The 115,343-nt window shown below is 46.0% G+C and carries 105 protein-coding genes and 1 other annotated feature (2 of these 106 only partly in view); of the genes, 23 read left to right on the top strand and 82 right to left on the bottom strand.

Going from position 1 to position 115,343, the window contains the following annotated elements; genetic code table 11:
- On the top strand, positions 1-159 hold the 3' end of the coding sequence (locus tag GC096_RS29235; protein ID WP_246303041.1) for a CapA family protein. 1,098 nt of this gene lie to the left of the window's left edge; 159 of the gene's 1,257 nt are visible here — the last part of the coding sequence; its start codon lies beyond the left edge, outside the window; the stop codon is at positions 157-159.
- 113 nt (positions 160-272) lie between these two features.
- Here GC096_RS29235 and GC096_RS29230 read toward each other — a convergent pair whose 3' ends face one another.
- The 7 genes from GC096_RS29230 to GC096_RS29200 all read right to left on the bottom strand — a co-directional run bounded on the left by GC096_RS29230 (position 273) and on the right by GC096_RS29200 (position 17,820).
- On the bottom strand, positions 273-1,376 hold the full coding sequence (locus GC096_RS29230; protein ID WP_246303039.1) for a chymotrypsin family serine protease: 1,104 nt from the start codon (positions 1,374-1,376) through the stop codon (positions 273-275).
- Positions 1,377-1,599: 223 nt separating this feature from the next.
- Positions 1,600-5,082 carry an AAA family ATPase gene (locus GC096_RS29225; RefSeq protein ID WP_171635227.1) on the bottom strand — a complete coding sequence of 1,161 codons (3,483 nt, stop codon included), beginning with the start codon at positions 5,080-5,082 and terminating at the stop codon, positions 1,600-1,602.
- A 112-nt stretch (positions 5,083-5,194) separates the two neighbouring features.
- Positions 5,195-6,376: an exonuclease SbcCD subunit D gene (locus GC096_RS29220; protein WP_171635226.1), complete on the bottom strand. Its 1,182-nt coding sequence runs from the start codon at positions 6,374-6,376 to the stop codon at positions 5,195-5,197.
- A gap of 45 nt (positions 6,377-6,421) precedes the next feature.
- The gene (gene addA, locus GC096_RS29215; protein WP_171635225.1) at positions 6,422-10,384 is read right to left on the bottom strand and encodes a helicase-exonuclease AddAB subunit AddA; all 3,963 of its coding nucleotides are present in this window, start codon (positions 10,382-10,384) and stop codon (positions 6,422-6,424) included.
- 21 nt (positions 10,385-10,405) lie between these two features.
- Positions 10,406-13,936 carry a helicase-exonuclease AddAB subunit AddB gene (gene addB, locus GC096_RS29210; RefSeq protein WP_171635224.1) on the bottom strand — a complete coding sequence of 1,177 codons (3,531 nt, stop codon included), beginning with the start codon at positions 13,934-13,936 and terminating at the stop codon, positions 10,406-10,408.
- 417 nt (positions 13,937-14,353) lie between these two features.
- Positions 14,354-16,006, bottom strand: a complete 1,653-nt coding sequence (locus tag GC096_RS29205) for a transposase (RefSeq protein WP_171635223.1) — start codon at positions 16,004-16,006, stop codon at positions 14,354-14,356.
- A gap of 440 nt (positions 16,007-16,446) precedes the next feature.
- The gene (locus GC096_RS29200) at positions 16,447-17,820 is read right to left on the bottom strand and encodes a class I SAM-dependent rRNA methyltransferase (protein ID WP_171635222.1); all 1,374 of its coding nucleotides are present in this window, start codon (positions 17,818-17,820) and stop codon (positions 16,447-16,449) included.
- A gap of 119 nt (positions 17,821-17,939) precedes the next feature.
- Here GC096_RS29200 and GC096_RS29195 point away from each other — a divergent pair, with 119 nt between their 5' ends.
- Entirely contained in the window at positions 17,940-18,947 is a 1,008-nt protein-coding gene (locus tag GC096_RS29195; protein WP_171635221.1) for a Na/Pi cotransporter family protein, read from the top strand.
- Here the strand turns inward: GC096_RS29195 and deoC are convergent.
- From deoC to prmA, 5 genes are all read right to left on the bottom strand, one after another.
- Positions 18,910-19,590, bottom strand: coding sequence for a deoxyribose-phosphate aldolase (gene deoC / locus GC096_RS29190; protein WP_171635220.1), 681 nt, complete (start codon positions 19,588-19,590; stop codon positions 18,910-18,912). The genes GC096_RS29195 and deoC overlap by 38 nt on opposite strands.
- 132 nt (positions 19,591-19,722) lie before the next feature.
- Positions 19,723-21,057 carry a tRNA (N(6)-L-threonylcarbamoyladenosine(37)-C(2))-methylthiotransferase MtaB gene (gene mtaB / locus GC096_RS29185; RefSeq protein WP_171635219.1) on the bottom strand — a complete coding sequence of 445 codons (1,335 nt, stop codon included), beginning with the start codon at positions 21,055-21,057 and terminating at the stop codon, positions 19,723-19,725.
- A gap of 6 nt (positions 21,058-21,063) precedes the next feature.
- Positions 21,064-21,831, bottom strand: coding sequence for a 16S rRNA (uracil(1498)-N(3))-methyltransferase (locus GC096_RS29180; protein WP_171635218.1), 768 nt, complete (start codon positions 21,829-21,831; stop codon positions 21,064-21,066).
- Positions 21,832-21,954: 123 nt separating this feature from the next.
- A complete protein-coding gene (locus tag GC096_RS29175; RefSeq protein WP_171635217.1) occupies positions 21,955-22,626 on the bottom strand; it encodes a site-2 protease family protein in 672 nt (223 codons plus the stop codon).
- A 10-nt stretch (positions 22,627-22,636) separates the two neighbouring features.
- A complete protein-coding gene (prmA, locus tag GC096_RS29170) occupies positions 22,637-23,611 on the bottom strand; it encodes a 50S ribosomal protein L11 methyltransferase (RefSeq protein ID WP_171635216.1) in 975 nt (324 codons plus the stop codon).
- A gap of 209 nt (positions 23,612-23,820) precedes the next feature.
- Between prmA and GC096_RS29165 the strand changes: the two genes are divergently transcribed.
- Positions 23,821-24,627, top strand: a complete 807-nt coding sequence (locus tag GC096_RS29165; RefSeq protein ID WP_171635215.1) for a glycerophosphodiester phosphodiesterase — start codon at positions 23,821-23,823, stop codon at positions 24,625-24,627.
- 81 nt (positions 24,628-24,708) lie between these two features.
- Here the strand turns inward: GC096_RS29165 and GC096_RS29160 are convergent, their stop codons facing one another.
- The 6 genes from GC096_RS29160 to GC096_RS29135 form a co-directional block, all read right to left on the bottom strand.
- Positions 24,709-24,984 (bottom strand): hypothetical protein, encoded by a 276-nt coding sequence (locus tag GC096_RS29160; protein ID WP_171635214.1) that lies wholly within the window; start codon positions 24,982-24,984, stop codon positions 24,709-24,711.
- Positions 24,984-25,133: a YfhD family protein gene (locus tag GC096_RS29155; RefSeq protein ID WP_171635213.1), complete on the bottom strand. Its 150-nt coding sequence runs from the start codon at positions 25,131-25,133 to the stop codon at positions 24,984-24,986. Before GC096_RS29155 ends, GC096_RS29160 begins: the two co-directional genes overlap by 1 nt.
- A gap of 94 nt (positions 25,134-25,227) precedes the next feature.
- Entirely contained in the window at positions 25,228-26,007 is a 780-nt protein-coding gene (locus GC096_RS29150) for a hypothetical protein (protein ID WP_171635212.1), read from the bottom strand.
- Between the two features lie 12 nt (positions 26,008-26,019).
- Positions 26,020-27,228, bottom strand: coding sequence for an ABC transporter permease (locus tag GC096_RS29145; RefSeq protein WP_171635211.1), 1,209 nt, complete (start codon positions 27,226-27,228; stop codon positions 26,020-26,022).
- Positions 27,225-27,902, bottom strand: coding sequence for an ABC transporter ATP-binding protein (locus GC096_RS29140; protein ID WP_171635210.1), 678 nt, complete (start codon positions 27,900-27,902; stop codon positions 27,225-27,227). The genes GC096_RS29145 and GC096_RS29140 overlap by 4 nt, the downstream gene beginning before the upstream one ends.
- An 83-nt stretch (positions 27,903-27,985) precedes the next feature.
- Entirely contained in the window at positions 27,986-29,713 is a 1,728-nt protein-coding gene (locus GC096_RS29135; protein ID WP_312886368.1) for an alkaline phosphatase, read from the bottom strand.
- Between the two features lie 264 nt (positions 29,714-29,977).
- On the opposite strand from GC096_RS29135, the gene GC096_RS29130 reads away from it, so the two are divergent.
- Positions 29,978-30,145: a hypothetical protein gene (locus GC096_RS29130; RefSeq protein ID WP_171635209.1), complete on the top strand. Its 168-nt coding sequence runs from the start codon at positions 29,978-29,980 to the stop codon at positions 30,143-30,145.
- Between the two features lie 405 nt (positions 30,146-30,550).
- Here GC096_RS29130 and dnaJ read toward each other — a convergent pair whose 3' ends face one another.
- From dnaJ to gpr, 11 genes are all read right to left on the bottom strand, one after another.
- Positions 30,551-31,684: a molecular chaperone DnaJ gene (gene dnaJ, locus GC096_RS29125; RefSeq protein WP_216626306.1), complete on the bottom strand. Its 1,134-nt coding sequence runs from the start codon at positions 31,682-31,684 to the stop codon at positions 30,551-30,553.
- A 125-nt stretch (positions 31,685-31,809) separates the two neighbouring features.
- Positions 31,810-33,648, bottom strand: coding sequence for a molecular chaperone DnaK (gene dnaK / locus GC096_RS29120; RefSeq protein WP_171635207.1), 1,839 nt, complete (start codon positions 33,646-33,648; stop codon positions 31,810-31,812).
- A gap of 182 nt (positions 33,649-33,830) precedes the next feature.
- Positions 33,831-34,394 (bottom strand): nucleotide exchange factor GrpE, encoded by a 564-nt coding sequence (gene grpE, locus GC096_RS29115; protein ID WP_246303037.1) that lies wholly within the window; start codon positions 34,392-34,394, stop codon positions 33,831-33,833.
- Between the two features lie 82 nt (positions 34,395-34,476).
- The gene (locus GC096_RS29110; RefSeq protein WP_246303036.1) at positions 34,477-36,000 is read right to left on the bottom strand and encodes a TCP-1/cpn60 chaperonin family protein; all 1,524 of its coding nucleotides are present in this window, start codon (positions 35,998-36,000) and stop codon (positions 34,477-34,479) included.
- A gap of 17 nt (positions 36,001-36,017) precedes the next feature.
- The gene (gene hrcA / locus GC096_RS29105; protein ID WP_171635204.1) at positions 36,018-37,046 is read right to left on the bottom strand and encodes a heat-inducible transcriptional repressor HrcA; all 1,029 of its coding nucleotides are present in this window, start codon (positions 37,044-37,046) and stop codon (positions 36,018-36,020) included.
- A 110-nt stretch (positions 37,047-37,156) separates the two neighbouring features.
- Entirely contained in the window at positions 37,157-37,630 is a 474-nt protein-coding gene (locus GC096_RS29100; protein ID WP_312886367.1) for an N-acetyltransferase, read from the bottom strand.
- 141 nt (positions 37,631-37,771) lie between these two features.
- Positions 37,772-38,923 (bottom strand): radical SAM family heme chaperone HemW, encoded by a 1,152-nt coding sequence (gene hemW / locus GC096_RS29095; RefSeq protein ID WP_171635203.1) that lies wholly within the window; start codon positions 38,921-38,923, stop codon positions 37,772-37,774.
- 83 nt (positions 38,924-39,006) lie between these two features.
- Complete coding sequence (gene lepA / locus GC096_RS29090; protein WP_171635202.1) at positions 39,007-40,821, bottom strand: translation elongation factor 4; 1,815 nt, start codon at positions 40,819-40,821, stop codon at positions 39,007-39,009.
- A 73-nt stretch (positions 40,822-40,894) separates the two neighbouring features.
- Positions 40,895-41,287 carry a DUF3679 domain-containing protein gene (locus GC096_RS29085; protein WP_171635201.1) on the bottom strand — a complete coding sequence of 131 codons (393 nt, stop codon included), beginning with the start codon at positions 41,285-41,287 and terminating at the stop codon, positions 40,895-40,897.
- A 32-nt stretch (positions 41,288-41,319) separates the two neighbouring features.
- Positions 41,320-42,549 carry a stage II sporulation protein P gene (gene spoIIP, locus GC096_RS29080; RefSeq protein WP_171635200.1) on the bottom strand — a complete coding sequence of 410 codons (1,230 nt, stop codon included), beginning with the start codon at positions 42,547-42,549 and terminating at the stop codon, positions 41,320-41,322.
- A gap of 335 nt (positions 42,550-42,884) precedes the next feature.
- The gene (gpr, locus tag GC096_RS29075; protein ID WP_171635199.1) at positions 42,885-43,883 is read right to left on the bottom strand and encodes a GPR endopeptidase; all 999 of its coding nucleotides are present in this window, start codon (positions 43,881-43,883) and stop codon (positions 42,885-42,887) included.
- A gap of 110 nt (positions 43,884-43,993) precedes the next feature.
- Between gpr and GC096_RS29070 the strand changes: the two genes are divergently transcribed.
- Both GC096_RS29070 and rpsT read left to right on the top strand, forming a co-directional pair.
- Positions 43,994-44,455, top strand: coding sequence for a hypothetical protein (locus tag GC096_RS29070; protein ID WP_171635198.1), 462 nt, complete (start codon positions 43,994-43,996; stop codon positions 44,453-44,455).
- 707 nt (positions 44,456-45,162) lie between these two features.
- On the top strand, positions 45,163-45,414 hold the full coding sequence (gene rpsT / locus GC096_RS29065) for a 30S ribosomal protein S20 (RefSeq protein WP_056609803.1): 252 nt from the start codon (positions 45,163-45,165) through the stop codon (positions 45,412-45,414).
- A gap of 87 nt (positions 45,415-45,501) precedes the next feature.
- On the opposite strand, the gene holA is transcribed toward rpsT, so the two are convergent.
- From holA to GC096_RS29045, 4 genes are all read right to left on the bottom strand, one after another.
- Positions 45,502-46,521: a DNA polymerase III subunit delta gene (gene holA, locus GC096_RS29060; RefSeq protein WP_171636160.1), complete on the bottom strand. Its 1,020-nt coding sequence runs from the start codon at positions 46,519-46,521 to the stop codon at positions 45,502-45,504.
- Positions 46,522-46,727: 206 nt separating this feature from the next.
- Positions 46,728-47,963: a zf-HC2 domain-containing protein gene (locus GC096_RS29055; RefSeq protein ID WP_171635197.1), complete on the bottom strand. Its 1,236-nt coding sequence runs from the start codon at positions 47,961-47,963 to the stop codon at positions 46,728-46,730.
- Entirely contained in the window at positions 47,960-48,529 is a 570-nt protein-coding gene (locus tag GC096_RS29050; protein WP_216626289.1) for an RNA polymerase sigma factor, read from the bottom strand. Before GC096_RS29050 ends, GC096_RS29055 begins: the two co-directional genes overlap by 4 nt.
- Before the next feature lie 281 nt (positions 48,530-48,810).
- Positions 48,811-51,381: a DNA internalization-related competence protein ComEC/Rec2 gene (locus GC096_RS29045; protein WP_171635195.1), complete on the bottom strand. Its 2,571-nt coding sequence runs from the start codon at positions 51,379-51,381 to the stop codon at positions 48,811-48,813.
- A 259-nt stretch (positions 51,382-51,640) separates the two neighbouring features.
- Here GC096_RS29045 and GC096_RS29040 point away from each other — a divergent pair, with 259 nt between their 5' ends.
- Together GC096_RS29040 and GC096_RS29035 are read left to right on the top strand one after the other, a co-directional pair.
- Positions 51,641-52,096, top strand: coding sequence for a MarR family winged helix-turn-helix transcriptional regulator (locus tag GC096_RS29040; protein ID WP_171635194.1), 456 nt, complete (start codon positions 51,641-51,643; stop codon positions 52,094-52,096).
- A 12-nt stretch (positions 52,097-52,108) separates the two neighbouring features.
- Positions 52,109-53,380 (top strand): MFS transporter, encoded by a 1,272-nt coding sequence (locus GC096_RS29035; RefSeq protein ID WP_171635193.1) that lies wholly within the window; start codon positions 52,109-52,111, stop codon positions 53,378-53,380.
- A 161-nt stretch (positions 53,381-53,541) separates the two neighbouring features.
- On the opposite strand, the gene GC096_RS29030 is transcribed toward GC096_RS29035, so the two are convergent.
- Together GC096_RS29030 and GC096_RS29025 are read right to left on the bottom strand one after the other, a co-directional pair.
- The gene (locus GC096_RS29030) at positions 53,542-54,054 is read right to left on the bottom strand and encodes a deoxycytidylate deaminase (RefSeq protein ID WP_171635192.1); all 513 of its coding nucleotides are present in this window, start codon (positions 54,052-54,054) and stop codon (positions 53,542-53,544) included.
- 103 nt (positions 54,055-54,157) lie between these two features.
- Positions 54,158-54,772, bottom strand: coding sequence for a ComEA family DNA-binding protein (locus tag GC096_RS29025; RefSeq protein ID WP_312886366.1), 615 nt, complete (start codon positions 54,770-54,772; stop codon positions 54,158-54,160).
- Positions 54,773-54,965: 193 nt separating this feature from the next.
- Between GC096_RS29025 and comER the strand changes: the two genes are divergently transcribed.
- Complete coding sequence (gene comER / locus GC096_RS29020) at positions 54,966-55,796, top strand: late competence protein ComER (RefSeq protein WP_171635191.1); 831 nt, start codon at positions 54,966-54,968, stop codon at positions 55,794-55,796.
- Between the two features lie 27 nt (positions 55,797-55,823).
- On the opposite strand, the gene leuS is transcribed toward comER, so the two are convergent.
- From leuS to GC096_RS28930, 18 genes are all read right to left on the bottom strand, one after another.
- Positions 55,824-58,283 carry a leucine--tRNA ligase gene (gene leuS, locus GC096_RS29015; protein ID WP_171635190.1) on the bottom strand — a complete coding sequence of 820 codons (2,460 nt, stop codon included), beginning with the start codon at positions 58,281-58,283 and terminating at the stop codon, positions 55,824-55,826.
- An 80-nt stretch (positions 58,284-58,363) separates the two neighbouring features.
- Positions 58,364-58,607, bottom strand: a binding site (T-box leader).
- 73 nt (positions 58,608-58,680) lie between these two features.
- Complete coding sequence (locus GC096_RS29010) at positions 58,681-59,442, bottom strand: class I SAM-dependent DNA methyltransferase (protein WP_171635189.1); 762 nt, start codon at positions 59,440-59,442, stop codon at positions 58,681-58,683.
- Between the two features lies 1 nt (position 59,443).
- Positions 59,444-60,340, bottom strand: coding sequence for a CvfB family protein (locus tag GC096_RS29005; RefSeq protein ID WP_171635188.1), 897 nt, complete (start codon positions 60,338-60,340; stop codon positions 59,444-59,446).
- Entirely contained in the window at positions 60,337-60,684 is a 348-nt protein-coding gene (gene rsfS, locus GC096_RS29000) for a ribosome silencing factor (protein WP_028557974.1), read from the bottom strand. Before rsfS ends, GC096_RS29005 begins: the two co-directional genes overlap by 4 nt.
- Before the next feature lie 19 nt (positions 60,685-60,703).
- Positions 60,704-61,276 carry a bis(5'-nucleosyl)-tetraphosphatase (symmetrical) YqeK gene (gene yqeK / locus GC096_RS28995; RefSeq protein ID WP_171635187.1) on the bottom strand — a complete coding sequence of 191 codons (573 nt, stop codon included), beginning with the start codon at positions 61,274-61,276 and terminating at the stop codon, positions 60,704-60,706.
- Complete coding sequence (gene nadD / locus GC096_RS28990; RefSeq protein WP_171635186.1) at positions 61,266-61,853, bottom strand: nicotinate-nucleotide adenylyltransferase; 588 nt, start codon at positions 61,851-61,853, stop codon at positions 61,266-61,268. Before nadD ends, yqeK begins: the two co-directional genes overlap by 11 nt.
- 12 nt (positions 61,854-61,865) lie before the next feature.
- Entirely contained in the window at positions 61,866-62,159 is a 294-nt protein-coding gene (yhbY, locus tag GC096_RS28985; protein WP_171635185.1) for a ribosome assembly RNA-binding protein YhbY, read from the bottom strand.
- A 20-nt stretch (positions 62,160-62,179) separates the two neighbouring features.
- Positions 62,180-63,043: a shikimate dehydrogenase gene (gene aroE, locus GC096_RS28980; RefSeq protein ID WP_171635184.1), complete on the bottom strand. Its 864-nt coding sequence runs from the start codon at positions 63,041-63,043 to the stop codon at positions 62,180-62,182.
- A 17-nt stretch (positions 63,044-63,060) separates the two neighbouring features.
- Positions 63,061-64,176, bottom strand: a complete 1,116-nt coding sequence (gene yqeH / locus GC096_RS28975) for a ribosome biogenesis GTPase YqeH (protein ID WP_171635183.1) — start codon at positions 64,174-64,176, stop codon at positions 63,061-63,063.
- Between the two features lie 9 nt (positions 64,177-64,185).
- Positions 64,186-64,680, bottom strand: a complete 495-nt coding sequence (locus GC096_RS28970) for a YqeG family HAD IIIA-type phosphatase (protein ID WP_171635181.1) — start codon at positions 64,678-64,680, stop codon at positions 64,186-64,188.
- 91 nt (positions 64,681-64,771) lie between these two features.
- Complete coding sequence (locus GC096_RS28965) at positions 64,772-65,548, bottom strand: alpha/beta hydrolase (protein WP_171635179.1); 777 nt, start codon at positions 65,546-65,548, stop codon at positions 64,772-64,774.
- A 60-nt stretch (positions 65,549-65,608) separates the two neighbouring features.
- On the bottom strand, positions 65,609-67,840 hold the full coding sequence (locus tag GC096_RS28960; RefSeq protein ID WP_171635178.1) for a DUF4129 domain-containing transglutaminase family protein: 2,232 nt from the start codon (positions 67,838-67,840) through the stop codon (positions 65,609-65,611).
- On the bottom strand, positions 67,833-69,119 hold the full coding sequence (locus GC096_RS28955; protein ID WP_171635176.1) for a DUF58 domain-containing protein: 1,287 nt from the start codon (positions 69,117-69,119) through the stop codon (positions 67,833-67,835). The genes GC096_RS28960 and GC096_RS28955 overlap by 8 nt, the downstream gene beginning before the upstream one ends.
- A gap of 4 nt (positions 69,120-69,123) precedes the next feature.
- Entirely contained in the window at positions 69,124-70,083 is a 960-nt protein-coding gene (locus GC096_RS28950) for an AAA family ATPase (RefSeq protein WP_171635175.1), read from the bottom strand.
- A gap of 351 nt (positions 70,084-70,434) precedes the next feature.
- Positions 70,435-70,785 (bottom strand): stage V sporulation protein AE, encoded by a 351-nt coding sequence (spoVAE, locus tag GC096_RS28945; protein WP_171635174.1) that lies wholly within the window; start codon positions 70,783-70,785, stop codon positions 70,435-70,437.
- Positions 70,782-71,801, bottom strand: coding sequence for a stage V sporulation protein AD (gene spoVAD / locus GC096_RS28940; RefSeq protein WP_171635173.1), 1,020 nt, complete (start codon positions 71,799-71,801; stop codon positions 70,782-70,784). Before spoVAD ends, spoVAE begins: the two co-directional genes overlap by 4 nt.
- Positions 71,802-71,805: 4 nt before the next feature.
- Positions 71,806-72,276: a stage V sporulation protein AC gene (gene spoVAC, locus GC096_RS28935; protein WP_171635171.1), complete on the bottom strand. Its 471-nt coding sequence runs from the start codon at positions 72,274-72,276 to the stop codon at positions 71,806-71,808.
- A gap of 24 nt (positions 72,277-72,300) precedes the next feature.
- On the bottom strand, positions 72,301-73,161 hold the full coding sequence (locus tag GC096_RS28930; RefSeq protein ID WP_376769531.1) for a DUF421 domain-containing protein: 861 nt from the start codon (positions 73,159-73,161) through the stop codon (positions 72,301-72,303).
- A 192-nt stretch (positions 73,162-73,353) separates the two neighbouring features.
- On the opposite strand from GC096_RS28930, the gene GC096_RS28925 reads away from it, so the two are divergent.
- Positions 73,354-73,560 carry a DUF1657 domain-containing protein gene (locus tag GC096_RS28925; RefSeq protein ID WP_171635169.1) on the top strand — a complete coding sequence of 69 codons (207 nt, stop codon included), beginning with the start codon at positions 73,354-73,356 and terminating at the stop codon, positions 73,558-73,560.
- A gap of 165 nt (positions 73,561-73,725) precedes the next feature.
- On the opposite strand, the gene GC096_RS28920 is transcribed toward GC096_RS28925, so the two are convergent.
- The 9 genes from GC096_RS28920 to GC096_RS28880 all read right to left on the bottom strand — a co-directional run bounded on the left by GC096_RS28920 (position 73,726) and on the right by GC096_RS28880 (position 80,242).
- Positions 73,726-73,866: a hypothetical protein gene (locus GC096_RS28920; RefSeq protein WP_056609849.1), complete on the bottom strand. Its 141-nt coding sequence runs from the start codon at positions 73,864-73,866 to the stop codon at positions 73,726-73,728.
- 29 nt (positions 73,867-73,895) lie between these two features.
- Complete coding sequence (locus GC096_RS28915) at positions 73,896-74,654, bottom strand: C1 family peptidase (protein WP_171635167.1); 759 nt, start codon at positions 74,652-74,654, stop codon at positions 73,896-73,898.
- 120 nt (positions 74,655-74,774) lie between these two features.
- On the bottom strand, positions 74,775-75,503 hold the full coding sequence (locus GC096_RS28910; protein ID WP_171635165.1) for a DUF6081 family protein: 729 nt from the start codon (positions 75,501-75,503) through the stop codon (positions 74,775-74,777).
- 30 nt (positions 75,504-75,533) lie between these two features.
- Complete coding sequence (locus GC096_RS28905; protein ID WP_171635163.1) at positions 75,534-76,460, bottom strand: prenyltransferase; 927 nt, start codon at positions 76,458-76,460, stop codon at positions 75,534-75,536.
- A 173-nt stretch (positions 76,461-76,633) separates the two neighbouring features.
- Complete coding sequence (locus GC096_RS28900; RefSeq protein WP_171635161.1) at positions 76,634-76,960, bottom strand: L-rhamnose mutarotase; 327 nt, start codon at positions 76,958-76,960, stop codon at positions 76,634-76,636.
- Between the two features lie 51 nt (positions 76,961-77,011).
- Positions 77,012-77,329: a cupin domain-containing protein gene (locus GC096_RS28895; RefSeq protein ID WP_057314467.1), complete on the bottom strand. Its 318-nt coding sequence runs from the start codon at positions 77,327-77,329 to the stop codon at positions 77,012-77,014.
- Between the two features lie 131 nt (positions 77,330-77,460).
- Positions 77,461-78,966 (bottom strand): alpha-glucosidase/alpha-galactosidase, encoded by a 1,506-nt coding sequence (locus GC096_RS28890; RefSeq protein ID WP_171635160.1) that lies wholly within the window; start codon positions 78,964-78,966, stop codon positions 77,461-77,463.
- Between the two features lie 107 nt (positions 78,967-79,073).
- Entirely contained in the window at positions 79,074-79,985 is a 912-nt protein-coding gene (locus GC096_RS28885; protein ID WP_171635158.1) for an AraC family transcriptional regulator, read from the bottom strand.
- Positions 79,986-80,077: 92 nt separating this feature from the next.
- The gene (locus tag GC096_RS28880) at positions 80,078-80,242 is read right to left on the bottom strand and encodes a hypothetical protein (RefSeq protein WP_171635157.1); all 165 of its coding nucleotides are present in this window, start codon (positions 80,240-80,242) and stop codon (positions 80,078-80,080) included.
- Between the two features lie 206 nt (positions 80,243-80,448).
- Here GC096_RS28880 and kduI point away from each other — a divergent pair, with 206 nt between their 5' ends.
- Genes kduI through GC096_RS28860 form a run of 4 tightly spaced genes read left to right on the top strand, consistent with a single transcriptional unit; the run spans position 80,449 to position 83,713 of the window.
- Positions 80,449-81,282 (top strand): 5-dehydro-4-deoxy-D-glucuronate isomerase, encoded by an 834-nt coding sequence (gene kduI, locus GC096_RS28875; protein WP_056609867.1) that lies wholly within the window; start codon positions 80,449-80,451, stop codon positions 81,280-81,282.
- Between the two features lie 34 nt (positions 81,283-81,316).
- Positions 81,317-82,072, top strand: coding sequence for a DeoR/GlpR family DNA-binding transcription regulator (locus GC096_RS28870; protein WP_171635155.1), 756 nt, complete (start codon positions 81,317-81,319; stop codon positions 82,070-82,072).
- 54 nt (positions 82,073-82,126) lie between these two features.
- Complete coding sequence (gene kduD / locus GC096_RS28865; RefSeq protein WP_057314457.1) at positions 82,127-82,879, top strand: 2-dehydro-3-deoxy-D-gluconate 5-dehydrogenase KduD; 753 nt, start codon at positions 82,127-82,129, stop codon at positions 82,877-82,879.
- Positions 82,880-83,713, top strand: coding sequence for a sugar phosphate isomerase/epimerase family protein (locus tag GC096_RS28860; RefSeq protein WP_171635153.1), 834 nt, complete (start codon positions 82,880-82,882; stop codon positions 83,711-83,713).
- A gap of 85 nt (positions 83,714-83,798) precedes the next feature.
- Here the strand turns inward: GC096_RS28860 and GC096_RS28855 are convergent, their stop codons facing one another.
- From GC096_RS28855 to GC096_RS28845, 3 genes are all read right to left on the bottom strand, one after another.
- Positions 83,799-84,272, bottom strand: a complete 474-nt coding sequence (locus GC096_RS28855) for a GlcG/HbpS family heme-binding protein (RefSeq protein WP_171635151.1) — start codon at positions 84,270-84,272, stop codon at positions 83,799-83,801.
- Positions 84,273-84,460: 188 nt separating this feature from the next.
- On the bottom strand, positions 84,461-84,676 hold the full coding sequence (locus GC096_RS28850; RefSeq protein ID WP_171635149.1) for a hypothetical protein: 216 nt from the start codon (positions 84,674-84,676) through the stop codon (positions 84,461-84,463).
- 684 nt (positions 84,677-85,360) lie between these two features.
- Positions 85,361-86,362, bottom strand: coding sequence for an LLM class flavin-dependent oxidoreductase (locus tag GC096_RS28845; protein WP_171635148.1), 1,002 nt, complete (start codon positions 86,360-86,362; stop codon positions 85,361-85,363).
- Positions 86,363-86,572: 210 nt separating this feature from the next.
- On the opposite strand from GC096_RS28845, the gene GC096_RS28840 reads away from it, so the two are divergent.
- Complete coding sequence (locus tag GC096_RS28840) at positions 86,573-86,767, top strand: hypothetical protein (RefSeq protein WP_171635146.1); 195 nt, start codon at positions 86,573-86,575, stop codon at positions 86,765-86,767.
- A 211-nt stretch (positions 86,768-86,978) separates the two neighbouring features.
- Here GC096_RS28840 and GC096_RS28835 read toward each other — a convergent pair whose 3' ends face one another.
- Positions 86,979-88,481, bottom strand: coding sequence for an L-fucose/L-arabinose isomerase family protein (locus tag GC096_RS28835; RefSeq protein ID WP_171635144.1), 1,503 nt, complete (start codon positions 88,479-88,481; stop codon positions 86,979-86,981).
- Positions 88,482-88,611: 130 nt separating this feature from the next.
- On the opposite strand from GC096_RS28835, the gene GC096_RS28830 reads away from it, so the two are divergent.
- Positions 88,612-89,478 (top strand): helix-turn-helix domain-containing protein, encoded by an 867-nt coding sequence (locus GC096_RS28830; RefSeq protein ID WP_171635142.1) that lies wholly within the window; start codon positions 88,612-88,614, stop codon positions 89,476-89,478.
- Positions 89,479-89,526: 48 nt separating this feature from the next.
- Here the strand turns inward: GC096_RS28830 and GC096_RS28825 are convergent, their stop codons facing one another.
- From GC096_RS28825 to GC096_RS28800, 6 genes are all read right to left on the bottom strand, one after another.
- The gene (locus tag GC096_RS28825; protein WP_171635140.1) at positions 89,527-91,299 is read right to left on the bottom strand and encodes a cache domain-containing sensor histidine kinase; all 1,773 of its coding nucleotides are present in this window, start codon (positions 91,297-91,299) and stop codon (positions 89,527-89,529) included.
- A 154-nt stretch (positions 91,300-91,453) separates the two neighbouring features.
- Positions 91,454-92,335: a carbohydrate ABC transporter permease gene (locus tag GC096_RS28820; protein WP_171635138.1), complete on the bottom strand. Its 882-nt coding sequence runs from the start codon at positions 92,333-92,335 to the stop codon at positions 91,454-91,456.
- Positions 92,332-93,243, bottom strand: a complete 912-nt coding sequence (locus GC096_RS28815) for a carbohydrate ABC transporter permease (RefSeq protein ID WP_246303034.1) — start codon at positions 93,241-93,243, stop codon at positions 92,332-92,334. Before GC096_RS28815 ends, GC096_RS28820 begins: the two co-directional genes overlap by 4 nt.
- Positions 93,244-93,327: 84 nt before the next feature.
- Positions 93,328-94,755, bottom strand: a complete 1,428-nt coding sequence (locus GC096_RS28810) for an ABC transporter substrate-binding protein (RefSeq protein WP_171635136.1) — start codon at positions 94,753-94,755, stop codon at positions 93,328-93,330.
- Between the two features lie 108 nt (positions 94,756-94,863).
- A complete protein-coding gene (locus GC096_RS28805) occupies positions 94,864-96,186 on the bottom strand; it encodes a response regulator (protein WP_171635134.1) in 1,323 nt (440 codons plus the stop codon).
- 730 nt (positions 96,187-96,916) lie between these two features.
- Positions 96,917-97,369, bottom strand: coding sequence for a cupin domain-containing protein (locus GC096_RS28800; RefSeq protein ID WP_171636153.1), 453 nt, complete (start codon positions 97,367-97,369; stop codon positions 96,917-96,919).
- A 158-nt stretch (positions 97,370-97,527) separates the two neighbouring features.
- Here GC096_RS28800 and GC096_RS28795 point away from each other — a divergent pair, with 158 nt between their 5' ends.
- Positions 97,528-98,478, top strand: a complete 951-nt coding sequence (locus tag GC096_RS28795) for a hypothetical protein (protein ID WP_171635132.1) — start codon at positions 97,528-97,530, stop codon at positions 98,476-98,478.
- 73 nt (positions 98,479-98,551) lie between these two features.
- On the opposite strand, the gene GC096_RS28790 is transcribed toward GC096_RS28795, so the two are convergent.
- From GC096_RS28790 to fucU, 3 genes are all read right to left on the bottom strand, one after another.
- Positions 98,552-101,254 carry a UxaA family hydrolase gene (locus tag GC096_RS28790; RefSeq protein ID WP_171635130.1) on the bottom strand — a complete coding sequence of 901 codons (2,703 nt, stop codon included), beginning with the start codon at positions 101,252-101,254 and terminating at the stop codon, positions 98,552-98,554.
- A gap of 15 nt (positions 101,255-101,269) precedes the next feature.
- Positions 101,270-102,238: an aldo/keto reductase gene (locus tag GC096_RS28785; protein ID WP_171635123.1), complete on the bottom strand. Its 969-nt coding sequence runs from the start codon at positions 102,236-102,238 to the stop codon at positions 101,270-101,272.
- Positions 102,239-102,307: 69 nt separating this feature from the next.
- Positions 102,308-102,730, bottom strand: a complete 423-nt coding sequence (gene fucU / locus GC096_RS28780; RefSeq protein WP_171636151.1) for an L-fucose mutarotase — start codon at positions 102,728-102,730, stop codon at positions 102,308-102,310.
- A 134-nt stretch (positions 102,731-102,864) separates the two neighbouring features.
- On the opposite strand from fucU, the gene GC096_RS28775 reads away from it, so the two are divergent.
- Positions 102,865-103,872: a LacI family DNA-binding transcriptional regulator gene (locus tag GC096_RS28775; protein WP_171635122.1), complete on the top strand. Its 1,008-nt coding sequence runs from the start codon at positions 102,865-102,867 to the stop codon at positions 103,870-103,872.
- A gap of 10 nt (positions 103,873-103,882) precedes the next feature.
- On the opposite strand, the gene GC096_RS28770 is transcribed toward GC096_RS28775, so the two are convergent.
- Positions 103,883-104,470: a hypothetical protein gene (locus GC096_RS28770; protein ID WP_171635120.1), complete on the bottom strand. Its 588-nt coding sequence runs from the start codon at positions 104,468-104,470 to the stop codon at positions 103,883-103,885.
- A 202-nt stretch (positions 104,471-104,672) separates the two neighbouring features.
- On the opposite strand from GC096_RS28770, the gene GC096_RS28765 reads away from it, so the two are divergent.
- Together GC096_RS28765 and GC096_RS28760 are read left to right on the top strand one after the other, a co-directional pair.
- A complete protein-coding gene (locus GC096_RS28765; protein ID WP_171635118.1) occupies positions 104,673-105,836 on the top strand; it encodes an FAD-dependent monooxygenase in 1,164 nt (387 codons plus the stop codon).
- 145 nt (positions 105,837-105,981) lie between these two features.
- The gene (locus GC096_RS28760) at positions 105,982-107,052 is read left to right on the top strand and encodes a bifunctional 3-deoxy-7-phosphoheptulonate synthase/chorismate mutase (RefSeq protein ID WP_171635117.1); all 1,071 of its coding nucleotides are present in this window, start codon (positions 105,982-105,984) and stop codon (positions 107,050-107,052) included.
- A gap of 157 nt (positions 107,053-107,209) precedes the next feature.
- Here the strand turns inward: GC096_RS28760 and GC096_RS28755 are convergent, their stop codons facing one another.
- The 6 genes from GC096_RS28755 to GC096_RS28730 all read right to left on the bottom strand — a co-directional run bounded on the left by GC096_RS28755 (position 107,210) and on the right by GC096_RS28730 (position 113,220).
- Positions 107,210-107,719: a hypothetical protein gene (locus GC096_RS28755; protein WP_171635111.1), complete on the bottom strand. Its 510-nt coding sequence runs from the start codon at positions 107,717-107,719 to the stop codon at positions 107,210-107,212.
- A 124-nt stretch (positions 107,720-107,843) separates the two neighbouring features.
- Positions 107,844-109,643 carry a CBM96 family carbohydrate-binding protein gene (locus tag GC096_RS28750; protein WP_216626287.1) on the bottom strand — a complete coding sequence of 600 codons (1,800 nt, stop codon included), beginning with the start codon at positions 109,641-109,643 and terminating at the stop codon, positions 107,844-107,846.
- A 112-nt stretch (positions 109,644-109,755) separates the two neighbouring features.
- Entirely contained in the window at positions 109,756-110,601 is an 846-nt protein-coding gene (locus GC096_RS28745; RefSeq protein WP_171635109.1) for a helix-turn-helix domain-containing protein, read from the bottom strand.
- Positions 110,602-110,797: 196 nt separating this feature from the next.
- Positions 110,798-111,010, bottom strand: coding sequence for a twin-arginine translocase TatA/TatE family subunit (gene tatA, locus GC096_RS28740; RefSeq protein ID WP_171635107.1), 213 nt, complete (start codon positions 111,008-111,010; stop codon positions 110,798-110,800).
- Between the two features lie 21 nt (positions 111,011-111,031).
- Entirely contained in the window at positions 111,032-111,595 is a 564-nt protein-coding gene (locus GC096_RS28735; RefSeq protein WP_312886365.1) for a RidA family protein, read from the bottom strand.
- A gap of 17 nt (positions 111,596-111,612) precedes the next feature.
- On the bottom strand, positions 111,613-113,220 hold the full coding sequence (locus GC096_RS28730; protein ID WP_171635105.1) for a flavin monoamine oxidase family protein: 1,608 nt from the start codon (positions 113,218-113,220) through the stop codon (positions 111,613-111,615).
- A 220-nt stretch (positions 113,221-113,440) separates the two neighbouring features.
- Between GC096_RS28730 and GC096_RS28725 the strand changes: the two genes are divergently transcribed.
- The 3 genes from GC096_RS28725 to GC096_RS28715 all read left to right on the top strand — a co-directional run.
- Positions 113,441-113,671, top strand: coding sequence for a MerR family transcriptional regulator (locus tag GC096_RS28725; protein WP_082595234.1), 231 nt, complete (start codon positions 113,441-113,443; stop codon positions 113,669-113,671).
- 32 nt (positions 113,672-113,703) lie between these two features.
- Positions 113,704-114,462: a twin-arginine translocase subunit TatC gene (gene tatC, locus GC096_RS28720; protein ID WP_171635103.1), complete on the top strand. Its 759-nt coding sequence runs from the start codon at positions 113,704-113,706 to the stop codon at positions 114,460-114,462.
- 80 nt (positions 114,463-114,542) lie between these two features.
- A protein-coding gene (locus GC096_RS28715) for a LysR family transcriptional regulator (protein WP_171635102.1) crosses the window boundary here: on the top strand, positions 114,543-115,343 show its 5' portion. The gene runs 87 nt beyond the window's last position; 801 of the gene's 888 nt are visible here — the first part of the coding sequence; the start codon lies at positions 114,543-114,545; its stop codon lies beyond the right edge, outside the window.

Raw genomic sequence — 115,343 nt, 5'->3', positions numbered from 1 at the left:
GAGATGTCTTTTCAACCTTTTTACATTGAAAAAAATCAAATCGTCTCCAAAGGTTCCGTTTATGCAGAAAAGCAATTAGCTTATTTGAAGTCTATTTCTTATGGGGTGGCACTCGAGGGGCAGACGATTCGACCAGAGACTGGGTTTGCCAGTAAATGAGTGAGTCGTGGAAATATGTAAAAGGAATGGCCGATGGCTATTAAACAGAAACAAGGATTGCGATCACCTCGTTTTAAGTGAATAGCCATCGGAATTCTATTTATTAGATTTATTTACTTATGGGATTTCACCAAAATCGCTCTAGTACGCTTCCGTTGTTGCGCTGTTAAAGGCTGTACATAAGACGCATCACCATGAGGTGCAGTCCCTTTTATTTTACCTGCTTTATACGTGCCACCTGCAGCCGGAATAGCGGTACGCACACCATAAGATGCCATAACTACACCGATCGGATTACTAATGGAACGAGAGCCATCCGCCGGACCCGCGAAATTGAGTGCTACCGCATAACGATCGCTGGAACGGAGCCAAACAGAGCCTGAATCACCTGGAAGCGATACTGGACCCGAGGTTCCAACAATGACAGTCTGATTGCGAAACAGCAGCGTACCCAAACTACCGCCATATGATACACGTACATCCACATTATTAGACTCCACCGTTCCCCTAACAGTTCCTGAAGTTCGACCAGATTTAAACACTTGAAGACCAACAGGATAACTTAGTAGATGGCCTGGCACTGTAATTAAGTCGCCCGATGCATTGCGTAAATATCTTGGGTTTAATAGGTTATTTGAGGTTGGAAGGGCAATTGACGAATCCTGAAAATTAACTTCACCAGGGCGTAACGGAACAAATTGATACGCTCTTCCTACTCGATCAGTCCCTGATCTCCCCCCATCTGCCGGACCAGGTTGAACCGTTTCAGAAAATGCGGAAGAATTATCTCTGATCAACACATGGTTGTTACTTAGGATATAAAGTTGATTATTCTTGATGACAATTAAACCTGCAGTTCCTGTCGCGGAGGGATTCGTCCTACCAATACTTACTCCGCCAGGTACTGGACGATTTCTACTTTGAAAAGAAGTTGCTTTGTACATCTTGGGTTTAGGTACTTTTAACACATGTGCTTTGAAAGAATCCGCAGAGAGAAAACGCACGGGAACAGACGAACCTAATTTAGAAGCAACGCTTTTCAGATTATTTAATCCTGAAGGCACGATTTTTTGGTGGGTGTATACAATGACACTCGCACCTGCGGTTGGTTTTTTGGGATCTGCGTACCCGACGCCTACGCCCATAACCTCTGCCCTTTTCAATAATACAGGCGAGAGACGATTCTTATGTTTCAGTGCTTCATGAAATGTTGCCATGCACATTCCCCTTTTCGTCATGTTGGTGCAGTGTATGCCAACTTGTACGATTCGGCATGATGCCTTTACCTAAGGGCCATGCAGGAAACAAAAAAAAGGCTAATGACCGATAGTGGGTCATTAGCCTTAATGGGGGTGATAAGAAAGTGAGATGCGCAGCGAGTGAAAGCTGATCTTCACGGACTATTTCGAGATATAAAGTGGTGTTTACTAATAAATTTTTTTATAGTTCTTCAAGAGAAATGCGGCTCCCACGGCCAGATGGTTCTGCAGGTTGAACAATTAATTTGCGAACGAGTCGAGCGCGGAGTTCGGGTACGTGCGAGATGACACCTACAGCTAGTCGATCTGTATGCAGCTTCTCCAGCGCACCAATAACCATGTCCAGCAACTCTTGGTCCAGCGTTCCGAAGCCTTCATCAAGGAAGAAAAACTCCAAAGGATATTCGCCTTTCAGCTGAATCTGAGCGGACAAGGCTAATGCTAACGCTAACGAGGTGAGGAAGGTTTCTCCACCCGATAGCGTGCCAACTGGTCGCTTCACACCGCCATTCGCATCGTCACGAATGACGAAACCTCCGCCCGAGTCGACTTCAATCCCATATCGTCGACGCGTTAACTCACCCAGCCGCTCGGATGCCGCGCGGCTTACTTGCATTAACTGCTCTTCGGCAAGGTACTCGACGAAGGCATTGGCCTTGAGCACGGCTTGCAGCTTGCCAAGCCGTTCTAGCTGCGTCGCCTGCTCAGCGCGCTGCGCTTCGAGCTCGCACCAGCGCAAGTGCCGCGCAGCGAGCTCGCTGGCGCCCTGCGCCGCCTTGGCTCGCGCCTCTAGCGCGGCCTCGGCGCCGGCCTTCGCGTCGCTCAGCTGCGCCTGCGACTGTGCCCATTCGGCCGCGCTCAGCACGCGACCCTGCAGCTTCGCTGCCAGCTGCGCCAGCTGGGCGCGCAGCGCCTGCTCGCGCTCGCGGTGCTCCGCCGCGAGCTGCGCCCACTGGCGGCGCTGCTCAGGCGCCAGCGCCGCTGCCTCTGCGGCTTCGCGCGACGCGAAGCCGACTTTCTCGAGCGCGCCGGCTAGCGCGCGCTCGGTCTGCGCCAGCTGCCGCGCCGCGGCGGCAGCGGCTTCGGCGGCGGCGCTGTAGCGCTGCGCCGCCAGGGACTGCTCGCGCTGCGCAGCAGCGTGCGCGAGCTTGGTCATCTGCGCGATCTGCCGCAGCTGCGCAAGCGCGGAGGTCGCCTCCGCGATGAGCTGCGGCACCGCCGCGCCAGGCGCGCGCAGAGCGAGCTGCCGCGACTTGTCGGCGGCGAGCAGCGCGAGCCCTTCTAGGCGCTCATGGAGCTGCAAAGCCGTACGCTCGCGCTCCTGCGCAGCATGCTGTAGCTTCTCGATATTAACGAGTAGCTCCTCGAGGAAAGGGATGCTTTTCTCAATGCGGCCACGCAGCTCATCCGCCATCCGTTCATGATCAAGGATCTGTTGGAGTTGTTCTTCAACAATTTCCCAGCTCAGCTCTGCAAATCGCTCTTGCCACTGGAGAACTTGATCTTGGATAGCAGCCGTCAGGCCACTTAATCTAGCTTCAGCTTCTACAACCAAGCTAGCAGCCGCTTGCGCTTGCGCTCCTAGGACTAAATCTTGTTGTGTCAATTGTACATGTTCTTTGAGCAAATGTTCATATGCCTTCCCAGATGCTTCCACTTGAGAAGCAAGGTTTTGAGAAGCTGAATTCACACTCTCCCATGCCTTTTGCCAGTCTTCCAAGCTCATGACCATAAGCGAACTAAGTGAACTTGCTTGATCACCGATTTCTTGACCTGCGGCAGCTTCTTGAAGCGCAAGGTCCCGTCCAGCAACTTCTTCTATTTGTTTACTTATCGCTTCATCAGGGAAACTCAAATCTGCAGCCTGCTTATGTTGATCCGCCATACTTCGAATGAGTTGCAACCCTTGATACTGACTTTCTTTCACTTGCTGCAAGTACGGCTCGATTTGATGCAGTAAGGTTTCAGAAAGGCTGTTCTTATCCGGATCCTCTGCGTTTATGCTACTCTTATGCAGCGCTGGATGCTCTAGAGCACCACACACGGGACACGATTCTCCCATTTCCAATTCTGCAGCCAACAAAGCAGCCAAGGCATGACGTTCTTGATGTTTCAATCGCTTTCTTTGCTCTTCCAACCACCCTTGCAGGCCAGTCGAGAAAGCTGTAGATAAGCCTTGTTGTTTCTGCAATTGCCATTCAATCGAAGCACTAGCTTCAAACCAACTTAAAAGCCGAGTATACAACACTCTCTGTTTGTCCAAAATCAATGCTCTCGATTGCTCCACAGTGTTACATGCATTCACTTTGTCAACTTTGTTTCGTTGTGCTTCTAGCTCTTGAGCCTGAAGAAGAAGTATAGCCTTTTTCTCCTGCACAGCATATTGCAATTGTTGCCTCTTCGCAGCATCCGTCTCAACCAGTTTTAATTGAGCTTTCAGTTCAGTTTGTTTGGCAACTGCTTTTTGTTTCGTTTCATGTGCTTTCGACATATCCGCTTGCAAATTCAATAAGGTTGATTTCACTTCAGCTTCTTGTGTTTGTGCTGCTCGAATTTGCGACTGTATTTGTTCGAGCTCCTGTCCAATCACAAGCGCTTGTTCCAATTGATCCAAACGCAGCAATAATGGCCCTTCTTGTGCAACTAGATCCTGCCCCGCTTTATCAAAAGCAACCGATGCTCGCTGAAAATCAGTTTCCGAGCTAGCTAGGGATAATGTTGCTGTTTCAAGAAGTGCTTGGTTTGACAACACATCTTTAGCAGCCAGTTTATGTTGATCCAAGTAGGGAATAACCCTCTCAGCTTGTTCAGCCAGCTTTAGGATCTGTTCTTTTTCAGCAATAAGCTCTTCTTGTTCATGATGCTTTCGCTGCTCTTGTTCAAGACCTTCCGATTCCTTTATCCATTGATAGACTTGTTTGTTTTCTTCGTAGGCCTTCTCCTGTTGCTCCAAATGAAGTCGACTTCGAACCGCCTCTTGTTCCGTTTCAAGAAGTCTTCTATTCGCTTCCTCCAAAGCTGCAGTGGTCGCATCGCCCAAGCCCTGCTGTTCAGCAGCAAGCTGTTTAACGGCGCTGTCCGTTTCCTTTACTTTAGAGCTGACCTTTGCGCTTAATTGATCCCCATAGGTTTCAAGATGGAAAAGACGTTGCAGCATTTGCCTGCGATCTTTGCCTGTCAAAGTCAGAAACTCTGCGAACTTTCCTTGTGGGAGTACAACTGCTCTTGTAAAATCCTGCATGGACAGACCGAGTATGTTCTGAATCTGTTGATTGACTTCGCCTGCCTTATCCGCCAGCACAATAGTTTCGTTATCGCGTATATGTAAGAGACGAGAAATCGTTCCGTTGATGGACATTTCAGCTCCGCGCTTGAATTGCCGCTCTACTCGGTAGCGCGCTGTGCTCGATGCGTTCGTCAGTTCAAATGTAAAAGAAACGAAAAGTGTTTGCTCCGCATGATTCATGATCGCTTGTGTGCCACCGCTTGCCCTTTCTACTTTGCCGTAGAGGGATAGCGTTATCGCATCTAAGATCGATGATTTCCCGCTGCCTGTTGGTCCAAAAATACCAAACACGCCCGCATCCACGAGTTGGCTAAAATCGATCGTTTGCAGCTCTCGATAGCTTTGCAAACCAGACATCTGTAACTGAATTGGACGCAATGTATTTTCCTCCTTTCATACACATCGCAAAGTTATCCACAAGTACTAATTGGGGAAAACACTTCGCATACTCTCTTCTCACGTACGTAGTCGTAGATCTCTCCCTGCTCAATTACTCGCCTCCAGAGGAATCCCCCAGATCTTTCTCTTGCAGCAGTTCCAAAAATAATTGAACTAACGCAGGCTCAGGCTGTGCGCCTCCCGTTTGGCGCGCATAGAAGCGCGTGAAATGCTCTTCCATCGAAAAAGCCGCTCTTGGCATCGCCGAACGCACAACTTCCATTTCTGGATATATGGGGCGAATGTGAATGAATCCTTCGTATGCTTTACGTAACGATTGTATCTGTTCAATAGACATCGCAGATGTCATCGTAATCTCCAAATCGATCCATGCCGTGCTATCCCGCTGCTCTTCTAACCATTGATGAACTTGTCCTATGCCTTCCTTCGCCTTCCAGCTCACTAAGGGGCGACCTGAGGTCAAAAAAATCTCTTCTGGCTCGGCTACCTGCCCTGGGGCAAGATCAAGTATCGTAACCGATTTGGCTTGGCCCGCTTCCGAGAAGCTGTAGGCTAACGGTGATCCACTATATCGAATGGGTGATGCGGCCTTCACATTTTGAGGACGATGCAAATGACCTAAGGCAACGTATTGCGCACCTGCTGTCAAAGCCGTTGTATCAACTGTATAAGCACCGCCAACCTGAATAGGTCTTTCAGAATCCGTTTCATGCCCTCCTAAAACATACAAATGACTCATAATCAAATTTACTGTGCTAGCTTCAAAAGAAGCAGCTTGTTTACGTATGAGTGTCCCGACTCGTTCTGAATATTTGCTACGCAGCACTTCTTCCTCTGCAACTTCGGACAACAACTCTTTCAATCGTGACTCCGATGGATACGGCAAAGCAATTAGTCGTGCAAGCTCACCCGTACGCGCTATGCCAATCGACTGAATTTCTGGAATTGGCAAACCTATCAAAGTGATGCCTTGCGTTGCTGCTAGTGGACCCGAAGCTGCAAGCCGATCCGGATGATCATGATTGCCTGAGATAATCGCTACATGCCTCTTCCCGCCATCTGCTAATCTGGCAATGCCTTCATAAAACAACTGCTCCGCTGCAGCAGGCGGATTCACGCTGTCATAAATATCTCCTGCGATCAACACTAGATCAATGGCTTGATCTTCTACGATGCGCACGAGCTCATCCATAAACGCAATTTGTTCTTCCATCCGGCTTCGACCTTCCAAGGCTCGTCCAAAATGCCAATCCGCTGTGTGTAAAATTCGCATGTCTCATCTCCTTCCTACCCCTGGGTTGGCTTCCGTTTTCTATTACTACATTTCAACCAACTTCGCTCCGTCAAAAAAATAGAGGTACTTTCCGTGTATCGGACGTTTCCAAATATGTTCCACAGCTCGCGCGTACAAGCTTATTTGCTTCTCATAGCGTAGCTGAAGTTCCGCTTCCGTGCTTCCTCTAACAGCATCCGTTTTATAATCAACGAGAACGAGTCCCAGTTCATCTTCAAATAAACAGTCAATAACCCCTTGAATGAGCACTGTCTCACCAAGTGTAGATGGATCTGTTTCCGAATAAACCTCATCTGCAGGAAGTCCATAACTGAATGGAACCTCACGCTGAACATGATGTGACTGAATCATTCTTTTGCCAACCGACGTCTCAAAAAACTTTAATATGACAGGAATATCTACCACATCGCGCTGGTCCTGCGTCATTGTTTGTTTGTCCAACATCTCCTGGAGCGTCGATTGGATACTTGCCTCTGTAGGCAATTCCGATAGGGACATATTTTGCATAACGGCATGAACAACTGTCCCTTTCTCTGCCGCCGTCAGTTTCTTCTCTTCCATAAATCTCGGTCTACGCCAAATCGAAGGAACTGGTTGACTGGTTACTGTCGCAGGCCCCAGTATTGATGTGATATCCACAGAGTTCGGTGACTCCAACTCATCTGCGATTCGGTTAATATCAGATAATCGTTTCATCTCCGAAACGGTCGTTTTGGCAAAATGTTTAGGCGCGTCTGGAAAATCATATTGCCAGGATAAACGCTCATCTAAAGCATCTTTCCATTTCCCCGATGTAGTGACAACCTCTCGTTGCTGAATGGCCATAAATCGATCCTGATCTGGCTCGAATGCCGAATCTACTAACACATCTAATTGCTGTAAGCTTTCTGGCGTAATGACAGATAGTTTCCATTGCGAGGAATCACGCAGTAAACGTACTTCAGAAGACATATCACTAATGCCAAGTCTATCTCGCCACAAGGCTGCATCCGGATGACGAAGCAATGCCGGTCCTACCCAATCCAGATAGCTCTTCGCTTTAGCCAACTCAAAATCAGGCAAGTACCAAGCCTCTCTTGATAAGTGACGTCCCCATCCGCGCAGAAGTTTATCGAGAGATTTCACAGTACCTAATAGGTACAATTTCTCGCGCGCTCTCGTAAGAGCGACATAAAGAACTCGCATTTCTTCAGCAAGAAGCTCTAGCTTCAGCCTCTTTTTAATGGCAAGTGAAGGTAACGTCGGGTAACTAACACGAAGCGTCGTATCTACAAATCTCGGCCCAAAGCCAAGCTCTTTATGCAATAAAAATGCCTCATTCAAATCGCGTTGATTAAACATTTTCGCCATTCCCGCTACGAATACCACAGGAAATTCCAAACCCTTACTCTTATGAATAGACATAATTCGTACAACGTCTTCCTGTTCCCCCAACGCACGCGCGGTTCCAAGATCGCCTCCGCTTTCTTTCATCCGCTCAATAAATCGTAAAAAGCGGAATAATCCACGCAAGGATGTACTCTCATATTGTCTAGCTCTATCATAGAGCGCCCGTAAATTGGCTTGTCTTTGCATACCGCCAGGCAGACCGCCAGCGAAATCATAATAGCCGGTTTGTCTAAAGATGCTCCAGATCAAGTCAGCAAGTGAGCCCTGCCTCGCGTCATTACGCCATTGTTCTAATTGTTCTAGAAACACGGTCAATTTCATCGACAACTGGTCATTCTCATTCTGGGTATTTTGCCCAGCAGTCCGCAGTACAGACTCATAGAATGCTACAGATTTATCCGCAACTCGAATTTGTGCTAAATCTTCCGCAGTTAACCCCACCATAGGTGATCGCAAAACAGCAGCCAAAGGTACGTCCTGATACGGATTGTCGATAACCTTCAATAAGGAGAGCATCGTCTCGACTTCGGTTGCCGAGAAGTACCCTGTGCTGAGCTCAGCATAAGCAGGTATTCCCTGCTTCTTCAGCTCGTCGATTATAATGGGAGACCATGCTTGGGTTGCTCGGAGTAAAATTACGATATCCCTGTAGGTTACCGGCCGATTGCCGCCAGTTCTTTTATCAAAAACCTGAAAAGCTCCTTGATTCTCAGCACCTAACAAACCCTTGATTTGAAGAGCGATGGTACGTGCCTCCAACTGTGCGGTTTCCAGTTCTTCTGCTTCTATTGCAGGATCCGCAGCATTCTCAGCGCTTTCAGCGTTAAACTCTTCACTATTTTCTTCCGATTCTTCCGTAAACGCATCACTTTTGTCAGCGCCGTCTTTCGCACGGTCAATGATCAGCATCTCCACAGAACAATCGGATAGCGAAGGCGGATATCCCGCTCCATAGACCAGCTCTGCACGCTCATCATAAGCAATTTCACCAACAGTTTCATTCATCATTTGTTTGAAAATAAAGTTAACTGCATCGACGACTTGCAGACGACTTCGGAAATTTCTAGCTAAGTCAATTCTCCCACCGTTCATTTCTCCACCAGATGTTGACTCTTTGTTAGAACGATACGCTTTGTATTTCTCTAAAAACAGACCAGGCTCTGCTAGTCGAAACCGATAAATACTTTGCTTCACATCGCCGACCATAAACCGATTCCCAGGTTTAGCTGTTGAAATCAACTCAACAATGGCTTCTTGGACACGATTCGTATCCTGGTATTCATCCAGAAGCACTTCAGCAAATTGTTTCCGATACGCTTGTGCAGCCTCCGAAGGATATAACTCGCCAGGCATGGACCCAGGTGCACTAAGAATTTGCAAGCAGTAATGCTCCAAATCAGCAAAGTCAATCAGACCCTTCGCTGCTTTAGCCGCTTGGTATCTTGCGCCAAAATCAACGATAAGATCGACAAGGACGTGCAATATAGGAGCCATTATGGCAATTTCTTGATGAAATTGCTCTGGTGTCCGGCCGAACAATTCTTCTTTTAATTTGTTAATTTGATCCTTGGCCTTGTTCCGTAGTTCTTTGACTTCTTCTTGCAGTCCTTTATCATAATCATCGCCTTTGCAGGCTTTGAGCTTGCCGAACTCAACCGTCTGAAAACCAAGATACAAGACGGACCATGGGTATGTCGTTGTTTCCAGCAAATTCTGAACGAGCAACAAATCATCGCGTAAATTATCGATATATGGAGCAGGACCTCCTGGGGATTCTGCGATATGGATGGCTTGTCCTAGCAAGTCCGCTGCTCCCTCAAGTTCAAGGGAAAGATCACGAATAAGACTTTGCTCCCATAGTGAATAATCCACAGGTGCAGATGTCGCGGCAACATAAGGCAAGGCTTCTTCAACAATCGCTTTTGCCTCATCCACGTTCTCTTGGTCAGCTTGATGTGCTCGCGGCCCGAACATAGAAGCTGTTCCTCTTAACCAGTGCTCTGGCCAAGGATGACTGCGAGATACATCGTATAATTTCTGAATGAGCTGCATAATTGCGCTATCGTTGCGCTCACCACTGAAAGAATCCACCAATTGCCAAAAGGCACTGTTCTCAGCACTTGCCGCATAATATTCTTCTAGCATCTCGCCAAGCAGATCTTGACGAAGTAAATCTGCTTCTGTTTCATTCGCAATCCGAAAGCCAGGGTCTAATTGGATAAGACTAAAATAACGTTGTACAACCTCTAAACAAAAGGAGTGAAGCGTAGTAATGGACGCTTTCCCCATGAGTGCTAACTGCTTACGCAAATGTTGGGAATGCGGCTGTTTCATGAGTTCTTTCTCAAGCGCTTCTCGAATACGATGCTTCATTTCGGAAGCTGCAGCCTTCGTAAAGGTAGCAACGAGTAATCGATCTACATCGATTGGCTCCCACTCGTTGGAGATCCGTCGGATGATACGTTCAACGAGTACGGCAGTCTTTCCCGAGCCCGCAGCAGCGGCAACCAACATATTCTGACCCTTGAGGGTTATCGCGTCCCATTGATCATCCGTCCATGTACTACCGATAGGTTTAGGTTCTTGCTGTTGTGTCACCTGATACGCTCCTCTCTACCTTCACGACTGGCCCACCTGCGCAGCCAACTCCGTCCATACTTGATCCTTCGCACGTGGTCGAAAGACTTGGATCTCATTCCCTTCAAATAAGGGATCTATTTGACAAATCGACGTATACGAGCAATGCTGGCAGGCTGATTTTTTCCCTAATCGATAAGGAGCAATATCTACATGCCCGTCTGTAATGTTCGTACCAATTTGTTTTACTTGTTTGCGTACATAGGTCCGCAGCGTATCCCACTGCTCGTCCGTCGCTACTGATGAAGTCGAGTAAAAACTCCCATCTTTCTTTAAAGCAACAGGGATAAGTTGTGAATGCCCCGAGCTATGGATTAGCTCATCATCCATCAATCCAGCTACCTCAGCATCAGCTGTAATCAAACCCTTCATTTTGAAACGTTTGCGCAGCTCTTTCTCGACGGAGGCAGGATCAAGAGCATTCTTTTGTTGGAGCATTGGATTATGCACATGGAAATATAGCACACCTGCTGGCTTCGCTTGGGCACCAAGCCATGTCTCTGCGTGCGTAAGAATAACGTCCAAGTAAGTCAGCATTTGCAAGGATAATCCGTAGTACACTTCGGAAAGCTGCAAAGCTGTTTGACTGGATTTGTAGTCAATCACTCGTAAAAGCACACCGTTCTCTCCATCCGCTCGATCCACACGGTCGATTCGTCCGATAATCTCCATCGTACAACCGTTTTCCAATTCAAAAGTTAGCGATGGTAAATCCTTGCCTGGCCCAAAATCAATCTCCAATCCTAGCGGTTGAAATTGACCATGTTTGGCGTGTTCGCCGAGAATAACTGCTGCCCTACCTACCACTTGCTTCAGTTTCCGGGCTATATATGCGTATCGACTTGAACTAAGTAGAATTTCTCCTTGAAGTCTCGGTGCGAGCTCATCCACAACTTGTGCGGACCTCTCCATACATTGCTCGGCGGAAAGAGAACCCCAATCTAGCTGGTCCTGCTGCAGCTTTTGAACGAACTGATTCAATGCTGCGTGGAACAATTGACCGATATCCGGAGCATCCAAACGATAGACACGACGTTCTTGCAGCCTTAGGCCATGAGATATGAAGTGCGAGAACGGACATGCTACATATTTCTCCATTCGCGAGACGCTGGCACGTAAGTGCTGACCATATAACATTTTGCTCGTAGAGGTGGTAAGCCCCTTCTCTTTGTTCGTATATTGCAACGCCATTACCAGCGATTGTAGTTTCGTCTGCCACACGGGTTGTTCCGCGTACCAATTGTACGCATCCCACCATAGCTCCGATATACGGCCACCGAGCATCCAATGTTTCATACGAACAGCCAAATAAGAGATCGCCTGTGTCGGATGCGACAAATAGGCAGCTTGCTCACTTTCGGGAGCTTCTGCAGAAGGTTCTGCCAGAAGTAGAGGTTCTTCCGTACCTGGAAAAAGCTGTCGCATTTGTCTGATCAGTTCTGAAGGCAACAACGATTTCCCTTCTTCATCTGCTAACGGATAACTCATCCAAAGCCGCTTACCAGGTACAGTCAACGATGTATAGACGATAAATTGCTCATCCAACAACTTTCGGCGGCTTCCATCCGCCATTGGCAACCCCGAATCCATGAGAACACTGCGTTCTGCTTCTGTGAGCACACCTTTTTCAGCCATTTGCGCAGGAATAACCCCATCATTCACGCCTAAAATATACGCATACCGAATCCCGCTTGAGCGAGTTCGATCCATACTTCCGATCAGCAACTGATCCATCGATGGCGGAACTAATCCCAGCTTCATGCTTTCCATCCCTGTTTCAATCAGGCCGTTAAACAGCTCCAAAGAAAGTTCATCATCACCCATGGTTTCCACCAATTGATCCAGCATATCCATGACACTGTTCCACATTTGACCATGCTCGCGAGCCTTCTCTGGCTTACCATCACGTGTTGCTTGCTGTGTCCATGCTTCTAATTTCTCTGGCGCTTGAACGGTGACCAATAACTCATAAACCGCTTCAACCTGAGCTTTGACCGTACGCGCTTGTGAAAGGCGATTGGATAACGCAAGCAATGGACTAACAACCCACGATTTACTCGTATTTAAAGCCTGAAGCTCCGCTGTTTGTTCATTTACCTGATCATCCGCTTGCTCCAAATTGGCACGAAACTTATACGTCCATGGCTTACCATCCGTCCATCTATAACCATGAATCCCGAATGCAAGTACATAATTCTCTAATTTATCTAACTCAGTTCTTTGTGTTGTCGCATCAAGGGGGAGCAGTAAATCCGTTTTGATACAACGGAATACGGCATCGTAATGCCAATTATGCTGAATAACCTCGAGCGCCGAGCGAATGAATTCCACGAGTGGATGATGCAGCACTGAACGCTTCTGATCGAAAAAGTGAGGGATCTCATAATCCGTAAGTACCATGTTTAACAGATCTTGATACCCTTCCATATTCCGCACCATGATCGCCATTTCACGCCAGCGCACACCATGCTCCCGAACTAACTGAAGCATGTCACGCACTGCGCCTTCAACCTCCGCACGACGATGCACTGCTTCCCTAATAACGAGCTGGTCGGCAATCTTCTCTCCTGGAGAAGGCTTATATTTCGGTGCTCCACCACCGATTCGACGATCGAAATTCTGCTCTAAATAAGCAAGTGCTGGACTATCCTCATATCGTGGAGAACGCTCTTGATCGAGATGTATAACTTCAGCTGCATCAAGTCCAAGCTGCCATATCATATCTTGCAAACGTACCATCGTCGTAGCTGTGGGATGAAATAAATCCAATTCATCCGGGGTATCCCCCGCTTGCAGTTCGCGATCCAGACATAACGTAATCGTTACTTGCTTACAAGCAGCAAATAAGGCACCAAGCACCTTGAATTCTTGAGGCGTAAAGCCATGAAATCCATCAATCCAGACTGACGCTGAACGCAAATAAACCGAGTTCGGCACTTGCTCTGCGAGCAGCGTCAAGTAATCTTCGCCGTCCAAATACTGCTTCGCAAGCTCTGCCTCAAATTGGCGATACACCAGTTGAATATCATGCATTTTGTCCCGCAGTAAGCCGTGTTCACCAAGGTTAGTTACGCGTTTATTCTCGTGCGTTTCCAGCTGTTCAGCCGTCACACAATAGCGTTTCATTTCTGTAAAGAGCTGATTTAGTCGATCTACAAAGCCCATTTGCTCAGCAGAATGACCAAAGAGCCGGAGTTTATCCTTGTATTTATGTAAAATGCTAGTTAACAGCAGTTTCTTACCTGTATCATCTATAGGCAGTCGCGCTGTACCGCCTTCTTCTTGCATAACACGCCATGCTAATCGGTGAAAACTTAACACTTGCGCGCGGATCATTCCGCGAATACTTGGATCCGATACCAGTGCATGCTCAGCTTGAAATGTAGCTTGTTCAGGAACAAGCAAAATCAACGGATCACCTTCAGGCGCCGATGCCAGCTGCTCTTTCATTTCCGTTAGACAGCGTTCACTCTTGCCGCTTCCGGCTCTACCAATCACGAATCGAATGGACATTCAAGGCCTCCTAACACTTTCCGTCGGAAAGCTTGCTTCGTAAGCAATTCTCGTATTCAATCTCTCTATTCTATCATATTTCTAGTGATGAGTCGGCGTGGTAGATGATGGAGGGGAATTTAAGGGGTTTAATCGGTGATCAATATGCGAACGTATATTCTATTAGTATAGCATGGAACGCAAAAAACGAAAAGGAATACTCTATGAAACTACTTTGTAATTCGATCATTATAACACTACATTACGGAACTACTTCACTCCTGATCACATTAGCGCTTCGTCGGGAGTAGCTTTAGTCCGATTTATGAGACTGTCGATTAATTTTAGCCAGTAGTACTTATTTACTCTACTAAGAATATTGTTAAGGTAATTTGCGGTCTATAGTACCGTAATAAAGCTTTCTCTTTACCTTATTTGCTACATGACTTGCGAAACGGGCATACGGGAACTAGGGAGACGTTTTCTTACGAATCCCAGCACGAGCGGTTTTTCTTGTTTAACAAACTGTTTGAGATTAACGACCATGCTCACGAGTTTCACATACGTGCGGCGTTTCTCTCTTGAGTATACGCGGGCGTGTCCGAGGCCGTTATGGTTTTTCATCTCGTTATTCTTGCGTTCAACTGCATTTCGCATAATAAACAACCTTACGGCCTCATCTGTCTCATTGAATGCTTTGGCTCTCTGGAACTCTTCGTAGTAGTCACTAATGAAGACGGTTCGGCCAGAGGCACTCTCTGTGCATTGTTCACGTAACGGACAAGCGTTGCAAGTTAATTTAGGAAATTTATACTGTTTCCCTTCAATCTTACGATTATCTACAGCATTGCTCGTCATCACTTCAGCAGGGCAGGTTACGGTTTTGGCCTCATGGTCATAAACAAATAAGTCGTTTGAATACAAGCCGGTAGGGTTGGAGTTTACTGTTTTGAGTGGTGCAACCAAAGTGATATCGTCCGTAGTGAAGGCTTGGCGATGACATCCATATCCGTAGGCGGAATCCGCTACAACCGCTTCAGGGTTAACATGATGCCTTTCTCGTATTGTGTTCACAAGCTCTTGCAGTTGTTCTCCGTCCGGCTCATTACAAGCAATAGGCTCTGCAAGCAGCACTATGTTGTGAGTCGCCGACGTAACCACTTGAATTTTGTCCCCGACAAACATTTTCGCCCTTTTCTTGGCCACACGCGCATCCGGATCGACGCAACTAAGTAGCCGATCTGCCGGACGTTCTTTGCGAGGGCGTTTCTTGTAGGTGCCATCTGGATCATCCGGATAACCTGGCTCTGTATTCTCGGAAAGGATACGAAACAGAATCCCTTGTCTTTCCAGCGAAACAAGCTGTCGTTCACGATTGTTCCACGACCAGAACATGGAGCGAATGGTTTCTTTCTCAAACCAATATAGTAGCCCATAAGCAAGGACAACCAACTTGCTGAACGAGACGGCGCTTTCTTCTGGCGTAGGATTGACTGGTACTTTATCGGTCAATACCCGCAGGTCCAATTCAATTCCAAGCTGCCGATACAGCATGCTGTGGGCACGTTTGAGGTGATTGATTACCCGAAGAACGGCTTGCTTGATGAGACGATAAGCCGACAGCCGCGCCACATGTCCGTCCGTATGAAACGAGTCGACTAGCCATATATCCTTATTCTGTCCCCACAAACCTATTTGTTTGGCTTGAGCAAGAATATGGTGATGACAAGTGTCAAAAAGAACAGACCCCATCCGTTCGCGGTCGAGGCCAATGGTGCTGTGGTCGAATCCGATGAAGCTTACCGGCAGACCCAGAAACCGCTTAATGAACAAATCTCCGATAACGCGCTCTTCCATTTCGCGGTCGGAGAGATTGTAATAGCGTTGTACGATATGGAGTTTTAACTTTAACGAAGGGGCGTAAGGCTTTGGTCCACGAGTAGAATAGAGCGGAGCACAGATTTCATCCGCAAAACTGAAGTCGAGCAGTTCAGCCGCTCGGCTCCAGATAGGATGAGCTGGTAATACCGAATAGACTTCCAAGTCGGCGAATGATATTTGCTCCAACTGCTTGTAACGAATCTGTTTCAAAAACAACGCCCCCTCTCACAACTATTTATATTATACCATGTATGAGGGAGTATTAGAGAGAAAACAGAAGTAAACACGTTATTTTATTGGGATTTTGGAGAGATGAAATTCGAGAATTAATCGACAGTCTCTTTATCCGAATTAATACAAGATTTACTTGTAATAACAGTCCAGTAGTCCGATTCTGCCGAACTATTTACCATTTTTCCCCATGTGACAGTTATTTGAGTCGATTTAGTTAGGCTTTTTAGGACTATTTTAGAATTTTTGAAACAGACAGTGGGAATAATTCGGCATTTTCGGACTAATAGATGCCAGAAGAGTAATCTGAACTTATTCTAGTAGAAAAATCGGACACTTGTGAGACAATTCGACTATGAATCCTCTGCCTACGCAACAAAAAAGCAAAGCCAGATTAACCGACTTTGCTTACTTCACCTTTATTTGCTGCGCACTTCAAAAATCGCAAACTTCAAATAATGTCCTTCATCCACGCCTAGAATACGCGGGTGATCCATCCCTGCGCCACGGAACTCAATTAAGCGTAGAAGCTTGCCTGCATCCGTTGCCGCTGCATGAATCGTTTCAAGGAATAACTCTGGATGCATGTGGTACGAACAGCTTGCTGTGACGAGATAGCCCCCTTCATTCACAAGCTTCATCCCGTGCAAATTGATGTCCTTATAGCCGCGGCAAGCCCCTTCTACCGCACTTTTGGTCTTAGCGAAGGCCGGTGGATCTAGAATAACTACGTCCCAAGTGCGCCCACCTGAACCTACAGGCTTCGAGGTGTCTATTTTGACCTGTCCTGCTGCACCAGCCACAGAGCGAAGCTTGCGCTCATCCAAGCCCTTCACCTGCGTACGCAAGTACTCAAATGCATCCGCGACGACGAATTCGACGCGATCCTCGAAGCCATTCAACGCAACGTTCGTACGCGCACTTTCAATCGCATGCTCGGAGATATCGAGGCACGTTACTTTTTTTGCTCCAAATTGACAAGCATTAAGTGTGAAGCTTCCTGTATGAGAGAAACATTCCAACACCGAAGCGCCGTCCCACAGAGGAAACGTAACTACTTTGCCATTCGCGTTTACTGGGAGCATTTGCGTTACACCATTCTCTTCGACTTCCGTCAAATTGATGCCGCTGCGGTGACCCCAGCCAGTCATCAAAGGAGCGATCGCCGCTCGATTCTCACGTTGGTCGAAGAAGTAACCTGTCTTCTGTCCTTCCTCAATATCAACGCGAATGCGAAGGCCATTTTCTAAAATATCAACATGCTTCGCACAATCGCCATACAAAAGTCCCTTTGTCTGTTTCAGACCTTCCAGTTCACGAATGGAAACGTCACTTCGTTCGTAGATCCCTACTGGCTTCATAACTTGTACCAGCGCTTCCACGATATGGTCTCGGCACAGGTCCATTCCCAAAGTCAAAAGTTGAACAACCAATGTGTTCTCGAATTTATCAACAATAAGTCCTGGTAGGAAATCAGCTTCCCCATATACCAGACGATACGACTGCGCTCCTTTCACAAAGCGCTGGCGATGTAGGAAACAACGTGTGAATCTTTCGACGAAAAACTCCTTCGTCATCGCCTCAATCGGGCTATACGATACAATACGTACCGTAAGCTGTGAAGCTTCGTTGTAATAACCGGTTGCCAGATATTTGCCTAGGTGATTCTGAACGGATACGAGCTGTCCAGGCACAATGTCCCCATCCGTACGCTCAATTTCACTCTTATACACCCACGGATGTCCTTGCTCCAATCGGGGTTTGCGTTTCTTATGTAAAAATACTGCTGCCATTATTTTAGCCGTCCTTTGCGTGAAACCGTTCACCTATACCATCTGGCTTGTCATGCTTGTCTTTACGGTCACATATATTGGTTGAAAACGTCGTACGCTCACGAAAAGGAGAACTTCTCATGATTCATGCTATTATCTTGCCTGTTGCTACAGGCTTTATCTTGTTTCTGTTCGGAATGAAGCTAATGGAAACCTCGCTTCAGACCTGGGCTGGCCCCCGCCTCCAGCTGTGGCTGGAGCGGTTTACCCGAACACCGGTGCGCGGTCTTCTCACCGGCACCGTGCTCACTGCGGCGCTGCAGAGCAGCACCGCCATCACAGTCATCGCCATCGGCCTCGTCGGCGCTGGCGTCCTGTCCTTCCCGAGAACACTAGGCGTGATTCTCGGAACGAACATCGGCACGTGCCTCACCACTGAGCTGATCGGGCTCAGCTTGGGTGGCATCGGTGTGCCGATCCTAATCGCCAGCGCCAGCGTTTGGCTGGCGAGCTGGCTGGCAGGGCCCTTGCCGCCTGCAGCGCAAGGGCTTGGCCTAGATCAGACCGCCGCTGGGCACGGCGGCCGCCAATGGCTGCGCAGCGTCCGCTACGGCTCGCTGGCGGTGGCTGGCTTCTCTCTCGTGCTGCTCGGCATCGAGATCATGCAAACCATCGGGCCTGCGCTGCAGTCCCGCGGTCTATTCGCCTGGTTCGTGCACCAGGCGCAAACGAGCCTGCTCTGGGGCATCCTCGCAGGCGCAGCGGTGACTGCGCTCGTGCACAGCAGCGCAGCCGTCATAGCGATGGCGATGAGTCTCGCCGCCACAGGGGCTATCCCCGTCGAGCTCGGGGTTGCCATTACCATCGGTGCCAACGTTGGCACCTGTGTCACTGCCGTGATCGCTGGCATGAGCAGCTCACGCGCCGGGCGTTATGTCGCCTGGTCGCATGTGCTGCTGAATGTGGGAGGCGCGATCCTCTTTTATCCTTTTATTCATGTGCTCGTTAGTCTTTCAGGACTACTTGCTGATGACGCCGCTTCACAGATTGCCCGTTCCCAAACCATTTTCAACATCGTAGGCTCCCTAGTTGCGCTGCCTCTCTGCTATCTTAGTATGTGGAAGCGCCTTGAGTTCCGTTCACAATAGCTACACCGGAGCTAGTCCCTAATCTCGTTGCTCCTGCTTCAATCATCGCAATCGCTGTCTCTACATCGCGAACACCACCAGAAGCTTTAACGCCAATCGTACTGGATACATGTTGACGCATTAAGCGAACATCTTCTACCGTAGCTCCACCAGGTCCAAAACCAGTCGATGTTTTCACGAAATGAGCCCCAGCTTCTTCCGAAAGTCGACAAGCTGTTGCTTTCTGCTCATCATTCAGGAAACCTGTTTCCATGATCACTTTAACGATAGCTTTACCTTTTACCGCATCCACGACTTGCTTGATATCGGAACGAACCGCATCCAGTTGTCCTTCCAAAAGCAATCCAATTGGCAAGACGGTATCGATTTCAGCAGCGCCATTTTCCACAGCTTTTGCCGCTTCGAACGCTTTAACCTCACTTAAGCTCGCGCCAAGTGGGAAGCCAACTACCGCTGCAACCTTAACGCCAGTCCCTTCCAAAGCTTTGGCAGCTGTTGCCACAAACTGAGAATTCACACACACACTGAAAAATTGATGCTGCGCAGCTTCCTCACACAATTTGTGAATTGCCGCTGTGCTTGCATCTGCTTTTAATAACGTATGGTCAATATAACTAGCAATTTCTTTCGCGTTCAATGTCATTATGAAGCACCTCATCTGATTTAGTCATTTCATCCTTATCCCTAAGCTCCCGTGTAATCGAGAAAACCTCTATCGCAGTCATTCAAAAGGAACGACCACGCGTAGAGGTGGGTAATTGCCTTGCAACTTCACTTACAAATTCACTACGCCTTCAAGAATGCGTACGAGTTGACCCTTGCTTTCATTGACACCGGCTTCCGTAACCTTCACACGGCATACTTGACCGATCATATCTTCCGATCCATCAAAAACTAACTGCACATAGTTATCGGAATAACCACTATACAATCCGCTATCTGGAGCGCCTTTGTAGGTGCGTTCAGGAATGACTTCCAACACTTGCCCAACAAATTTCTGCGCGTAGGCTAATTGCATTTTCTCAGATAGATCAATGAGTTCGTGAACACGCGCATTTTTGATTTCTTCATCCACTTGATCCTCCATCCGTGCAGCAGGTGTACCTGTCCGCTTGGAGTAAGGGAAAACGTGCATTTCGGAGAACTTCATTTGCTCCATAAACTTGTAACCGTCACGGAACATCTCTTCTGTTTCACCTGGGAAACCAACAATAACATCCGTCGTGATGGCGACGTCTGGCATAATTTCGTGCAGACGCTCAATTTTACGAGCGAACTCAGCAGTCGTATATTTCCGACGCATACGCGCAAGCACTTGATCATCCCCCGCTTGCAATGGGATATGCAGATGACGGCACATTTTGTCCGAGGATTTCAGAACGTCAATCACTTCATCTGTAATTTGGCTAGCTTCAATCGAAGAAATCCGAATGCGCTTCAAGCCTTCCACTTTATCCAAATCCTTCAGAAGCTTCGCCAAGCTGTAGTCTTCAATATCTTCGCCATAGCCCCCAGTATGAATACCTGTGAGTACGATTTCTTGATAGCCTGCTGCAACCAGTTGCTCCGCTTGGGCAATTACGCTTTGCGGTTCCCGACTGCGCATGAGTCCACGTGACCATGGAATAATGCAGAAGGTACAGAAATTGTTGCAGCCTTCCTGAATTTTCAGAAAAGCCCTTGTACGATCAGCAAAATCAGGCACGTCCAATTCTTCGAAAGTGCGTGTTTTCATGATGTTGCGAACAGCGTTAATCGGTTGACGATCCGACTCAAATTGCTTCACAAGCGGAATGATTCTCTCACGATCCTGCGTCCCGATCACCATGTCCACACCTGGAATCGCCATAATTTCAGCTGGTGACGTCTGCGCATAACAGCCTGTTACAGCAACGATTGCTTCTGGATTACGACGAATCGCACGACGAATCATTTGGCGACTTTTCTTATCCCCCGTGTTCGTTACTGTACATGTGTTAATTACGTAGACATCCGCAGTATTTTCGAAATCGACTTGATCATAGCCCTCATTTTTGAAAAGCTGCCAAATTGCTTCTGTATCATAAAAGTTTACTTTACATCCTAGTGTATGAAACGCTACCGTTGCCATTTTCGCTTATCCTCCCATTTCTCCGGTTTCATAGAACAGACACGTAAGGCCGACCATTGCAGCCGTCTCCGTCCGTAAAATACGATTCCCCAGCGAAACCGAGCGAAAGCCAGCTTCTTCAGCTTGCTTAATTTCTTGCTCTGTGAATCCACCCTCGGGGCCTACCGCAATCAACACTTGCTTACCTGGTGCAATTTGCCCTGCTGATATCGCGGACTGAATCGCAGGTTTCAGTTGTTGACCATCTTCTTTCTCATAACAAATCCAAGCGACATCCGCTTCCTTCGCCCGTTGTAACAGTTGCTTCCATGCGTAGACGGATTCAATCTGCGGCACACGGTTGCGATGGGCTTGCTCTGCCGCTTCTTTCGCGATTTTCTGCCAGCGCTCCGTGCGCTTAGCTTCTTTCTTCGCATCGTACTGTACAATGGTTCGTTCCGATAAAAAAGGAAGAAACCGGGCTGCCCCGATCTCGGTCCCTTTTTGAATAATAAGCTCCATCTTATCGCCTTTGGGTAAGCTCTGTGCAATCCATACGTCAACTGACGCTTCCGCATCCATCGCGAGCTCTTCCACGATTTCCGCGGTAACAGCTCCCTTATCCAGATGAGTGATCCGAACGAGCACCTCACGATCCACGCCATTGCTGCAGATCACTTGATCTCCTACTTCTGCTCGCATGACGCGACCTAGATGATGAGCGTCGTCACCCTCAATGGTGACTGTTTGTGTAGAAGGATGGAACTGCTGGGGCGGAAGAAAATAACGTTGCATAGTCAAAGCCTCTCTATCTTCGTTCATGTGAACTTCATTTGAACAGCTTGTGGTAGGTAGAACTTCCACACACCATCATACCTCGTTTGAGTCCGAAAATCCATATAGAACTATCTGGTGAGGTTACATGCCCAATATGGAAGTAATCACAATCGCAAATTGGTTAATAATGTCATCACCTAAACGTAGGTATGGATCTAATGTAACTCGACGCAATGGGCCAATAAATACAACTAAGAGGAAAATGACTGATGCCCATTGTTCAAATTTTTGAAGTGCCTCCGTATACCTGAGGTTTACCAAATCTTGAATAATTCGATAACCGTCAAGCGGTGGAATTGGAATTAAATTGAACATAAATAGTGTTATATTAATCTTCAACATCAGCTGCAAGAACAGAACAATCGCATCTGCGCTTCCCTTGGACATCCCATCTAGCCACCCATATTTCTGGAATAGCGCAAAAATAAATAAAGTAATAAAGGCCAAAACTAAGTTGCTAATCGGCCCAGCCGCAGTCACTATAATCCCAAACAAGCGGGGACGCTTGAAATTCCCACGGTTTACAGGCACCGGTTTTGCCCAACCAAAACCAGCAATTAATAGCATAATCGTCCCAAAAAGGTCCAAATGGACCATCGGATTCAACGAAACCCGACCAAATTTATAAGCCGTATCATCTCCTAATTTATAGGCGCTATACGCATGCGCCCATTCATGAATCGTAAACGAAAGCACAAGTACCAATATCACAAACGGCAACGTGCTCCAATCGTAAAATAATAAGCCTCCCATGAGCCAACACCTACAGCTTTCTAGCTACGATCACAACCCAATTCGAATCATAGTTTTTCTCTACGATCGTGAATTTAGCTGCAACCAGTGCTTTTTCTACATCCGCTTCTTTGTTCGTTATGATCCCTGAAGTTATGTAATATCCGCCTTGCTGCAACACCTCGTACACATCATCAACGAACATGACAATAACCTCAGCCAAAATATTCGCAACAACGAGCTGAACAGGAATGGAAACACCTAATCCTGCATCCCCTTCGGACTCGTTTTCTTTAAGTACGCCAAGAAGATCACTAAGTTTCACAGTAATTTGTTCTTCGAGTTGATTTTGCTTCGTATTATCCAACGCACTTGTAACCGCTACGGGATCCAAATCCACTGCAAGTACATGCTTCGCACCAAGCTTAGCAGCTGCAATGGAAAGAATTCCTGAGCCAGTTCCCACATCGATCACATCGTCACCTGGCTGAAGTACCTTCTCCAACGTTTTCAAACAAAGTGACGTTGTGGCATGTGTACCTGTCCCGAACGCCATACCCGGGTCGAGTTCCAAGATTAATTCACCTGGAGAAGCCGTGTATTCTTCCCATGTAGGTTTAATCGTCAAGCGATCGGATACGCGAATCGGTTTAAAATATGTTTTCCATGCATGCGCCCAGTCTTCATCATCGACTTCAACAACCTCAAACGTCGGATTCCCCGTATCAATATCAAAATCCGCCAATTGTTCCACAGACGCCTTCAAATTTGCCAAAACGGGCTCCATGTCGGTGCCATGGTAGAAGTAACCTTTGATTACAGCTCTACCTTCCGGGATATCGTTAAATGGCGTTTCGTATAATTGACCAAACGACGTATCTCTCTCTTTATTTAAGGTACCGGATTCTTCAATGGAAACACCTCCGGCTCCCAATTCATGAACAAAGTTAGTTATCATTTCAATCGCTTCTTCTGTCGTATATACAGTTAATTCTTGCCAAAGCATCGGTATTGCTCCTCCTGTCGGTTATTCCCTATGTAAAATGAACCCATTAGGTCTATTTTCACAAAGAACATTGTACTACACTTCGCTTCTGGGGTAAAATGGAGTCATTCATGTAAGCGCTTTTTTATTTTTCTTAACACAGATCTAACACTTAGGTGCTACATTGAAATAGTCATCATTATTATGTATCGTAAGAACGGAGACATCTTATGCGCAAAACACTTATGGTTCTTCCAATTTTCCTTGCAATGGCACTTATTGCGCCACTGACTACCAAAACCATGATGGCTGATAATTACAGTCAGGTTACAGCTCATCGCGGAAGTTCAGGGACTACTCCTGAGAATACACTAGCTGCGTTTCAACAAGCCATCACCAATCACGCAGGATATGCGGAGTTAGATGTGCAAGAAACGGCTGATGGTGTCGTCATGCTAATGCATGACAATAGTGCATATAGGACGACTGGCATTAACAAAAACATGTGGGAGGTCACCTCAACTGAACTCAAACAAGCAAGTGCAGGAAATTGGTATCATAAGGATTTTAAAGATGAGCATGTCCCCACGCTGGATGAAGTTATTTCACTCGCCAAAGGTCATTTGAAGCTAAATATCGAGTTGAAAAATAATGGCCATGTAGTGGAGCTTGCACAAAAAACAGTGGACATTATCCAATCGCATGATTTTGTAAAAGAATGCACGGTGACCTCTTTCGATACGGAGCTTTTGCATAGGGTGAAAACGCTTAACTCCTCCATTAAGACTGGTCTCATCGTTGGCCAAAACACAGATGGTCTCGAACAACTAATGAAAAGCTCTGATTATGAAGTCATTTCTGCGGCCTATCCCCTTGTGAATGAATCTTTCATGAGGCTAGCCGAGAATAACCATAAAGAAGTTTATGTTTGGACGGTTAATGATACACGGATGATGAGACGGATGTTGGCGCTTGGTGTGTCCAGCATTATTACGAACTATCCGGATAAACTCGTCAACTTGATGAGTGTTGAATAATTACCCACTACTTTCACAGTTAAAAAGCACCTGTCCTGTCGACCCCGAAACTTGAGGTCCAACGGAACAGGTGCTTATTGTTTAAACCGATCCGCCAGCTGTTTCAATTACGCGGATCGCTTGTTCATAACACTTCTCGTCAATGACTGCAGCCAATACAATATCAAGTCCCACCGCATCGACCTCATGATCTTGACTAATCATGCTGTCCGCCATGGACATCTCAATTCCACTGCCGATATCATTCGTAAAACGATCAACCTGTACATCCACTGCACGCAAGGCTTTTAATTTGGAAGCAACACCTTCCGCTTGTTCCGGTGAATGAAAATAGGCAAGAATCCCTCTTTCCGCCATTACTGATCTTCCTGACGATCATCCGCCGCTTGCGCGCGCTCAGCAGCTTCGAAGTCATCTCTATCTGCTACTTCCGCTGAAAATTCAACATCCTCTTCTTTAGCAACTGGCAGATCGCTTTGTCCTTGATTGTTATTCTTCTGATTCATGTACGCATACCTCCAATTATTCCTAATTTCTTTTCATGATAGCCCCATATATCATTTGCGAACGAATATTGTTTTATGCAAGACCAGATCACGTTTACTCCTTTATTTTCTCAAAAGAAGCATCATATAGGCGAAACATCGTTTTGTAACCCGATTCATCAAGTTTAATGCCTACGTCAAGCCTCCCTGTAAGTTGCAACGGACCGGAAGTATACCTTAGTTTCACTGAATCAGGCACGTATACAATCATGATCTTATTCCAGTACGTTTCATCGCCATTATCAAATGGACACTCGGCACCAGGCTTAGGAATCAGTAAAAACCAATGTTTATCGAAGGACAGTACTTCCCCCATAAACCCTTTGATCTGGACGGTTTTCCCATTCAAATCCCAAAACTTATTAGAAGGTGTATCTTGCTTATCCGAATCGAAAAATTCATCCCATTTGAGCTCATTCGACAGTTGCTGTTGTTTCGCTGGAGGCGTTGTAACAGGTTCAGGAGGCTTAGTTGTTGCCTCTGCAGCTATGGGCTTACCACTCTCGATCTGTGCCTGTGGGGAAGCCGTTGGAGGCACGGACGGAACCGCATTGGGCGATACAGATTCTGCAGCTTTTTGAACAGCAGCGCTTGGGCTCGGATTCACAATAGGCGTTGCAAATGGTGTTGCAGCAGGTGTTTCGCTTGGCCTTCCTGAAGGTGTCTCCTTGGGGGAGACAGAGTCGTTTGGTATCGAAGAGGCAACAGCCTCCACATTCGACACGATACTTCCGAAGGATTGCCCTGTAAGCCCAGCTTCCTTTTGACCACAGCCCGAAAGGATAACGAACAAGGCGAACAAACTCAGCCCAGTGATTCTATGTCTATTTTTCATCCTCATGTCACCTCAAGAACGGAATAATTGCAATGGATTCACACGATAAGCTTGAATTGCGGGGCCAATGGACGCGACAATCGCGATCAACAAGGTAACTATGACTAGTAAAGATTCCCCTGGAACGAAAGCCCACGCCTGTATTTGTAGACCTGTATTGGCAAAGACCACATCACGGCTCACAAATCCTCCAATATGTCCAAGAGCAAGCCCCAGCATCAAACCAATCAAAGTTAAAATAATTCCTTCACCAATAAGCGAAAGCCAGATGAAATATTTAGATTTCCCGATGAGTCGCAACAGTGCGACGTCTCTCTTTCGTTCATGTACCGCAGCAGTCAGCGATAGTAAAATGGACCCCGCCGCTAACAGAATGCATATCATCGTCACGAACTTCACTGCTTGTGTCCCTTGATCAACAACATTCACAACATCAGCAATTGCCTTGCTTGTATAAACAGCCTGCACGTTATTGTATTGTGCGAAAACCGTTTTGATCGACTGAGCACCCAGGAGTGATTTCGGTTTAACGACGATCGCAGTAATCTCTTTAGCTTTAGTTGGCTGACTTTCGTGAACAGCCCACGCATAATCCAACGTAGTAAACACTGCTCGATCATCCGATGTATGGAATGGGGGCAATATACCCACTACCGTATAGGTGAATGCATGATGATGTTCTTCTTCCTCTCCATCTTCCTCTACTTCCCCTAAACCTTGTATCAGCCCATGTGCGCCTGCGAAAGTGTCTCCTACATGTAGACCCAAAGAGCTTGCTACATAGGAACCTACAATGGTCTCTCCTAACTTGCCGTATAACTTACCATGTGCCATTTGTTTCGTTGCACCATAACGAGTTAAGAAATATCCGGATTCCATACCAACGATCGGAAAACCATTATAATTATCCCCTGTGGTCATCGCATACGCAGACTCGACGAATTCATTTTTTCGAACATCATCGAGAACAGTGATAGGAATATTGCCCGTCGGCGCACCAATATGGTAGTAGGTATTAAGAGCAAGCTGTGACGCGCTGCCTTTCGCGCCAATCGTGACTTCAAAGGGGCCATAACCTTTTTCAGCACCTTGCTCCACACCTTGGCTGCATAGCAGAAGAAATACAACAAGCGCTGCTGTAATGGCCACAGAGCTAATGGTCAAGAGTGACAAGGTTTTGCGGTGCCAGATATGACTCCATAGCAAGGATATTACTTTCATACCGAAACACTCCTAAGCAGTTCGTTCAGTTCTTGCATATACACACGTTTGGGGAACATCTCAGCGATATGTCGATCATGTGTAACTGTCAGTAAAGTTAATTGTTCATCTCTGCAAATATCCAGCAGCAACGTCATCATCTCGCTCGCTGTTTCCCAATCCAAGCTCCCCGTAGGCTCATCTGCTAATAGCAGGGGCGGTTTGGTGATTAACGCCCGAACGATGGCAGCTCTCTGCTGTTGCCCTCGGGATAGTTGGGAAGGTAGATGCTGCCCACGATCCTGCAACCCAACGCGTTCCAACCAATCATCGAGCATCTTCTTTCTCTCTTGCTTCGTACCGGTGTTAGGCATGATTAATTCAATATTTTGCCTAACCGTTAGCGAAGCTATGAGATGAAAATCCTGAAAAATATAACCGATATTCTCCGCGCGGAAATGATCTCTTTTACTTTCCGTGAGGAGATGAACGGGCCGACCAGCAACCCAAATCTCTCCCTGATCAGCCGTTATGACGCCACTAAGCAGATGTAAAAGCGTGCTTTTTCCGCAGCCGCTCGCGCCCATCAGTGCAATTCTTTCGCCTTTTTGAATTTGCCACTGGGCTACCTGCAAGATAGGTAAACTATGACCATGCAGTTGGAAAGATTTCGATACTCCTTGTAGACTAATCATCCGAAAGCCCCTCGCTTCTATTCGAATCCAAAAGAAAAGAGGACACAGGGAAGGAGCTCCCCATGTCCGTCTGCTCCACTAGATTAATTTTTCACAATACGCTCATTAAAGGAATCCCATGTGTACGTTTTTCCCGTTAGTTGATTAAAGGCTTCTAGCGGCAAATACAACTTACCGTTATCCACATTACCAACCCATGCACTCGCTGTACCGTTCACTGTAATCGCTCCAGAAGAGACTAGAACGGAAACCTTTTGACTATCCTTTGTAAAAGTAACTGTACCAGTCGCTTCATCCCATGCTACTTGAATTCCGAGGGATTCAGCTAATGATCTTGCCGTAAACAACGTTTTGGAATCACGCGTCACTTTGAACATCGGGTACAGATATTTATCTTGAAGCTCTTTCGTTGTGGCTGCTAAATCAGCGCCAATCACTTTCGCACCGCTTTTAGCAATATCCGTATTGTCAATATCACCTTTTACAAGCGCAGCGATCGGACCGTAAGCCCACACACCAACGTCAACCCCTGTATGACCATGCCCTGTCCAACCTACTGCTAGACGCTTCGACACGACTGCATTATAACCGCCACCACGACCGTAGGATGAACCATCACCGTTCAGAATCAATTGTACTTCCTCATCAGATAGATCCGTGAAGCCAATGTTGTCAGCTACGATTTTACGGATATCATCAGCAGTTTGAGCTTTTTTCAAGATGCCATCGATGTATTCATAAGAGTGCTTCTGTTTGTTAAACAAATCAACATTCAATTCATACACATTGTCTCTAGCAAGTGACAATCCGCCTGTTTCATGATCCGCTGATACGACAACAGATGTATTACCATCTTTTTTAGCCCAATCCACTAGCGTTTTGAATGTCGCATCCAACTCTAGCATCTCTTGAATATTCGCAGGAAGATCGTTCGCATGTCCCGCGTGGTCAATACGACCTTGCTCAACTAACAAGACGAAGCCATTTTTATTTTGGGATAAAATATCGAGTGCTTTTTGTGATAATTGTGGTAAAGACGGCACCGTATCCGTACGGTCAAGTACATAAGGAATCTCGGCATCTGCGAAGAGTCCAAGCGCTTTGCCTGCCGTTACTGGAATTGCATCTAAGCCTTTTTTATCAAAAGCCGTTTGGTAGCCCTTTGCTTGAAAATCAGGAATGATATTTTTGTCAGTACGCTTACCTTTGTCCTCTTTCGTCGTGAAGTTAACTTTTCCTCCACCGAAGATAACATCGACTCCACTGTTTAAATATTGCGAAGCAATCGCATTTTGGTTGCTGCGTTGGCGAACATGTGACGCCCATACAGCTGGAGTTGCCCCCGTAATATTGTCAGTTGATACTAAACCAGTTGCTTTGCCTTGCTTCATCGCTGCTTCAATAACAGAAGCATACGGCTTAGCTACATCCCCATTGGATACACTGATCGCATTGTTGTATGTCTTATTTCCTGTTGAAAAAGCGGTCGCAGCAGCTGCAGAATCCGTGACCGTACCTGACTCTGTTGTGTAAGGACTTGCTTCTGAATATGTAGTCGCTTTCCCCACATAATAACCGCCATCCAATTCCAGACGGTCTTTACCCAGGAACTTCTTCGCGTAGTAACGAGCAGCTGTCACTTCAGCTGGCCCCATCCCATCGCCAATCAGAACGATCAAATTTTTAGAAGGAGGTGCTTGAACTGTTGATGGTGTTGTTGAATCTGCAGCGGATACTGTACCTGCTAAACTTAGAGTTAATAAGGAAACTGCCATTCCTGAACCCATTATTTGCTTTAACGCTTTTTTCAAATGTTTTCCCTCCAAAAATAGTATTTCACCTTCCTAGCATAAGCCTCGTAGATTTGGAGAACGTCAAATCCATATGAAGGTATTGTAAATTGGGTTGGAATTGTTAAGGGATGATCAATAGGAGGTGAGAAGGAGAGCTTTCGTTTGGTGACGTCTTTGTCCGTTAGCGTTCCAAATACCATGATTTTAAACAAATAGTGTCTTCTAATGTCCGTTAGGTACGGTGGTGGTAGTGGATGATGCGATGGGTGGTGGGGTTAGGCTATGGATGATGAACGGTTGGCGATTGGTGCTGGGCGATGGCGATGGATGATGAGCGGTTGGCGGTTAGCGGTTAGCGATGGATGCTGGATACTGGATACTGGATACTCGATGCTGGGCGATGGTACGAGGTACCTGGTGGGGCTGGTATGTATTCGGGTCGCCCAATAGTCGAAAGCATCTCCTAACGGACACAGAAGACGCTAATTCGGTTAGTGATCACCTTTTCAAGAACTAACGGACACTGTTGCAGCTATTTCGGCGAAATTGCCACTTATAAGCTGATTTTCACCCCAATAGTGACGTCTGTGTCCGTTAGCGTTACAAATACTATGATTTTAAACAAATAGTGTCTTCTATGTCCGTTAGATGGCGGTAGGGGCGCTGAGGGCTGGAGGGCTGGGTGTCTGGTGAGAGGTAACTGGTGAGAGATGTCTGGTCAGAGGTGTCTGGTCAAGGGTTCGGGCAAACCTCCTCACATCTTATTCTCCAATGATTTTTCAACGCAAAAACACCTCAAACGTGTGAATGAACAGATTAAATCTGTCATCCACGCACTCGAGGTGCTTTAGTTTGCTAATCGCCTAAGAAGGCTCTTTTCATACGTTCAAAAATAGACTGGCTTTGCTCATGCGTATGCTCGCCGCTTTGCTTGCCGAACTGACGCAGCAAATCCTTCTGATCTTCTGACAAATTCGTCGGTGTCATCACGATGACTTTCACGTGTTGATCCCCTTGACCGAATCCACGAAGATGCGGAACGCCTTTGCCTTTCAGACGGAAGTACGTATCGGTTTGCGTACCTGCTGGAATCTTGAGCTTCACTTTCTCAGTTAGCGTAGGGATTTCGATTTCATCACCTAGCGCCGCTTGCATGAAAGTCAATGGCACTTCACAGTACACATCGTTGCCTTCACGTTGGAAGAACTCATGATTTTTCACACGAATAACAACATAAAGATCACCAGACGGGCCTCCACGTGTTCCGCCTTCGCCTTCACCAGAAACGCGAAGTTGAGCGCCATCATCTACACCAGCTGGAATCTTAATGTGAATAGTACGCGTCTTTTTCACTTTACCAGCGCCATGACACGTTCCGCATTTTTCTTTGATGATTTTACCGGAACCATTACATGACGTACACACGCGGCGATTCACAATACGGCCAAATGCTGTATTCTGAACCACTTCTTGTTGTCCGCTACCATGACAGCCGCCACATGTTTCTGGCTTTGTTCCTGCTTTGGCACCCGAACCATGACATGTATCGCAATTCTCAGTACGCGGAATGTTGATATCCATTTCTTTACCGAAAATGGCTTCTTTAAATTCCACGGTCATCGTGTATTGCAAATCATTACCCCGTTGTGGGGCATTCGGATTACGACGATTACCACCGCCGCCGCCACCGAAGAACATATCAAAGATATCCCCGAAGCCGCCGCCGAAGTCTTGACCGCCGCCAAATCCTTGATTCGGATCTACGTGACCGAACTGATCATATTGCGCTTTCTTCTGATCATCGCTCAGAACATCATAGGCATCTTTCGCTTCTTTGAACTTATCTTCTGCATCTGCCGCTTTATTCACGTCAGGGTGATATTGACGTGCCATTTTACGGTAAGCCTTCTTGATCTCTTCCTGTGAAGCATTCTTCCCGAGACCTAACACCTCGTAATAATCACGTTTACTCACTTGTTCCACTCCCATGTTCAAGACTACAAACGGAAAGTCAAAGCCGTGGAGAAACTCCATTGGGCTTTGACTCTAACGTTCCATGCGTAACAAACAGTGTTTAAAAAACTTCTTTAAACTTCTATTTAGTTAGAATATGTTTATTTCTTAGGTTCGTCAACCACTTCGTAGTCTGCGTCTACAACATTTTCTCTGCCTTTAGGAGCTTCGCCTGCGCCAGCATCAGGACCTGGGCCTTGATCTTGGGAAGCTTGCTCATATAATTTAACAGAAAGTTGTTGAATGACTTCAGTCAATTCTTCTGTTGCTTTTTTGATCGTTTCAAGATCGTTGCCAGCAAGAGCTGCTGTGACTTTCTCTTTCGCAGCATTCGCTTTGTCGATCTCACCTTGGTCTACTTTATCGCCAAGATCTTTGATCGTTTTGTCAACGGAGTACACCAATTGATCAGCTTCGTTACGTGCTTCTACAAGCTCTTTACGTGCGCGATCCTCCTCAGCATGTGCTTCCGCATCTTTCACCATTTGTTCAACTTCGCTATCACTCAAACCGCTGGAAGAAGTGATCGTGATTTTTTGGCTTTTGCCTGTTCCTTTATCCAAAGCAGACACGTTAACAATACCGTTCGCATCGATATCGAAGCTAACTTCGATTTGTGGAACGCCGCGTGGGGCTGGAGGAATGTCACCTAGCATGAAGCGGCCAAGTGTTTTGTTGCCGCTAGCCATGGAGCGCTCACCTTGAAGCACGTGAATCTCTACGCTAGTTTGGTTATCTGCATAAGTGGAGTACACTTGTGATTTCGTAGTAGGAATCGTTGTGTTGCGGTCGATCATTTTTGTGAATACGCCGCCTGCTGTTTCGATACCAAGGGAAAGTGGTGTTACGTCAAGAAGAACAACGTCTTTCACTTCACCAGTCAAAACACCAGCTTGAACAGCTGCGCCAAGGGCAACAACTTCATCCGGGTTAACACCTTTGTGTGGCTCTTTACCGATTAATTTCTTAATCGCTTCTACAACCGCAGGAATACGAGTGGATCCACCAACAAGAACAACTTTATCGATTTGGCTTGTGGACAAACCGGAATCTTGAAGTGCTTGACGAGTTGGTCCTAATGTTCTTTCAACTAGACCAGCGGAAAGCTCTTCGAACTTCGCACGCGTCAAGTTCAACTCCAAATGCTGAGGTACGCCGTCTGCTACCGTGATGAACGGAAGGGAAACAGTTGTAGTCAAAACACCAGAAAGTTCTTTTTTCGCTTTTTCAGCAGCATCTTTCAAACGTTGAACGGCCGCTTTATCTTTGGAAAGGTCAATGCCTTGCTCTTTTTTGAATTCAGCAACGAGGTAATCCATCACAACTTGGTCAAAGTCATCTCCGCCCAATTTGTTGTCGCCGCTTGTTGCTTTAACTTCGAAGAAACCATCGCCTAGCTCAAGGATGGATACGTCGAATGTACCGCCACCAAGGTCATAAACGAGAATCGTTTGATCTTCTGTTTTTTCCAAACCGTAAGCAAGTGCTGCTGCAGTTGGCTCATTGACGATACGAAGTACTTCAAGACCAGCAATTTTACCAGCATCCTTCGTTGCTTGACGTTGGCTATCGTTGAAGTAAGCAGGAACCGTGATTACCGCTTGCGTAACTGTTTGACCAAGGTAAGCTTCTGCATCCGCTTTTAGCTTTTGCAGGATGATTGCAGAGATCTCTTGTGGCGTGTAGTCTTTGCCATCAATGTTCTCTTTGTGGTTCGTACCAATGTGACGCTTGATGGAGCTGATTGTTTTGTCTGGGTTTGTGATCGCTTGACGCTTAGCCGTTTCACCAACTACACGCTCGCCATCTTTTTTGAAACCTACAACGGATGGCGTTGTGCGGTTACCTTCTGGATTTGGAATTACGACGGCTTCTCCGCCTTCCATAACGGCAACGCAAGAATTTGTAGTACCTAAGTCAATACCAATTACTTTACTCATGTAAAGATGCCTCCTTATGTCCCATAGGAACGTCATTAGTTTTTTAGAATGAAATAAGATCCTTTAGTCTTGTTTTCAGCACCGAAAAGATTGAAAGAAGCTAGGAAATGAGGAGCGGAGCGTAGTGTAAACTACGTGAGCACCGGAATTTCAGGCTGAATTCAATATTCGCAAAATTAGACTTATACGCTAACTTTAACCATTGCTGGTCGGATGACCTTATCTTTCAGGATGTAGCCTTTTTGCAATTCTTCTACGACAATACCTTCTTCATGCTCCTCGGATTCCACTTGCATCACGGCTTGATGGAATTCAGGGTTGAACGGATGACCAACAGATTCGATAGGCTTAAGCCCTTCAGCAGTTAATAGTTGATCAATACCGCGGTATGTCATATCCAAGCCCTTCACCAATGCGTCGAAATCCTTCGTCTCTTTGCTTGAAGACAGCGCGCGATCAAAGTTATCCACAATCGGTAGTAGCTGCTCAATCAATTTTAGCGAAGCGTATTTCGCGAAATCTTCCTTCTCCGTTCTTGCACGGCGACGGAAGTTGTCGAAGTCCGCTTGAACGCGTAATAAACGCTGATAGTTTTCTTCGGCTTGCACACGCGCCTGTTCCAATTCGCTAGATACTGTAGCTTCCTCGGAAACGTCTGCAACAGCTTCTCCAGTCGTTGCTTCGTTATCGGCTGCGTATGTAGTGTCAATGTCTTGTTCGACTGTTTTGTTATCTCCAGTACTCAATTGTCCTTCACCTCCTAAACATAATACACGAGTTATACTCGATTCACATACATCATCCATTTGGGCATTAGTTTACCCATCTTTAGTTCTCTTCAAAAGGCTGCTTCATCTTAATCACTGTATGGATACGCAGCACCGCGGCAGCGACTTCTCCAGCCGCTTGCAGAGCGTGAATTTTCACATCTGTCGGATCCATGATCCCTGCTTCCACAAAATCCGTGATCAACCCGGTATCACAATCGATCCCTAGGCTGTCCGTATCCTGAGCAAGCTGGGCCGCTTTCAGCTCTTCAACCTTCTCGAGCGGATTGTAGCCTGCATTCACGACGATTTGAGACAACGGCTTGCGCAGTGCTCCCGCGACAGCGGCCACACCAAAGCCCTCCATGCCCTTCATCGTCTCGCGCACACGCTCCAGATCATGCGCGACGGCCATCTCGGCTGCCCCGCCGCCAGGCAAGTACCCGCCGCGTACGGCGGCTTGGACGGCTGACGCAGCGTCCTTCGCGATGCGCGAGCGTTCATGCGCCGCTTCGCGCGTCGCGGCGCCAACGATCACGGTCACGTGCTGTTCGCCGTGACCGTGCGCCACGCGCACGCGCTCTAGCCGCTCGTCATACGCGGCATAGCCCGCGTGACCGAGCGCAGCGCTCAGCTCCGGCGCGCTCTTGCGCAGCGCCGTGCGCCGCACCGGCCTAGCGCCGGTGTGCTCGCTCAGCAGCTGCAGGTCCCGGCGGGACAGCCGCTGTAGCACGAGGATGCCATGGTCGGAGCAGAACTGCTCCGCCTCAGGGTCAACCCCGCGGTCTGATGCAATCAGACCGACGCCAAGCTCCAGCAGCGAGCCGAGGCTGCTGCGGAAGAGCTCTCGGAGCTGCATGTAGCGCTGGAAGCCTGCCTCGGTGACCAGCGATTCCTCGCTGACCGCCTCAGGTTCCAGGGCATCATGCAGCACGAGGATGCGAGCATCTCGCCGCTCGTGCTCGAGGTGCAGGTTCATCGGCTTCTGGTTCAGCAGAATGCCGGTCCAAACCTCGCTGCTCGCTTCTTCATGTGCGAGCACGCTGTCCGCGAAGCGATAACCTTCTTCGCGCAGCTTCGCCTCACCGACCGCTTCGGCCGCTTGGATGATAAGCTTAGCGATGTCTGTCTGCTCGCGCCCCGCTGTATAAGCAATCCGCTGCAGCGCGCGATCTCCAAGGCCTGCAATCTGACGACTGCGGCCCTGCAAGCTCGCTACGGCCAATTCAATACCCTGTAGCATGCCAGTGACAACCTTGGCAACTGGCACGCCGCGTGTAACTTGCGCGACGCCTTCTTGCACCATGGCTCCGGCAAGCACTGTCGCTGTCGTAGTGCCATCGCCTATTTGGCGTTGTTGACTGCGAGCGACTTGAATCATTAGCCTAGCAGCAGGATGGGTAACATCCATCTTTTCTAATATGGTCACACCATCGTTGGTAATAATGACATCACCTTGGCCGCCGACTAGCATGGTGTCCAGCCCTTTAGGACCTAAGGTTCCTTCGACAGCCGAACAAATCGCTCTGACAGCCGCGGCATTATTCACTAACGTCGAGTACCGTTCTTCACTTTCACCGTGCATAGTAGGTTTGACTCCTGTCATTTGCCATACCAACGTCCTAGGACCAATTCCATATGCTTCGATAGATGCTCCATTAAGCCTATAACTCTACCGTATTCCATGCGAGTAGGTCCCAAAATACCAATCGTTCCAAGCGGCGTACCGCCAATGGAATAGGAAGCTGTAATTAAACTGCAATTCGATATAGCTTCAATACTATTCTCAGCACCAATTTTAATCTCAATGCCTTCATTTGACGGAGTAAATAACTTGATAAGGGTTGGTGCTTCTTCCAGCAGATCAAAAATGCTCTTCACTTTCTCCACATCCTTGAACTCAGGCTGTGTGAGCATATTCGTCATCCCACTGAGGAAAACACGGTCCTTCTCGTCACTTTGAAGCACGCTTTCCACCAAACCAAGAAGCTCTTGATAGCCAGTGACATATTTGCTTAACTCATTAGAAATCTCATTGTAAAGCTTTGATTTAAACTGAACTAATGGCACATTCTTAAGCCTCGTGTTCAGAATATTAACGACCTTCTCGATTTCCGACATCGGAATCCCTTCAGGTATCGTTACTGTCTTATTTTCAACATGACCCGTATTCATCACTAAGATCGCAACAGCCGTTGTATCAGAGATCGGAATGATTTGGATATGCTTCAATGTCGTGCTAAACACCTCAGGACCGAGCACAATAGACGTGTAATTCGTAAGACTGGAGAGCATGCCAGCAACGTGCTGAATAACACCTTCCATCTCTTGAATACGTTCTGCGAAAGCCCCCTTCATGGAGTCCAAATCATGACTATGCAAGGAGCCGTGCTTCAACAAATGATCGACATAATAGCGATAACCTTTGTGCGAAGGAATACGACCTGCGGACGTATGAGGCTGCTCAAGATAGCCCATTTCTTCGAGATCAGACATTTCGTTACGAATGGTTGCTGGACTAAAACCAACATTCCCACGCTTCGAAATACTTCGCGAACCAATTGGCTCCGCTGAACGAACGTAATCATCAATGATTGCACTTAAAATCATGCGTTGGCGCTCTGTCAACATGAGTACCCCTCCTCCTCACTTCTCACTATTTGCCACCTTCGTTAGCACTCGTATTTAGTGAGTGCTAAATCCTAATACAAAAATAACAGACCCTAAGGTCTGTTGTCAAGTCAATCCAAACGTTTAAGTACGGCGATTTCGTCGCAACAATACTGTTTTTTGCAATGCATACAGTCTCTCCAAACCTTCTCAGGAAAAATCTCCTTCGGAACGAGTGTAAAGCCGTTTTTCTGAAAGAAAGCTACTTCATAAGTAAGTGCCATAACTTTAATAATTCCTTGACTTCTTGCCTCTTCAACTAAGAAATCAACAAGTTTTCCGCCGATTCCTTGACCCTTGTAGCCAGGTGTCATCCCAAGTGAGCGAATCTCAACAAGATCTGGCCCCAGCCTCGTCAATGAACCGCAGCCTATTAATAAGCCATCGAATTCAGCGACAACAAATGTATCAATTTGATCTTGGAGCATTTCCCTGCTCCGCGGTAGCATGATGCCTTGCTTGGCATACCCCTGTATAATTTCGAAAAGCTTATCGATATCATCCACTGAAGCTTTTCTTACGGACACCGTAGTTGATGTATTCACGCTTCCCCACCCACCATTCACACAAAAATGCATAAAAGCCACGCTAGCGCCCTGCGGCTTTCCGCTGTTTCGCTTGTGGATTCATGTATAAATATACAACAATACGTATAAATGCACAAGCGTTTTTTGCGCTATTTCGGTTTAGCTTAAGAACGAGGCAAAGACTTCATTTCCTAACAAAATACCGTGTTTGGATAGACGATATCCTTCTGGCGTTTGCTCAATCAGCTTTTTGTTTATCCAGCCTTGCAACGTAGTCCCAAAGTGGGATTCGATTGTCTCTCCGAATTGATCCATGAAGTCTTTGCTTCGCACACCCTCTAGGAGCCGCAAGCCAACCATCATAAAGTCTTCCATCGCTTCTTGTGGTGTCACGTCGAATTGTTCCATGATCGGTAACCCAAGCTTCGTTGCGTCAATGTAAGGTTGGATGCCCTTCACATTCACATGGCGCTTACCATTCATATACCCATGTGCACCAGCGCCTAATCCATAATAAGAGCGGTTGCGCCAATACATCGTATTATGTCTGCTTTCGCGGCCTGGCTTGGCAAAGTTACTGATTTCATATTGCTTGTAACCCGCTTCCTCCAGCCTTTTCATAATCAACTCGTACATATCGACTTCCTCATCTTCACTCGGGAGCGGCAGTTGATTTTTATTGAACAAGGTGTGGAATAACGTGTTTTCTTCTACTTTCAAACTGTATATCGAATAATGCTGCAAATCGAGTGACAGCGCCTCATCTAATGTAGCCTGCATAATATCCACCGTTTGCTTCGGAAGCCCGAACATAAGATCGATGGATAAATTATCGAAGCCTAGCTTCTTCGCATTGGCAATGCTTCTATGCACATCATCTGTATTATGAATACGGCCGATTGCCGCAAGAATTTCATTGTTAAAAGACTGCACACCGAAACTGATGCGATTTACACCGCCAGCTTTCATGACAGCAAGTTTATCTTCGTCCGTTGTCCCCGGATTAGCTTCCATCGAAAATTCGACTTCTGTACTATCCGCTGGGAAATACGTTCGTACAATACGTAAGAAGCGTTCCATTTGATCTGGAAGCAGCACCGTTGGCGTTCCACCGCCGACAAAGATCGTCTCCACCTTCTGAGGTGGATGATTCCGAACTGTCAGCTCCATTTCACGCTCAAGGGCATCTAGATATTCCATGACGGGTTGGCCTTTGAGCACGTACGAGTTGAAGTCGCAATAATGGCATTTATTTGTGCAAAACGGGATATGAATGTACACCGCCGTAGGCGTTGTATAAGTAACTAACATAAGGGTATTCCTTTCCACGGTCACAATTGACAAAAAGCCAAGGGACAGCGTACGCTGCCACCCCAGCTTTGAGTTCCATGCATCTATTCGTCGATTTTCAAAACAGCCATGAACGCTTCTTGCGGCACTTCTACGCTACCGACCTGCTTCATGCGTTTTTTACCTTCTTTTTGCTTGTCTAACAATTTACGCTTACGGGAAATGTCGCCGCCGTAACACTTTGCAAGTACGTTCTTACGCATCGCTTTAACGGTCTCACGCGCCACGATTTTCTGTCCAATTGCCGCTTGAATCGGCACCTCAAACATTTGCCGCGGGATAAGCTCCTTGAGCTTGTCACAAATGATTTTGCCACGATGATAAGCCGTATCACGGTGAACGATGAAGGACAGCGCATCCACTTGCTCGGAATTAAGCAAAATGTCCATTTTCACTAGATTGGATTTCTTATAGCCGCTCACTTCATAGTCAAAGGAAGCATAGCCCTTCGTCCGTGACTTCAGCATATCGAAGAAATCGTAGACAATCTCTGATAGCGGGATCTCGTAAGTCAATGTCACACGATTCGTATCCAAGTATTCCATGTTCATATATTCGCCACGTTTACCTTGGCAAAGCTCCATGATTGTACCCACATAATCATTAGGCACGATGACAGAAGCTTTCACGTAAGGCTCCTCAACGAAATCAATTCGTTGTGGATCCGGGTAATTCGACGGGTTATCAATTTCCATAACATCGCCATTCGTTAATGTAATGCGATAGATAACACTTGGTGCCGTCGTAATCAATGGGATGTTGAATTCACGCTCGATACGCTCTTGAATGATCTCCATGTGCAAGAGTCCTAAGAATCCACAACGGAAGCCAAAGCCTAGTGCTGTCGAGGTTTCAGGCTCAAAACGTAAGGAAGCATCGTTCAGTTCAAGCTTTTGCAACGCTTCACGAAGATCGTTGTAATCGGTCGTTTCAATCGGATACAATCCGCAGAATACCATTGGATTAATCCGACGGTAACCTGGTAATGCATCAGGTGAAGGACGATCTGCTTCCGTTACCGTGTCACCGACACGCGTATCTCCAACATTTTTAATACCAGCAACGATAAAACCAACATCTCCGACCTCAAGGGAAGGAACCGATGACATTCTTGGTTTGAAAGCACCGACTTCGATAACTTCAAATACTTTGCCTGTCGCCATCATTTTGATCTTGGAGCCAGCTTTGATTGCACCATCAACGACACGCACATACACGATTACACCTTTGTAGCTGTCGTAATGGGAATCGAAAATCAATGCTTTGAGCGGCGCATCAGGATTACCTTGTGGTGCCGGTACTTTCAGGCAAATTTGTTCGATAATCTCTTTAATGCCGATCCCCGCTTTAGCTGAAGCATGTACAGCATCGCTAGCGTCAAGCCCGATCACGTCTTCGATCTCTTGCTTTACTTTATCAGGGTCCGCGCTTGGTAAATCAATTTTATTGATAACAGGTAAAATTTCTAAGTTATTTTCCAATGCGAGATATACATTTGCTAGTGTTTGAGCTTCAATTCCTTGAGCCGCATCGACAACTAACAATGCACCTTCACAAGCCGCTAGACTTCGTGAAACCTCATAAGTAAAGTCGACGTGTCCAGGTGTATCAATTAAGTTAAGGATGTAATCAACACCATCGTCAGCGCGGTAACCTAATCGCACCGCTTGAAGTTTAATCGTAATCCCACGTTCACGCTCCAGATCCATCTGGTCGAGAACTTGCTCTTGCATCTCTCGTGAAGACAATGCACCTGTATATTCCAGAATACGATCAGCTAGTGTTGATTTGCCGTGATCGATATGAGCGATAATTGAAAAGTTGCGAATTCTTTGTTGTCTTTCTCGAATGTCCGTCATGCTAAAGACTAACCCCCACTACATGCAAATAATTTTCATTATAGCAGTTGTGGGAAGTCGGAGCAATGCACACCTAGCCTTTGCCTAAAACAGCATCAAACAAAGAAATAAACAATTTAATGCCATGATGCGCCGTTATCTGTAAAAGCTCGCCTAATTTATTCCCTACACGGTTCAAGGAATTGTCGTGAATGGCTACAGGTTCATCTTGTGGTTCTGCCGTCTGTTTCCCTTTCACAACCGTGTCTTTGCCAACTGGTGTCGGTGTAGGCGATGCTTGGGCAACCGTCATCACTACTTTTCCGGGTGCCTTCGTTGGAGCGACTTGTTGCGCTGCTTTGGAGGAAGGCTGAGGACCTTCTATGCGATCCATGCCGCTGGATGCTAGACTGACGCCGAACAAGATACAAAACAGCAGCAAGAGTCCAAACAAGCCAACTTTGATATAAAAGTGCCTCAGCCTCATTGTATTTCCCTCCTTTATAGTTACTCGTTTGTTTACGAGTTTTTAGGTGTAGTCACGGGTGCATCCACTTTTTTCGCGTTCAAAATAACTTCGGATATCGCTTCTGCCAGCCAATCTGTCGTCCGGTAGCACTCCTCGAGGGTATTGTAAGGCCCTCCTACCTCGATCAGAATACTATTTGGCGAAATGTTTTGGTTATATAACCCATTGCCTTCGCTGGCTTCTTTCGCATGAATCCCCTTCGAGACGCCGGGGTGCTTCTCTTCCAGCACTTGATGAATTTTTCTTGCAAATTCCTCGTTCTTTTTCCAGTTTGGGTTTTTTCCGCCGATTATAAAATAGACCTGTGCGACATCCTTGCCTTCGATCGTGGCTGTTGTTTTACTACGTGCTGCTGAATCGCGATGAATATCGAAGAAGTATTGTAAATCCTTATGCGAAGTCATCGCTTCCTGGAGCGTTTTGGCTGAATACTTGTACGAATACGGATATTCAAACCCTTTGACAGTACTCGGATAAACAGTTGAAGAATGCACAGCACCAATGCCATCTCTCTCTAAATTCTGAGCTAACCGTTGCCCGACGGAGATGATATTCACTTTATCACTGTAGGCTTTATCTGGATCTGTTACACCTTTCAACTCTGGTAAAAAAGACTCATTACTATGTGTTTGATAGATAAATGCGATATTATCACCAGCTGTTTTCGGTGGTTGTGCAACTGCGTTTGGTGAAGGGGATGTAGAGCTAATAGGGGTCGGCTCCACGGATGGCGTTGGCTGTGGAAATCTAGCTTCCGCTTCCAAATCACTGGATATTGGATTTAGATCGTAGGGGGCACTAGGATTCGTTTCGCTCCCTCTTACCAATACCGTCGACTTATTCAACTCCATGCCAGGCACTTCACTTGCGACTAAGCTCTTAGGATCACTCGGATTAATATCCGTCATCATTTGAAAAGCGAAGTGAAACACGTTGTGCTGGGAGAAAGTGAACTTTTTCTGATCCTTATTTAAATGAGGGACTTCCATACCCAACATATCGATAAAAAACTGATTCGTGACAGAGGCAGCGAGACCTTTCATGGATGAAACAGGCGATGTGGACATTAATCGGCTTTGCAGGACGCCACCCAGACCAATGAGAACGAATAGCGCTAAGGTCGAGGTGCTGAGAACCATAAACGTTTTCCCGACGGAACTGGCGCTCTGAAAGGTTTTACGAACTTGGCTGAAATTCCATGTGGCTGATGTCCATTTCATAGTTACCATGCCTCCTAAACTATCTTAATTCAATCTATGAAACGAGCCCGAACGATAGAACTAGTTTTCGCTAGATTTTTTTAACCACATAAGAATTTACAAGTTTCCGAGATTCGGAAGAACAAATTCTTATTGGCGATAAAAACAACCATTTATAGGGATCTTTGGTCGGAGACCAAAGTCTCTCTGCTAGAACGCGGTCGCTCATCCTCGAAGGGCCTCGATAGAAGTTTTTATCATAGATAGGATGAGAGGTTCTCTACCTGATGTTGATAGGCCGCTCCAACGCCAAAAAGAACTGCCCCCACATAAGTAGGCTCAGTTCTCTCATTTCATTAATGCGTATACGCGGCTACGTTATCGACATCTACAGCGTCATGTAAAGCCGCGTTTAAGCCGCTGGCGATGATATTGGCGATATCCTCAATAAACTGGTCAATTTCCTTCGGGGTAACGAGTAAATCGTGCCCTACGGGGTTTAACACCTCTTTAACAAGCTGGAGCCGCTCTTCTTCATTAATATTATCGAGAAGTCCGAATATCTGCCCCGTATTGCTCGTTTGACCACTGAAATGCTTCTGCATGAGATCAAAAGCATTATTCACAATTGTTGAAGCATATACGACTGTTGGTACACCAATCGCAATGACAGGAATCCCTAGATTCTCCTTCGTCAAACCTTTGCGCTTATTGCCAATGCCTGAACCTGGATGGATGCCCGTATCCGCGATCTGAATGGTCGTATTGACACGATCCAAAGATCTAGAGGCCAGCGCATCTATGGCGATGATGAAATCAGGTTTCGATTTATCCACAATACCTTGCACGATGTCGCTGCTTTCGATCCCCGTCGTACCAAGAACTCCAGGCGCAACAGCACTCACAGCTCGATAGCCTGGGCTCACATCTTCAGGTACCAGTTCGAAGTAATGGCGCGTCACCATGATATTTTCAACGACGAGTGGCCCCAAGGCATCTGGCGTCACATTCCCATTGCCCAGTCCAATAATCAGGGCTTTCGCATTTTTCGGAATACCAACTTGCCGCAAAAACTGTTCAAACTCCTGAGCGAGCTTAGTCGCCACGCGATCTTGAAGCTGACTATCTTTCTCCCTCAGTGCAGGTACCTCAATCGTTATATAATGACCCAGAAGCTTACCAAGCGCTTTGGAGCCTTCTTCGTTCAGGACGTTAATTTTGGTTACGCGAATCCCGTTTTCCCGTGTGAACTCCTGTTCAATACCAGGAATCGGTTGCCCCTGATTGGCTGCATGGGCCATATCCCTTGCATCGAGTGCAAGATCGGTCTGTGTGTTAAATATGCCTAAGTCCATTGGAGGTCCCCTTTCATACTTGTGCTGTGTTGCTTATTGTGTGACAGATGCCGCGGGGTTATGCAGAGATAGAAACGGCGCTATTTCTATTTGGAATGGAGAGTGTTGGAATGACCTTAAATCAATTTGACTGTGTACACAAAGAATGGTTGAACTCGCATGTATCCAAAAGAAAAGGCGAAGCTCTACGGAAATTACAGACCGGTCATGCTTTTGCTGAGATAGAGTTTCTCCGTTGTCTGTGGTGGGGAGCTTTTGGACACTTTAATCACTTGCATCCAGAGTATGCGATTGTTGACTTCGCGGATGGTAAAAGATATCTCGACTTTGCTTATATCCGTTCGGGGATTCGCATTGCTTTTGAGATCGACCCCTACGGGACTCACTATGATAAAATGGATCGGAGACAATACTCGAACCAATGGGTGCGGCATATGCACCTTGTGAATGACGGATGGATCATTGTGCGTATCAGCTTAGATGACATAAGGGAACGTCCACGTCTTTGGCAAGCGTTGCTACAGCAGCTTATAGGAAGATTATTTGGAGAACAAGAATCGTCTGAAAATTAGTTAAGTAGTCAAGAAAGAGATATTCTCCGGTTAGCCTTACGTTTGGATCGCCCGATCAAGCTTGCGGATGTCAAGGAAGTGCTGCGTTGTGGGTATGATACTGCGAGAAAGCACATGAGGCTCTTAGAAGAGAAAAAATGGCTTTATCCGGGAGTCCAAGGCCTGGCGAGGGTTCACACTTGGATCGTGGATACGACTCGCACTCCTCCTTTGTTGTAACGGTCTGCTAGTTTCCTGGCTACTGCTACTGCTACTGCTTCTGCTTCTGCTACTACGACTTGCCACTCCCACTTAGCTTCACCCCCATCCAGCCCTCCACACACCATTTAGTCCGAAATTATCGACTTAATCTTATAGTCCGTGTCATCAGAACTTAATTAGTCCTAAAACACCCAACTAAATCGACCAAATCAGCCTGCAAACAAGTAAAATGGCTAATTAGTTCGGCAAAACCTGACTATACGCGCTTCGTAACAAGGAATGCTCGATTTAGTTCGGGGAAATCGGACTATCGCAGATTCTGGGGTGAGCTATAACGAATAACCACGAGCAACATAGATCACGAACAGTGGAACCGCCACTAATGACCACTGAAAACCTATTGACAGCTCTTGCAATTTGAAATATTGCGTGGTAGAATACTTAAAGTTGTCAGCAAACATACAAATGTAACGTTGAACGTGTTTTGTAAGTAGGAGGTGAATTTCATGCCAAACATTAAATCCGCTATTAAACGAGTAAAAGTTAGCGAAAAGCGTCGTCTTCGCAACGCTTCCCACAAGTCCGCTTTGCGTACTGCTGTGAAAGCTTTCGAAACAGCTTTAACCCCTGAAGCTTTAGTTTCTGCTTCTAAGAAATTAGACAAAGCTGCTTCTAAAGGTTTAATTCATAAAAATGCCGCTAACCGCAAGAAGTCCCGTCTAGCTAAAAAGCTAAACGCTCTTTCGGCTCAAGCGTAATTCACGGACATAAAAGCAAAAGACTAATTCTCCTAGGAGAATTAGTCTTTTTTCCATTTAAGGACCCGTTAATGATGAATCATCTTCCTAGGCAGCGAGCCTAAGAAGAAATAGTTCCAACCCTAACACTTTATCGATTTTCCCCGTTTTCATCTGCAAATCAAGATCAGCCAGCTCACCCATAATTCGGCTCAGCTTCTCCCCATCGTACTTTCGTGCTTGCCCTTCGGCAACTTTGACCGCAAAAGGATGCAAACCAATCTGTGAAGCCATCTGTTGCTGCGAATAGCCCTGCTTGCCAAGCTCCTTCACCTGCAGCATGATCCGAAACTGCCTGGCGATAAGCGACGCGATTTTGATCGGCTCCTCTCGCTGCTTCAGAAGCTCTTCTAAGATCACAAATGCCCGCTCCAACCGCACATTCACAATGTCTTCAATAAGTATGAATACGTTCTGCTCCGTGCTCCGTGCGACCAATTGATCTATAACGTCAGGCGAAGCTACTCCCTCGGCACCGACATATAAGGAAATCTTCTCAAGTTCGGCCGATAACGATTGCAAATTGCCTCCCGTGTACAGGATCAACTGGTCTGCCGCGCCACCAGAGAACGTAAAGCCTAGCGTTTTCGCATGTTTAGCAACCCAATCTGTTAATTCCTCTGCACTCAAAGAAAGGAACGGAACAGCGGCCTCCATGTCCTTTAAAGCTTTTACAATCTTCTTACGCTCGTCCAATTTATCGGCATCTACTGTGAATACCACGACCGTGTGTTCCGCAGGCGATTTCAAATAGGCTGTTAAGCGATCCATATTGTGCTCTAGCTTCGTATTTTCCTTTGCACCAGTGAAAAACATCGCATTTTTAGCAATAACTAGTTTCTTCGGCACCATGAATGGTAATGTTTCTGCATCATCTAGCGCAGATGAAAGAGGCATTTCACTCAAATCGAATTTACTTACTGCAAATTCCCGGTCTTCTGGCCCCATTAATGAATCCGTTAAAATCTGAATAAATTCGCGCATTTTATATTTCTCAGGTCCGTAGCACAAATAAACGGGCGCTGGACGGCCTGCTTGTATATCTTTTAATGCTCTTTTGGCATCCATGACTAGCATTCACCCCTCCTGTTTATTTTAACAACAACAAAGGGATTACGTCAAAGCCCGAAGACTTTGATGCAATCCCTTCGCCAGTCTATTTAAACACCGATTCAAGGCCCTAGAAACCTTAACTCGTGTGGATGAATGAACTGTTCCATGTTCCTTAAGATAGTTTACGCAATTTCAGCCAAATTGGTGCAAAAAATTTATTTTTATTTATTGGCTTCTGTTTTCTCTTTGACATCAATTAGAATCGTTTGAAGCAATCCTTTACTAGTAACCTCATAAAACAGCTTGTCATCCTTCGACCATTCCAACAACTTGATTTGATCCTCTGCCTGCCATACATGTTTGGAAGCAAATACAAGCTCAAGCGTGAGGGTGTTTCGAATGACCACGTGCGCATCTTCAATCGAAGCCTCATATATCCCCGTGGCAGACTTTAGCTTAGCCTCCCCTGGAGGAATGGCGAATGAGAGACTTGCACTTATTCGGTCTGAACCCGATGTGTCAACGGTTGGTGCTGGTGCCGGAGCTGCTTTCCTGGCTGGTGATTCCGTTGACTTCGGTTCTAACGATGATTGGGGTACGCTTAGGCCAGCGGCAGGCGTAGTGGCTTCTGCATTGGAATCAACCTTATTCGGCTTTGGAATAGATGCATCTGGATCTCTCAACCGCTCAGGAGCCGTTGTAGAGGGTGCTACTTTGTTCGTCTGCATGTCACCGCCAGTAGTTGGTGAAGTATAAGCACCTGGTTTTTCTAACTGTACGTTGGAAGTAGCCTGCGGCGAATTCCCACCGTTGCCAGTAGATGTATTAGTATTAGAAGTGTCTGTCCCTTTTACAACAAACGAATCTGCCGTTGGCGCAACTGGTGATCCTTCTTTAGATGTAGCGTTTTCCTGGTTTTTAGCGATATCATTGTTGCCTATAATTTGATTCATCTCTGATGTTCCAGTTGCACGCTGCTCAGGTGCGCTTTTGGAATCAGAGCTTGAACGAGACATAATACCGTCCGCATTGTCGAGAACAGGATTCTGCATATTAAATGCGAAAAATCCAATAATCAATCCCGCGGCAACGACGCCGCTTGCGACTTTCCATGAGAACTGTTCTCTAAATCGGCTCAACCCTGTGAGTTTAGGCATGTCTTCTTCCAATTCTACTCTAGCAACTTTCGATGGGAAGGCAACGATATTGTCCGTTATTGGCATCTCATTTTGTTTATCCAATTCAAGCAGTTGTGGCATAATAGCATCTACCAAACTGAAAGGCGGCGTAACCTTAGGAAGCTGGGACAATTCGTTCGACAATGCCTGCAGACGCTCAAACATCTGTGCACAGTCCAAACAATGCATAAGGTGAGCATGCAGCTCATTTTCTTCTTTAGGAGCTAAATCTCCATCTAGCTGTCTTTGCATGTACATCATCACCTCTTGACATTTCATCCCCGAACACCTCCTTTCTGATAATCTTGGAGTAATGACTGTAAGGTGTGTCTAGCTCGAAATAAGTAAGACTTCACCGTATTGAGTGGTAAGTTTAGCGATTCTGCAATTTCATGATACGAAAAGTCCTGCAAATAACGTAGAACAACTACAGTGCGATGGTGTTCGGGAAGCTTTTCAATAGCCTCTCTAATATCCTGAGCTAAGTAACCTGTCAATATTTCCTGTTCTACATCATTATCAGCTGTAAAAGTCATCTCATGTTCATCCATAGAGACCGTTGGTTTCGCTCTGCGAAATTTATCGATGCAGATGTTCGTAACAATCCGCTGCACCCACGTTTTGAACAAGGCTTTTTCTTCATAGGAATTAATTTTGGTATAAATCCGAAGAAGAGCCTCCTGCGAAGCATCAAGCGCATCCTGTTCATTATTCAAAATATAATAAGCCGTCCGATAAACGTGAGACTCAATCTCTCGCAATAGGGTAATGAGCGCATCACGGTCACCGGCTTGTGCTGATCTTACCAGTTCGGGTGCTATCACTGGGATCCCTCCCCCTTGCATTCTTACAGACGCAATGGCATCTCATAAGGTTGCAATTTTTTTAGAATAAATATATTAATAACTTGCATCTATCAGAATAACAAATAATGAGCCATATAACATCTTTTAGACGTATAAAATGAAAATTAGTTTCACAATAGTTGATTTTTGCAAAAGAAAAAGCCCTAGAAGAACATTCCATCAGTAAATGCTACTGCTATGGCCTATACCTATTACATGCTCATACTTTGATCTATTCTCATGAATCTTGAGCATCTACCATTGAAAATTCCACAACTTATCTAGTTCCAAAACTTCCTCCTTGTAAAAATCCCCGAATTCCGCACCTCCATCTGCACTTCTCCCATTCGATCTGTGCGATAAATGGCCACATTCGCGTTGACCAAGCGATCTGTAATTTCTGGAGAAGGATGGCCGTACGTATTCATAGCACCTACCGATATGACTGCCACAGCCGGTTTCCAGTATGTCAACCATTCTGAGGTAGTTGAGGTTTTGCTGCCATGGTGGGCAACTTTAAGGACATCGATTTTGTTATTGTTGCTGATACTAGCACCGGCGCTGGTTGAAGTTAGTAGAGCAGGATGATCTCGTAAATAATCCAGTACTGCCGCTTCAGATTCTTTCTCCATATCTCCTGTAAACAGCCAGCGTGTTCCTTGCATTTCTAGCAAGAAAACAACGGATCTCGCATTCTGCTCTTTGACCATTTCAATCACTGTCGGATTCGTTTGAAGCGGATATATCACCTGCAATTTCGTAACAGGATCGATGTCGAACCAATTATCTACTTGCGCAGGCAATAAGGGAACTTCTTTTTGAACCAGTGTAGAAAAAAAGGTCGTCATGGAGCTGCTTTCCTTAAATGTTCCGTTAAATAGAAATTGCTTAACTGGAATTTGTTCAATAACAGCCTGTAAACCGCCACTGTGGTCCGCATCCTCATGGGTAAGTACGAGAAGATCTAGACTTTGAATGCCTCTTTTTTTCAGGAGTGGAACTAGCAGTTTACGGCCTACTTCAAACGGATCTTTACGGATTTTCCAATCATCACCTGGCTTACGGAACGTGAGCGTCCCTCCTCCATCGATCAATACATGTCGACCGTAAAGCGTTCGAATGAGAATAGCGTCTCCTTGCCCAACATCGATAAATTGGACAAGACCTGTTCGTTGAAAGCGATTTGGTGAATACCCCATCCATAACAGGATGAGAAAACCGCCTATTGCAAGGAGTAAACTGAGTTTGATAGGGATTCTCTGTGGACTTTTCCTGCTGTCGACTTCCAATAAGATGGGGAGCTCATCCTTCGAACTGAGGTAGCTACGATGCCAGAGCACATAGATAATAACTAGGAATCCATAGTAAAAACAGATCCAAGCCATACTTGGCGATGGCCAAATCATGGTGAGATGAGGAATCTGTTGTAGTTGATCCGTAATCCAGAATATTGCTTGATTCAGCCAGGATATTAGTAATCCTATTCTTTGACCTAAAGGAATGTAAATGAGACCAAGCGTTAACGCAACCAAGCCTGCTGGAAACACGATCATGCTGATGACAGGGACTAACACTGCGTTCGCGATCCAAGATAACAAGGAAAACTGATTGAAATAGTAAATGGATACCGGAAAAGAGACGGATTGGGAAACGAGTGTGATGGCGAGGGTGTTTTTGAGCGTGGGCGAATTTAGGTACGGTGAGAGCAATACCGTTACGCGTTGCACGCCGAGGATGAGTCCAAGTGTGACTAGAAAGGAAAGTTGAAAGCTTACATCTAGCAAAAAGTAAGGGTCCCATACAAGCATAGCCCACGCTGCCACGGCTAGTATGTGCAACACCTCTTTCATACCTCCACGCCGAGCGGCATACAGGGCGATCATTGACATAAGCCCTGCCCTGACAATGGACGGAGATGCCCCAGTCACGAGGACGTAGAACGGGAGCAGGCCCATGCAGATGAGCAAATAGGTTTCTTTGGTAACTTTAAAACGGCGCAAGATCCAGATGCATACGCCTAAAAATACGGCAATATTCAAACCTGATATTGCTAAAATATGTGTCAGACCCAGCTCCGAAAATTGCTGGAAACGGTCTGGATCCAGATCGTCCGTCAGGCCGATCAGCATGCTCTTCATGAATCCCGCCTGCGACGCGGGAAAGATCACGTCCATGCGCCTGCTGAGCGCAGCGCGCAGCTCGTCGTTCCAGCGCAGCAGCTGGACGACGCTGAAGTGCGCTGCCGCAGGCTGCACCTGCGCCTGATCCACCCCTTTGGCTGAAAGCAGCCAATGGGTGTGGTGAAGGCGCAAATATCGGCGGTAGTCGAAACCGCCGAAGTTGCGGGCCGGGGACGGGCTGCGCAACGTCCCCGTTAGCGTTAGGGCGTCGCCGCGGCGCCAGCCCGACGCGATCGTCTGCTGCGCCTGCTCCATCAGGCGCAGCGAGACCTGCACGCTTTCCCCGCCGAGCGGGAAAGCAGTGTTGTCTTGGAAGCGGACGGACTCCGCTTCCAGGGTGAAGCTAGCCCTGTCACCGTCAATGGTGACAGGGCTGGCAAACCGGCCGAGCAGCGTGACCTCGCTGCCGTCAGGGCTGATCTGCTGCTGCTGCGCCAGCGGCAGCGCAGTGATGTTGCGCTGGTCGGTCCCTTGATAATAGCCGTAGGCTATTACGACCAGCAGCAAGGCGCCCAGCGGCTGCCGGCCAGGCAGCCGCAGCGCGTAGAGGATGACCAGCGCGGCTAACAGCAGCGCGCTGGTCATCCATGTCAACCAAGCGAGCTCAGTATAGATCGCGAGCACATAGCCACTTATCCACAGGCAGCATCCTTGAACAACTGGTCTTTTCATGGAAGATCTCTCCTTCATTTTCACTTTCTTACGATCTCAAACAAAAAACCTCTTTCTAACACACCCAAATGGCTGCACTAGAAAGAGGTTCTTCCCCTTAACTATATTCAATTTAGTTCACAGTTCTGGATCCTTTGAACTATCTCTTTACATCCTCATCCGCTTACCTGAACACGATCTTGTTTAATAAATACAATTGACAGGCAAAAGCACATGGATTATATTCGTTGTACATACAAAATACAAAGGAGAACATGACATGACTAACAACGTTCAAACACCAGAATCGGATGACAATGAAGCATTTTTGCATCAATGCTTATACTTCACTACAAATCGGTTAAGTCGGGCAATTAGCCGAATGGCCGACGAATCATTTGCAACAACAGGGCTTGCACCTGCTTATGGTTACTTACTGCGGCTGGTTGTTGCTAAACCTGGAATTCCTCAGAAAGAGCTTTCAGAAAAGCTCTATATTACGCCATCTACGCTTACCAGATTTATCGATAAGCTGGAACATAAACGACTCGTGGAGCGCCAAGTTAAAGGAAAAACTGTACTCGTCTTTCCCACAGAAAAAGCTATTGAAATCGAACCTTCGCTGCGTGCAGCATCGAAGGAGCTTCTTCGGACTTATAAGGCTATTCTTGGAGATGAGGTCGCTACGATCTTGACGCAATCTTTGGAATCGGCCAGTGAGAAATTAGAAATATAAGAGGTGTAGATTATGAATCAAACAACCAGCAAGTTTTATTACGGCTGGATTATTGTATTGCTAACGTTTGTCACATTACTTGTGTCAGCAGGCATACGTTCCATGCCAAGCGTCTTGATGATCCCTTTCCAAGAAGAATTCGGCTGGAGCCGTGGGGCTATATCAAGCGTTGCTTCTATCGGAATTTTACTATATGGACTTGTTGGTCCGTTTTCTGCAGCACTGTTACTGCGCTTCGGTATCCGCAAAGTTGTATTGCTCGCCTTGTCCGTTCTAGGAGCTAGCCTCGCCGTCACGCCGCTGATTACTTCCTTGTGGCAGTTCGATTTACTGTGGGGAGTCGTTTCGGGACTTGCAAGCGGAATGATGGCAAACGTGCTTGGCATCACTGTCAGCAATATATGGTTCGTCAAGCGTAAGGGACTCGTAGTTGGCATACTGACAGCAAGTGCAGCAACGGGTCAGTTGCTATTCCTCCCTTTGATTGCAATGGTGACTTCCGATTACGGCTGGCGGTATGCCATGTATGCTGCGGTAGCCGCTATCGTTGTTGTCTTTATTCTGGTAGCCATATGGATGAAGAACAATCCTTCCGATGTTGGTGCAGCGCCATACGGTACTATAGAGGTTGTAAAGCCAGAGCCTTTCAAGGGCAATGTATTTCTTACCCCTATCCAGAACCTCGTTATTGCATCTAAAAACAAAACATTTTGGCTGCTCGCGGGCACCTTCTTCATTTGTGGATTCTCGACAAATGGTTTGATCGGCACTCACCTCATTGCCGCTTGCGGAGATTACGGGATGATGGAAGTTGCCGCTGCTGGGCTTCTAGCCATGATGGGCGCTTTTGATTTATTCGGAACAACGATATCTGGCTGGTTAACTGATCGATTCGACAGCCGCTGGCTACTTTTCTGGTACTACGGTCTGCGCGGTTTATCCCTCATTTTTTTACCGTATGCCTTGGCTACTACTCCGTACATGCTAGTCGTGTTCTCGGTATTTTACGGACTCGATTGGATCGCAACCGTACCGCCTACCGCTAAACTTGCAGGTGAAACTTTCGGTAAAGAAAAATCTGGCATGATATTCGGCTGGATTGTGGTGGCTCACCAGATCGGTGCCTCTTTTGCCGCATACGGAGCAGGTCTCATGCGTGACTGGCTTGGCAGCTACTCGCAATCTTTCTTCATTGCTGGTCTTACTTGCTTCATTGCCGCTTTATTCGCTATTCGTATACAGCGCCAACTTAAAAAGCCCAAAGAACAGGCAGTACTGTTGTAAAACCTTTACATGTAGTCGCTCAAGCATAGGCACTGCCGTATAAGCAGCTGTGGGAATTGTCAAAACAATGACCAATTCCCTAGCTGTCGAATACGAAGCAAACAAGCACATTTGCGTGAACGCGTTCACTCTTGGCTTCGTCAAATCTGGCACTGTGCTAGTTAGTTCACGACCTCAGATAGCGTACCCGCAGGCGGCTCATATGTGGTCATCTGGCGGAATGAAATCCCTCTAGCTTCCATCAACTCGCTAACCTTCTCATGATCCTTCGGATATCCCCGATGAAACACAATCTCTGTCACTCCGCTGTTAGCCAACATGTTTGCACAGGTCCAGCAAGGCTGATCCGTAACATATACGGTAGAACCCTCGCGATCTTCCCGATCGGTAAATAGCAACAAATTCTGCTCCGCATGAATGGTACGTATGCAACGGTGTTTCCGCACGACTTCTTCTACATCGGCAACGACCTTCAGCTCGATTTCTTCCACAAGCATGCAACCTGCTTCCGTGCAATCCGCTACACCCATCGGTGCTCCATTATACGCGGTTCCGAGCAACTTCTTCCCTTGAACAAGTACCGCTCCAACATGTCTGCGATTACACCGCGAGCGTGTGGAGGCCATATAGGCAATATCGAGGAAATACGTATCCCAATCTTTCCGGATGCTCATGATGATTGACTCCCTCCTGATGACTAAATACTCCAATACTATTTTCGTAGTTAAAACGATTTCTAGTATTTTCTCATATTTTGCTAGAAATGAAAAGACGATGCTAAACTGGCCCTACAAATACTGACCCTTTCAGTTTCTCAAACATTTTCTCTCCGATCCCTTTCACATCCATGAGTTCTTCGACTCGCTTGAAACGTCCCTTTTTCATACGGTACTCGAGAATAGCTTTGGCTTTACTTTCACCGATTCCAGGCAGTTTATCTAACTGCTCCAGCGTAGCCGTGTTTAAATCTAAAAGCCCCTTCTGTGCTTCATTCGATGGAGGTGCAGTTATTGCTGGAGGTACAGGACTAACAGCCGAGGTTGGATGAGGCTCTGAGGTCGAGGTCGAAGGCGAAGGCGAAGTTTGCGTGATTGCTCCCGTTGAACTTGAGGGTGTAGATATCACTTCTGAAGATGACGATGATTCACTCGTATTCGCCTTTGGTGTTGCTTTTGGTTTTGCAGTAACAACGGGGACAGATTTCCCAGCTGCCGCTTTTTTCTCATTTTCTCCTTGCAAAAGCAACTCTTCCATCTGCGTATTGATTGGCATGAACGCTGTTTGAATGGTTGGCTGTCCACCACGTAGAAAAGGCCACACAACCCAAACAAAGAGCGAGACAGCGCCAAGAATTAGCCCAATTCGCTTCATTTTATTTCCAAAAAAATCCACAAACTACCTTCTTTCTTAGCATATTTGCGTTTGAGCAGCCATATACATGAAAAAGCGTCCCAATGACTACACAACTAGTCACGATACGATTGAGACGATGCTTGGACCTCTATCCTTGCCATCCATGGCTGAGCGACCGCGATTATAGGTTGGTATTCGTATAAAGACTGATTTTATCGGGAGGGATCACTTGATGAAAGCTGGATTCATCGGTACTGGGAGTATGGGAAGTATACTGATTGAAGCATTCATTCATTCCGGGGCATTCAATCCCGAGCAAATTATTGCTAGCAATCGAACATTACGTAAAGTTGAACTACTTGCGGAGAACTATCCTGGCTTGATCGTGGCAGAAACGAATCGTGAAGTCGTGCGTGGAAGTGATTTGATTTTCTTATGTGTGAAACCATCTGAATTCAAAAAGGTTATTGATGAAATCAAAGAGGACGTGCTTTCCTCTCAATTTATAATATCCATTACGAGTCCTATTCTGATTAAGCATTTGGAAGGTCTTTTACCAGCTAAAATAAGTAAAATCATACCAAGTATCACGAACTACGTTTTAAGTGGTGCTACGTTATGTATTCATGGAAATCGCATGCAGCCTGAAGATAAAGAATGGCTTGAAAATATTTTCACACATATCTCTACGCCCATACGTGTATCCGAAAATTATACGAGAATTTCATCAGATTTATCTAGTTGTGGGCCTGCTTTTCTAGCTAGCTTTATTCAAGCATTTATTGATGCGGCTGTAGAGGAAACGGGTATTTCTGCTGAAGAGGCCACATTGCTGGCAAGTGAAATGACGTTAGGTACTGGAAAGTTGCTTACTACGGGAGGCTTCAACCCTGTTAGTTTACAAAAGCGGGTATCTGTTCCTGGAGGCATTACGGCAGAGGGTTTGCGTATTTTGGAAAAGGAGCTTTGCGGAGTTTTCTCACAAGTCATTAGTGCAACACATGCAAAATATGAAGAAGACATTGAGAAGGCTGAGCAACTTTTCACCTTAAAGCAGCAATAGCCCTCTCAATGCTTAATCTTAGTTGTCTTAACCTACAACGATATTAACTAATTTACCCTTTACAACAATCAATTTGCGAACGGCCTTTCCGGCGGTCGCTTCTTTGACTTTGTCGAGTTCAAAAGCCATTTTCTCCATCGCTGCTTCATCTGTATCTTTGGAAATCATCACGCGATCAACAATTTTCCCATTGATTTGCACGACAATTTCAACTTCATTATCCACGGTCCATGCTTCATCATAAGTTGGCCATGCTTCGTACGTAATAGATTCCACGCCACCTAACTTCTCCCAAAGCTCTTCCGCTAAGTGAGGTGCGATCGGGGAAAGCATTTGCACGAAGTTTTTCATCGCTTCAAGTGGTAGACGCTCTGTTTTGTAAGCCTCGTTGACGAAAATCATCATTTGGCTAATCGCTGTATTAAAGCGAAGCGCATCGAAATCTTCCGTAATTTTCTTGATTGAACGGTGCCATGTGCGTTTAAATGTATCGCTGCCTAGCGTTTCATCCGCGCTAATTTTGGCTTGAACCTGACCGTTGTCATCAACGAACAATCTCCATACGCGATTTAAGAAACGGTAGATCCCATCTACACCAGTTGTATTCCATGGTTTCGTCGCTTCCAATGGTCCCATAAACATTTCATAAATACGAAGTGTATCCGCACCTTGATCGCTCACGATATCATCTGGGTTCACAACATTGCCGCGTGATTTACTCATTTTTTCCATGTTCTCGCCAAGAATCATCCCTTGGTTAACAAGCTTATGGAAAGGCTCTTTGGTATGCACAAAACCAAGATCATATAGCACTTTATGCCAGAAGCGCGCATACAGCAAGTGAAGAACTGCGTGCTCCGCCCCACCAATGTAGAGATCAACCGGCAACCATTGCTTTTGCAGCTCATCCGAACAGAAGGCTTGATCATTCTTTGGATCGATGAAACGCAGGTAATACCAGCAGCTTCCCGCCCATTGTGGCATCGTATTCGTCTCACGACGAGCTTTCATACCCGTTTCTGGGTCAATCGTATTCACCCATTCAGAAACGTTAGCAAGCGGTGACTCTCCAGTACCAGACGGTTTGATTTCATCCACTTGTGGAAGCAACAATGGTAATTGATCCACAGGAACTGGCTTCATCGTGCCATCTTCAAGGTGAAGAATCGGAATCGGCTCACCCCAGTAGCGTTGACGGCTGAACAGCCAATCTCTCAAACGATACGTTACTTTGCCGCGGCCTTTGCCATTTTGCTCTAACCAAGCGATCATATGGCTGATGCCTTGCTCAATGTTCAATCCATCAATTGGACCGGAATTCACATGCTTGCCATCGCCTGCATAGGCTTCCTTCTCCACATCTCCGCCTTGAACCACTTCGATAATTGGCAAATCAAATTGTTTCGCAAATTCCCAGTCGCGTTGGTCGTGCCCTGGAACCGCCATGATCGCCCCTGTGCCGTAACCGCCAAGGACATAATCAGCGATCCAGATTGGCACTTTCGTGTCATTAACTGGGTTGATCGCATAAGCCCCTGTGAACACACCGGATTTGTCTTTCGCCAAATCTGTACGTTCCAGATCGCTTTTGCGTGAAGCTTTCTCTTGATATTCTTTGATCGCAGCTGCTTGAGCATCTGTTGTGATCTGTGCTACAAGCTCATGCTCAGGCGCTAATACACAATAAGTTGCACCGAATAGTGTATCTGGACGCGTAGTGAAAACCGTTAAGCTTTTCTCCGCATGGCCTTCGATCGCGAACTGAACCTCAGCTCCTGTAGATTTCCCAATCCAGTTACGCTGCATATCCTTAATACTTTCGGACCAATCAAGCTCCTCAAGATCTTCAAGCAAACGCTCCGCATACTCCGTAATTCTCAAAATCCACTGACGCATCGGCTTCCTAATAACCGGATGGCTACCACGCTCGCTTAGTCCGTCAATAACTTCCTCATTTGCGAGTACAGTACCTAGCGCCGGACACCAGTTAACTGGCACTTCGTCGACGTAAGCAAGTCCTTTATTATATAGCTGGATGAAAATCCATTGTGTCCATTTGTAGTACTCCGGATCCGTCGTGCTAATCTCTCGATCCCAATCGTAAGAGAAACCAAGTGATTTAATTTGACGGCGGAACGTATCAATATTTTTCTTTGTAAATTCACGCGGGTCATTTCCTGTGTCTAAAGCATACTGCTCAGCAGGAAGACCGAACGCATCCCACCCCATCGGGTGAAGGACATTAAAGCCTCTCATCCGTTTGAAACGGGAAACGATATCTGTCGCTGTGTAGCCTTCTGGATGCCCTACGTGCAAGCCAGCACCGGATGGATAGGGGAACATATCCAAAGCATAAAATTTCGGTTTATCCGAATTTTCCAATACTTTAAATGTTTTCTTCGCATCCCAGTATGCCTGCCATTTCGGTTCAATGGCTTGTGGGTTATAGCCTTGTTGTTCTTTGGTTTCTTTCAATTCTTGTGTCATACCTTCCATGCCTCCCTAAGTTACTCTCTGCTCATGTATGCAAATACGCACAAAAAAACCTCACATCGCTAGCGGATATCGCTAGGGACGAGAGGTATAATTCCCGTGGTACCACCCTAGTTAACACAAGGCGTTCTTCACCTGTGTTCACTCTGCCCCTTAACGCGGGTGAGACGATCCAGCTAGCGCATCTGATCAAGGACCAGGCGGTTCACCTTCTAGCTCCGAGGCGAGTTCTCAAGACGTACATCTGCCGGCTCACACCCTAGCTCCGACTCTCTGAAAGATGCTGTACAAGGTACTATTCCTCATCTAAGCTTTCCATACAACTGATTAGCTTTGATTATATGTAAAATAATGCTGAACTGTCAAGCCGTGGGCAAATCCATCATCAGTATTATTTTTTCGCAATAAAGAAAGCTCGCTCTGTCTTCTCTGTTGGTTGTTCCCACGTAAAGTCGGCTGCCTGATGCACCTCACGAAAACCTACCTCGATCAGCATTTGTTCCAACCACTGCAAGGGATACGCTCGTTGTTCATGCGTTTCGTCAATGCGACGGAAGGTTTCCTGCTGGCCGCTGTCCTTTACGAAGATCGTTAAGTCATGTTCAATCTGAACACGTTCCTCATCTAATTCGCTTGTCCAAATGTAAGCAACATCGTCTTCGTTTAGAAAAAAAGGCTGCGATTCTGCATAGGCGAACAATTGCTGTGGCGGATGTACGTCAAAGAGGAATAACCCACCTGGCTTGAGTCCCGCCCATGTTTGACGGAAAGCATCTACAATGTCCTCTTCCTTTAGTAAATAGTTGAGGCTGTCACAACAAGAGATCGCGACATCCACTTCCTCGCCAAGCTCCCATTCACGTATATCTTGCTGAATCCAACGAATGCTACCGCCGCGAAGTTGGCTGGGCTGTTCGCTATGCTTCTGCTCAGCGACAGCCAACATATCCTCGGAGAGATCAATGCCAGTCACCATGATGCCTTCAGCAGCCAATGGAATCGACAAATTGCCTGTTCCGCAACCTAAATCAACGAGCGTTGCCGGCTTTACACCAAACCGTTCGAAACTTTCTTTAATAAATCGAAGCCAGTCTTCATACGGCATGCTGTTCATCAAGCGATCGTACGTGTAGGCGAATTTTTCGTAACTCATCTCAGCCTTGCGTCTCCTCTTGTTTCAGATAGGTCCAGTCTGCTTCCTGATAGATGAGCCCATCTTTCATAAGTTTACCTAAGGCACGTTTGAAGGCTGCCTTACTTAGTCCGAATTTATCTTTAATTACATCAGCTTGTGTTTTATCCGAAAATGGCATCGCATTTCCTGGACGTTCACGCAGCACTTCAAGAATGCGATCTGCATCTTCATCGCGTCCTTTTTCCTTAGGTAGCCTCATGGATAGATTAACTCGTCCATCTTCTTCACGGACGAAAGCAATCCTTACATCCACTTGCTCGCCTACGCGAAGTAAACGTGTACGCTCTTGTGGGATGATAAGACCGATGACGCCATACCCTAGGACTCCTGCTTCACATATGACAAATGTACCCATTTGCAGAGGGCGATACACGCGCGCTTTCACCCATTGGTTCGTCCAGCTCGATGGAGCTCTCACACAAAGCGGTGCCAAATCCTCTTCAAGTGCCAGCTTGGCGATCAATCGACCTTGGCGATCATGTGCAAGCGTTGCAAACACTTTGTCCCCAACTTGAGGACGAAGATCTTCGAATTCAGGCACATTGCGATATGGTAAAAGCAGATGACGCCCTAGGCCCATTTCTAAGAAATAGCCAAAACGCGGATGAATATCAACAACCTCTAGTAGCCCCACTTGACCCATGGTCAGAAGTGGACGTTTCATAGTAGCCATGATTCGATCCTGTGTATCGTGGAATAAGAAAACTTCCACTTTATCTCCCGCACTAATTCGATTACCTACGATTTCCGCGTAAGGTAGTAGAAAATCTTGATAGCCATCCGTGAGGAAAAAGCCGTTTGGTGGAACTTCCCTTGCTACCTCTAGGGTAACAAGGGATCCTGCTTCCATTCTCATACGCGTTCCACAACTTTAGCATCGGACCAAAGTCTTTCGATGTTATAGTATTCACGGTCATCACGATGGAAAACGTGGAGAACAACATCTCCTAAATCAAGCAGTACCCATCTTGCGGTATCAACGCCTTCAAACCCTCGAATATGAACACCATGTTCGTGTGCTTTTTTACGAGCCTCGCCCGCAATCGCTTGAACTTGTGTTTCCGAATTCCCGTGACAAATAACGAAATAATCAGCGATTAACGATACACCTTTCAAATTCAGGCTAACGATATCTGCCGCTTTCTTGTCTTCCGCTGCCTCAACAACGAATGCTAATATTTCTTCTGGGTTTTTACTCATGCAATCATCCTCCATGTCATTAGGTGTGTAGTTGTATTTGTTCCAATAAATCATTCCGTGTCAGAATTGTTAATGGATAAATGCGCTTTCCTTTGGAAATCAAGAAGTTGATCGTGGAGTCAAAACCGGCAATCAACGCGCGTTCAAGACTCGTCTTTGCCAGCTCTCGAATATGTTCGACTCCTGGAAAATCACGACCTGGCTCCATATAATCAGCCAAGCAAACAATTTTGTCGAGCAGTGTCATCTGTTCTCGACCAGACGTATGATACCGAATCGCATCTAAAATTTCCTCGTCATCGATCCCGAATTGTGTCTTCGCGATGAAAGCGCCTGCGTGTGAATGCCATAGCTCCTTATCGAAAACTAACAAATCTTGCGGTAAATCGTTCTCGCGAATAATCTTAGCTTGCTCCCCAGTTGGCCAATACTTGCAATAATCGTGCAAAATCGCTGCAACATCCGCTTTGGCCGCATCCCCGCCAAATCGTTCAGCCAGCATAACGCTCGTTTCCATCACACCAAGTGTATGCTGCCAACGCCGCTCCGGCATTTGCTCCTTCACAGCTGCCATGAGGTCTTCACGTTTCATATAAGCCATTCACCTCCATGAATTGCCCAACCTTATCTGGCACAAGATACCTGACAGGATCCCTCTTCTGTCTCAACGCCCGAATAGCTGTCGATGATATTTCAACGAGGGGCATCGGAACAAGCTTCACTCGGTTTCGTATATGTTCGGGAAGCTGTTTCAAGTCCAGTTCATAACCAGGTCTGGCTAATCCAATAAAATGAATATGCCGCACGATGTCATCGATGCGATGCCACTGCGGCAAATACTGAACCATATCCGCGCCAATAATGTAAGTGAACGCGATGTCCGGATATTGCGATTTCAACAGCTCGATCGTATCGATACTATAAGATACGCCGCCTTTGTTAATTTCGATATCGATAGGACGAAAAAAAGGATTGCCTTCTGCAGCAAGGCAAACCATCTCCCAACGCTGCTGGCTAGTTCCTTTCGGGGCATTAGGTTTATGCGGCGGGACGTTCGCTGGCATTAGCCAAACCTCGTCCAAGCACCCTTCCACCCTCGCACGTTCAGCTGCGATTAAATGACCGGTATGAATGGGATCGAACGTGCCTCCCATAATTCCGACAAGCATACGTCCACCTCATTAGCGCGGCAGTTCAATCTTCTTATTGTCACGCGATTCTTTGTACAACACAACGATTTTACCAATAACTTGAACTAGCTCCGCGCCTGATTTCTCGGACAATTCCGCTCCGACTTCTTGGCGATCTTCACCGCTATTGTTGAGTACGGTAATTTTGATCAATTCACGCACCTCAATAGCTTCTTGGATGTGACGAATTAAATGATCATTTACGCCACCTTTACCTACTTGAAAAATTGGATCTACATGGTGCGCCAAAGAGCGCAAATGTCTTTTCTGTTTGCCTGTTAACATGGATGTCCCTCTATTCATTCTTATTCAGTTAATGACTGTTCTACCACCTGTCTCATCGCCGCAACCGGCGCAGGGGTTCCCGTCCAATACTCGAAGGCATATGCGCCTTGATAAATAAACATGCCAAGCCCGCCATGAATGCGCGCGCCAATTGCTTCCGCTTCACGAAGAAATCTCGTGATCCGCGGGTTATAAATAAGATCACTAACGAGGTGATGCGGTAGAAGCAGGTGAAGCGGTAATGGGAGCTCGTCTACGTTCGGATGCATACCTGCCGACGTCGTATTCAACACGAATTCAACATTGTCCACAACGTTCTCCAGCTCATCCATCCCTAAACCAACGGTTTCGGTAAATGCACCTATCGTAGCTGCCAATTCGATTGCACGCTCTTTGGTACGATTCGCGATATAAATGCAGCTCGCACCTTCTTTCGCAAGTGCATAAGCCACACCTCTCGCCGCGCCGCCTGCCCCAAGTACAAGTACTCGTTTACCTTTGAGCTCGATGCCCGTCTCTTCTTTCAAAGAACGAACATATCCGATCCCATCCGTATTAAAGCCTTTGAGCTTCCCATTCTCATTCACAATGGTATTCACTGCGCCAACGATCAAAGCTCCCTCATCGATCTCATCGAGATAGTTCATGACATCTACTTTATGTGGAATGGTCACATTCACTCCGCGATATCCTAGTGCCCTAATTCCCCGGACTGCTTCCCCAAGCGCTTCTGGCTTAACGTGAAAAGCTGCATATACACCATTAATGCCCGCTTCTTGAAAAGCACGATTCAACATAATCGGTGAACGAGAATGCCTGATCGGATCCCCGAAAACCCCGTACAAAACTGTATGACTATCGATCGGCGTCACTGGTTTCTCCATGATCTCCCTATGTCCCCCTAAATCAACGACTCCCGTGTAATGACTTTGATACCTTTCGGTGCATGTACAGCAAGAGCAGCGCCTGCTAAACTATTCACTTTAATCCAGCCTAATCCAGAGATCAGCACATCCATCTGTTTCCCCTTCGGAATGTGCAGCGGATGTTTGACCAGCTTCGGAAGCTCTTCAAGATCTGCCTGTGCCGGAGGCGTCAGCATGACACCCTTGTGGTCTTCATATAACTGATCTGCTTTCTCTAGCTTCGTACGATGAATCTGAATGGCATTCGACGTGTATATCGTGAAGGATTGATGCTCACCTTGAATAAAATCAAAACGAACTAACGCACCAAAAAATAAGGTTTGTCCCTCATTAAGTTGAAATACCATTGGTTTCAGCGGTTTGTCCGGCATGAGTGGCGTTAAATCACGCTTCTTCACTACCTCCGTAAGACGATGCTTGTACACAATCCCAGGCGTATCAATAATGAAGTGACCATCATCCAATGGGATTTTGACTAGATCAAGCGTAGTTCCCGGATATTGAGACGTCGTCAACTCAGCTTCCAGATCACTGTAATCACTGATCAGACGATTAATGAGCGTCGATTTCCCTACGTTCGTAGCACCAACCACATACACGTCCATGTTGCCACGATATTCTTGTACAGCCGAAATAACACGATCGAAACCGATGTTTTTCTTCGCGCTGCATAACACGATATCAACAACCTTGAGATTCTCTTCCTTGACTCTGCGCTGCACCCAGTTGATGATCTTGTTGGCATTCGTCACTTTCGGAAGTAAATCAATTTTGTTAACCACGAGTAAAACGGGATTATTGCCAATGAATCGGGCAAGCGAACTAATCATACTGCCTTCAAAATCAAAAATATCCACGATTTTCACGACTAACGCCTTCGTTTGACCAACATGTCCTAATAATTTCAGGAAGTCATCTTGTTGAAGGGTAATACTCGAAGACTCATTATAATGCTTAATCCGATAACAGCGCTGGCAAATCAAAGGTTCCTTTTGCAAGGCAGCCTCTGGAATAAAGCCCAGCTTACTTTTGTCTTCTGTTTGCAGCCCAATGCCGCAACCCGCACAATGTTGTATTGTTTCTGTACTCATGAAACCTCCCTATTTCTTCATCCTTGCTAGAGCCCATTTCTCAATTTGGCGGTTCACTTTCGTGAAGAAGCCTTCATCTTTTCTTGAGATAGGTTGAACGAGGATCGTGTATAGCCCCATTCGATTGCCGCCCAGCACATCTGTCAGCATTTGATCCCCGATAACAGTCGTCTGTCGCGCATTCGTTCCAAGCAACTTCATCGCTTTATGGAAGGAAGCATTCGTCGGTTTTTTGGCACGGTGAATAAACGGAATGCCCAGTGGCTTAGCAAAGGTCGACACCCGGTGATGATGGTTGTTCGACACAATGACTACTTTGAAGCCGATCTGCTGCAAATGATTCAGCCATTCTATTAACTCAGGTGTCGCATGTGGATCAGCTGCACCGACAAGTGTATTATCAAGATCCGTTATAATTCCGCGAATACCGAATCCCCACAGGTGATTGGCATCAATATCATAAATTGTATGAACAGACTGTCTGGGTACAAGCTTTTTCAGCAAACAAATTCCCTCCAACTGCTTCCTTGACATATACGTGAAACTATATCATAGTGCCTCGTTTGTTGCAAAAAGAAAAGAACATATTTTCTCCCTAGTCTCTTGTTGGCAACGGCAACCAATTCAAAACGTGTTGAATTTTGCGATCCCAATATCCCCATTCATGCGTGGCGGACTCTTCTTCATAGGTAATTTCCAGCCCTTGTGCAAGGCAATAATCCCGGAATCGAATGTTATCTTCATACAGAAAATCCTCAGTGCCACAACATTGATAGAGCTTAGGTTGCTCTTGTTTACTACCAACAAGCTGATTAGCGAGATAGAATAAATCATTTGGGCTATTTTTAACCGTCGACACATCGCCGTAAATCAATTGAAAGTCATTCGGAAACGCAGTAGCACGCTCAACAATATCTACGGCACCGGATAAGCTCGCTCCCGCTCCATAACGATTGGGATGCGAAAGTGCCAACTTCATCGCGCCATATCCACCCATAGACAGTCCTGCCACGTAATTCAGCTCTCTCTCTTCGGCTAAAGGAAAGAAGGATCTTGCTAACACAGGTAATTCTTCACTAACGAACTCCCAATACTTCGGACCTGACGCCATATCAGCATAAAAGCTGCGATTTACAGCTGGCATAACCACCGCAATACCATGCTGAGATGCATAGCGCTCAATGGACGTTCTACGCATCCATATGGTGTGGTCATCAGACAATCCATGCAACAAAAATAAAGTAGGGTGCTTCCCACCAAAAGCATGCGAAGCTAGTCCAATCTGACTTTTGGCAATTTGAGGTAATATGACATGCATGGAAGCTGCAACACCTAGGGATTCTGAATGAAAATGACAATCGATAAACGCCATTTGAATAAATCTCCTCTCATAGGAAGCCACCCTCCTTGTGGGGAGAGTGGCTTCAGTTCATCATTTTATTTGTTCTTTTACACGGATAATTAATTGGTTCGCTTGTTGATATTCGACTTCAGACACAGCTAATTGACTGTATTTGGCACGTTCGAACAGTTCAATTAATGCGTCCAGCTCTTTCTTCATCCACTTGCTCTGCGTCGACCACCTGGTCGTTGCTTCGCGCACCGTTTCATATTCGTATCGCGTGTACCCTTTACGACGACAAGCACGAAGCATTCGTTCAAATTCAACGATAATTTTCTGATTAAAATTCACGACCTGCAGCTGTTTCCTGCGTGCACGCCAATTATGCCACGTCTCGCTTCTTACGAAGAAGAATGCAGCAACAGTAAGAAGTGCTGCGACAACTACACCACTTAATGTCAGCCAGAGCCAAGTGAAACTTGCTGCTTCTGTCGTTTCTTCAGGCAATGTACTCGTTTCTGTGTCTGTGGTTAAATCTTCTACAACTGGCGCTGCTTCAGGGAACACATTAGGCAACACAAAGCCGGAGGTTGGCTCGAAAGAAATCCATCCAAAGCCTTCAAAATAAATTTCTACCCAAGAGTGAGCATCTGAGTTACGTACCGTATATGTGCCAGCGCCATTTAGATCAAGCGTTGTTCCTAACTGGCTCAAGAAACCCTGCTCTCGAATGTCGTCAGCAACCGATGAAGTGCCAGAGGAGTATCCTTTCACCCAACGAGTAGGTAAGCCAAGTGATCGTGTGAGGACAGCCATTGCCGTCGAATAGTAGTCACAATATCCTTGCTTCACTTCGAATAAGAATCGATCCACGAAATCCTTGCTCTTCCCTTTCGTTTCATCCGGTGTATTCGTATAAGGAAAATGTTCGGATAAATACTTCTCAACCAGCTTTGCTTTATCATAAGGATTCGTCGCAGATTTCGTAATATCTAGCGCTAACTGCTTCACTCGCTCGGGTAAATCTACAGGAACTTGCAGGTATTCTGCCCACTCTGGTTTGTTGGTAAAATCTTGCTGCGATTGCCGCAGTAGATCTTCCTCTAGAATCGGCTCTTGGACAACAATTGAATAGTCTTTCGGATAATTAGACCGTCCCGTGAATCGAAGTTCCGATTGTCGCGGTGTCCAAATGATGCGTTGAAATGGATTCTCACCTTGATTGATTTCCACGATTTTCTGAATGGCATAGCCCCCGAATATAACCGGGAAAGCCTCATCTCGATCCATCACAACACTTTGCGTAACTTCTTGCGTTTTCAATTGGGATACATCAAATCGTGGATCAAGCGGTAACGGATTCAAATTCACCCGATACGCAGGCAATCTCTTCTCCGTTGGTCCAAGCTCCCATCCTTTACCATTATACATCGATCGGGTTTCCCCACGGAAGTACGTTCGTTTGGTAGATTCAACGGTCATCACCGGTGTGTAATCAAATCGAAATCCGCCACCGAGGCGGCTGTCATCTCGACTATAGCCGGATGAGGCATCTGCGGTCGATGTGGCAATGCTAACTCCTTTGCCAAGCAACGGCACCGTTTCCCCACGACTCACTTTCCACGCGGTGTAAGGGTCTGTCAGTATGGGATTTACTGTCGGAGCGAAAACACCTGCTAACGTAATCACACCAATTAAGATAAGAATAGGAACGGTGAATGAAGACGGATAATCGGAAATCGTTTCCCACACGTCTGGCGCTTTCTTCTTCAATTGGGAGAAATGTCTCACAATTAAAAGCAGAAATCCACAAAGCATAATCATCGCCACTTGCGGCCAAAGAAAAATCATACTGAAAGAATCACGAACGGCAAAAAACAAAATACTAACAAAGATAAGGACGACAATACGGAACCTGGATTGAACGGACCACATTGCGAATAAATAAATGATCCATGCTCCCAAACTAAACCAAATATACGGTTCTAGCTGCCCCGCGTTAAGTCCAATGAAGCGAAGCGCCTCTTTCCATGTTGTAATATGTACGGCTACCCAATGGTAACCCATGCCCAAACCATGGAACCAGATGATAAGAACGAATTGGAGAAATCCTCGCCAACTGTCTTTTATTTTGGGAATACAGTAGGTCGCTGTAGTAAGTACTAAGGTCCAGGTAACGAATGAAACCGTCTCTGGAAGCCACAAACCATCTTCTTTCATAATCCAAATCAGAAATTGGTAAAGGAATATCCCCACGAATATCGCAGATACGCGCAATGCCCAATCCTTGAGAAGAATTCTGCTCCACCATGTGTTAGGCATACCGTTTCGCCCCTCCCAAGAGGTTAGGCAAGTCCGTTAATTGACTTACTTCATACCCCATATAGCCTTGTGAGCGAATGGCCTTAATATAATCCTCATGAGCAGAGATATGTTCCACACCTTGTGGGCCGAGAGCTTGTTCTGCTTGGGTATGAACCCAAATATGACATGGCTTCATTTGAAGAAGTGCCATTTGCTGAAACATCTGCAGCATCGCACTCCCCTTTTGCGGAGAAATGAGCACAATTAAACTGCCTGCAGGCCAATCCTGTGAGCGTTCCTTCAAAATCTGGCTGAGCGTCTGGTACCCATCTGCATCAACACCAACGAGATGTTTAACAATTTCCTTGTAATGATGCTGACTGTGCTTCGGTTCAAAATAAGTAAATTCCTTGCCGATTGACAGTAAACCAAGCGACATTTCGCGTCCTGTTCCGTATCGGAACAAGGAAGCCGCAACAGACACGGCTAGTTCAAACTCAGCCGCATCTCGGTAAGCGCGAGCGGTTCGGTCCAGTAACACGATGGTTTTCGGCAAAGATTCACGCTCGAACTCCTTCGACTTCCAAGTTCCCGTCTTCGCTGTCGCATTCCAATGTATACGTGAAAGCCGATCACCATAAATGTATTCACGAACACCATTGATTTGAGTCGTTTCCCGGTGTGCACTCGTCGCCGTTGAGTGATGCTGCATACCTTTGAGCATTTGATGAAATTGCGCCCATTCGCGGATCGTAACGGTTTGGGGATACACAGTTATCGGTTGTTGCAGATCTAATCGACCTTTATGCTGAAAGAAGCCGAAAATATCCTCGGTTAAGCATTCGGTTTCTCCAAAACGATAGTACCCTCTCCGAAGCGGAGGCGTGCTATACGTGAACTCACCCCGACGTTTCCAGTCTGGAACGATAGATCCTTCAAAAACAGATTCGTCCCCATTCTGACGTATAAGCTGATCTTTAATCATTACGTAGGGAACTGGCCAATAACCTGGTACTTGGACGCCAAGTTGGATTTGTAAAGATTGTCCTGCTTCCAGCTTAGCTTCTGCGGTTGCATTGGTAATCTTTCGAGTCCCTTGCACACGTCTGATACCACTCCAATTCCCTGAAAGCAAATAGATAGCTAAAAAAGTCATCGTAATGAATAACATTGAAGCCAGCTTGCCACCTTGAAATAGCATGAATAACAAGCTAGCTGCCAAGCAAGTTACAAGTAGCCAAAAAGGTGCCGGAAGCCGGGTGAGTTCCCCGAATCGTTTGAATACCGGTCGTTTCATAGGCTCACTTCTCCAATCTAACCGGAACCCGTACTTGCTCAAAAATCGTCGCTAGTACAGAGGCAATGCTGACACCATCCATACGCGCTTCCATTTGAAGGATCATACGGTGACCCAGTACAAAAGGAGCTAAATATTTAATATCATCTGGGATGACATAATCGCGACCATGTAAGAAGGCATAGGCTTTGGAGGCTAATACCAACGAGAGCGTAGCCCTTGGACTCGCACCAAGGAAGACCGCGTGATGTTCGCGTGTTTTTCTCGAAATGGTAACTAAATAATCAGCCACAGCTTCATCCAAATGCACCTGGCGAACCTGCTCTTGAATTTCAAGCACTTGCTTCGTATCCGCAATGGCTTGCAGCGCTTCCATCGGATGTGCCTTGCTTTGGGAAGCTATCATCATTTTCTCGGCAGCTTCACTCGGGTAGCCTAAGCTCAACTTGATCATAAATCGATCTAATTGTGCCTCTGGCAATGTATACGTTCCCTCAAAATCAATTGGATTCTGAGTTGCTAGCATAAGGAACGGAGATGGGAGTTCATGCAAATCACCATCAACTGTAATATGTTGTTCTTCCATCGCTTCCAGAAGAGCTGATTGTGTTTTGGTTGTCGCACGGTTAATCTCATCAACAAGTAAAATATTGGTCATAATCGGCCCCGATCGGAAAAGAAACTCCTCTTTTTTGGGGTGATATATAGATACGCCAGTTATATCCGTTGGCAATAAGTCCGGGTTACATTGAATACGGCGAAATTGACCATTAATAGACTTCGCCAGCGCTTTAATGAGTACAGTTTTACCTGTCCCTGGAACATCCTCAAGCAGAACATGACCACCTGCCAACATCGCAGTAAGCAACAATTCAATTTCGGCACTTTTGCCAAGAATACATGATTCTAAATTTGCTTTCAGCCTAGCTAGTACTTCTACATGATGCTGGGTGGCAGTTTCCATGTGTTGATCCTCCTTAGAGTTTTGCTTGCAAATCTTGCTTCGAAAGCATTACTGAGTTTTTGTCGAAAGCTTGTATGCGTAAACATCGCTTTATTGTACGAACCTGCTTCATCTTCTGTTTTGCTCAGAAAACAAACAAAATGTACGTAAATCTAGTTTACAGGAAAGTTTTTCTTCCGTATACTTGTAAATCCTCTAAAGTTATTTGTTAAAATTAACCACATAAAAGAGCCATGGTTGCAATCCCAAAACAATTTCAAAAGTCCACCACCGCATCTCCATACATAAAGTAAAAAAGACGCCACTCGGCGTCTTTTTTACTTTATGTTTAGCCTTTCACATCTACCTGCTTCAACCCTTCGGTTTCACAAACAAGGCTGCTAGGAAGGAGAAGATGATCGCGGCAGATATCCCCGCACTGGTCACCTTGAAAATCCCTGTAATAATGCCTATATAGCCATCCTTATGCAACTCTTCCAGAGCCCCATGAACAAGCGCATTCCCGAAGCTCGTGATCGGCACCGTTGCACCGGCACCAGCAAAGGCAATCAACGGTTCATATAAATTGCAGCCATCGGCAATGGCACCCAGCACAACCAACGTGCTCATGGTGTGGGCTGGTGTTAATTTGCCAACGTCCATCAATAGTTGTCCCAGAACACAGATGGCCCCTCCAACAACAAATGCCCAAAAAAAGCTCATACGTATAAACCTCCAGACTCTATGGAAACAGCATGTGCGATACAGGGAATGCTTTCACCTTGCTGGAATGAAATCGGTGAAAGCAAGGCTCCTGTTGCGACAACGAGGATTCGTTTCAACTCTCCTTTTGCCATGCGTTTTAATAAGTGCCCATAGGTAACTGTCGCAGAGCAACCGCAACCGCTCCCCCCTGCTTGGACGGTTTGCGTTTCTCGATCAAAGATCATTAATCCACAATCACTATAGGTCGTCTGTTCGATTGGGAAATGATGCTTGTGAAAGAGCTCACGTGCAATGCTGATCCCCACCGATGCAAGGTCCCCCGTCACGATAAGATCGTAATAGGAAGGGTCGCGATTCAATTCACGGCAATGTGTTTGGATCGTATCTACAGCGGCAGGTGCCATGGCAGCGCCCATATTAAACGGATCCGTGATCCCCATATCCACGACGCGTCCGATCGTAGCCGCGGTGACGACAGGGCCGTCACCAGTCTTCCCTAGCACGGCCACCCCAGCGCCAGTGACGGTGTACTGCGCCGTCGGCGGCTTCTGAGATCCATATTCCGTCGGATAACGGAATTGCTTCTCCGCCGTGCAGTTATGGCTGCACGTGCCAGCCATGACATAGTTGGCTGCGCCAGAGTCTACTAATTGGGCGGCTAGCGCCAGCCCTTCCATCGACGTGGAGCAAGCACCGAATATCCCTAAATAAGGGATATTCAGTGTCCGCGCAGCGAACGTGTTGGAGATGATCTGATTCATCAGATCTCCCCCAACATAGAACTGGATTTGGCCGTCGGTCAGGCCGGCTTTCTTCATTGCAAGCTGAGCTGCCTCCTCCAGCAACGCTTTCTCAGCTTTTTCCCACGTCTTTTGACCTACAGTCAAATCACCGTGGACGATATCAAAATCTTCATTGAGCGGTCCCTTTCCTTCGTCTGGACCTACAACCGTGCCTGTTGAAAGAATGACAGGCCGATTCTCGAAAAGCCAACTTTGGTGTCCCTTTAGCATCTCGTCAGCCCCCCGTGAAGATCAGATGTGCAATGCCTACAAAAAAGGCCGCCACAGTTCCAAAAACAATAACTGAACCAGCTAATTTAAACATATTACCGCCAACACCAAGCACAAGTCCCTCAGCACGATGCTCAATGGCTGCGGAACAAAGTGAGTTCGCAAAACCAGTAACGGGGACAGAGCTTCCGCCACCTGCCCACTGTGCGATTTTGTCGTAAATACCAAAGCTTGTTAAAATAACCGAGATAATAATCATGACAGCAACGGTCGGATTGCCGGCAGTCTTCTCTGTAAAACCAAAATAATTAATAAACATATGCATAAAGCATTCACCGATCAAGCAGATTGTCCCACCCACGAGAAAGGCTCTGCCACAATTTTTAAGTACAGGTCTTTTGGGTTCCTGCTGCTTAGCTAATTTCTGATACTCCTGTTGTGTCATCGTTAAGTTTTTCTTCTTGTTGTTAGGCATGACTTACTCCTATTCCCTCAAAACCTAAGCTCTGAGAATCGTATGTACCTGCTGGATAATTTGAGTTAGCTGCATGGAACATGTTTCATACATCATCTTAGCCTCAGAATTCTGCGTCGTTAACGAGTACAACTCCAGATCTGCTTCACATTTCTTCAAGCACGCAAGTACGGCAGGGCGTTCGGTAGTTGCCGGCACGACTATCTTGTCATCAAAAAGGTCAACGGATAATTCACCATGTGTATCGACTTGTCCAAGAAATACATTTTCTTTCGCCACACCCATTTTTTCAAGCTCTGATTGCAGCCAGCCTCTACTTTTCCCGGCCGCAGCTAAGGGTTCATTTTGAATAACTCCGTCCATCATAACGTCTTGAGTTGGTTTCTCTATGGGCAGCTTTAGCCCTATATGCTTTGGGGTTAGCGGTTGGTTCTCACTCTTCAAAAGAATACTCAAATCACCACTTGATTCCAGCATCGCGAATTCCACATCCGCCACCCGAAATACACCTTTTGTACGCAACTGTTCGAGTAATTCATCACCTGTGTAGCGTTCCTTCTTTAAATTATCTTCTAGAATCTTGCCATTCTTAATAAGAACTCTGCCATTGCCTTCGAACCATACTCGAAGAGTCTTGCTTTTTAACGTCAATATTTCCAGCATTAATGGCACAAGCACCCATATTAGAATCGCAATAACACCATGAAAATAATTTGCTTCGACGTCAGTCGAAATGTTCCCAGCCAGATCCCCAAGTGTTATGCCAATCACATATTCAAAGAAAGTCAGCTGAGAAATTTGTTTTTTACCTAGAATCCGCGTCAATACAAACAGAAACATCAAGGTACTTAATGCTCGGACCGCAATAAGTAGCCATTCCGGCACATCATTCCTCCCCTTTCTTCAACTTTCAATACCTACATTATGTGTCATTTGCCCCCTAACTATTATTACTCTAAATTGGATTTATTTGTTAACATGAGCTGCTTATATAACGGGCATATTAACAACCGCAAACCTGAGCAGATGGCATGCAGCTGTTCTATTGCAAGATCACAAAAGAGGAGTGTTTACGATATGACAGTAGCATCAGACGTTAAAACCACCTTGGCATCTTTAAAAAGTGCCCAAGCCAGTCTTGAAACCTTCGCCCTAAGCACACAAAATCAAGAGGCCAAGCAATTATATGAGACTGCGGCCCAGTCGACCCAGCAAATCGTTGATCAAGTTGCCAATCGCGTCCAACAGTTAGAAAATGAAGAGCCGCAATATAAAGGCTTTTAATCGCCAAACAGCCGCTGCGAAGAACTCGCCGCGGCTGTTTATTCTTTTTTATAAAAACAAACTAAGAAATAGGATTAGCAATACAAATAAAATGAGAATGAGCAGTTTCAGTTGGTCCTTTGGCATAAGTGCCGTCCCTCGTTTCATTGAAATTCCTTCTGATACTCATTGCGGCGGCTGTCCTGAAGCTTTCCTCACTTCATTCGCTAATCGATTAAATTCCTTCTGTGCTTCCGGATCTGAGGTCGCGAAATAGGCTGCTGATAAGAAAGCAATGATCTTGTTCGCATCTTCCACACTCATCATCACAATAAGCCTCCTCTAATAAGACATATTTATTTACCAGTCCAATAATCAAAGGTCAGTGATTTATTTCTGAAAAAAGAATAAGGAATATAACAATATCCTGCATCTCCCCATGCGGTTCCCCATGAGTTTCGTGCAATAATGACACCCTTCCCTTTTTCCTTACCATCCTTATAGCCAACTGCAAGCAGCGCATGACCGCCAAGAAGACTTTCCTTTTTCCGATTGGGATACGGGATTTTCCCTGTTTTAGAAGCTGTCTTATTCTCAAATGAGGCATATATCCAAATGCCAAATACAACAGGCGAGCCATCCGCGAGCGCAGCCTTCATCCCTGCTAAATCATGAATGCGATGATAGCCTTCAATACGATAATACCTAGCAAGAGACTCCGCTTGATAATTCGGTGTCTCTTTAAAATTTGCAGTCTGATACGGCCATACTTCCTCTGGACATACGCCTGTTTTGTGCAACACTTTCATTCCGTCACGGATCGTCGCCCCAGCATCGCGATTTACCGTATTTTCTAACTCGCGTTCATGCCAGTAATGATAAAGACGAGATAGTCTTGTTGCGTTCTCTTCTTCGTTTAACAGCCAATACTCTCGCAATCCACTTACAATGGCATTCGAGGTACAGGAGCCTAAAGAACCTTGGTTAACAATCGGAGAGAGTTTGCTCCGTAAATCGATTTGACCCGGCAATTGAGATTCCCGAATATAATTGACACTTCTGTATGTGAAATCACGAAAATCGCGAGGGTCCTGCTTGACTGTATATTTCCGCATACCTGTACCTCCTAAGAAGCCTAATCGCTGAGTACTCCAGTGTATTCACCCATAGGCAGGAGCGTGCAAAAAAGAGCCCGACTTCAGAAACGAAGTTCGAGCTCTTTCATGTATGCCTTCTTATTCCGTTATTGTAACTGTTACAGGCGACCACTCGCCGATAATCGTCTGTCCATGCAAGGAGACACTGCCCTGTGGTGTCAAATCTTTCTCCGTCATCATGCCAAGGGCAACTGTGAAGCGATTGAATTTGATCGGTACATGCTTCTCACGTCGCACTTCCACACCATTCACATAGAAAATGACTTCGTCATTGCCGCGGTGATACGTAATTTTGTACGTATTGAATTCACGTGGTTGGAAATTCGTTTCCTCTTTGAAAATACAGAAGAAGCGCGTTTTGTCCGTCTCAGGAACTTGTACACCAGGGAAAGGAAGAACGGCGTATACACTCGCATATTTATCGTTGCCAGCAAAGAAATCCAGCGCAGCGCCTGTCGTAAAATCAAGCAAGTTCAAGGAGACAAAGCCATCATATAAATCGTTCGGCTCTGTGTTCTGCGTACGAGCACGGATTTGAAGTTCGAAGGAAATTCCTCCTTCTTCAGGCACTTCAACGTCTTGAGCCGAATAATACATATGCTTTGCGTTATCTAGAAATTGTACATAGTCATTTTTGCGGCTAAGCGGCGCACGTGCATATAGAATGCCATTTCGAACAATAATCGTCGCATTGGGCTCTCTGAATTCCCAGAAGGACCCATCTGGCATCGGGAACCCACCTATTTTCCAAACTTCGCCTTCAGATAAGATGGTATGAAAATCACCTATTGTAAATTGTTTGCTCATCGCTTATGACCTCACTTTGTTGTTATATTCTCATTGCAAAATAGCTTGGATGACCAAAGCCAGCATCATGATCAAGCCGCCTCTGTTTGTTGCTTTTAAGGAAGCACCCATTAATGGCAGATAGGCTGGAGAAGGATTCTCCGACTTCAAATTACCATATACCCGATAAAATGGAACGGCTGTCACTAAAGCAAGCAGGGCATAGTAAGGAAAAACGTCCATAACCACGCACATTATTAAAGCCAAATAAGAGAGTACGAATAAACATTTGGAGAATAGGAGTGCTTTTTTCTCGCCCCAGACAACAACCAGCGTTCGCTTACCCGCACTTTGATCTGATTTCCAATGAAGGAAATGATGGTTAAATAGAATTAATGTCGTCAATAAGCCGATCGGCAAAGCTAGCAATATCGGTCGATAATCGACTTGCATAGTCTGCACATAATAACTTCCTAACGTTGGTAGAATGCCAAATGAAAGCAAAATAGCAATCTCGCTATACCCTTTGCCGCGATAACCAAATTTAATAGGCGGTGCCACATAGAAATAGGCAATCAAAGCACCTAAACCTCCGAAAACAAGTACGAGCCAGCCGCTGCTTATGCTTAAAATAAGACCACAAATAAGAGCAACAGCAAATAATGACCATGTCAGAAAACTAAACGTTCGCTCTGTTATAGTGCCATTGGCTAGAAAACCTGAATTGGTCGAGATTGTTGAAGCTGTTTCCTTAGCTGCTGTATCAATGCCATTACGAAAATCCCATAAGTCATTAATCATATTCGAGAATAAGTGCGCAGCAATTGACCCTATGAAGGTTAGCACAAATAAGATAGGATGAAAGGTATCGTTCCATACGATTGCTCCTAATCCACCTAAAACGACAGGAATAACCATGACTGGAATAACCCGAAATCGTGATGCTTTTAATAATAAACTTAAGTTGAGGTTATTCATTTCTCACGTCCCTTTCAACAAAAATTGCTCTGCTATTCATACTATCCCAATCCTAGTAGTACTTCAAGTAGGTTTCAATTCCCCTAAAACCACGGTATGCCATCTCTGTCAATAGTCGGAAAATGAGAAAAGGATGCTAGAATAATCTCTAGTCATCCTTCTTCCATAACAACTTATTTCAGATAGAAAACCTCACGCATCGGCGTAATCGGAACGGCTTCACGGAAATCGAAGGAGCCTACAACCATTTTGGACGTAATGGCATTCCACCGATTACATGCATCACTCTCTGCCAGATAAGCGAAAGCAGCATCGATATCATCGCACAAGAATACATAGAAAAATTGTGCACCATTTTGAAAAATGGAGTAATCTCGAAATCCTGCTTTACTATGCTCTTCCATAATTTCTGGCCAAGGCGCCAAGTGCATCGCCACATATTCCTCAAGATCTTCTTCGCGAATCGTCCATGTCCAAGCAAACTTACCGCTATTTTGCATAAGGATCAACCCTTCCTTTTTCTTATATGGTAGAGTTGCAGAAGCAACTGGTTATCTTTTTACCAAATCTTCGCGAATCGGTGTAAATACATCTAAAAGTGCAGAGTCTTCCAATGCGGTAACACCATGCTTAGCTCCACTAGGTATATAAATCGTTTGGCCCTGTTCAATAACAGTAACGACGCCATCGATTGTGAATTCGATTTTACCCTTCAAGCAATACGACATTTGTTCGTGAACATGGCTGTGCTGATAGCCGATAGCCCCAGGTTCAAAGTGAACCTCCATCATCATTAAACCGACTTCAGCTTTCAAAATACAGCGAGTTACGCCTGGTTCTGCCGCTTCCCATACGCCAATATTAGACATCTGACTTTCCCCTTTCGTTATAAACCGCTTCCATCCTGAAATGAAAAAGAAGGACCGCAAGCGGCCCTTCACTTACTCACTAATTATATCCGATTAGCACCCAAATGAACATACTTGAAAATAAATGAACCTTACGCTGTAGTACTCGCGCGATCCTTCCCTTTGTCAGCTTCCCCTGCGTTCTTGTTGGCGGCTTCTCGATCCTGCTGCATATCAGCGACCGTTTTCACTTTCACACGAGCAGCCCCTTCATAGTCACGCGTCGGAATGAGGTTCCCTGCTGCAAGACGCTGTTTGGCTTCAGCGATCGCCGCACTATATTGCGGCAGCCAAGCCTCTTGTGCAACCAACATCTCGTCAACCATTTGCCAAATTTCCTTCGGATTGCATACGGCTCCAACTAGAGGATCCATCATAAAGGCTTGACGCAGCAGTTTATCATCCCCGTGTACAGCCGCCTCTACAGCTAAACGCTGAACAGAAATGCTGACATTACATACCGCCGCTGGCCCCAATGGCAGATCACCAACATGCGGCATCGAGATGCCGTTGCGATCGACATAGCCTGGTGCTTCAATAATCGCATCATCCGGCAAATTCGAAATAACACCTTTATTCACCAAGTTGAAATGTCCACGGTAGACGCGACCTGTTTCTAGGCCCTCAATAATGTAAGAACCATGTTCTTCGCTGCGCTTCTCGCTCGCATAGACGAATGCGGGATCCTTCATCCAGTTCGGGAAATCCGTTTCAAACCAACGTCGCCCTTCCGTGCAAACACGTAAGTATCCGCCTGTTTCACCATTAATCCAAGACCCCATATCAATCCAATCCCCAATTTCACTTGCCCGTTTCCGATACCAAGGAACATACTCACTCAAATGTCCATTGGACTCCGTGCTATAGTAGCCAAAGCGGCGGAGCATATCAATACGAACCTTCTCTGTTCGTGCATATTCGGCGTTATTTTCAAATGCTTCTAATAAGCCTGCTGTCAAATCCTTCCCCTCATGGGAAGCTTGGATATACCAGGTTTGATGATTAATACCAGCGCAAATAATATCCACGTCTTTCTTATCCAACCCATAAACATCTGCGATTTGATGATGGCCATGCTGTACACCGTGGCACAGGCCTATCGTGCGTACACCACCGTATTTATTACATGCCCAAGTCAGCATAGCCATCGGGTTCGCGTAATTCAACAATGTAACATCTGTGGCAGCGACCTCGCGAATATCTTGGCAAATGCGCAGCATTTCAGAAATACCACGTTGACCGTACATGATGCCCCCCGCACACAATGTGTCACCAACGCATTGATCCACACCATATTTCAAAGGAATATCTACGTCTGTTGCAAACGCCTCTAAACCGCCAACACGTATCGTGCAAAGCACATATTTGGCACCTTCTAATGCTTCCCTGCGATCCGTTGTCGCTTGGATCTGAATCGATAAGCCATTCTCGTGGATATCACGTTGGCATAGTTCCGTCACCATCTCTAAATTGTGTGGATTAATGTCTGTAAAAGCCACTTGAATATTGTGAAATTCGGGTACAGCTAGTAAATCTCGAAGTAGTCCACGTGTGAATCCAATACTGCCTGCGCCAATGAATGCCACCTTAAATGCCATATATATCGCCCTCTCTATCACTTCGTCTATGTTTCACATTGTACCAAGACGAAGAGAGAAAACGTTATCAAATTTCTAACTTCATTGTTCACCATGTGTCAAAAATCCTAACTTCCTTCTGGATACATATGTTTATGCGTATTCATCGATTTGCGATAATCCGTAGGCGTTAATTGCGTGTGCGCCTTGAATAGCATATGGAAATATTGACGGCTGCCCACCCCGATATAATCCGAAATATCCGCTATTGGAATATCCGTTTCGAGCAGCAGCATTTGTGCTTTATCCATTCTGATTTCCGTTAAGTAGGCCATTAAGGTTTGTCCCGTCACTGCTTTGAATATGCGTTGTAAGTAGCCTGGATGTAAATTCACAGCCCCTGCTATTTCTTTCACTTGAATCTCGCGATCGTAATTTTGATGCATATAATCCATGCTTATCTTCACATACCATTCGCTTTGAGCCAAACTACTGCTTGCGGATTCACGCCGTAAACGAGCAATTCGGATCAACAGCTGAGCAAACAACAGTTGAATCATAGACTCACTCTTGTCAGCAGGCTTGTCTAGCTCCAACACCAAACTTTTCATCACATGATACACTTCATCTGGATCACGCAGCACTAAGTAAGCAGTCTGAACTTCTAATAAAGAGTTCAGTTGTTTCTCTTCCGCGGCAAGCTGTTGTAAGGACGGCATTACGCCCTGTTGCGGTGTAAAACGAAATTCCACATTGAGCATCCGACACGGCTCATCATCTTCAACAATAAGTCGATGGGCGATATTGGCATTGAGAAGAATGAACTCCCCTTTTTTCAATCTAACTCGTTCCGTTTTTGTTGTGGAAAGCTGTATCTCTATTTCACAAAAGCCATGTATGGTATACATGATCTCAGTCGCATCATGTCGGTGAAAGGGCATATGAAATCCTTGCCATTGTTTAAAATAATAAGCAACCACATGTGGATGACACGGTTGATTCGGTAACAAAGCTGGAAATAATCTTGTCGATTGTGGCATCGGGGGCTCCTTTCCATCCGTTCTTATGATCATTGTACTCCCCTGCCTTCAAAAAGAAAATCCCTTCCAGGGAAGGGATTCAACGGCATCATTTAGTCTCGATCTGTGTAATCATCATCCGAAAATGGATGAGTTAAATTATCCATAATTTCTGCTACTGCATCACTTAACATATCTGTCGGTGTTGTATCTTCTTCCTCTGGCAGTGTTGGAATTGTATCATTGCAAACGTGATCGAAATAGTGGCTTTTGTCCATTACATGTGCCTCCTAAATTGTACATTCATAATTAACGTCGCTCGTTTGCTTGTTTTGTACACTTTCCGCTCACTTTATTCACAACTTCCATTATTTCCACAAATCGCACACAAGATCTCCTTGCCTAAATGGTTGATATGAAGTAAATTAAACCTATATGAACGTATATCAACACAAATAAACCAACTCTAAGGAGAGATTAATCCATGGATATCCGCTATGCGTCCCACCCGAATGAAGTTAAACAATTTGATACTGAACGTTTACAAGCTGAATTTCAAATTCAATCCTTATTTACAGAAAACCAAGTAACATTAGTTTACTCACACGTTGATCGTTTTATTATCGGTGGTGTTTTGCCTACAACTGAAACGCTTAAATTAGAAGCTGACACGAAAGAAATGGCTGCTGATTACTTCTTAGAGCGTCGCGAAATCGGTATTATCAACGTTGGTGCTAGAGGAACAATCACTGTCGATGGCACAGCGTACACAATGGATTCCAAAGACTGCATTTACATCGGTCTTGGCTCCAAAGAAATTTCCTTCGCAAGCGATGATGCAGCGAACCCAGCGAAGTTCTACTTCAACTCCACACCAGCTCACACAACGTACCCGACTGTAAAAGTAGCGATTAGCGAAGCAACACCTGCTCACCTAGGCAGCATCAACACTTCCAATGAGCGTACGATTTATAAATACATCCACTTGGATGGGATTCAAAGCTGTCAACTGGTTATGGGTATGACATTATTGAAGCCAGGCAACATGTGGAATACAATGCCGACTCATACGCACAACCGTCGTTCCGAGGTATATTTCTATTTTGACATGCCAGAAGATGCAGTTGTTTTCCACATGATGGGTGAGCCGCAACAAACTCGCCACGTTGTTATGCGCAATGAGCAAGCTGTCATCTCACCAAGCTGGTCCATTCACAGCGGCGTTGGCACGAACAACTACACATTCATTTGGGGTATGGCTGGCGAAAATCAAATGTTCAACGATATGGACGCAGTTGCTATGCAAGATTTGAAATAATCGGTACTCCCATTAGAAGAACGGATGAATCCCGATGAATCCATTACGTAGATATGAAACGATCATGGAAGTTTTACTCGCTCAGAAAGAAGTCACCGTGAATGAGCTGAGTGAACGTCTACAAGTAACAGGAAAAACCATTCGCGAAGATTTGGCCAAGCTGGAAGAAAAGGGGCTGCTTATCCGCATTCATGGCGGTGCTATGCTAGCTCAAAGTGATCAGTTAGGCATTCTCTCTGCGAAAGAACCGAATATTAAGCATGCGGACAAAAAATCGGAGATTGCCTCTCTCGCACTCCGATACATCCAACCTCGCGATATTATCGCATTGGATGGTGGCTCGACAACGCTTGAAATTGCTAGGCGGCTGGATAATCAGCCGCTTACCGTTGTAACTAACGATTTATATATCATCTCTGAGCTTGTCCATAAGGATGAAATCCGGCTAGTTGTGCCTGGCGGTTATCGTCTGCGCAACATGCTTGCCGGTCCAGAAGCCGTAGACTATGTGCGAGGCCTCAACATACAGAAATCGTTCATTTCTGCTACTGGGGTGCATCTGCAGCATGGTTTTACGATTTACACCAATGATCTAGTTGAGTATAAACGCGCCTTAATCAGCTCCAGCGCAACCGTCTATGGGGTTATCGATCATTTCAAATTCGGACAATGTGCGTTGCGAACTTTCGCTTCCCTTTCTGAAGTGGCTATGATTTTAACCGATAGCGGGTTGTCGGAAGAAACGGCTCAACAGTTCCGTGATACAGGCATCCAGATCGAAACACTTTAAGCGCAAGTTGCAAAGTTGAAACCTAACATTTCTTTTTTGGAAAAGGAGTACGTCATGACACTTTTTAATCTATCGGGAAAAACAGCATTCGTTACAGGCGCTTCAGGCGGCCTAGGCCAAGCTATGGCGATCGGACTTGCAGAAGCAGGCGCGAACGTCATCGCGGTTTCCTCTTCTGAAAGCGTACAAACTGTTGAAGCGATCCGCGCATTAGGCGGCAAAGCAGAGCTTATCGCTGCAGATCTAAGCAATGAAGACATCCTTGAGGATGTTGTTGCTAGAGCGATTGGCATTTACGGCAGTATCGATATCCTAGTGAATAACGCGGGTATTATCCGTCGTACTCCAGCCGTTGACCATGCGCGTCAAGATTGGCACGATGTGATTGATCTGAACTTGAACTCGGCATTCTTCCTTTGCCAGCTGATTGGTCGTCATATGATCGAACGCGGCAGCGGTAAAATCGTGAATATTGCTTCCATGCTGACGTATCAAGGTGGAATTAACGTGCCAGGGTACACAGCAAGTAAGCATGCGATTGCAGGTGTGACGAAAGCATTAGCGAACGAGTGGGCTGGCAAAGGCATTCAAATTAATGCCATTGCTCCTGGCTATATGACGACGAATAACACAGCTCCGATTCTCAAAGATGAGAAACGTACAGCTTCTATCACGGAGCGTATTCCAGCAGGTCGTTGGGGTTCACCTGAAGATTTGAAAGGTCCTGTTGTGTTCTTGTCTTCGGACGCTTCCGATTATATGAACGGACACGTGCTTTGCGTGGACGGCGGATGGATGGCTAGATAGATGGGTATCGGGACACTCGCTCACACCGTCGGCCATCTGCCCTTGAAGGAATTGACCGCGAAGTTAAGTGGACGAGGTATCGACTTCGTTCAATTAGCACTTAGTAAAGCGATTAGCGATTATGATTTAAGTCTCGGTAAATTAAGCCCAGCTCTGGCCAATCATATTGGCGAGCAATTTCATCGTGCGGGTGTACGGATTGGTGTACTCGGATGTTACATTAATCCCGTGCATCCCGATCCACAGCAGCGTCGTTATGAGATCGATAGATTCAAAGAGCATTTGCGATACGCCCGTGATTTCGGAACGTCCATTGTGGCTACTGAAACAGGTGATCTAACAACGTATCTTGCAGAGGACGCTAATGGGTATGAGGCCAAAGGATGGTCCATCCTGAAGCAAACGGTTGAGGAATTAGCAGAAGAAGCCGAGCGTTGGGGGGTTCATATCGGTTTAGAGCCGGTTGTCACTCATACATTGTCCAGCACAGAGAAAATGGCGCAAATCTTAACCGAAGTGCCTTCCAGCACATTAGGTGTTGTTTTCGATCCGGTTAATCTCATTCCGCCGACTGTGGTTGAGCCACGGGATCAAGATGCTTTCTTGGATCATGCCTTCGCAACGTTTGGCAGCCGAATTGTGCTGACTCATTTGAAAGATTATGTTGTGAATCATGGTAAAAAGAACGAAATTGAGTCCGGTAAAGGCATATTCGAGACAGCCTCCTTCTTAGCAAAACTTCACTCGCATAAGCCTGGTGTCGACATTTCGTTAGAGCGGCTCCAAGATCATACGATTGAAGAAACGTTCTCGTACGTTAGAAGCTTGCTGTAGTGAATCGACCCCCGACTTCTCTCCATGGAGAGGTGTTGGGGGTTTCTTATTACAGGAGTTACATAGTGCGAGGTCTCGCCTCTTCTCACTTTTTAATATCTGCATCGGTAAGCACTTCGAATTGATCACCTAGGTGCTGCTGCAGTGCCTTCAAGGTCGCCACACCAACGGCAATATCTTCCTCGCCAGCTCCTCCACTCACGCCAACCCCACCAATGACTTGACCATTAACCACGATAGGAAATCCGCCTACGAAAATCGCAAACTTCCCCGGCATCATGGCATGAATGCCAAACGCTTCTCCATGGATCGTTGCTGGCCCGCCAGGCTGATTAAACAAGTGTGTAGAACGTCTATGCCCACTTGCCGTAAAAGCTTTTGCCATTGCCAGCTCAGGGCTCGTGTTGCGTGCCCCGTTCATCCGCTCTAAGGCCAACAAATAACCGCCTTCGTCGACGATACAAATCGTTTCTGCCGCCTGAGCTTCCTCCGCAGCTTGAATACCCGCAGCAATCATCACCTTCGCTTCCTCGATTTCTAGCTTCAACACGGATCTCATGGTGCATGGCCTCCTTCGTCAAACCTTATCCGCTTGGTACGTAACCATCTCACCTTCGGCACTTTTTCCATTTATATGAGGATTTAGGCGGAAAAAGTCACATGAGTGACTAGCTAACGAGAATTTTGGCATAAAAAAGAGCCTTCACCATCTCCATTATTGGAGAGTAGATAGGCTGTTCGTGATTTTTACTTATTCGGCTGTTGGGCGCGAGCTGGTCGGGTCGGACGTTCCACCCAGTTCTCACGGCTCATGCGTTTCACTTGATTAATCGGATTCGAGAGATCGATCACTTCCGCTTTAAAAGGCTGCTCTGCTGCAAGCTTCTCTTTGTAACTTGTCCCAGGTGCAGGACCGCCTCCACCATTCCGTTTTCCCTTGTTCCATACGCGATTCTTACTCATGCCACCACTCCACCGTTTTTTGTTTAAGTGTAATGGCAGTTACCGAAAAACGCAAATATAGGTTTCATAATGGAGGAAGCTCTTTGTGTGAGGACGGTAGGGACATGGAAAAAGATTGGATAGTAACACGGCGCACGTACCTGCAACTACTTACTCTGCCTACACTAGTCGCGCTACCTTCCTCCAACCAATCTCTTTACTAACTCTAACTATACTACCTACTCTCTTCCGACTATAACCGCACTACTTCCTCCAACTACAATCTCTACCTACTCTAATCGCACTACCTTCCTCCAACTACACTCTCTCTACCTACTCTAACCGCACTACCTTCCTCCAACTACACTCTCTACCTACTCTAACCGCACTACCTTCCTCCAACTACACTCTCTACCTACTCTAACCGCACTACCTTCCTCCAACTACACTCTCTCTGCAAAATAGATGGAAAACATGTAGCTAATTCCTCTCGAAATCGCGATTTCTTGAGAATAACTGGAAAACATACAGTTATTTTCCTCAGTTTTACTGAAATCACACCAAATCGCTGAAATTAGCTTCATGAAATCCAGTTATTTCTCATTTTCAAGTAAATTCGGCGAAATTAGCTGTAGTTTTTCCAGTTAATGGCGTGGCAGGAGCCGAGATGAAGTGAATGACAAGAGATGTGCCACCCTCTCATCTCTACAAATCGAACGCCTTCGCCAGAAGGCGATACGAATGCAATCGCGCTTCGATGTTATGAATCGGCGAAACGACCATGATTTCATCCGCTTGATACGCTTCATTCAACTTCAAAATCTCTTCCTTCACTTGCTTCGGCGTGCCAACAATTCGTCTATGACGACCATTGCGAATCATGGCATAGTCATTCTCCGTATACGGGTAATTGAGCGCCGTATTCACGGAAGGGAATGACGGAAGCAGCATGCCGCGGCCTAAAGACAAGAAGAACAAATCTGTACTAAGCGCCAGTTGATTTGCTTCTTCTTCTGTATCTGCACAGATAACCAACACGGCTGCTAGGGAGTGTGGCTTCTCGTTCAAGATCGACGGCGTGAAATGCTCGCGATAAATGCGCAGCGCCTGCTCACAATCCGCGTTCCCAAAAAATTGCGCGAAGCCGAAAGCCGCCCCTTGATCAGCAGCAATTCTTGCGCTGTCATAGGAAGAGCCTAGCAGCCAAATCTCCGGTGCCGTCGAGATAATCGGTGATGCATGCAGCGCGGCGAACCTATGCCCTGCTGGAAGTGAATCATATAAATAACCCGTCAAATCAGCGATTTGCTGCGGGTATTGGTCAACACCTGTATATTTGCCCTCTTGCAGCGCACGCGTGGATATTGGCATGCCGCCTGGTGCACGGCCAAGCCCAACATCGATACGCCCCGGATGGAGAGCCTCTAACAAGCGGAAGTTTTCAGCAACTTTATAAGCGCTATAATGCGGCATCATGATGCCTCCAGAGCCTAGTCGGATGCGCTCTGTTTTGGCTGCCAAATGCGCGATCAGAACCTCTGGACTTGAATGCGCCAAGGCTTGTGAAGCATGATGCTCCGACACCCAGAATCGGCTGTAGCCAATTCGATCAGCTTCTTGTGCTAGTTCAGTCGTCTCGGCCAACGTCTGCGCGGCATTACGACCTTCTCCAATTTGCGATTGATCCAAAATACTTAATTTTAACACTTGAAATCACCTCCACTTAACTGTAACATAAAAAAGAACAGAATAGCAAAAAACACGTATGAGTACCTATTATCCTCTCCAATTCACGAATTTAATGTGAAATTCACATGAACATTCATAAACTGACAGAATCTCTTATTTTACACCTCTACCAAACTTATCCATAAGATGGTATTTTATTATATACATCCTAGCGAAGGAGCGATTGCCATGAAAACTATTTACGAGAATTATAGAGGTTTCAAAATTAACAAAGATGATAGCACTTATAACGCTATACACGCGGATCGCATTATTTTTACGCAATCCCCGTTAAGTCAGGTTCTTGATTCCATCGATCATTACATTGATGTGACAGGAATATCCGATTCATCTGAAGACCAATCTTCCTTACCGCAAAATTAATCAAGCACTTCCACGAATGTGGATATACGAATGAATTGGAGCACCCATTAGTATCTGGTTAAAATGAGAAGGAATGCCGCGGCAGAGGTACGCAGGTAAGTACGTGGATACAAAAAACGCAACTGTCCTTAACGGACTGTTGCGTTTTCTATTTAGTGGTTGTAGTTAGTCGGTTTCATCGACTAACTACACTCTTACGCTAACGTAGCAACTACAAAATCACATGCTTCACATTCATCAGCTCCGCCACTTTCTGAAACTGGGAAGCATTGTGCCCAATAGACATCGCGCAGTGATGCGTTGGCGCTTCTGCAAACCAGCGCGACATGTACGCATCCGGGTGCTCACGGAACTTCACCGGCGTCTGCGTGTTGCCGATCTTCATGATCGGCCCGTTCGTCGACTCGCCTTCGCTGGAGATCAGCTTCAGCCTCCCATCCCCCGTCTGCGTCACGTTCAACGTTGTGATCGCACCTGTCTTCACCTTGGCTTCGACGGACACGCCAGTGCCCTGCTTGCCGTGATACAGCCCCATGCCGCGCAAAATCGGCTTCCCTTCGGAAATCGCGATGTGGAACGGCCCGTCATGGCCAAGCAGAATCGTCTCGTCGATATAATCCACGACGACGATTTCCGAGAAGGAGCCTCCGACGCCGAGAATATCGCTGATTTTCATCGCGACAGCTGTCTTCAGATCTCCTTCGCCAGAGCAAGGAATGCCACGCGCTGTAAGCAGCGAGTGACCGACAATGAAGCCACCTTGCAGCTTTTCGTATTCACCACCAGGCGCACCATGGTAATAATACGACAAGGCGTCTAAATCATAGGCGCGCACAAGCTTCTCTTGTGCGGCAGCCACTCGACAAGACCACTCCAGCTGCTCTTCCGTTGGCTTCTTCGCAATTGGATCCGAAGGGGAGTCTCCGCTGATTTGGAACATCTCATACAGTTCATCCAGCTTATGTTTCACATCCTGCGCCGTCACTTCTCGCAGCATGCGGTCCAGATCACACATTTCAAGCACTTCCACATGCAGACCTGTCTGCGCAGATATCATCGTAAAATCACTATACATATCGAGCATCCCGCTATAGGTATTGCCTAAGAAACCGAAGCGGCTATGCTGCAAGGTCCTAGGTACTCCTGCTGCTCTCACCCACTCTTCAATTTCTTTCCACGCACGCACCGCTTCACGGCGCTCATGCGTCACTTCATTCGTCAATGAGATGGCTGGCGTATAATCGAGCCCTAGCGTGCCATTTACAACTCGGAATGGGATGCCAGCTCGATTGAACACGTTAGCGAACTCTGGCACAGGACAAGCTCCGCAATGTGCCAACCATTCCCCTGTCGTCGACTGCTCATAATTAAGTCTCGCCGTTGGCTGCAAATTGAGGAAGACAACAGGCGCTTTACTAATTTGATGCACTGGTAGCACGGTAGAACTTGTGGAGTAGGTTGCTGCATGGCAGAATACAAGATCCACTTGCCGCTCGTTCAGCCACTCACCTGCCTTTCGCCCTTCCCCTTCCGTATCAACGAGGCCATAGTAATATACGTCCGCCCATGCGGACATTTTCAGTTCAATAAAACGTCCATATTCTTCTAATCGTTCCTTTAAACCAGGAAACTGCTCCCAATATGCTCGAAGTCCCACGGAGTACAACCCAATTCGTGGCTTGAGGCTTGGCTTAATTGCTGGGTAAATTGACATCGAAACATCTCCATTCGTTCATAAATAATAGCTTTATAAACTTATTGTAATGGCTTACAATCAAGATAACATCCAAGGATCTTGGTTTAAAATAATAGAATCTTGCGGTAATCTCGGAGGCGTTTCTCTTATGAAAGAAAATTTCACTACCGCATGGTCGGAAGACTCGATTCGTTTCATCTCAACTCCTTCCACGTTCGCTCACTCGAACCTGTTTTATGTACAAGAAATCGGCCATTTCCATACACTCCCAGGTTATTTCACAGAACGGGAAGGTCTTGACTCCTATTTGATTGCTTACATTTTGCGAGGTAGAGGACAGTTGACTTATCGGGATAATAGCTATTCTTTGGGAGCTCATCAGTTATTTTTCATCCATTGTGATAGCCATCATCACTACGCGACCCACCCCCTGGAGCCGCTAGAGCTTCTATGGGTACATTTTCACGGGAGTGCGTCGTCAGCCTATTATAAGCAGTATGCAGCGTCACACGAGCCTGTTTTGCAGCAAAACAACGAATCACCCGTATCCACGCTACTGCGTCAAACACTGCAAATCCAACAACAAAGAAATGCTGCAACAGAGTTCCTCACATCAAAGTTGCTAGTTGAGCTGCTGACGGAGATCGTCCTCTCTGCACAACAAATAGGCTTATCCGAATCGGACAAGCCTGATTACATCGATGCGATATGTCAAACCCTGACATCCAGATTTACGGAATCCATTTCCTTAGACGAGCTCGCTCGAGAACATGCCGTTAGCAAGTACCACATGGCCAAACGGTTTAAGCAGTATACAGGCTTCTCGCCGCACGAATACTTGATTAGCATCAGAATGACACATGCCAAGGAACGATTGAAATACTCCGAGATGCCTGTATCCGAAATAGCTGTCACCCTAGGCATTGACAACGTCAGCCACTTCATCAATTTATTCAAAGACCGTACCGGCGACACGCCTCTAGTCTATCGCAAGAAATGGCAGAGACCACGGTAATAAGGCGGGGTGTAAGGGTTGCACTTGCACTTTGCAGCTCCACCGCCCCTACTTCAAATCCGTCTCATCCAACACCGCCGGAATCTCAATCCACGCCCGCACTCCCTGATCCTCCCGCAACGCATACTGCAGGCCATAGCCCTCCCCGAAATGCAGCTGAATCCGCTTTTGCACATTAATAATACCGAATCCCTTACTACTCTCTTTCCCCTGCAAAATGGCATTCAACATCCCGATATCCGGCATACGATAGCCGTTGTCCTCCACGATGATAATCAGTTTCCCTTCCGTATGCTTCACCTTGATCCAAAGTGCCCCATCATGGCTCATATTCTTGATTCCGTGAAGGATGGCATTCTCAATAATCGGTTGCAGGAGCACCTTGGGCATCAGATAACGTTTGGCTTCCTCTTCGATTTCCCAATACACCTTAAATGCATACTCATAGCGGAACAACTGAAGCCGCACATACGCCTCCGCATGATTTATTTCTTCCATCACCGGAATAAGTAGCTTGCCTTTACTAAGTCCGATCCGCATAATGAGCGACAAATCCTTAATCATTTCTGCTGATTCCGCCGCTCCCTCCATTAACGTATGCCAGTAGACGGACTCCAACGTGTTATAGAGAAGATGCGGGTTGATTTGTGTATGTAATATCGACAATTCAACTTCCTTATGCTTTAATTCAAGCTCATATTGATCATAAATCGTTTGATTCAAGCGATTGGTCATTCGGATGAAATGATTGCTCAGCAGCACGATCTCATTTTTACTCTCCGCGTGCATGCTAATGGCCAAAGGTTTACCAGGGTGATATGAATTCGTGATTCGAGCCAGCCGAGAAATAGGCTTCAAAATCGATTGTATGAAATACATACTCGCCAAAATCAAAATAAAGAAATAAATCAACATAATCCAATCAACTAAGCGTTGAACACTGATATGATCGATAATGATCGACTGGACTGGAACGCGCATCAGCAACTTAGTCCCCGTAAATTCACTCGTATGTATGACCGACATGATCTCATTACCGCTCTCGATTTGTTTATAAACCCCTTCTTCCTTGCCTTCGGGTACACCAAACTTTGAGCCAATCCGGAAAGCTTCTGTATTCGTAGCTAAGACCGTGTTATCGGGATCTAACAGAAGAATCTGGGCATCTTTGTACTTATCAAAAGGGACGAAATCCATCTGTAACGGTGTTTCAATACCTGACACAACCAAGTAACCAATTACCGTTTCGCCGTTATATATACTGTTTAACTGCCTCAAATAGGCCACAGTTTGCGTATTGTTCGGGTTATATCCGAATTTATCAATAACACGAATGATCCCCTTGCCCTTCGCATTGCCAACCGCTTTATACCACGAGAGATCCGTCATATCCGTCGAATAAAACACACCATTATTCAACAGATCCGAATTAGGTACGAACGAATACAACTTATCCTTATCCGAAAAAAACAAGGAATATCGCACCGCATTGGTTGAATAATTGTTCAAATATTTATCTAACGCTTTGAAAATTTCAAAACGTTCATATTCAGAGGATGATGGGACACTCACTAATTGTTGGATTTCTTGCGAAATCATAATTTTCTCTGTTTTTTCTTCAAAATCACTGCTTTCACGGTCTAGTGTCAAATGACTTCCCCGGACTAATTGAAGCAGAGCTGTCCCTACTTGTTCCTCCGTAATGGATTCCAGCTTTTTGGCAACGACCAAATCCAACACAAGCGTTGGAATTACCACGAAGACGATAAGCAGCAGGATCAACTTTTTCATCAGCTTCATATTTTGCAGCATTGTACGCATCCCTCTTACCATCCTTTCAAAAGCTTTCCGTCAAGCAGCCAGGAGCAGCACCGCTGTTGGTTAGACTATCAGTACGTTCGCTATGCCGGAAAGAAACTCCTTTAAACGCAAAAGAAAACGCCTCCAGAATTGGCATTCTGAAGGACGCTTCTCCCTATCCTTTCACGCTGGATACTGATAAGCCACGAATCATAAACTTCTGGAAAATCAAGAAGAACAGTACCGGCGGCAGCATCGCCATGGTCAACACCGCGAAGCGTACACTCCATGGAATGACCGAGTTGGAATACACCACATACCGATAAATACCTGTGGCCAGCGGATACATGCTTTTATCCGTCATCACAATGCTCGGCCAGTAGAAATCATTCCACGTCGTCGAGAACGACAGCATGAGCAGCGTACCAATGATTGGCATCGACAGCGGAATTGCAATCCGAATGAAGGATTTGAATTCACTTGCCCCGTCGATACGCGCAGCTTCCAGCACTTCTTTGTGAATGCCATCGAAGAAATTTTTGAGCAACAGCATGAAATAAGCATTCGCCGCCGCGGGCAGCCAGAAGGCCCAGTAGGTATTGATCATCCCTAAGCTTTTCAAATTCAAAAAGTTAGGAACGATGTACGTTGCTGGCGGAATCAACAGGGTGGAGAAAAAGAAAAGTGTTACCCATCGCTTGAACGGGACTTTCAAATGAGATAACGCATATGCAGCTAGCCCGATAAATAACAAGGAGCACACGACATTTCCCACATAAATGAGAATGGTATTTTTCAAAAACGTCAACAAAGGCAGGTCGAAGCTGTTAAAAGCATCGTCATAATTTTTCCAAATCCAATGTTTCGGGAAAAAGGTGGGAGGAAAGGTGAAAAACTCTTCCCGCGTTTTCAGTGAGCCAAAAAACGTATTCAGAAACGGATAGATGGTCGTAACCGCAATCGCCAATATAAGCAGCACCATGAGGGTGTAACCGAATTTGACGGAACCTTTTTTGAAATCATGCTGGGAAATTAATCCTCGTTCGCCTTGCTTCATGCTTTCTCACTCCTACGCTGCATGACGTTGTAAAGGATGGTCATTCCAATGAGTACGAAGAACATCAAGCTGCCCATGGCACTCGCTTTGCCGAATTCCAAATCGCGGAACGCCGTGTGGTTAAGCCATAACAAGTACGTCAGCGTTGCATTATTCGGACCGCCATCCGTCATTGATAGCTGTGCTTGGAAGCCTTGAGAGGTCGTGATCAGTTGGAGAATCAGCAATAATCCCATTAAGGTTTTGATGCTAGGCAAAATGATATATCGAACGCGCTGCCACACACTGGCGCCATCAATTTCAGCAGCTTCGTACAAATCCTTCGGAATCCCGACAATCGCCGCGATATAGATTAACGTAGCTGCCCCAAAGCTTTGCCATGTTTCTAGAACAACAATCGAAGCCATCGCTAATTTCGGACTAAAGAACGAAACTTGGTCTATGCCTATTTTCTGCAACAGACTGTTAATCGGCCCTACAGCATCAAAGAACCACATCCACATGCCGTACAAAACAATGGCGGGCACTGCACTAGGTAAATAGCTGATGATCCGTGCTGCACCTTGAAACCGACGAAGCTCGGAAACCGCGATTGCGACTAACGGCGGGATCCAGAAACCCAGAATAATCCCCAAAGCCATATAAATCAATGTATTCTTAATTGAAATCCAAAGCAGATCATCCTTCAGAATACTCACATAATTTGCTAAGCCAGTGAAATGATTGCCATCTACGAAATCAACGTTGTAGAAGCTATAGAAAATCCCTTTGAAAATAGGCACCCATAGAAAGATAATGAATAAGACGACTTCCGGTAAAATAAACAGCGTACCCCATAAATACCAGCTCATTTTCTTCTTCGATACCCGACTTGCTACGATAGGTTGTGAACTCAGCTCTGCATCCATCCTAAACACTCCTTATAGTGAGAAAACCTCTACCTACAGCCACTCCAGAATAAGCGGCCGCAGGTAGAAGTAAGTAAGGCTTACCTATTCGACCTTCACTTTGTCAAACGTTTCCGTTTGTACTTTGGTCGCGGCTTCAGACAGTGCTTTTTTCAAGTCCACATCTTTCGTCGTAAATACTTTTTGAATGACATTCGCCATTTCTGTATAGAATTTTTGAGCTTCGTATTGCGCTTCTGGCTTACCATCCCATAGAGCGAGCAATTGTGGATCGTATTTGAACACGTTATCGTACTTCGTTAAGAGATCTGTATACTTTTTACCAAAATCAGAGGAATCTTTCCAGTAGTTGATCGGTTGTGGGATGTAAACACGGTTCTTACCTTTACGATCTTCGATTTCTTTCTTCGTGGAGTTCAAGAAATCGTCTGTGAAGTACTCATCTGTAATCCATTTGAACGCCATTTCTTGTTGGTCTTTATCGCTCTTCGGATTAATAACACGATAGTTACCGCCAAGTACGCCCGTATGTTTGCCGCCTTTCGTAAATGAAGGCATAGGATACACAACGAGATCATCTTTGCTGATGCCGCCTTCGTTGATCGCCGTATCCGCTGCGTTACCGCTGCCACACATAACCATCGCGCCACGCCCTTGAGCAAATGCATTCAAAGCATCGCCATAACCAAGTGCCCAGTTCTGCGGGATCAGGTTCTCATCCTTCAGTTTTTTGTAGAATTCAAGCGCTTGCAAACCAGCGTCCGAATTGAACACACCAACTACTTTACCATTATCTAGCTTCTGTACATCGCCACCTGCAGCATACAGGAAATTCGTCCAGTTCCAGCCCGCTTCCGGCCCTTTACCCATAGGAATAAAGCCTGCAATCCCCTTCGCTGGATCATTGATTTTGCGAGCTGCTGCCAGCAGATCATCCCAAGTCCAATCCATTGGCGGCAAGTCTACGCCTTTCTCTTTGAACAACTTTTTATTCAACGTGATCGTCATGACGTAACCATCAATCGGTACACCGTATGTTTTCCCATTTACAACAAAAGGTTTGGAAAGTAGATCATTCATATCCTTGGCATGTGCCCATGAAGTCATGGAATCGGTAATGTCTGCGACCCATTTCTTATCGACAAGCACTTTGCCTTCCGTTGCATATGTCGTATACTCGGTTGGCGCACTGTTCGAAGCCATTTTGATCCCGATTTCGAGCGGATTGTACTGCCAGTCATCCTTTTTGAAATCAGCATTCGGGAATTTGGTTTTAAAACGAGCAATACGCTGATCTAATTGATCATTCTTCTCTTTTTGATCGGCTTTAAAGCTTTGAGCAGTAATCGTTACTTTCTTGGCAACAGGTGCAGCTGTTGCAGCAGCTGGCGTGGATTCTTTTGCCGCTGGAGCTGGGCTTGTCGTGCTTGATGTTCCATTGCCGGAACTGCACCCCGCTATCAATACCGTTAACGCAATCGCACTCATTGTAGACGCTTTCTTTGCTCTCATGGTTGGTTCCCCTTTCGAATCACATTCACTTGTAGTTGCTACATTTTTGATTATAAGGGGAGTTCAAGGCAAGGGCGATGTGTCGTATTACGCTAAGTATGTCGTATGTTACGCACCTGTTTGCTTCACTTCCGAGATATTAATTCCGAAATGTTTTTTGAAAATTTTGCTAAAATGCTCTGGTGATTCGTACCCGATTTCTTCGGAAATCTCGTAGCGCCGTTTATCCGTCGTCAGAATGAGACGCTTCCCTTCTTCCATCCGCAGCTTCGTGACATAGTCCCAGATGTTCGTGCCCATCACTTTTTTGAACAAATAGCTCAAATAATTCGGACTCAAATGCACCGCATCTGCGATATCCTGCAGTTTCAACCCTTTATCGCAGAAATGACCCTCTATGTACACTTTAGTCTCATATACGATTCGATTGTTCGCCTCATCTACGCCAGCAATGGTTACGTCCGGATCTGGATTGATGCTGTCTTTATCTTCAATATAGAACATGTAGTGACCTTTATTGCTTTCACAACAAGTTAAGCTCTCGAGTGCTTCTTTATACATCACTGGCCACTGCGTTATGCCCTCATGGATGCGACTGATGCCGATAAGACTCTTTACATTCAAATATTTCATCAGATTTGTATGAATCATCTGAGCCACCATCAATAGCTGGTTCACACGCATCGAGCCTCTGCTTTCCTCTTCCGTTATTTGCAGCAGCAAGGTGAAGGTGGAGTTGTGATTATTAAAAACAAGATGGCTCCACTGACTCGCGGTTTCCTCCATGATGTTCAACGCTGCGTATTTCAACAAACTGCGATCCTTCAACGTGGATATTTCCTGATCATGAATACCGCCACGTTCTAATGATAATTTGATAGTCAATATGCTAAAATACGTGCCATTCATACGATTATCCAATGTCTCTTTTATTGTAGGAACCTCAGACTCATGGATCGTTCCTGTCACCAATTCATTCAAATAATAATTCGTCTCATGCGTCATGTGCCCAGGCAGGGAACGCGAGCCTTCCCAATTCGCGAAGCGCTGACCTTTCTCTTCCTTTTCCTTCAACAGCTTGGTCACAACGGAAATGAGATGCGGCGGCGTAATCGGCTTAACCAAATACTCTTTCGCTCCAAAACGGATCGCTTTCTGTGCATACTCAAACTCACCATGTGCCGACAAAATCACAATCGGAATCGAAGGATCCTCTAAGAATATGTTCTCAATCAACTCAATCCCATTCATTTTCTCCATCTGAATATCTGTAAAAACAAGATCAATTTTCTCCAAATGTATAAAATCCAGCGCCTCAAACCCGTTATACGCGATGAATACCTCGTTAATATCCAACTTGGACTGCTTCAAAATCGTCGCAACACCCTTGCAAATCATCGGCTCATCATCTACAACCAAAATATTAACCATGCTGCCACCTCGTTCATTTACTTGCCATAACTCCATTTTATTGTACAACAATCGATGTGAATATGTGTTTTATTACGTTTATTGTGTGGGATGTGTGGATGGTGGGTGTAACTCGATTTTTTCGAGTTTCGGGTGAGCAAGTGCGCAATGGCTGGCCAGGATGCTTCACTAGCGTACAATATTTGTGCGCTAGCGCGCGACGACCGACCGGGAGGCTTCCTTGCGCACAATTTTTGTGCGCTAGCGCGCGACGGCGGACCTGGATGCTCCCCTTGCGCACAATTTTTGTGCGCTAGCGCGCGACGACCGACCGGGAGGCTCCCCTTGCGCACAATTTTTGTGCGCTAGCGCGCGACGACCGACCGGGAGGCTCCCTTGCGCACAATTTTTGTGCGCTAGCGCGCGACGGCCGACCGGGAGGCTCCCCTTGCGCACAATTTTTGTGCGCTAGCGCGCGACAGCCGACCAAGATGCTCCCCTTGCGCACAATTTTTGTGCGCTAGCGCGCGACGGCCGACCGGGAGGCTCCCCTTGCGCACAATTTTTCCAAACATAAAAGAAAATCTTGTTCTTTGCATCTTTATACTTTCTATCATCTTTATACTTTCTATCATCTAAATAAAACGCCGCCAGCTCCAAAATAGAGCTAGCGGCGTATGCTTTACGCTTAAAATCATTCTTATTTTCAAGTTAACAAATTACTTGGAACTTAGCAAAATAAATCTATTAATCATTTCTTAATTAATCTAAAATCATCATAATGGAACCCCGGTGCAACGACACACGAAACCAGAACCGGTTCATCGCCTAGCGGTCGCGCCATTTGCCATACATGTGCTGGGACAAGTGCCTGTGGATGCTGACCGTTCAGTACATCAGGACCTAGAATAATTTCCTGTGTAACGTTAGGTTGCTCACTTGTTCCTCCTAAGGTAAGCACGATCGGGCTGCCCGAGTGCCATAACCATAACTCGTCGGACAATACCGTGTGCCATTCGGAAAATTCATCTGGATGAAGCAGGAAATAGATCGAAGTGGCTGCGTATCGCGAACCCGAGTAGGCTGCATGGAGTACTTCTTTTGGGATTTCGAATGAGGCTTTCCATAGCTCTTTGTACCATCCACCCTCAGGGTGCGGTTTCAAATCTAACGTTTGAACAAGTGGTGAAAGTTGTTTGGTGATCATATGATTTCTCCTATTTCTCTCTATACTTACAAAGAAAGAATTATACCATAGGGATGTCACAAAGTGTATGCGAAAAAATTTCCGAAACCCTCGAACGTTACGCACGTATTGAAAAAGGGATCCATCTAACAAATGCTGGGAAACGAGGGATGAAGATGCCAGATAATCTTAACCTTCAATTGAGGGTAGCGAAAGAACGGATGTTTCGTCTGCATAAAGCAGAGCGCAAAAGAGAAGATCTTCTGAATAGAGTATATGAGCAGGAACGTCTCATAGGACGGCTTGAGTTACAACTGGAATCGGAGCAGGCAGATGTAGAGCGATTAACGCGAATGTCACTTGCAAATTTATTCCACACGATTCTTCGCAGTAAATCCGAGCAACTTGAAATGGAACGGCAACAAGTTCTTAACGCTGCTCTTCAATTAGAAACTGCCAAACAGGCACTTCTGGATGCACAGAATGCTTTGATACAAGTCGGTGATGACCTCGCTAACTATCAACGTGCTGCAGACGACTATAAGAAGCTAATGGCAGTGAAGGAAGCCGCACTTTTAAACGCACCACTATTATCTAGAGAACTTGAACGAATGGATGATAACATCGACGATCAGAAGCTTTTGGTAAAAGAACTGCAAGAAGCGCTGACTGCTGGAAAGCTTGTTCTAGCTTCCTTGACAGACGCTTCCAATAGTCTAGAGAAGGCAGAAAATTGGGGGAAATGGGATTTATGGGGCGGCGGCGGCTTGATTAGCACCCATGCAAAGCATACGCATGTGGATGATGCCAAACAGTTTATTCATCGGGCTAATCACCAGATCCTCAATTTCCGTGACGAACTAAACGACTTGAATCGGAGTTTTCAAATAGAAATTGATATCAGCAACACGCTGAAAATGGCTGACTATTGGTTTGATGGCCTCATTGCAGACTGGATTGTACAAGGTCGGATCACGAATTCTCAAAGCCAAACGCTTTCAGCCATGAATAAAATTCGTCCTGTCGTTTCTCAGTTGCAAAAGGAGTACTCGGCCGCAGAGTCTACGCTAGCTGACCTGATTACGAAACGGATCAATTGGATCGAAGAATCTAACTTGGACAGTTGACAATAAAGAGCCACCCTCAACCAACGTTGAGAGTGGCTTTTTCCATACCTCAGATTCTAATTCTAAATTAAAATCACAACGAAACACCTAAGAAGCCACGTGTCAATTGGAAATCAACATTACCCTGCTGGTAGAGACGAGGTGTATAGGTATGCTCAATGACTTGCTTGACGCGCTCAAGAATCCTGTTCGTCCACTCATTCGGATCTCCACTGAGCAGCAAATCTAGATCATTGTTATTGTTTTGCAGCATTTCCTTTTCCGATGATATTTGCAGCATAGGAACGAATGGATGCGTCTGCATCGGACGATTACCAACAAGCGCGATAATTAACTCTACACCCGTAGCAGCAAGGCCAGTTACCGTCTCCACCCAATGCTCCGTCGGGGTCTCCATGATATGGAAGCCATTGTGGCGGACATGCTCTCCATAGGCAATTGACGGCAGGACGTCAGACGAAGTCAAAATATTTTGGCTATAAGAAGCCGTGGAAAGTAAATCACTGTTCGCAGGAATAACCACTACACCACCGGCGCCAACTATCATCTTGGTCAGCTTCTCCAGCTGTTCTCCTTCATCATCGGAGATGGAACCATCGCTTATGATTCCAATACGCAGTCCTTCCAGACCGATTGTCTCCTTCACATCTGCTTCAGCTGCCGCCAATTGATCGGCAAACCATGTTTCTACCTTCTGCGTTACCTTCGTAATTCCGCCATCAAGCTGAATACTCGCAAAACCGAGGCGACTCGTTTCAACACCCATCTCTTCCATCAGATGGTGCATGTAGTCGTTGTGGGTTTTCTCGCAGCCATGCTCCAGCAGCAAACAATGTTTCACCATCGGATGAGTGATGTAACCGATCATTGTGCGGGCATACAACTTTTCAGCTTGCCCCCCCGAATTACCGCAGCCTTCCGTATGTGCCAAAGCCACAAAACGTGAGATCTCAGGTTGCCCGACACCCTGTTTATTCAGCTTCTGCGTTATCATATTCGCTACCTGCCCAGCACAGAGACTGGTCGGCAGGATCAAGCCGATATTGTCGCTGGCTTGGCGGTTTTGATGACGTGTGAACGAGAATTGGAACGGGCTAGCTACCGCATCTTTCTCCGCTAGAATTTCAATTGGCTCTCCAGTAGGCGCATAGGGATGGAGCAATAGCTCCAGTTGACTTACATCATTCTGCTGCCAGTTGCGCCAGATCTGCACTTGGGCATGCCCTGCTTTCTCACCAACACTACGCTGACCAGAAGCCGTTTGGATGGTCAGTTCGAAAACCTCTTTGCCGAGCTCCTCCATCGACGTGCCTTCCAAAAATTTGCCAGCGTTGACATCCATATCATTCGTCAGCAATTGGAAGCGACGCGTCGTCGTGACCACTTTGACCGTCGGCACGTAAGGGAAATTGGTGATCGAGCCGTTCCCCGTCGTAAAGAAGATCATATTACAGCCTGCAGCCACCTGTCCGGCGATGCTCTCGAGGTCGTTGCCAGGGCTATCCATGAAATAGTATCCGCCATCTTTCATGAGCTCCCCATATTCTGTGGCATAATCGAGGCGAGTGATCGGATCTTTCTTGCGAGCAGCACCAATGGATTTGAGATAAATGTTATAAAGGCCGCGAAATATATTACCACCGGATGGATTTCCTTCTGCACTTGCACCATGCCAAGACGTGCGCTCTTTGAAACGGTTCACAAGTTCTTGGAATTTATTTGCGGTCTCAAGGTTACGAACCTTCGACAGAATATAGGGTTCCGCACCAATTAATTCATCGGTTTCGGCTATGCTGGCAGCTCCGCCGTAGCGTACCAATTCTTCTGAAATCCAACCAAGCAGCGGGTTCGCTGAAATACCAGAAAAAGCGTCCGAGCCACCGCATTGCAGTCCAATCTTCAAGTGACTTATGGATTCCTCCGTCCGTTGCATGGCATTAACAGTAGGCAGCCACTCCTTTATAACTTCTTCGCCTTGAGCCAGATTCTGTTCAAAGCCACCTTCGAGCGACACAAACTTATGCAATACATCATCGATCGGATAGCTGTGTTCTCGCAAATATGCTTCCACCATCTTATTGGTTACCGGTTCATTGCCATAATCAACTACCAAGACTGCACCCACGTTAGGGTTCACAATAAAACCGGCGAGCGTCCTCAGTAGTAAATCCAGGTTATTAAGCTTATCCGTACTGCCCTCCGTATGCGCCACAGGTACTATCCCATCAATATTGGGATAATTCTTCAGTTCACCTTGTAGTCGAGCGGCAAGCTGCTTCGAAAAGCTACCCGTACGAGAGGTGGTACCTAACACGACTATGTGGTTACGAGTACCAACGCCACGGGGTTCACTGCGACGATAACCCATAAAAGTACGAGTTTGCGCGTACATAGGTGATGCCGGAGCAGGCTTAAAATTCTCCTCAGTAAAAACGAATGGAGGAATTTGATCCGTAAAATTTGGCTGAGCAGGCAAAGTGAATTTCAGCTGACGCCCGCTAAGTGCGTCCAATACCGCTTCATTAATCACATATTGACCGGGCTGAATCTCTTGCAGAGCCACTCCAAACGGCATTTCCCAAGAAAGCAGTTCAACACCGGGATGTATTGTCTTCACAGCAAACCGATGACCTTCCAAAACAGTATAATCTATGACCAAGGTTTCGCCTTCAAAATGAATAACGGTGCCAGCATCCAAATTTCGAGTTGCAACGGCACAATTATCGCCAGGTAATGGAAGTCTAGCAATTTCATCAAACTGGTAAATTTCATTCATTGTAACCTATCTCCTTTATGAAAATCTCTCTGATTCAGGATCCTCAGTAAAATATTCAATGTCATCCAATGCTGTCCAAAGCTCTAAAGGAATTGGATAATTGGCTAGCTCCAACGTCTGTGCTACTCGTTCCGGCTTGCTCATGCCAACGACAGTACTCGCGACTCGGGAGTCGCGCATGGAGAATTGGAGTGCTGCAGCGGCAAGAGGAACATCATATTCCTGGCAAATTTTCATGAAGGATCTTGCACGTTCAATTAACAAAGGAGGTGCCTCACTATACGCATAACGCGCGTAAGCATCCGGCCCTTTTGCTAATATCCCGCTGCCATAAGGTGCTGCGTTAATGACAGCAACCCCCAATTGATTGGCGATATCAAGCAACGGCTCCGCTGAGCGATTGAGCAGTGTATAGCGATTGTGGGTCTCCACGGCGCTAAACTCTCTTGTCTCGACATAACGAATTAGCATGTCGATGGGGCCTCCAGATATGCCAATATGATCTATGATCCCCTGATCCTTGAAGTTTTTCAGCACCTCAAGCGGGCCACCTGTTCCCATAATATTTTCAAAGGTGGAATGCTCCGGGTCATGGATATAGACATATTGCAGACGATCTAGTCCTAATCGAATGAGACTTTCTTCAATGGATCTTTTTATTTGCTCCCCGCTGAAGTCGCCAGTCCGTAAACAACGGTCTGCTTTGGTGGCTAGTACAAAACCCGACGGGAGTCCACCATTCTCTTTAATTACCTTGCCAATGCGGCGCTCACTCTCGCCTTCACCATAGGCAGCCGCAGTGTCGAGAAAGTTAATCGAGCTTGCAAAGGCAGCGCGAATTGTGTCCAAAGCTGTTTCCTCTGGAGCATTAAAAGTAAAGATTTCCGGCATATCACCAAGTGGAGCTCCACCAACACAGAGCGGAGAGACAAACAAGCCCGTATTACCAATTGGTCTTTTTGAGTTAAGGGATACAGTTGACATAAAGTAACCTCGCTTCTTATTGAGTATGAATACCGTTCTATTACCTATGAGTTATCGATAATTCAATTATTAACTAATTACGCCCTTTTTCAAAATAATATTGGCATACAGCGCCTTTTCGCTCGTCGCCACAATGGCATAAGCTTTCTTTGCGCGCTCATAAAATGCAAACCGTTCTACATACTCAATAGCTGGTGTAGCGTGTTCACGGATGATCCCCTCGTATTCGGCCCAGATCGGTGTTTCTACTGGATCTCCAGGAACAACAGCCATAAGCGCAACAGGCTTATCGCTGTATGTATCAAGTGGATACAAGGATAATACCGCTTTCAACAATTCCGGTACCCCATGACCATCACAACGCAATAGACGGTTCGCATGACTGGCTGCCGGGAAATTCCCGTCTGCCAAGATGATTTCATCCCCATGCCCCATCTCCATTAACACTTTGAGCAACTCAGGCGAAAGGATGGAAGGTATCCCTTTTAACATCATCAACATCTCCTTGAATAGTGTGTGTTACCGATAACTCAAAATTAACAACTTTATGTCTTGCTGTCAATCCTTTATTTCTATACAATATGAAATACATGAAATGATAGCAGTCTGGCAAAGGAGATTAACACGTGATAACAATCTATGACATCGCCGAGAAGGCCGGTGTTTCCGCGATGACGGTTTCCCGAGTGATCAATAATACGGGCCGAATCAGCGAAGAGACGCGTAAGCGAGTACGGAAAGTCATGGAAGAGCTCCATTATATTCCTAACGCATTGGCACGCAGCTTAGTTTCCCAGAAGACGAATCTCATTTCTCTTCTCATTACGGATATTACCAATCCGTTCTATACAACATTAGCACGAGGCGCTGAGGATGCAGCGAAGAAGGCGGGCTATCGATTGCTTTTTGCCAATAGTGATGAGGATTATGAGAAAGAGAAAGATTACGTCGATATGATTCTATCTACACGGGTAGATGGCGTTTTATTCGCACCAGCAGGCGATCATTCTCATGACAATTTACAGCAATTGCAAAAGCATCAGATTCCATTTGTTGTATTAGATCGAGAAATCCCCGGTATTGACGCGGATGTTGTCCTTGGCGACAGCAAAGAAGGCGCACGCAATCTAGTTGAACATTTGATTGTACAGGGGCATCAGCGTATCGCATTAATTAACGGTTCACAGGATGTTTCAACAGCTCGATTGCGCTATTTAGGCTATAATGAGGCGCTTCAACTAGGCGGAATAACCCCCGATGATTCACTCGTGCTCCATCTGGGTTACCGCGATTTCCACGATGAGACTGCACTCCATGAGCTGCTCCAGCTTGATGATCCCCCTACCGCTATTTTCGCAGCTAATAATATGCTGGCCCTTGGAGTCATCCAATCCCTGCGCCATCGCGGCCTACAAGTACCAAGGGATATGTCTGTTGTCTGTTTCGACGACTTCGGACCAGCAGGTGCAATCAATCCATTTCTCACCGTTGCATCACAACCAGCTTACCAATTCGGGAAATTAGGCATGCAACTCCTAATAGAGCGCATAGAAGGAGAAGCTAGCGATGCTTCACGCAGAATCATGCTGCCTTCTGAGCTCATTGTTCGCTCATCCACACAACCACTCTCATAGAGATAGCGAGCTATTGTTCTTCCCATTTGTGAACAATAGCCGCAATGATTTCTTCCTTCATCTGTTCCGACAACCCATTCCGAAGCTCCGTTATAAACTCAATAAAAAGCAGCGACAACAGCTCATTCAATTCCATATTCAATGGATGATGATGCTTCCAGTTCATATCATCGAAAAATACACGCATCCGATTTACCTCGGCTGGGTGTAATCTCACGTTTAGTGTTAGAAAAGAAATCCCCTCTGAATGTCCCTCCTGAAAAGATAACCCCCACTGAAAGCCAGGCACACTCCCCGCGGGCGGTCGTTCATTCGGATTTGCATTTGCTATAACACTGCCATATTTAGTTCTAAGCTGCAGTATATACGTATACAGATCCTTACCTTTACGGACGTGATCCATGAAATTATCAAATAAAAGCTTAACGAGAAAGGTCTTATTAATCCCACTAAGCTCATCTTGTGATGTGTACACAATATCCTCCAAGAACGCATCTGCCCGGTCGAAATAGTCGCGAGGCGCCCGTACTTTGACAGTATGGTAGATGTCTGTTGTTCCTTTTTGAAATAAACCCGTCCATGATTTTAATGTGAGCATCCCGTATTCCCCCTTCTTCTCCCCTCCTAAACTATTATTCCAAATCTAGCAGAAAAATGACTACAACTAAAAGAGACTATCCATTTATATCTTAACGAATATGACTACGAGCATACTTTTGTGGGCGGTCATCAGCCCGATCATTGTTTATGATGAGACTACGTATTATAGCGGCGATCTAACGAAGTTGGAGGTTATACACATGGATGCAGTGACGTCACGGAAAGCGATAGTAATTGGAGCGGGAATCGGTGGATTATGTACAGCATTGTCACTTCAGCAGCAGGGATGGCGAGTCTCGGTTTACGACAAGGCATCATCACTGAGAGAAGCCGGGGCTGGAATCGTGCTCGCAGCCAACGCCATGAAAGCACTCGATTTGCTTGGCATTGGAGAAGCAATCCGGAACGTGGGGGCACCCGTTGTTCATGCTGACATTCGAACGTGGGATGGCACACTGATTACAAGCCTTCCAGCTGCCAAACAAGCGGCACTATACGGAACGCAAAGCTATGTCATTCATAGAGCTGACTTGCAAGCGATTCTTGTACAAGCAGTAACGGCAACAACACCTATTCAAACCAATAAACAATGGATTGATGGGATACAAAGTGATCGAGGAATAATTGCTCTATTCAATGACGGTACCCAGGAGGAAGCCGATGTCATTATTGGTGCCGATGGGTTTCACTCTGCCGTACGAGAACGGCTTTTTGGTCAAAGTCCAGCCCGTTATTCGGGATATATGGCTTTAAGAGGTGTGTGTAATCAGGAAGAGGCCCGCAACGCAACTAATGGCGGGGGCTTCGAGGCCTTGGGACCAGGAAGACGTTTCGGTCTCTCAAGTCTTGGCAACGGTCGTGTCTTCTGGTTTGCCGCGATTAATGCTCCGCAAGGAAAACTACCTCCGGTAGAAGAGAGACAATCTGAGCTGCTGCGTCAATTTCACGGTTGGTACAGTCCAATCGTATCTGCTATTGAAGCCACGGAAGCATCAACCATTCTAGCCCATGACATCGTTGACCGCCCCCCATTGCCAAAGTGGAGTTCAGGCAGGATGACGCTCCTCGGCGATGCCGCACATCCAATGATGCCCAATTTGGGACAGGGTGGTGCGCAGGCGATTGAAGATGCCATCGTACTGGCAAGATGCCTCCGAAATCCCGATATCCCGACTGCACTTTCAGCATATGAAAAGGAGCGTATGGCTCGAGCAAACCGAATTGTGCGGATGTCTCGGTCGATGGGACGAATGGTACAACTCGAGAACCCAATTCTGATCTACTTACGTAATAAGATGCTAGCCTCCTTGTCTGATGCCCGTTATATAAGCCGGTTCGATCCTATCATTGGATACGAGTTGTAGAATTTCTAATTCACTTCTATTCCTATAAACATCTTTTTACTGAAAGATACTGCACATCGGCTACCTTGCAACATAAATTGGTTTTAAGCGCATAGATGTCGAAGCTGTGAAGCCGATATGCTGTAAATCCAAAGGGTGAACATAGATGGAGAATACGAGGTTAGATGACCTTAGAAATCGAATTGATGAAATAAATGAGAATCTACTGGAACTGCTCTCCGAGAGAGCACGCATTACCCAAGAGATCGGGCTGGAGAAGGAAAAGCAAGGCGTGCCCAAATTCGACCCCCTTCGCGAGAAGAAAATGCTAGACACCTTGGTCGCACGCAATATAGGTCCTTTCGATGACGAAACAATTCGTCACCTTTTCAAACAATTCTTCCAAGCTTCGCTGACTCTGCAACAAACGGTTCACAAGAAACAACTGCTCGTTAGTCGTAAGCGGCAACAAGCAGATACCATCATTCAACTTGGCCCGGCCGCTATCGGCGGGGATAAACCGATCATGATCGCGGGCCCCTGCTCGGTCGAGAGTTATGAGCAAGTACGCGCTGTTGCTGCGGCTATGAAAAGCGCTGGCGTGACTGTGCTGCGCGGCGGCGCCTTCAAGCCTCGCACATCCCCCTATGATTTCCAGGGGCTAGGCCTGGAAGGCTTACGAATTCTCAAAGATGTTGCCGACGAATTCGGACTCCAGACGATCAGCGAAATCGTGGATCCCGCCCATATCGAAATTGCGGGTCAATACATCGACGTGATCCAAATTGGCGCAAGAAACATGCACAATTTCGAACTACTGAAGGCGGCAGGAGAGGTTCGCATTCCCATTCTTTTGAAACGTGGCCTGTCTGCTACGCTCGATGAATTCCTGCATGCCGCCGAGTACATCCTATCTCGCGGCAATACGCAGGTGATGTTAATTGAACGCGGCATCCGAACCTATGAGCGGGCGACGCGAAATACACTCGACATCTCAGCTGTTCCAATTCTGAAGCAAGAAAGCCATTTGCCTGTCCTCGTCGATGTGACCCATTCCACGGGACGCAAGGATATTTTCGCACCTTGTGCCAAGGCAGCCTTGGCTGCTGGAGCGGATGGGATCATGGTCGAAGTCCATCCAAATCCAGCCACTGCGCTTTCCGATGCCCAGCAACAGTTGACGATTGAGGAGTTCAACCAATTTTATGCGGCGATTCAGCGATCCGGATTGTTTTAACGATCATTCTCGATTCCCACGCATCTCCACCGCCGGAACCCCTCTGCCCCACAACGCTTTAGTGATGAATAACATCACTATTGACGCATCAGAAGGTAAATTTGCCTATACAAAAAAGCCCCCAACCCCACAAAAAGTGGAATTGGAGGCTTCTTATCTATACGGTTTTATCTACAAAGGATATTTTATTGTTTTCAGCAAATTTTTTCAGCTTCGACGCCATCGCCACGATATCAAAACGGTTCATCGTTTTGTTATATACCCAACGAGGAGACTTGCCCGTAAGCTCAATGGTAATTTGACCAGGTACGTGTACAATCTCTTTAATATTTTCTGCGCCAAGCACTAATTCTCGGGCCAGACCTCGCTTCGAGAGATTCGTCTTGGTCACTCGCAAATACGGTCTCCGCACGAAATAAATAAGTACGCCGACTACCAAATAGCTAAGCGTTGTATACCAATACATTTTATCCCCTTCGGTTTTCGTCAACGTAAATAACAAGAAGAGCGAAACTACGATGAAGAACGCAGCCAATAGGATGCTTCTTCCCTTAAATACAACCGGACGATCCGGATCTGTCGAAATCGGCGCTATCCCTTGTTTAGATCGGGTTTTATTTGCCTTTTTCGTATTCTTACTTACCATTCTTTCCCACTTGCGTGACATGCCTTTCACTCCCTGCGTAATAGTTACCAAACTCTTCTCCTCATAATCCCATACTTACGACAGAATGTCGATATTTAGCTTGTCATACACGGCAAAAAGGAGCCCTCTCGGACTCCCCACTACCTTATTTGTTCACATTCGAGTTATACAGATTTCCTCCACCCGTTCGCACATCATTCGTTGCTGTGGTTCCTGTTGCCGCACTCGTTGCATAGACGACGTATCCTGCCACACCGTCCAAATTCACAGTGTTATTGTTAAACGAATTATTTACACCTGTCGCATAGTCCGAACCATGCGTGCGTACTTGGAAGGCATCTACAACGTTCGCGTTGCCATTCCGATACCCTTGATTATAGCGAATAATCGTATTCACACCTTTTACATCAACGAAGCTGTCAGCACTATTCGCCCCACTTATCCCCGTACCATTAAACGTGCAGTACTCAATAATCGTTCCGCTAGCACCTTCCTTCACATCAATATGCTCTGCTGTAATACCGCCATCAAAATTCGTATGACTAATCACATTCCCTGTTACAACATGCTCATATGGTGAGCTGGAATCGGAACCCACATATGCACCTTCTCCATACCCTGCTTGATACAACCCTGTATCGTAAATAAGCGAGTACGACAATGTATTATAGGAGCTGCCGTCGCGGAAATGAACACCTTCATCACCTACATTGTGAACCTCTACATTATTTAACAAATTGTTGTTCCCATTGTCGATAATGATGCCCTTCTGTGCTTGCGTGATTTCAACATCACGGATCTGCCAATAATTACCTGTCAGATGAATGCCATAGGAGCCATCGTTCACATTCACGCCCTTGAGCACAGCTGGATTCGCCGCATCACAACTCTTCAGAACAATCGGATTGGATGCCGTTCCATTTTTGTCGGAATAGAATAACCCCTGCCCACCTGGGTCGCCACTCGTCGAACGATCACCCACATAATTACCTGGGGCAAGCAGAATGACGGACCCTGCCACGGCATTTTTCATCGCATTTTGAATCGCAACCGTTGTCGTCAGTGCATTCGTACAACCACTAGGCGTCGTTCCCGCAGTCGTTGTCACATTAATTGTGCTGCTTTGGCTTGAAGCATTCCCAGCTGCATCCTTAGCTTTGACATAGTAGCTATACGAGGTAGATGCCGCTAAACCCGTGTCACTCGTGGAAGTACCCGTCACGGTCTTCAGGAACGCGCCATTTCGATACACATCATATCCCGTTACGCCAACATTATCTGTCGATGCGCTCCAGCTGAGATTGATTTGGCTGCTGGAAGCCGCTGTGCCATTAAATCCACTAGGCGCTGTCGGCGCTTGGGTATCCCCACCTGTACCTCCACCGCTAACGACAACCAACTGCGGCTTGTTCGAGGCATTCTCATTACTATTCAATGTGGTGTATTTACCTACACTTTCTTGCAGTGCAAATGAAACAACACCATCTCCTGCCGCTTGCGCAGTCACATAAGCTGTCACATCAATCTCGTTGTAAGTCGCCGTCGTATTGATGGCAACACTACCTGCTGAGCTGCCAACCGTTGGTTTCGTGCTCCAGGTGATCGCGGATTGCGACCAGCTGTCGGTCGTTTGATACGCGGATAGAACCGTTGACGCAGATGCGCTGCCATAAATCCGGAGCTTCGCACTCGTTACACCCGAAAGGCCCGAGAGGCTATATTTGAGATACGTGTAACGAGATGCACCTGGGTCATTTTTCACATACAACGAAGTGGCTGTTCCATAATTGCTTGTCGGGCTACCTTCATGCACATAAGAATCATCAGATGGACTTAGTGTGGTTGTCGCTGCACCTGCATTTGTTGGAACTGTAAGCAGCATAACCATTGAGAGCAGCGCAACCGCCCCTGCCTTACCATTCATTTCTTTGAAAATCTTTAACATGATTATTCCTCCTCTAAACACATTAGATAGCGCTTACAAATAAAATTATAAGAGATCATCACATGCACATGTTTTCCGCTATTGTTCAGAACTTGCACTGTGTTGCTGTCTTTTATATCTGCATGCGATACGACTTCGGCGTCGTTCCAAGCATGTTCTTGAACACACGCGAGAAGTAAGAACCATTCTGAAAACCCACCTCCTGAGCAATATAACTAGCCGATTTCGACGTGGTTTCGAGCAAGAGACAAGCTTCCTTTAATCTGCGGGATATAATAAATTCCGTTATTGTACGCCCCGTTGACTGCCGAAAAACATGAGATAAATAAAAGGTGGAGAGATGCAAATCCTCCGACATCCGTTGCAAATCAAATTTATCCTTGTAATGCTTTTCGATCCATTCTGTGATTTGCCCAGCCGTATGATTACTGCTCAGCTTCGCCCTCTCCTTCTGAGCATGGCAAATTTCACTTTCATAAGGCTCAAGCTGCTGAAGCATAGATAATAAGCATAAAACAAATTCTTCTTGCTGTTTGTGCGTCGAAACACGACTTAATTTTCTATGTAAATGCTCATAACATTTGGCTAAATGCTGTTGCTGAGGGATCACATGACTGGTTAACGCATGCTTCCAAAGCGTGTTATACCATGTGCGAATCCCGCTAAACGCGCGCAGTGCAGTATCCAATCTGTAAGGATCAAACATCAGAATTGATCGCACAAAGGGACCTTGGATTTGAATGCGATGCAATTGAAAGGGTTGGAAAATCAAAAGACTGCCTGGCTCAATGGTGTACCAGCGTTTATTCACTTCCACTCGTCCTACCCCTTCATACACATAGAGGAATTCCATACAAGAATGGGCATGATAGATCTCCCAATACGGCTTTCGACTTGATTTCTCATGATTCAGATGAAAGGGCTCTTTGGTGACATCAACACTTGTGCTAAGTTTCAACAGCTATCCCTCCCGTTTTTTTGGAAATCGTTGACAATATGAGCGTGAGCACACTCTATCACATCCTTGTACAAAACAATTGTACAAATTCTAGAAATTACTGTGTTTTGTTTAGATGCGATGCAAGCACACACAAAAACAGATCCTGCCATTTTCTCCTGAGAGAAAATCAACAAGATCTGTTTATCAGGTCATCTTATGCGTTGACCTTTTCTGCACGTTTTTCTGGCGCTTCTAGATGCTCAGGCGCTTCTTTCCCTTCACCCACAAGCTCCCTGGCCGAATTTTTAAATTCATGCAAGGTACGTCCTACGGCACGACCCAGTTCAGGCAGCTTAGAAGGTCCAAACAATACCAATACAACCACTAAAATTAACATGAGTCCAGGTAATCCAATATTTTGCAGCATAGGCACATCATCTCCGTTTCATTAGTCTTGGTTATGGCGCTTCGGATACACAGCTACGGCTTCAATTTCAATCAGCCAATCGGAGCTAACGAGGCTTGCAATACCAACCGTAGAACGTGCTGGCTTCACAGGATTAGCTTCTGTTCCAAAAAATTGCGCATACGCGTCAAACCAGCCCTGATAATCGAATTTGCCTTCTTTGGCTGCATCTGGCGTCACATAGACACGAAGATAGGCAACATCAGCAAGTGTGAGGCCTTTATCTTTTAACTGCGTTTCAATGGCTTTTAGAATGCCTATCCCCTGTGTTTTCGTATCCCCATAGCGTTCGTATACGGTCTTGCCTTCTTTATTAATAACGGGCGGCACGGTACCGCTTGTAAATAGATAAGAGGCTCCCGCAGGGACTGACACACCCGCAGCAATGGAAGAAGCAGGATTCCCATAAAATTCGACTTCGTTAATTGGCTCTGCATTATATTTACTTGATTTCTCTGTCCCAGCCGCATAGGCACTTACGCAAATCAGACATGAACCAACGGTAGCTGCTACGATTGTCTTCCACTTTTTCGATATAATCATCATGATTCACTCCTTTTTCTCTATTCTTTCATTACGCGCTCATGTATTTCGGTAACAACTTTCCGAGCCGACTCAATCGCTCCGGCTTGCCAAGCAGTGATATAACTGATGTGCTCCCCTGCCAGATAAATACGGCCATCCGGTTTACATAGAGTTGGATAGTAGTTTTTACGATCGTCTGCCGTATAGGAAGCCCAGCCGCCTTGATTATATTTAATCTTCTTCCAATCCACAGAGAAAGAGGTTTCGAACTCCTTGTGGTATTGTGGGTGAATCTTCGCTCCTTGGCTTAAGGCATAATCTTCGCGCGCAGCAAGTGACATATTACCTAATTTATCTGCGTTCCCTCCGAATGAATAATAACCTAATAGAATTCCTTTTTTGGAAAAATAGTCATTTGGCGGGTAATAGATATTGGCAATATCCATATTCGTCAATGAACTTCCGCCATAAATCATCTCATCTTCTTCCCAGAAGCGGCGCTTGAATTGAAGACCAATTTTACCTGCAGCAGCATAGCTAATCTTCGCAATTGCGGTCGACATTTCAGGAGAGAAGTCCGCTTTAATGTTCTTGAGGACAGGAAGCGGGATGGTACAGATACAGAAGTCTCCATCAATCTCTTTATTTGCTCCGCTGTTTAAGTCCTTATACAAAATCTTAACGCCATCGGAAGACTGTTTAATCTCATGAACTTCCGCATTGAATTGAATTTTGTCGCCTACGCGTTTCTCGAACGCCTTCGCAATCATATCCATCCCGCCTACGGGGTGGAACATCATCATTTGCTGATCATAGCCATACTCACTGCTGAGAAATTGACCAAAACCAGAATTGATGATCGCTTTTAAGCTAAATGGATCCTTCCGAACACCTGCGTCAAATTTACCGCCCGGTTCTTCCACATACCCAGCTCTGCTTGAACCTTTATAGAACAGATCCGCATTTAGATCCCCTTCGCTTTTCAGATACGCAACAAGTTTTGTTTTTTCTTCTGTTGTCAAAGGGAGATCTAACGCTTTCTGATTAACAGCTTTAGCCAGCATTTCTGCCACATAACCACGTACATCGGCTTTGGCCTGCCGCTTAGGAACTTTTACACCTGATAACTCGCCTACATTTTCATTATAGTAGTACCCGCTCTCATTCACATTGTTAAAGGGTTCTATGGCAACTCCGAATTTGCGGGCATAGTCCAGCGTCACATGAAATTGAGGAATTCGCATCGGCCCTGCATTGAAATACATGCCATTATCGAAGCGAGCCACCTGCTTCACGCCGCCAATCTCTGTTACTGTTGTCCCTCTACGCACTGTCCATGCTCGTCCACCTGAACGTGCTCTCGCTTCTAGGATGGTGCACTGATAGCCTGCATTACCAAGCTCATAGGCTGCTGTCATCCCGGCAATCCCACCGCCTAAGATGATAACTTTCTTGCCATTGCGATTCGTAGATGTAAGATCCCTTCCGGATGGCGGAGTGTAATCTGCGGCTTTCATCGTTTCCGGGGAGAGTAGTCCTAAAGTACCCATTACACTGAATATTGCGGCTGACCCTCCTAATTTGCCGACTGTTGTCAAAAATTGTCTACGAGTAATTTGATCTTCTTGGATCGGTGTCTTCTCCATGCTTCCATCTCCTCGAGTTTAAGTTTGGCTATCCGCTACTTAAACTTAACAGCGAGGAAATGAATAGTCATTATTTTATGTAAGGTAACATGACATAAATTTTACTTATACTAAGATAACCAATGCCTATTTGATCGTTTTTCCAAATAATGATAGAGTTTCATTTATTAGTGTCACATTTAAGTTAATTTACCTTACATTTAACTGGAGGGATAGGCTGATGATGACAAAGAAAAAGGTTATTCAAATTGGTATCGTAAGTGAACTGACGGGATTAACAGAAAGGCAAATTCGATACTATGAGGACCGCAAGCTTATTTTTCCAGACAGAAGCAAGGGAGGCGTTCGCAAATATTCATTCGAGGACATTCAAACGATTATGGATATACATACAAAGCTAACTGACGGCTTTCATACGGTAGAATTAAGACGAATGCTAGCTGGCTCCTAACACTTCCATACCCATTAGACTGGAGGGCTCCTATGCAGATCAAAGAAATGATGTCACTTGTCGAACATCTAACCGAACTACGCACACGTATTATTCGCGTCCTCATTGTTGTCATTCTAACCTTAATTATTGGATTCGTCTTCGCTCAGAATATTTTACTTTACCTTAAACAAAGCTCCACAGCATCCGATATTACGTGGCATGTCTTCTCACCGATGGATAGCATTCGCATCTATATGTTGATTGCATTCGCCGTTTCACTCACACTTACACTGCCATTTATCCTTTATCAAATATGGGCTTTCGTCAAAAAAGGACTTACCAAAGAAGAGCAAGTCGCCACGCTGCGATACATCCCATATACATTCTTATGCTTCATAATTGGTTTATCATTCGGTTACTTCGTTGTGTTCCCCATGTGTATCAAATTTACATTAGGTGTTACCGAAAACCTTGGATTAACTCAGACCTACGGTGTTGCTCAATATTTTAGCTTCATGCTCAATATTATCATTCCGTTGTCTTTAGCCTTCGAACTTCCGATTGTCGTTATGTTCCTTACGAAGCTAAAGCTGCTAAATCCTAAATTATTAAACAAAGTCCGAAGATATGCCTATCTGATTCTGATTATTACAGCGAGCTTAATTTCACCACCTGATTTAATCTCGCATCTGATGGTAGCCATCCCTTTATTCGCTCTATATGAAATTAGCATTTTGCTATCTCGTATCGTTTATATCGGGCAACAACGGGAACAGAGTCTCAGTCAAGTCGATTATAGCGTCTCCTAAAATAGTCCTTCTCTCATATTGTTCATCTCCATCAATTCGGATATAGTTACGTCATAACTGGCATACAGAAAAGGTGAACTATGCGAATTGAACAACTCATTTATATTATTGAAATCAATCAAACAGGTTCCATTTCTTTAGCAGCGGAAAAGCTTCACGTATCCCAGCCGAACATCTCTCAAGCGATTGTCAGCTTAGAGGAAGAGCTGGGTGTGAAGCTTTTCGTTCGTTCGCGCACCGGAGCCATTCCTACGGAAGACGGGAAATTAATTATTAGCAAAGCCATAGAGATCATGAATAAAGTAGAAGAACTTAGAGAAACTGCAGGTTTTCAATTCAATCAACTGTCGGGCGCTCTCTCCATTGCCTCTGTGCCAAGTCTTTGTTTAAGTGTATTGCCTCCGACACTAGCTATTTTCAAAAATAAGCACACGGATGTGGAGCTAGTAATGATGGAGTTGAATTATCCACAGATCATCCAAGAGGTTCTAAGTGGACAAGTCGATTTGGGACTCATTGCTGTCGCCAGAAATTATCAAAGCCCGCATACACAGCTGGTCTCGGAACATTTGATGGACTGCCGAATTCTGGCCTATGTGGGTAAAAAATCCCCTTTAGCGCACCGAAATAGCATTACTATTGAAGAACTCCTTCAAGAACCTCTTTTGATATCCTCTGATTACTTAATCAACATATTTAAAAAGCACGGGGAGCCTAATATTCTTTTTAAACTAGGGAATTCCGAAGCAGCTAAACGGATTATTGCTGAAGGAATCGCGATTGGCTTCTATACGGAAACAGGCATGCGATATGACCCTTATTTGGAAACAGGAAGCATTGTTGCACTAGAAGTAACTGGTGTAGATTTCGAAGTTTCCTTC

The sequence above is a fragment of the Paenibacillus plantarum genome (genome assembly GCF_013141695.1).
In the GTDB taxonomy this organism is placed as follows: Bacteria; Bacillota; Bacilli; order Paenibacillales; family NBRC-103111; genus Paenibacillus_E; species Paenibacillus_E plantarum.
This window is presented reverse-complemented; position numbering and strand designations above follow the sequence as displayed.

Bases quoted from the DNA above. Each gene is read 5' to 3' on its own strand.
- GC096_RS29230 (WP_246303039.1), bottom strand. From the start codon at position 1,376: ATGGCAACATTTCATGAAGCACTGAAACATAAGAATCGTCTCTCGCCT.
- GC096_RS29220 (WP_171635226.1), bottom strand. From the start codon at position 6,376: ATGCGAATTTTACACACAGCGGATTGGCATTTTGGACGAGCCTTGGAA.
- addB (WP_171635224.1), bottom strand. From the start codon at position 13,936: ATGTCCATTCGATTCGTGATTGGTAGAGCCGGAAGCGGCAAGAGTGAA.
- GC096_RS29200 (WP_171635222.1), bottom strand. From the start codon at position 17,820: ATGGCAGCAGTATTTTTACATAAGAAACGCAAACCCCGATTGGAGCAA.
- GC096_RS29195 (WP_171635221.1), top strand. From the start codon at position 17,940: ATGATTCATGCTATTATCTTGCCTGTTGCTACAGGCTTTATCTTGTTT.
- deoC (WP_171635220.1), bottom strand. From the start codon at position 19,590: ATGACATTGAACGCGAAAGAAATTGCTAGTTATATTGACCATACGTTA.
- mtaB (WP_171635219.1), bottom strand. From the start codon at position 21,057: ATGGCAACGGTAGCGTTTCATACACTAGGATGTAAAGTAAACTTTTAT.
- GC096_RS29180 (WP_171635218.1), bottom strand. From the start codon at position 21,831: ATGCAACGTTATTTTCTTCCGCCCCAGCAGTTCCATCCTTCTACACAA.
- GC096_RS29175 (WP_171635217.1), bottom strand. From the start codon at position 22,626: ATGGGAGGCTTATTATTTTACGATTGGAGCACGTTGCCGTTTGTGATA.
- prmA (WP_171635216.1), bottom strand. From the start codon at position 23,611: ATGCTTTGGCAAGAATTAACTGTATATACGACAGAAGAAGCGATTGAA.
- GC096_RS29165 (WP_171635215.1), top strand. From the start codon at position 23,821: ATGCGCAAAACACTTATGGTTCTTCCAATTTTCCTTGCAATGGCACTT.
- GC096_RS29160 (WP_171635214.1), bottom strand. From the start codon at position 24,984: ATGGCGGAAAGAGGGATTCTTGCCTATTTTCATTCACCGGAACAAGCG.
- GC096_RS29155 (WP_171635213.1), bottom strand. From the start codon at position 25,133: ATGAATCAGAAGAATAACAATCAAGGACAAAGCGATCTGCCAGTTGCT.
- GC096_RS29150 (WP_171635212.1), bottom strand. From the start codon at position 26,007: ATGAAAAATAGACATAGAATCACTGGGCTGAGTTTGTTCGCCTTGTTC.
- GC096_RS29145 (WP_171635211.1), bottom strand. From the start codon at position 27,228: ATGAAAGTAATATCCTTGCTATGGAGTCATATCTGGCACCGCAAAACC.
- GC096_RS29140 (WP_171635210.1), bottom strand. From the start codon at position 27,902: ATGATTAGTCTACAAGGAGTATCGAAATCTTTCCAACTGCATGGTCAT.
- GC096_RS29130 (WP_171635209.1), top strand. From the start codon at position 29,978: ATGGATGATGAACGGTTGGCGATTGGTGCTGGGCGATGGCGATGGATG.
- dnaJ (WP_216626306.1), bottom strand. From the start codon at position 31,684: ATGGGAGTGGAACAAGTGAGTAAACGTGATTATTACGAGGTGTTAGGT.
- dnaK (WP_171635207.1), bottom strand. From the start codon at position 33,648: ATGAGTAAAGTAATTGGTATTGACTTAGGTACTACAAATTCTTGCGTT.
- GC096_RS29110 (WP_246303036.1), bottom strand. From the start codon at position 36,000: ATGCACGGTGAAAGTGAAGAACGGTACTCGACGTTAGTGAATAATGCC.
- hrcA (WP_171635204.1), bottom strand. From the start codon at position 37,046: ATGTTGACAGAGCGCCAACGCATGATTTTAAGTGCAATCATTGATGAT.
- hemW (WP_171635203.1), bottom strand. From the start codon at position 38,923: ATGTTAGTTACTTATACAACGCCTACGGCGGTGTACATTCATATCCCG.
- lepA (WP_171635202.1), bottom strand. From the start codon at position 40,821: ATGACGGACATTCGAGAAAGACAACAAAGAATTCGCAACTTTTCAATT.
- GC096_RS29085 (WP_171635201.1), bottom strand. From the start codon at position 41,287: ATGAGGCTGAGGCACTTTTATATCAAAGTTGGCTTGTTTGGACTCTTG.
- spoIIP (WP_171635200.1), bottom strand. From the start codon at position 42,549: ATGAAATGGACATCAGCCACATGGAATTTCAGCCAAGTTCGTAAAACC.
- gpr (WP_171635199.1), bottom strand. From the start codon at position 43,883: ATGGACTTAGGCATATTTAACACACAGACCGATCTTGCACTCGATGCA.
- GC096_RS29070 (WP_171635198.1), top strand. From the start codon at position 43,994: ATGACCTTAAATCAATTTGACTGTGTACACAAAGAATGGTTGAACTCG.
- rpsT (WP_056609803.1), top strand. From the start codon at position 45,163: ATGCCAAACATTAAATCCGCTATTAAACGAGTAAAAGTTAGCGAAAAG.
- holA (WP_171636160.1), bottom strand. From the start codon at position 46,521: ATGGATGCCAAAAGAGCATTAAAAGATATACAAGCAGGCCGTCCAGCG.
- GC096_RS29055 (WP_171635197.1), bottom strand. From the start codon at position 47,963: ATGAAATGTCAAGAGGTGATGATGTACATGCAAAGACAGCTAGATGGA.
- GC096_RS29050 (WP_216626289.1), bottom strand. From the start codon at position 48,529: ATGCAAGGGGGAGGGATCCCAGTGATAGCACCCGAACTGGTAAGATCA.
- GC096_RS29045 (WP_171635195.1), bottom strand. From the start codon at position 51,381: ATGAAAAGACCAGTTGTTCAAGGATGCTGCCTGTGGATAAGTGGCTAT.
- GC096_RS29040 (WP_171635194.1), top strand. From the start codon at position 51,641: ATGACTAACAACGTTCAAACACCAGAATCGGATGACAATGAAGCATTT.
- GC096_RS29035 (WP_171635193.1), top strand. From the start codon at position 52,109: ATGAATCAAACAACCAGCAAGTTTTATTACGGCTGGATTATTGTATTG.
- GC096_RS29030 (WP_171635192.1), bottom strand. From the start codon at position 54,054: ATGAGCATCCGGAAAGATTGGGATACGTATTTCCTCGATATTGCCTAT.
- comER (WP_171635191.1), top strand. From the start codon at position 54,966: ATGAAAGCTGGATTCATCGGTACTGGGAGTATGGGAAGTATACTGATT.
- leuS (WP_171635190.1), bottom strand. From the start codon at position 58,283: ATGACACAAGAATTGAAAGAAACCAAAGAACAACAAGGCTATAACCCA.
- GC096_RS29010 (WP_171635189.1), bottom strand. From the start codon at position 59,442: ATGAGTTACGAAAAATTCGCCTACACGTACGATCGCTTGATGAACAGC.
- GC096_RS29005 (WP_171635188.1), bottom strand. From the start codon at position 60,340: ATGAGAATGGAAGCAGGATCCCTTGTTACCCTAGAGGTAGCAAGGGAA.
- rsfS (WP_028557974.1), bottom strand. From the start codon at position 60,684: ATGAGTAAAAACCCAGAAGAAATATTAGCATTCGTTGTTGAGGCAGCG.
- yqeK (WP_171635187.1), bottom strand. From the start codon at position 61,276: ATGAAACGTGAAGACCTCATGGCAGCTGTGAAGGAGCAAATGCCGGAG.
- nadD (WP_171635186.1), bottom strand. From the start codon at position 61,853: ATGCTTGTCGGAATTATGGGAGGCACGTTCGATCCCATTCATACCGGT.
- yhbY (WP_171635185.1), bottom strand. From the start codon at position 62,159: ATGTTAACAGGCAAACAGAAAAGACATTTGCGCTCTTTGGCGCACCAT.
- aroE (WP_171635184.1), bottom strand. From the start codon at position 63,043: ATGGAGAAACCAGTGACGCCGATCGATAGTCATACAGTTTTGTACGGG.
- yqeH (WP_171635183.1), bottom strand. From the start codon at position 64,176: ATGAGTACAGAAACAATACAACATTGTGCGGGTTGCGGCATTGGGCTG.
- GC096_RS28965 (WP_171635179.1), bottom strand. From the start codon at position 65,548: ATGGCGTTTATCGATTGTCATTTTCATTCAGAATCCCTAGGTGTTGCA.
- GC096_RS28960 (WP_171635178.1), bottom strand. From the start codon at position 67,840: ATGCCTAACACATGGTGGAGCAGAATTCTTCTCAAGGATTGGGCATTG.
- GC096_RS28955 (WP_171635176.1), bottom strand. From the start codon at position 69,119: ATGAAACGACCGGTATTCAAACGATTCGGGGAACTCACCCGGCTTCCG.
- GC096_RS28950 (WP_171635175.1), bottom strand. From the start codon at position 70,083: ATGGAAACTGCCACCCAGCATCATGTAGAAGTACTAGCTAGGCTGAAA.
- spoVAE (WP_171635174.1), bottom strand. From the start codon at position 70,785: ATGAGCTTTTTTTGGGCATTTGTTGTTGGAGGGGCCATCTGTGTTCTG.
- spoVAD (WP_171635173.1), bottom strand. From the start codon at position 71,801: ATGCTAAAGGGACACCAAAGTTGGCTTTTCGAGAATCGGCCTGTCATT.
- spoVAC (WP_171635171.1), bottom strand. From the start codon at position 72,276: ATGCCTAACAACAAGAAGAAAAACTTAACGATGACACAACAGGAGTAT.
- GC096_RS28925 (WP_171635169.1), top strand. From the start codon at position 73,354: ATGACAGTAGCATCAGACGTTAAAACCACCTTGGCATCTTTAAAAAGT.
- GC096_RS28920 (WP_056609849.1), bottom strand. From the start codon at position 73,866: ATGATGAGTGTGGAAGATGCGAACAAGATCATTGCTTTCTTATCAGCA.
- GC096_RS28915 (WP_171635167.1), bottom strand. From the start codon at position 74,654: ATGCGGAAATATACAGTCAAGCAGGACCCTCGCGATTTTCGTGATTTC.
- GC096_RS28910 (WP_171635165.1), bottom strand. From the start codon at position 75,503: ATGAGCAAACAATTTACAATAGGTGATTTTCATACCATCTTATCTGAA.
- GC096_RS28905 (WP_171635163.1), bottom strand. From the start codon at position 76,460: ATGAATAACCTCAACTTAAGTTTATTATTAAAAGCATCACGATTTCGG.
- GC096_RS28900 (WP_171635161.1), bottom strand. From the start codon at position 76,960: ATGCAAAATAGCGGTAAGTTTGCTTGGACATGGACGATTCGCGAAGAA.
- GC096_RS28895 (WP_057314467.1), bottom strand. From the start codon at position 77,329: ATGTCTAATATTGGCGTATGGGAAGCGGCAGAACCAGGCGTAACTCGC.
- GC096_RS28890 (WP_171635160.1), bottom strand. From the start codon at position 78,966: ATGGCATTTAAGGTGGCATTCATTGGCGCAGGCAGTATTGGATTCACA.
- GC096_RS28885 (WP_171635158.1), bottom strand. From the start codon at position 79,985: ATGCCACAATCGACAAGATTATTTCCAGCTTTGTTACCGAATCAACCG.
- GC096_RS28880 (WP_171635157.1), bottom strand. From the start codon at position 80,242: ATGGACAAAAGCCACTATTTCGATCACGTTTGCAATGATACAATTCCA.
- kduI (WP_056609867.1), top strand. From the start codon at position 80,449: ATGGATATCCGCTATGCGTCCCACCCGAATGAAGTTAAACAATTTGAT.
- GC096_RS28870 (WP_171635155.1), top strand. From the start codon at position 81,317: ATGAATCCATTACGTAGATATGAAACGATCATGGAAGTTTTACTCGCT.
- kduD (WP_057314457.1), top strand. From the start codon at position 82,127: ATGACACTTTTTAATCTATCGGGAAAAACAGCATTCGTTACAGGCGCT.
- GC096_RS28860 (WP_171635153.1), top strand. From the start codon at position 82,880: ATGGGTATCGGGACACTCGCTCACACCGTCGGCCATCTGCCCTTGAAG.
- GC096_RS28855 (WP_171635151.1), bottom strand. From the start codon at position 84,272: ATGAGATCCGTGTTGAAGCTAGAAATCGAGGAAGCGAAGGTGATGATT.
- GC096_RS28850 (WP_171635149.1), bottom strand. From the start codon at position 84,676: ATGAGTAAGAATCGCGTATGGAACAAGGGAAAACGGAATGGTGGAGGC.
- GC096_RS28840 (WP_171635146.1), top strand. From the start codon at position 86,573: ATGAAAACTATTTACGAGAATTATAGAGGTTTCAAAATTAACAAAGAT.
- GC096_RS28835 (WP_171635144.1), bottom strand. From the start codon at position 88,481: ATGTCAATTTACCCAGCAATTAAGCCAAGCCTCAAGCCACGAATTGGG.
- GC096_RS28830 (WP_171635142.1), top strand. From the start codon at position 88,612: ATGAAAGAAAATTTCACTACCGCATGGTCGGAAGACTCGATTCGTTTC.
- GC096_RS28825 (WP_171635140.1), bottom strand. From the start codon at position 91,299: ATGCGTACAATGCTGCAAAATATGAAGCTGATGAAAAAGTTGATCCTG.
- GC096_RS28820 (WP_171635138.1), bottom strand. From the start codon at position 92,335: ATGAAGCAAGGCGAACGAGGATTAATTTCCCAGCATGATTTCAAAAAA.
- GC096_RS28815 (WP_246303034.1), bottom strand. From the start codon at position 93,243: ATGGATGCAGAGCTGAGTTCACAACCTATCGTAGCAAGTCGGGTATCG.
- GC096_RS28810 (WP_171635136.1), bottom strand. From the start codon at position 94,755: ATGAGAGCAAAGAAAGCGTCTACAATGAGTGCGATTGCGTTAACGGTA.
- GC096_RS28805 (WP_171635134.1), bottom strand. From the start codon at position 96,186: ATGGTTAATATTTTGGTTGTAGATGATGAGCCGATGATTTGCAAGGGT.
- GC096_RS28795 (WP_171635132.1), top strand. From the start codon at position 97,528: ATGCCAGATAATCTTAACCTTCAATTGAGGGTAGCGAAAGAACGGATG.
- GC096_RS28790 (WP_171635130.1), bottom strand. From the start codon at position 101,254: ATGAATGAAATTTACCAGTTTGATGAAATTGCTAGACTTCCATTACCT.
- GC096_RS28785 (WP_171635123.1), bottom strand. From the start codon at position 102,238: ATGTCAACTGTATCCCTTAACTCAAAAAGACCAATTGGTAATACGGGC.
- fucU (WP_171636151.1), bottom strand. From the start codon at position 102,730: ATGTTAAAAGGGATACCTTCCATCCTTTCGCCTGAGTTGCTCAAAGTG.
- GC096_RS28770 (WP_171635120.1), bottom strand. From the start codon at position 104,470: ATGCTCACATTAAAATCATGGACGGGTTTATTTCAAAAAGGAACAACA.
- GC096_RS28765 (WP_171635118.1), top strand. From the start codon at position 104,673: ATGGATGCAGTGACGTCACGGAAAGCGATAGTAATTGGAGCGGGAATC.
- GC096_RS28760 (WP_171635117.1), top strand. From the start codon at position 105,982: ATGGAGAATACGAGGTTAGATGACCTTAGAAATCGAATTGATGAAATA.
- GC096_RS28755 (WP_171635111.1), bottom strand. From the start codon at position 107,719: ATGTCACGCAAGTGGGAAAGAATGGTAAGTAAGAATACGAAAAAGGCA.
- GC096_RS28750 (WP_216626287.1), bottom strand. From the start codon at position 109,643: ATGTTAAAGATTTTCAAAGAAATGAATGGTAAGGCAGGGGCGGTTGCG.
- tatA (WP_171635107.1), bottom strand. From the start codon at position 111,010: ATGCTGCAAAATATTGGATTACCTGGACTCATGTTAATTTTAGTGGTT.
- GC096_RS28735 (WP_312886365.1), bottom strand. From the start codon at position 111,595: ATGATGATTATATCGAAAAAGTGGAAGACAATCGTAGCAGCTACCGTT.
- GC096_RS28730 (WP_171635105.1), bottom strand. From the start codon at position 113,220: ATGGAGAAGACACCGATCCAAGAAGATCAAATTACTCGTAGACAATTT.
- GC096_RS28725 (WP_082595234.1), top strand. From the start codon at position 113,441: ATGATGACAAAGAAAAAGGTTATTCAAATTGGTATCGTAAGTGAACTG.
- tatC (WP_171635103.1), top strand. From the start codon at position 113,704: ATGCAGATCAAAGAAATGATGTCACTTGTCGAACATCTAACCGAACTA.